This is a genomic window from Alphaproteobacteria bacterium (genome assembly GCA_016722515.1).
In the GTDB taxonomy this organism is placed as follows: Bacteria; Pseudomonadota; Alphaproteobacteria; order Rickettsiales; family JADKJE01; genus JADKJE01.
This window is the reverse complement of sequence record JADKJE010000006.1, coordinates 1-115,343: the sequence shown is the minus strand read 5'-3', so window position 1 is coordinate 115,343 and position 115,343 is coordinate 1. Positions and strand designations below refer to the sequence as shown.

Sequence of the window (115,343 nt, the reverse complement as noted above, 5' to 3'; positions counted from 1 at the left end):
AGTTTCTTTCTTTATTATTCGCTGCTTAATAAAGGTCTGAACGGTCAATATGATGGTTACTTTACTGGAGCTGCGATTAAGCACCTAACAGGCGAAAATCTGGCAAAGGTTGAGGTGGATTTTCCGCCACTTTCTATCCAGAAGAAAATCGGCGCAGTGTTGGCGGCGTATGATGATTTGATCGAGAATAACCTGAAGCGGATTAGGCTGCTCGAAGAAATGGCGCAGATCACCTATGAAGAGTGGTTTGTGCGCCTGCGCTTCCCCGGCCACGAATCCACCCCCATCAACCCCGAAACCGGCCTGCCGGAGGGGTGGTCTAAAAAACAAATTCAGGACATTGGAGATGTTATTACAGGCAAAACGCCTTCAACAACAAACTCTGATTTCTTTGGCCAAGATGTGCCTTTCATTAAAACGCCTGACATGGCTGATGCGCCGTATGTTATACGCACTGAACAATCTCTTTCCAAACTCGGCGCAGATTCACAAAAGAAAAAGTATCTGCCTAAAAACAGCCTGATGGTTAGCTGTATTGGAACCGTCGGAGTTACAGGACTTGTTGCAATCCCATCTCAGACCAATCAGCAGATCAATTCGATTGTCTTCAGAAATCCGATATACACCTATTTTATGTACTGCTTATCCCGAAGACTAAAACCGCTTTTAGATGGACTTGGCAGCAACGGTGCAACAATGACCAATGTCAACAAAGGCAAGTTTGAAGCCATAGAGTTTGATTGCCCAAGCGATGAATTATTAGAAAAGTTTCATTCATCAGTTTCTTCAAATTTTGATGCAGTGCTAAACTTACAATTTCAAAACCAACGCCTGCGCGAGGCACGCGACATCCTGCTGCCGCGCCTTATGACTGGCGTGATCGACGCGGAAAGCTATGATCCCGCCCAACTGCTCAAGGAGGCCATATGAGTTACGAATACTCCGAAGATGGGCTGGTAGAAGCCGCAACGCAGGAAGTGCTGGAGGCCTTGGGCTGGAAAGTTGCTTATGCGTGGAAGAAAGAAACCTTTGGCGATGATGGGCTGCTGGGGCGTGCGAATAAATCGGAAGTGATTCTGAAGCGTCACCTTCGCGCTGCGCTTTTGAGGCTGAACCCCAACCTGCCGGATGTGGCCTACACCCACGCAATCGACCAGATCACAGTGAAAGCTGCCGATAAAACCCTTGGGCAGATTAACAAGGAAAAGCACGCGCTGCTCACTAAAGGCGTGCAGGTTACGTTCCGTAATGCCCAGGGCGAGATGGAATCCAAACGCCTGCGCGTGTTTGATTTTGAAAAGCCGCTGGAGAATGAATTCCTCGCCGTGCGCCAGTTTGAGGTGGTGGGCGAACTCTATAACCGCCGCCCGGATGTGGTGGGGTTTGTGAATGGCATTCCGCTGGTGTTCTTTGAACTGAAAGCGCACCACACTGATCTTGCGAGCGCCTATAACGACAATCTGCGTGATTATAAAGATACCATTCCCGCCATTTTCTACTGCAACGGCTTTATCATCTTGAGCAATGGCACGGATGCCAAGCTGGGAACTGTCACCAGCCCGTATAAGTTCTTCCTCGACTGGAAGCGCATCGAGGAAGAGGAAGAAGGCGTGGTGAGCTTAGACACCATGCTGCGCGGCACCTGCGACCGTGCGCGACTGCTGGATTTGTTCGAGAACTTTCTGCTGTTTGATGGCGAAGGCAGCGATGTGGTCAAGATCATGGCCAAGAACCACCAGTTCATCGGCGTGAATAAGGTGGTGTCGCAGGCTCGCAATATCGAAGAATTGAAAGGAAAACTGGGTGTATTCTGGCATACCCAAGGTTCGGGCAAGTCCTATTCGATGGTGTTTTTGTGCCAGAAAATCCACCGCAAATTCGGCGGTTCTTACACCTTCTTGATTGTGGTTGACCGCACGGAGCTTGAAAACCAGCTCTATGATACCTTCACTGGCTGTGGTGCAGTGACGGAAGAAAACATCCGCGCCAAAAGCCGTGATGATCTGCGCCGGTTGCTATCCGAAAACCACCGCTATGTGTTCACACTGATTCATAAGTTTTCTATCGACCCTAAACTGGAAAGCGAATATCCGCTAATTACCAACCGTAGCAATATCATTGTGATTTCGGATGAGGCGCACCGCACGCAAGGCGGAAAGTTTGCGCAGAACATGCGCTTTCATGGCATTCCTAATGCCTCGTATCTCGGCTTCACCGGCACGCCGATCATCAAGGAAGAACTGGAACTGACCAAGAATATCTTCGGGGAATATGTTTCCGTGTACGACTTCAAGCGAGCGATTGAGGATGGTGCAACGCTGCCGCTGCGCTATCTGAACCGTGGGGAGAAGCTGGGTATTGAGAACCCGCAGCTGGATGAGCGCATGGCGGAAATCATCGAGAGCGAAGACCTCGACGACGATCAACGCGCCAAGTTGCAACGCGAGTTTGCGCGTGATTACCCCATCCTGACATCCGAAGCCCGGCTGGATGCGATTGCCAAGGATTTGGTGTGGCATTTCAACGAGCGTGGCTATCAGGGCAAAGCGATGTTCGTTGCGCTGGATAAGCCAACCGCTGCGCGGATGTATGATCTGGTGATGAAGCATTGGCCGGATTATGTAACCGAACTGAAAAAGCGCATTGCACAGTGCCAAGACCAGCAGGAGGAATTAAAGCTCCGTCACCACCTAAAGCGTGTGGAAGAAACCGAAGTGTGTGTCGTGGTGAGCAGTGAGCAGAACGAAGTAGCCAAATTCCGCGCTATGGGGCTGGAGATTGAGCCGCATCGCAAGAAAATGGTAGAGCGCGATCTGGAAACGGAATTCAAGGACGATGATAATCCATTCCGCCTTGCCATTGTGTGTGCCATGTGGATCACGGGCTTTGATGCACCGTGCGTTTCCACCGTGTATCTCGATAAGCCGATCAAAGGCCACACGTTGATGCAGACCATCGCCCGTGCAAACAGGGTGTATGATGATGAAAAAGAAAATGGCCTGATTGTCGATTACGGCAATGTGTACCGCAGACTGGAAGAAGCCTATGCCATCTATGGTGAGGGCGAAAATAAGGGCGGCAACAATACCGGCGGAGATGATGGCGAAACGCCGATAAGCCCGGCGGAAAGACTAGAAGGTTTGGCGGTGGAATTAGCCGCTTCTATCGGCGCTGTAAGGCAGTGCTTACTGGATTTAGAATTTGAACTGGATGGACTGGTCAATGCACAAAGTGCGATGGAAAAGCTGGGACTTATCCAAAAAGCGATGAACTGCGTCTGTCTGAATGAAAAAACGCGCACCGAGTTTGAATTCTCTGCGCGGAACGCATTCCGCAAATACAAAGCCCTTTACCCCGAAGAGCAGATTAAGCCCTACATCAAAGAGCATAATGCAATTGAAGCTATCTATAAACAGCTGAACCAGAAGGTCAAAGGGGCTGATATTACCGCCGTGATCCGCCGCCTCCAGCAGGAAGTGGATATGAGCATCACGGTGGAAGGATCATCTGGCAGTGATGATGATTATGCGGATTTGAGCAAGCTCGACTTAGGCAAGCTGCGTCAGGCCTTCCAGAAATCGGACAACAAAAATCTGGTGGTGTTCGACCTTCAGGAAGCTATCGAGCGTAAGCTGGAAAAGATGGTGCAACAGAACCCGCTGCGCCTTGAGTTTTATGAAAAGTATAAAAAGATCATTGACGATTATAACAGCGGCAAAGATTTGCAAGCTGTCCAAAAGGCTTTCGATGAGCTGCAAGGATTCATGCAGGAGCTTTCCGAAGAGGAATCACGCGCCCTTGCTGAAGGATTAGATCAGGAAACACTAGCTATTTTTGACTTGCTTCGCAAGCCTGAGCTTTCCAAAAAAGAGGAAGAAGAAGTTAAGAAAGTGGCAATCAAAACGCTTTCAACGCTCAAGGAAGAAAAGTTGAAAGTTGAACGCTGGCGCGAGAGTACGCAGGTGGCGGCACAGGTAAAAACCATCATCTTCGATAATCTGCAATGGCTGCCGCAAGAGTCCTATAACAACAACGAAGTGAACGAGCGTGCAGATCGTGTTTATCAGCACATTTACAGCACTTATCCAGGGTGTTATCATCGTCTATGAAGTTCTAGTTTTATTACTTCTTTGGTTTTTTAGGTTTAGAAGGGGGGCGATTATGTTCCTTCTGCGTTGTTTTGGGGTGTTTCTTGGCATAATCTTCTGTCACAAAATTGCCCGTTACTGAACTTCTATAATTAGGTGGTCCTTTTTTGCTAGTCATACACAATGCTCCTAAATTCTTTATTTACTAAAGAACTTAATCATCACTTGGTTAATATTGATTTAATCGCTCGTTATAGTGCTACAGTTCATCAACTTCTCCAAAAACCCCTCCCACGGATGAATAATAATCACTGCTTGTTCAGGCGCTAGCACAGCTGCAATGTGATTTTTAAATATGTCTATGGGAAGCGGGATCGGCGTTTGGGAAAGGATGAAATGCACCTTGTCATTAATCCGTTTTTCAATGGCCTCCATGGACTCCCCTTTCCCTTTCATTTTTAGCTGATAAAAGAACCAATGCATTAAATTATGACGATGATGTTCGATCATGGAAACGGAATCGCACACGATCACCCATTTCATAATGAGATCATCGCTGATAAACCAATGACTGATGGTTTTATTGATAAATAGGGCTTCACTCAAATTAGGAAATTCCCTCAACGGAAAATTCATTCCCTGATAAACGATAATACAGGGATTTTCATCCTGCTTTTCCTGCCGATACACCATATTCGCTCCTCCCAAACGCCCATAAAAAAAGTCACCAGAGATGTCCTTCTCTGGTGACCGGGAGTTTAGAAGTCGCAACTACACGACCGCGACGGTTTTTAAACCGTGAGGTTCTGGACATACCGCCGCCTCCCGGTCCTAAATAGCCGAGAAGCAACGTAATAGTCGGATCATTATCCGGTAGTCGAGAGGTTCTAACGCCCCAGTCGTCCGAGTGGACAAACCAGTTTTATCTTAACAGGGAATGGAGATTTTTCAATTGGGCATGTTGGGTCATTAAAACAACCTTTATCAGTCTAGGCAGTTTTTTACGTCTTACATTTACTTGCCTATTAACGCCTTGTTTTTTTCCAGGCAATTGATACAGTACGTTAGAATTTTGCTATCACCAGAGGACATATGATTAAATCAACAAAGATCCTTGATTCAAAAAATATTACGAAAGAAAATGTGCTTAAAGTTCAATCTTTAACTCCAAAACGCAAATGTTTTTCTACTTATAGTGGAATTCAGGACAAAAAAAAGAATAGCAAGAAATCGTTTTCTATTTCTTTTATTGAATCAATAGGCCCTATATTCGAAGCAATGACTGATCTAAAACTTTCCTATAGTAACACTTTCGAGAACTATTACTTAAATATTGAAAACGAGCAAGAATTGAATAAAATTAAAGAATGGGAAGAGCGACAAGGAACTAGAATATTCCTCAGAGACACACTTTCACTTTCAATAGCCCTAGGACTTAACCTTCAGGAAAATCATACTCATACTGATATTGGGAAACTTGAAAATCAGGCTAAACATTCTCAGGACCTTCAAGCTATTAAAAATTTGACTACTCTTATTCAAGATACGATTTCCTCTCTCCCTTTTTATAAGAACGCAGATTTTATTTGTGCCATCCCCCCTTCACCAGATAAAACTTTCGATTTACCCAGCACTCTTGTTTCAAATATTAGTAATAATTTAAATAAACTGGATATAACATCAAACTTTAGATTTCATTCTTCAAAATCTTCAATAAAAGAATCTTCACTAGACCAAAAATGGGATGTCTGGGAAAGTACAGGATTATATTATGATTCAGCCACTGGACCAAATTTAAAAGGAAAAACCATTATTTTAATAGATGATAAATATCAATCTGGCATAACTATTCAGTTTGTAGCTATGAAATTACAGCAGGCCGGTGCATCAGCAATCTACGGATTAAGTATTGTTAAAACATTACGTGATACAGATAATTTATGAAAATGATAAATATGGGTCCTATCACAGATAAAACTTTTATCCCAAGGCCAATTAAAATTAGCCTCGATGATGTTTTATACCCTGAACGCATTAAAATAATTATGGGAGCAAAAGCTCCTAAATTTCTTTATTTAATAGGTAATATAGAACTACTTAAACCACAAAGCATTGGTTTTTGTGGATCTAGAAAAGCAAGTCTCAAAGGAATTGAGACTGCTAAGGATTGCGCAGAACAGGCAGCAAATAATCATATTATTGTTATATCTGGAAACGCAACTGGAGTCGATATAGAAGCGCATTTCAACAGCTTAAAAGCCGGAGGAAGCACAATTATTGTTATTCCTGAAGGGATAGATCATTTCAAAATTAAGAACGAATTAAAGTCTGTTTGGGATTGGCAACGTATATTAATAATTAGCCAATTTGAGCCAAATGACCCATGGAAAGCATTTAGAGCTATGACCAGAAATCAACTTATTATTGCTTTAAGTCGAGTGATGATAGTAATAGAAGCAGGTGAAAAGGGCGGCACTATGAATGCAGGTATGGAAACTCTTAAAATGGGATTACCCCTGTTCGTAGCCGAATATGAAGATATGACCCATGATGCGAAAGGAAATAAAATATTGCTTGGATTAGGAGCACAAAGATTAGCAAAAAGCAAAATAACTCATCGTGCCAATATGCAGCATGTTATAGAACAAGTTCAAACCGATGTGGGCATTCAACATGCCCTTAGGCAAGGAAAATTATTTTAAATATTCTTTTTAGCACTTGATTGGGGGTACTTATAGGATAGGGCATTTGCATTTTAAAAGTTCTACAGCGAATTAGTTTAAATATTGGGGGGCACTTATGGGGGCATCTAAAAATAAAATAACAGCAACAAACGCAATAAATCAACAACTTAATCCTTGAATATGTCCGTCACCCCACCGCCATTAACTGCTTTTGGAAATTCTCCGTTGCGGGTGAATGTTCCAAAAGTCCCCACGCTGTGCGACCTTTTCAGGTCATAGCTGTGTACTTACCCATTTCCTCCAAATCCTGAAACTCCCCGAAGAAACCCTCTCTCCTGCCAAATGTTCTCTGCGGGCTGTGCACCTGTCACCGCACAAGTACACAGCTTAATCGCCCGTAATTCCTTGTTTTCGGAATTCGTGATTTCAGATGTGCGTTGCATCTCCAATTTCTCACAGCATTTCATAGATATACTGGCTTCTTCCAATATGTGCGGGGTTGTTGATTTCAGCAGTCAGAAGTATTCTGGCAGCATGGAAAAAAACATCGATACATTAACGGATGAACAAAGATTAAGCGAAGTCGCAGGAATACTTGCGGCAGGCATCATCCGTTTCAAAGAACGTCAGAAACAGAGTAAATCTGCGCCTTCTGGAGAACTTCCACTGGACTTCGTGCCAACCAGAAGCATGTGTGTAACCGTAACCAAAACGGAGAAACACCATGAATAACAACGTACTGGCACAGGTTGCGGCTCTACCAAAAATGGGTGCGCCTGAGCTTAAGAAAATGTGGAAGGAATTGTATCGCAGCGATCCACCTCCATTCAACAAACCCTACTATGTAAAACGGCTCGCTTACCGCATTCAGGAGGTTGCCTTCGGGGTTGATAGCAGCCGAGTCGATAAGCGACTGTCTGCCCTCTGTGAACGCGACCTGGATAAACCAGCAAAGGAACGCAAGCGGCTTGAAGTGCATCGCCCCGCTACTGGCACACGGCTCATGCGTGAATGGAATGGGCATGAACACCATGTTGCCGTCCTTGAGGATGGCTTCGAATATAAAGGCCAGCGGTACACAAGCCTCTCGGCAATCGCACGCAAGATAACTGGCACGCGCTGGAACGGATTGGTTTTCTTCGGACTCAAACGAATGAAGGATTACCGCCATGCTTGAAACAAAGAAAAGAATCCGCGCGGCGGTCTATACCCGTAAATCACATGAGGAAGGGTTAGAACAAGAATTCAATTCGCTGGATGCACAGCGCGAAGCTGGTGAAGCCTTCGTTATTTCACAACGCCATGAAGGCTGGACACTGGTTGCCGACAATTACGATGATGGCGGTTTCAGCGGCGGGTCGATTGAACGCCCAGCCCTCAAGCGGTTGATGAAGGATATTGAGGATGGCAAAGTGGATGTGGTGGTGGTTTATAAAATCGACCGCCTGACACGCTCGCTTACGGATTTTTCCAAGCTGATTGAAGTTTTTGACAGGCGGAACGTATCCTTCGTTTCCGTGACCCAGCAATTTAACACCACCACCTCCATGGGACGGCTGATGCTGAACGTCCTGCTTTCATTCGCGCAGTTTGAGCGTGAGGTCACAGGCGAACGCATCCGCGATAAGTTTGCCGCTTCCAAAAAGAAAGGCATGTGGATGGGCGGTGTACCGCCGCTGGGATACGACATCATTGACCGCAAACTGGTGATTAACGAAGCCGAAGCTAAGGCAGTGCAGCACATCTTCGCACGGTTCGCGGAAATTGGCTCAGTCACCGACTTGGTGCTTGAGTTACGCAAAACAGGCTACCGCAGTAAAACCTATCTCAGCCAGAGCGGCAGAACGAAAGAAGGCCGTTACCTTGATAAAGGAACCCTTTATAAAATATTGGGCAACCGAGTTTATATCGGCGACATTGGTCACAAAGGGCAATACTACCCTGGCTTACATCAGGGAATTATTGACCGAGAAATATGGGATAAAACGCAGGCGATAAAAGCGATTGATCCGCATATCCGCAAAATCCAAAACCACCACATTCCCTCCGCCCTGCTGAAAAGCGTGATGCGGTGCTCAGGTTGCGACTCTGGCATGACACCTACACACACGCGCAAGAACGGCAAACTCTACCGCTATTACAGCCCGAACGCCGTCATGAAAAAATCATGCGGCACTTGCCCCGTCGGCAACGTCCCTGCAGGTGAAATTGAAAGCATCGTGTTCGGGCAGCTAAAGGCATTATTCAAAACACCAGAAATGATTGTCAGGGTGTGGGAACAAGCACGGGAGCATGACACCAACATCAAAGAATTTCATATCCGCGAAGCATTTACCGACATTGACCGCATTTGGGATGAACTGTTTCCAAGGGAACAGGAGCGCATTGTCAAACTGCTGGTCGAGCGTGTGATTGTAGGAAAAAATGGCGTTGATGTCCGCATCCGTGCAGGCGGTGTCGGCTCGCTGGTAACGCATGTACGCGCACTTCAGGCAGAAAAGGAAATGGCATGAGCAAAAACATGGAATATCTCGGTAACGGGGTCATCAATATCCATATCCCCTTCGCGGTGAAACGGCGCGGCGGCAGAAAATTGATACTCTCTCCCAATGGTGACAACGCTGTTTTTGAAGCCAAGCCACATCAAGACAATTCGCTCATCAAGGTACTGGTTCGCGCTTATAAATGGCGCAAGCATTTTGAAACCAGCAAATATAAATCACTCGATGAATTGGCGGAAAAACTGGAGATAAATAAATCCTATCTGGCACGGGTGATGCGCGTGAATTATCTAGCCCCTGACATTAAGGAATCCATTCTCAATGGCATGCAGCCGCGCACACTCACTACCACGGAACTATTGAAGCCATTCCCTGAAGCATGGACGGAACAGCGCGGTTGGTTCGGATTTTCTAAACCGCAGCTTTGATAATTCGGGTCACAACACCCCAGATTTGAAAGCCAGTGTCCGCACCAATTTCAATGGGACGATAATTATCGTTCTCGGGCATCAAAGACAGCGCATTTTTGGTTTTATGCAGTCGTTTTACAGTTAAATCACCATCAACCGCCGCGACAACAATGTTGCCGTTCTTTGCCTCAAGGCCGCTATCCACCACCAGAATATCATCTGGCTCAATTCCAGCATTAATCATTGAATCGCCAAATGCCTGGACGCAGAAGGTTTTTGCAGGATCGCGCACCAAACATTCAGAAAGATTTAGTGTGTCGCCCACATGGTCATCGCCCCAACAAGGGCTACCAGCCGCAACTTTGCTTGCATACAAAGGGATTTGCCACCCTTGGTTTTCTACGAAATCTTTTACCGCATCATCCATGCTTGCGGGTATCCGTACAGTAATAGTTTTCTCACCGTATTTACCTGTTCCTTTGGGTCGACCTGCTCCAGTTCGTGCGCCACCCCTAGCCATAAATATCCTCGGTTGTAATTCTCTATTGCAAAATCGTTAATTAGATAGAATAATGCAACATTATTCAAAAATCAACGGGCAAATAAAGGGATGGGAGTATGGCAGTATCGATCAGAACAGTGGTTAGTCACGTACCCAAACCTATGTGGAAAACGTATTGCGAACACCACAATATTTCCTTTGCTGAACCAATTGATTGGGAGCAGGAAGACAAGGCTGTTGCCTCCGCTCTTGAAGATGCGATCAATGCTCTGCCCCAAGCCGAATATGAACCAATTCACGCCCACCTTGAACGCATCAACGTAGTCGCGAGCGAGCGTGGCATCAAGGCGTTGATCAACGCGAGCGATACGCCAGATGAGATGACTGCAAAACTCGAAGCCATGGAAAATAGCCACCACCGCGCCATGGCTATTTTCATTGAGAATGAAACCCTTTTCAAAACCGCCGAGGAACTGCTCTTTGTGGATTTCAAAGTCGAAGGCAGGTCGTGGCAGCACTACTCCATAAAAATGGAAGATGCGCTCGAAACCATCACCGAGGAGGATGCGAATGAATTCGCCTTCGAGGTGGCAAAAATTATCCGCCATAATTTCGACAACCGTGATGAATGCTGCGGCGAAGTTTATAAACGCTATTCCGATGGCACGCGCCAGATCAGTGTGTATGTGAACGATCTTCCAAACAGTAATATTCAGGTCGAGAAAAAGAAGCTACAGCGCGTGAGCACTAAGAAAGCGATTGTTGCGGCTGTGGTATATGACCCGCAGACAAAACAGCTTTGCACGGTAGTTGACGGCGGCAAAGAGAATCACGATCAGGTTCGCCAAGCCTTTGCCAAAGCCATCCTAAAACAGGAAGCCACCGAATTCACTGCCTCTGAACCTGTCCGCTTCGCCATTGATAAATTCAAGTCGCGTCCCGTTGCTCCGCTGCTTCAGACGAAGCCAGAGCACAACATCGAGGTGGTGCGGGTACGGAAATTAGATCTTTCCACCAATACGCCTTTCAAACACATCCTCACCGTGGACGCGATGGCGAATGGCAAGGATTCGGATATGTATGCGCTTCGCACATTCTTCGATGAAAGCGGCGCATTATATTCTAAATACAATCTGTTTCATGTCGTTCTGAGCTTCCACTTCCACCCGAAGGCTGGTGGCAAGCGTGGCCATGTGATCCATCTTTCTCTCAAGAAGAACGGCTCTGATCTCAAGCATCTGAAAGAGGATGATCGCCAGATGATCGAAGGCTACTTGAAGCAATGGGGAATCCTTGAGGATGTGGTGACGGAACAGGCGGAAACTCCAGAAGCAGCAGCCGAGAAGGAATATGCCTAAAAACCGTCATGAGTGGCTGATTCAGATATTCGATACGGGCGAACATATCACTCTCGCCGATGCGGGCCTGCAGGATAGGCAGTTATGGTTCGAAGCACTGGTGAAGGAAAAAGCACTTGTGCATTCGGGCAATGTGAGCCGCCTTTTGTGTCCGCAGTGCGATGAACCTCACGACATCATTGTCGATCCTACCACCTTCAAAGGCTACTGCGTTGACGCTGGCCATATATCTTTCACTGCCAAGCAGGTGATGCAATATCAGGCTTCCCATGAATGGCTGATCGAAGCCGCACGCACATCCCTCAGTATTGCCGCCACGGACAAAACCAAGGATATAATCACTGGCACATGCTGGAAAATTGGCTCGGCGCGGCTGGAAAAGAAACTCCGCCCCATTTTCCTATGCCGTGGCTATGATTCATCAAAGAAAGCAGTAGATGACGGTATCGCGGCTCTGGCCGACGAAACTGGCATGATCTTCCTCACATCTCCTCACCAGCAGAATCCAGAGAAAATTGCCGCGCACCGTGCCGTTTCTCTAATGCTCTGCCTGGGCGATAAGCCCGATAAGAGCTTCCTCAATGCGGACGTGCTTGAGCGGATGTGGAACAACCAGCCCGCTGAGAATGGCCAACTTACGCATTCAGCCGATTACCGTAACGTAACATTGAACGGCACAACGCACCATTTCCCAGGCTGACAGTGCGTGCGTTCGTACAAATCTCATCCAGCTATAAAAAAAGGCCAAAAATCCGCCAAGACCTCGGAAATTATGAGTGCCATTGGCATAGATAGTACCCGTCGCATTACCGATCTGTTCAAGGGCCACACATCTTGGAAACAACTTATCGAGTACGGCAACCCACGTGGCACATGCCACCTTCGGATCAATTAATCCGCATTCCTCACCAATCTCCTAACAAGCTGAGGCTCTAACTCCTCACCAGTCACCTGCGAAATTCTCCCTGGTTACATCAACAAACCAAGGAGAAGCATCAATGACTGGAACATTCCTTAATCCCAAGGAACTGGCCCAACGCTGGAAAATATCACCAAGCACCTTAGAGCGGTGGCGGTGGTTAGGCGTTGGCCCAAACTTTATCAAAATCGGCGGACGCATTCGTTATCGGCAAGAAGAAGTCGATGCGTATGAAGCCACGCACGACGAAGGCGCAATTCGGCAACTCGCCCAGCAAAACATGGCTTCCGAGCCAGAGGGGGTTGCATGAGCACGCGCATCACCCTCGAGCAGCTGACGCACATGAAGATCGGCGAGATCGCCAACCTTAGTCAGCAGGAAATCCAAGAACTTATCCGCGATGCCGACGAGTCCATACGCAAAGCAAAGCTGCTTCGCAAGTGGCTGGACGGTGCGCTCGAAGTTCAACGCCGTCAACGCGCCAAAAACCAACCAACCAAAGGAGAATAAAATGTTTAAATCCAAACTCGAAAAGCTTTTCAAAGATGATTACACGGCAAAAAAGCTGCCTGAAAACATCCGCATCCCTGCACTGGGTGCGATTCATGAAGAAATCATCAAGCCAATTGCGGAAGCCACTCTTGATGAATTGGAATTTGCTGCGCTGGCGTTGGACAAGGAAGCGGATGCGATCACCACATGCGCTTACGCCATTCGCCGTCTTTACAAAGAGGCACGCAGCAAAGGCGCACTCGGCGGTGAAAATATCCTTGATGCGCTTGCCCGCAAAGGGGGTGCAGAATGACGCTCCCCATCATCAGTGCCGATGAACGCCTGAAGGAAACCAAGGGTATCAAAGGCTGTATTTTTGGCAAAAGCGGTATCGGAAAAACGTCCCTGTTATGGACGATGCCTTCCGAAACCACGCTGTTCTTTGATCTTGAGGCTGGCGATCTGGCGATTGAAGGCTGGCAAGGCGACACCATCCGTCCGCGCACCTGGCAGGAATGCCGTGATTTTGCAGTGTTTATCGGTGGGGCTAATCCATCCTTGCGCGATGACCAGCCTTACAGCCCAGCGCATTATGCTGCGGTGTGTGAACGCTACGGCAATCCTGCTGCACTCGATAAATACGACACCATTTTTATCGACAGTATCACAGTAGCGGGTCGCCTCTGCTTCAACTGGTGCAAAGGGCAACCGCAAGCATTCAGCGAAAAAACTGGCAAGCCAGATACGCGCGGTGCTTACGGACTTCACGGTCAGGAAATGATCGGCTGGCTCACCCACCTGCAGCACACGCGCGGCAAGAACATCTGGTTTGTCGGCATCCTCGACGAGAAGCTGGATGACTTTAACCGCCGTGTTTACCAGCCGCAGATTGAGGGCAGCAAAACTGGCCTCGAACTCCCTGGCATCGTTGATCAAGTGATCACCATGGCGGAAATGCCGACCGAGAGCGGCGCATCCTTCCGCGCCTTCATTTGCCACACCCTCAATGAACAAGGCTTCCCCGCGAAAGATCGCTCAGGGCGGCTGGAACTCATGGAGGAGCCGCATCTCGGACGGCTCATGGAAAAGGTCAAAGGCAAAGTGCGCCCCGCGTCTGAACGCCTGACCCACGCAATCCCCCAAACAACCGAAACACAAGGAGCATAATTTATGAGCTGGAACGATTTCAACAATGCAGAAGATCAGAACAGTTTTGATCCGCTGCCAAAAGGCACTCTCGTTAAAGTGCGTATGACCATCAAACCAGGTGGTCACAATAATGAGCAAAAAGGCTGGACTGGCGGATACGCCACCCGCAACGCCACCAGCGGCGCAGTTTACCTGAACGCTGAGTTTGTGGTGCTGGAAGGCCAGTATGCCCGCCGTAAAATCTGGAGCCTGATTGGGCTGCACAGTGAAAAAGGCGAAGAATGGGCTAACATTGGACGCTCGTTAATCAAGGGCATCCTCAATTCCGCGCGTGGCCTCGGCAACAAGGATAATTCACCCGCTGCTCAAAACGCACGCCGCATTAACGGCCTCGGCGATCTTGACGGGATCGAGTTCCTTGCGCGGGCGGATATTGAGAAAGACCAGAACGGCAATGACAAAAACGTCATCAAATACGCCGTCACCAGCGACAATAAGGAATATGCCGCATTGATGGGTCGTGGTGGTTATACCGCCGCACCAGCTGCTGCCGCATCGCCGAGCCAACCCCAAAAACCAGCGGGCAATATGCCTTCCTGGGCACAGTAAGGGGGTGGCAGAATGTTACTGAGACCCAGACAGAAAGAGCTTGTCGCCAACACGGTAGCAGCCCTGAAAGAGCATGGAAACACGCTGGCCGTTGCCCCGACGGGTGCCGGCAAGACCATTATGCTTTCAGCGGTGCTCGGTGACTTGTTCAAAGACGATATCAGCAAGGCGTGCGTGTTGGCGCACCGCGATGAATTGACGGTTCAAAACCAGACCAAATTCAAGCGCGTGAATCCACACCTCAGCACCAGCGTTTATAACGCTTCTATCAAGACGTGGCATGGCGATGTGACATTTGCCATGGTGCAGACCCTGTCGCGGGAAAGCAACCTCGCCACCATGCCGGTGCTGGACGCGCTGGTAATTGATGAAGCGCACCACGCACGGGCTGACAGCTATCTGCGCGTGATTGAACACGCCCAGAAGGTCAACCCCGCCGTCAAGCTGCTGGGTATGACCGCTACGCCGAACCGTGGCGATAAGCTGGGCTTGCGTCCTATTTTCAGCAATGTGGCTGATCAGATCACCGTTAAGGAACTGATCGCCTCTGGTCACCTCGTTCCACCACGCACTTTCGTGATGGATGTGGGTGTGCGCGACGAACTGAGCAAAGTCCGCAAAACCGCACTTGATTACGATATGGGCGCGGTTGCCAATATCATGAACACTGTGCCGATTAACGATGCGGTAGTGAAACACTGGCAGGAAAAAGCGGGTGATCGCAAAACCGTGGTGTTCTGCTCTACCGTCAAACATGCACAGGATGTGGCGGCGAGTTTTAACGCCGCTGGCGTGCCTGCCGTGTTCGTGCATGGCGATATGTCAGAAACCGAACGCAATAATACCATCGCCGCTTACACCTCGGGCGAAGCGCAAGTGATTGTTAATGTGGCGGTACTGACCGAAGGCTGGGATTTCCCGCCCACTGCCTGTGTGGTGTTGCTGCGTCCAAGCTCTTACAAATCCACCATGGTGCAGATGATCGGTCGCGGCCTCCGCACGATTGATCCCAATGAGCATCCAGGCGTGGTGAAAAAAGACTGCATCGTGCTGGATTTTGGCACGGCAAGTCTGATTCACGGTGCGCTTGAGCAGGAAGTTGATCTGGATGATCACAATCAGGATGGTGACGCGCCTTATAAGGATTGCCCTGAATGTGGCGCATCCGTTCCCATTGCCACCAGAGAATGTGCGCTGTGCGGCTATGTATGGGAAAGTGCGAACACTTCCAAGACGTTGGGCAGCAACGATTTCGTGATGACGGAAATCGACCTGTTGAAGCGTTCCAGTTTCTTGTGGTGCGACCTGAATAATGACGACCGCTACTTCGTGGCGACGGGTTTCAACGCCTGGGCTGGTGTGTTTATTAAAGATGGTGACTGGCACGCCGTTGGCGGTCGCAAGAATGAGCAGCCGAAATTGCTGGCTTCGGGGGAACGCATTGTGTGTTTCGCCTCAGCGGATGATTACCTCAACCTCTTTGAAAGCGAGGACACGGCTCACAAAACCCGTTCATGGCTGCACCAGCCAGCAACGGAAAAGCAGCTTCACTGGCTACCAGAGCACCGCAACGATTACGGCCTGACGCGCTATCGCGCCTCGGCACTGATGACCATGCGCTTTAACCAGCAAGCTATTCAGAACGCGATTCGCGGGAGGGCAGCATGATTGACCCGACCGATTTTGAAAAAGACTGCATGGCAGCAGCGTTGAAGCCACTTGGCGAATATGTCGCCGAGATTGGCATGCACCGTTCTTTCGCGGAAATGACGAAGCATGAGGTGCTTACCATCATCGAAGTGGTGGTCACAGCTTATCAGGATCGCATGCGCGAGGGTAGCTCGGAGGTGCCGTTCTGATGTTAGATTTTAATCACAGACCCACCTTTACCGAAACACTCAACACGCTGATTGATGCGGCGTTGGTGGCAGAACAGAAAACCAAACCCGAGCGCGACTATATGGGCGCGTCACGGCTTGGCGTTTCCTGCCAGCGTGCGCTTCAATACGAATATACGCATACGCCGAAGGATGAAGATTTCTCTGGGCAAACGCTGCGTATTTTTGCCGCTGGTCACGCCTTTGAAGATATGGCGATCAAATGGCTTCAAGCCGCTGGTCTGCAATTATTCACACGAAAGCAAAACGGTGAAGCCTTTGGTTTCTCTGTTGCTGGCGGCCGCATCCGTGGCCATGTCGACGGCATTATCAATGGTGCGCCCGAGGAATTGGGTTTGAGCTTCCCGATGTTGTGGGAGTGCAAATCCATGAATGCTAAGTCATGGAAGGACACCGTCAAAAATGGTGTGGCGAAATCCAAGCCCGTCTATGCCGAGGCATATATGGAAGGCACGGTTTCGGGTATTTCACGCAATCCCGCGCTGTTTACCGCCGTCAATAAAGACACCGCCGAGATTTATCACGAGCTCGTACCGTTTGATGCTGCCACCGCGCAGGCAGCAAGTGATCGCGCTGTGATGATTCTGCGTGCCACGGAAACTGGCGAGTTGATGCCGCGCTTCACCGCCGACCCTGAATATTACGAATGCCGATTCTGCTCCTACCGACAGCGGTGTTGGGAGGGGAATGCATGAGTCATGACTGGAAAGATTTTAACGATGCACGCACCCAAACCACACCCAAAGAAGAAGCAACCATCTCAGTTGATGAGATTAAATCACTGCTTCTCGGCAGGCTACGCGAGGCTTTGCATTACCTATTGCCAGCTGGCGTCATCAGGAACGGAAAGTTTCATGTTGGTGATATTCATGGCAACAAAGGCGACAGCCTCGTTGTTGAACTGAACGGCACGAAAGCTGGTCAGTGGCATGATTTTGCGACGGGTGAAGGTGGCGACATCATCGCTCTCTGGGCTGGCGTGCATGGCAAAGACACGCGCAGCCAGTTCCCCGATGTCATAAGCGCAATTCATGAATGGCTGGGCAGTCCGTGCAAGCCTGTTCCAAAGCATGTGCTATCGGCTGAAACGGAAGACCTTGGCCCTGTTACGGGCAAATGGGACTATCAGGATGCGGATGGCAATCTGATCGCCTGCGTTTACCGTTATGATCCGCCGAGCGGCAAGCAGTTCCGCCCATGGGATGTAAAGACACGCCGCAACCGCGCTCCCGAAATCAGGCCGCTCTACAATCAACCAGGCATCAAGGCTGCAAATGCCGTTGTGCTGGTTGAAGGTGAAAAAGCCGCGCAGGCATTAATCGATGCTGGTGTGTGCGCCACCACCGCCATGAATGGGGCAAACGCACCAACTGACAAAACTGACTGGTCACCTTTGGCAGGTAAGCATGTGATCATTTGGCCTGATCACGACGAGCCAGGGTTCAAATATGCGGAAAGCATAGCGGCTCGCCTCAAGACACTCGGCGTTGCTTCGCTGGCAGTGCTTGCCGTCCCCAATGGCAAACCTGAGAAATGGGATGCGGCTGACGCTGTGCTTGAAGGCATGGACATCGGCGCATTTCTGGTATCCGCCACTCGCGCCACTGTCGCCCCCACTACGGCTATTCCTGCATTTTCGGTCGGGCATTATCTGGATGACGATACTCCCATGCCGTCCGATATTGTCGCGCCGCGCATACTCACGCCTGGTGGATTGCTGGTACTTGGCGGCGCACCGAAGGTTGGCAAAAGCGATCTGCTGATCTGCTGGCTGGCTTACATGGCAGCAGGGATATCGTTCCTTGGCATGACACCCGCGCGACCGCTCAAGATTTTCTATCTGCAAGCGGAGATTGGTTATTTTTACCTGCGTGAGCGGCTGAAAAAGCTGAACATTGACCCAAACTTGATGCCGCTCGTGCGCGACAATCTGGTGGTCACGCCGCAAGTGCGGATGCTGCTTGATGAAGGCGGCGTTGAAAAAATGGTCGATACCATCCTCGGGCATTTTGTTCCGTCCGAGGTGGATGTGATCGTGATTGATCCGCTGCGTAACGTCTATGACGGCGGTAAATCAGGCAGCGAGAACGACAACAGCGCGATGCTTGCTTTCTTGCAGGATCGCATTGAGGGCGTACGCCACCGCATCAACCCGAATGCTGGCGTTATCCTTGCCCACCACACCAAGAAAATCACCAAAAAACTGCTGGAAGAAGATCCGTTTCAAGGCTTGAGCGGCGCAGGAAGCCTGCGGAGTTTCTACACCACGGGCATCATCATGTTCCGTCCCGACGAGAGCCGCAGCATCAAGCAATTGATGTTTGAGCTCCGCAATGGCGAAGGACTGGAAAACAAATACGTCGACAAGATTGACGGCAGATGGCGCGAACTGGAACTCGAATCCGCGCGGCTGGTGAACAAGGATTACGGCCAAAAGCTCGATGCGGAACGCCGCAGGAAGCACGATAAAATCTTGGAAATCATCTTTGATGAGGCTCGCAAAGGCGAACTCTACACCAGCAGCATGTTTTGTCAGGTGTGGGAACACAAGGCGGAACTGGGTGGCAGACATTCGATCCGTGATCGCATCGAAGTGCTGACTTCCAAAGGCTATATCAAGTTTGTGAAGGAAGGTGCGGCACGTTCGCGCAACGGTTTTTTATGTGTTGAAGGCATGGAAACGCCGACTGACAAAACTGACGTTGATCCTGTCACGGGTGAGATCACCACCATTTTCAAACGCCTTCTTCCAACGCATTTCCGCTCCCCTTCGGACGGCGGTCTGATGCCTGTCGAAGACCCCGAAGTGTGGATTTACCACGAGGGGGCAAGCGAATGAAACAGACCGTCAAACTGATGCAGTTGACCCGCAAACTGTCAAACTGCCGCAAACTGGAATCCAGCATTTTCAATGCTTTGAGAGCGATTCCAGTTGGACACGTCAAACTGAAGCGCAAACTGGGTCAACTGGCGCAAACCCTAGCAAACGCAACAGTTTTTCTCTCACCCCAGTTTGTCATCTCCCTCCCACACATAAATGTGTGCGTAACCCCCTCTGGGGAGTTCGCCGCTCACATGTGTCGTGGGTTGGAGGGATGCACAGCATTAACCCAACAGGAGGCTCTATGACCAACCCCAAACCAATCCTACTCAGCCTTGACCTTGGCACATCCACAGGCTGGGCAATCTGCAACGAATACGGTCGCATCGTCAGTGGCACGGCAAGTTTCAAGCCACGCCGCTTTGAAGGCGGTGGCATGCGTTACCTGCGTTTTGAACGCTGGCTCAATGAAACCCGCAATGTTTCTGGACGCATTGACGCTGTCTATTTTGAAGAAGTGCGCCGTCACATCGGTGTTGATGCTGCCCACGCTTACGGCGGCTTCCTCGCGCAGCTTACTGCCTGGTGCGAACACCACAGCATTCCCTACGAGGGCGTGCCAGTCGGCACAATCAAACGCTTCATTACCAGCAAAGGCAACGCCAGCAAGGATCAGGTGATCGCTGCCGTGCAAGCCCTCGGTCACAAACCCGAGGACGACAACGAGGCTGACGCGCTCGCGCTGTTGCATTTTGCCATCGAACAACATGACCAAGGGAGGAAATAATGAAAGGAGAAAACTTACTCAAACACGCCTTGCAGATCGTGGAAGATCGCCGCGCACAATACGGCGACTCCACCGAAATGTTTAACGAGGTGGCAAAACGCTGGTCGATTACGCTTGGCGTGGAAGTCAGCCCTGCCGCTGTTGTTCTGTGCCTGATTGATCTGAAGCTGGCACGCCTGCATCACACACCACACCACCTCGACAGCATTACCGACATTGCTGGTTACGCTGCCGTGCTTGCTGAGATTACGCAAGGAGGTGTCTATGGGAGATAAATGGACACACGAAAAGGTCGCGGATCATTTTGAGGAAGCGATTGCAACACTCAAACGCCTGCCTCCTGTTAAGGTGAAGGGATACTTCAACGTATGGCCTGAGGTGGTGCATACGCCGAACGAACTGATGTTTCAGGAAGCGTTCCCCATCCGGCTGCGTGCCATGCCTGACGCTATCTCACGTCTTGAGCAGACGTTTGAGTGGATGCAGTGGATTGAGGTGGAGGAGCGTAAGCTGATATGGAAGCGTGCTGCGCGTGTGCGGTGGAAAACTATCTGCTGGGAGTTTGGGTGCGACCGTTCAACTGCGTGGCGCAAGTGGGTGATTGCTTGCACCAAGATTGCAACACGCTTAAACGCGCAGGATCGTTGATGGAAAGTGTTGCAACACTTTTGTTCTCTACATTTGCAACATTTTCTGGCATGATGACACACATAATCGCGAGAGGTGCGTGCAACACACGACCTCACAAAATCCCCCTCAACGTCAAGCTCACACAGGCCCCCCACGGCTTAGGTACTTCCGCGCGAAGTCCTATGCGGGGGCGCGAGGCGCAGGATTTCGCCAGCGACAGAATAAAAATAGCGATTTCGTTTCGCTAACGGGCAAAGCAAAGCCCTGAAAAAACGCCATTAACTTAAAAGTAGAACCGAAATATGCACGTTTCGCTTACAGCAATCGAGCGCGTAATTCCCTATGCGCGTAATCCAAGGAACAACCAGGCAGCAGTCGCCAAGGTCGCAGCCAGCATCCGTGAATTCGGATGGCGGCAACCGATTGTGGTGGACAGCAACATGGTGGTGATCGTCGGTCACACACGCCTGCTTGCCGCCCAGCAACTGGGGTTGGAAAAAGTCCCCGTCCATGTGGCGGAAGGATTAACCGAGGCACAGGTGAAAGCCTACCGCCTCGCAGACAACCGCACCCATGAAGAAGCGGAATGGGACAATGAACTGCTCGCCATCGAACTTGGCGAATTGAAAGATTCAAATTTTGACCTCGGATTAACAGGCTTCGACGCTGACGAACTGGAAGCCTTGTTTAATGATGCGGCTCTGGAAGGATTAACCGATGATGACGCGATACCTGAAGCACCTGAAACTGCCACCTCACGCCTGGGCGATGTATGGGTACTGGGTGAACACCGTCTGCTCTGCGGAGATGCTACAAGCCCTGATGCTTATGCTCGGCTGCTTGGCGGCAACCCTGTAGACATGGTCTTTACCGACCCACCTTACAACGTGAATTATGGCGATACCGCCAAAGATAAGATGCGTGCCAAGGGCGGCGCAAAAGCTGGCCGCAAGATTATGAATGATAATCTGGGTGATGATTTCTACGGCTTCCTGCTTGCCGCATGCACCAATGCCGTTACGCATTGCAAAGGTGCGCTATACATCTGCATGTCGTCATCCGAATTGGATACGCTGCAAAAAGCCTTCCGTGAAGGCGGTGGACACTGGTCAACCTTCATCATCTGGGCGAAAAATACATTCACGCTCGGTCGCGCTGATTATCAACGGCAGTACGAGCCGATTCTTTATGGCTGGCCAGAAGGCAATAAGCATTTCTGGTGCGGAGCGCGTGACCAGGGCGATGTGTGGTTTTTCAATAAGCCACGCACCAATGACCTGCACCCCACCATGAAACCAGTGGAGCTGGTGCAGCGTGCCATTGAAAATTCCAGCAAAACCCGTGACACGGTGCTGGATTGTTTCGGCGGCTCAGGCTCGACGCTGATTGCGTGTGAGAAAATTAACCGCGCCGCACGGCTTATCGAACTCGACCCGAAATATTGCGATGTGATTATGAAACGCTGGGAAGATTTTACTGGCAAAAAAGCGACCAACGAAGAAGGCCAGCTATTTGCTGACCTTCAAGCGGAACGCCTTGGCGCAGAGGCTTAGGCAATTCGGTAGATACGCTCACCGCTCTCAGCTTTATCGCTGGCGATGGTGAGTCCCAGTTTTTTCTTAAGGTTCGCCATTGAGCCATGCACCGTGTGCTTCTGCCAGCTGGTGACATCCATAATGGCTTGGATGGTTGTGCCTTGGCGCAGCATGTCGAGCATGGTGGATTGTTTGGAAACGCGCTTCGGTTTTTCAGGGGGCGATTGTTCCTCTGGCTGTGCCGCGCTCGGTGTTTTGCCGATGGCAGCGAACCCCTCGTCGGTGATGAGGTAAAGCACCTCTTTGCCGTTTGGCTCACTGGGATGGAATTGGGTTTTGCGCTTCACGCATCCCTTCTTGAGCAGCGCATCGATGACTTTCGTCTGCGCGGCGGTCGGTATGTGGCTCATGAAATTGCGGATGCAATTCTCGGGCGCAGCCGCTGCTTGTTCGAGGATGGTCTGCTGGGTTTTGCTTAATTCGGTCATGGGTAGGCTCCTTTTTGTTGGTGTTTAATGCCCCGCGGGACACCGACATGAATGCTTGGAAAAACACGCTTATCAACTTGAATAAGCAGAAATAGTGATGATTTTTGAATATGTTAAACGTGCTAGACCTGTTCTCTGGAATTGGGGGGTTTTCCCTCGGATTTGAGCGGGCGGGCTGGCATACCATCGGCTTTTGCGAGATAGAGCCGTCATGTCAGCGTGTATTGGCGAAACACTGGCCGAATACGCCGATTATCTCGGACATTAGGAACTTAAACGCGACTTCTGCGCCAGATTCCGTCGACATTATCTGTGGTGGTTTTCCCTGCCAGGACATCTCCGTGGCGGGCAAGAAAGCTGGAATCACAGGCAGTCGCTCGGGACTTTGGAAAGAATACGCACGATTAATCAACGAACTGAAACCGCGCTATGCAATTATCGAGAACGTGGCAAACCTGCGATCTAGTGGACTTGTTACCGTCCTCACGGATTTATGGCAGATCGGGTATGATGCGGAATGGCATTGCGTACCAGCTTCCGCCCTTGGCGCACCTCACAGACGCGACCGAATCTGGATTATTGCCTACCCCAACCGCGAGCGATGCAACGGTGGGCGAGATATTCGGGAAAAACGATACATTCAAGGTGACCAAGAGCGGTTCGATTCGAAAATATACGAAGAATGGCATCGGGGGCAGCCTGGGTCTGGCTCGGTATGTGAAATTCTGGCCGACACCGTGCGCGCGGGATTGGAAGGACACAGCAATCTCACTGGAGATGCTCGCCCGCGAGGGCAAATCCTTCAGCCGTCACAAGTTAGCCTGCTGCGTAGCCTTGGAGGAAATCCATGGTGGGGAAATGAACCAGAAATCTCACGATTAAAGGATAATGGCTTAAACCCTGACTGGGTGGAATGGCTGATGGGTTTTCCTATCGGCTGGACAGAAGGCGGAAGCCGCAAAGAACGGCTTTGCAGCCTTGGCAACGCAGTTGTGCCGATCATCCCAGAGATGATTGCCTTCAGCATTAACGAATACGAAAAAACCTATGTCCACACCAACCTATCCCGTCAGCACGATTGCGAAACTGTTTAACCTGACCGAACGGCGGGTGCAACAACTGGCAAGCGATGGTGTCATCCCAAAAGCTGAGCGCGGCAAATACGACCTTGTCGCATGCGTGCGCGGATACATCGCCTTTTTGCAGGATCGCGCCTTCGGCAAAGAAGTCATCCACGTCGATGCTCACCAGGAGCGGGCAAGATTGCTGAAAGCACAGGCCGACAAAACCGAACTGGAGGTGAAAACGCTTAAAAGCGAACTGATCCCCTCCAATGAAGTGGAGGCGCAATGGGCTGGGCTGGTGGTGGCGTTCCGTTCCCGCATGCTCGTTCTACCAACGCGCGGAGCGCATCTAGCCATAGGACTCAAGGAGTTTCATGAAATCGAAAGTGGCCTGAGGGAGCTGGTGCATGAAGCATTAACCGAGTTATCCCTCTATGACCCAGACACAATCAGCAATCCTGATTTCCAAGATAGCGAAATTGGCAGCACCGCCGCCGAACATGACGGTGAGCCAGTGGGCGGACAGCCATCGGCAACTGAGTAGCGAAGCCAGCGCAGAACCTGGCAGATGGAATACGAACCGCGCTCCCTATCAGCGCGAGATCATGGACGCATTATGTGATCCACGGGTGGAAACCGTGGTGATTATGTCCTCTGCCCAGATCGGCAAGACTGAAGTTATTAACAATATCATCGGCTACCACGTTCATCTAGACCCGTCGCCGATACTACTGCTCCAGCCTACGCTTGAAATGGCGGAAGCATGGAGCAAAGACCGTTTCGCACCGATGCTGCGTGACACGGATGTGTTGCGTGGCCTGGTGAAAGACCCGCGCACGCGCGATAGCGGAAACACGCTTCTGCACAAACGCTTCCCTGGTGGTCACATCACCATGGCGGGCGCAAATTCGCCAGCATCACTGGCGAGCCGTCCTATCAGGCTGGTGCTATGCGATGAAGTGGATCGTTATCCTGCTTCGGCAGGTACGGAAGGTGACCCTGTCAGCCTTGCGAAAAAACGCACGACGACTTTCTGGAATCGTAAGCTGCTGCTTACCTCCACCCCCACCATTAAGGGGGCAAGCCGCATTGAGGCGGCATTCGAGCAGAGTGATCAGCGGCACTTTCATGTGCCATGCCCACAATGCGGCGAATACCAGACGCTGAAATGGGGCCAAGTGAAATGGGACAGCGGAGATAATGGCCACAAGCCAGAAACCGCCCATTATGTCTGCGAGCATAACGGTTGCATCATCGTTGATAGCGATCGGCACGCCATGCTGAAAGCGGGTCGCTGGGTGGCAGAGCAGCCGCTCACGGATATTGCGGGTTTTCACATCAACGAGCTTTACAGCCCGTGGGTGACGTTTGCCCAGACCGTGACGGATTTTCTGCGGGCGAAAGCCTTGCCAGAAACGCTCAAAACCTGGGTGAACACTTCCCTTGGCGAGCCATGGGAAGAAGAAGGCGAAACGATTGAGGCCGATGTCCTGCTGAACCGCAAGGAAAGCTGGGGATCGGATGCGCCCGAACAGGTGGTGCTTGTCACCGCTGGTGTCGACGTGCAAGGCGACCGATTGGAGATCGAGGTCAAAGGCTGGGGTATTGGCGAAGAATGCTGGTCACTGGATTACCGTATTTTTTACGGCGATCCCGCACAGGATTCAGTGTGGCGTGAGTTGGATAGCTATCTGCTGAAGCCCATCCGCAGCAAAACAGGCGTGAATCTTAATATCGCCTGCGTGTGCGTGGACTCAGGCGGACATCATACACAAGCTGTCTACGAGTTTTGCGGTGCGCGTGCCGTGCGCGGTGTGTTTGCCGTCAAAGGTATTAACCAGATGGCAAAACCGCTGGTGGGCAGACCGAGCAGAAACAATCGCTACAAGCTGAGGCTTTACCCGATTGGAACGGATACCGCCAAGGAAGTGATTTACAGCCGCTTGCGTATCACCGAGCCAGGGATTGGATACTTCCATTTCCCGCTCGAACGCGACCGTGAATATTTCCTGCAGTTGACGGGGGAAAAGCAAGTTACCCGCTTTACCAAAGGCGTGGCTCGGCGCGAGTGGATTAAAATCCGCAGTCGCAACGAGGTGCTTGACTGCACGGTATATGCGCTGGCGGCGTTCAAACTTTTGAATCCTGACCTGGTGCAACTGGCCGACAATCTGGAGAGAACGCAGCACGCTGCGCCAGAACCAGAAACGACTGACACATCAAATTCAAAACCCCAGGCGCAGTGGATACCGCGCATGGACAACTGGCTATCGAGATAAATATGGCATTCACACAAACACAACTGGACGCGCTGGAAGCGGCAATCGCCTCTGGCACGCTTGAGGTACGCACAGGCGACAAGTCCGTGCGCTACCACTCGCTCGACGAGATGATCAAGCTGCGTGATGTCATCCGCAATCAACTGAATGCTGACGCGCAATCAAAGCCAAGCCGCGCCAGCTTCGCATCATTTGTGAAGGATTGATATGTGGTTAGATGACATCATAGGGGTGTTTTCGCCTCAATCCGCCTTCAAGCGTAAGCAAGCCCGTATTGCCATAGACGTTCTCGCGCGTGGCTATGAGGGCGCAAAAACTGGCAGACGGATTGATGACTGGGTCACCAGCGGCACATCCGCCAATGCGGAAATCGGTGGCGCGGGCAATCGCCTGCGCGAGCGATCACGCGATCTGGTGCGGAATAATTGCTACGGCAATAAAGCCATTGAGGTGTTCGTTGGCAATGCCATCGGCACAGGTATTACCGCACAGGCAACCACAGATTCGGATCGGCTGAATAAGCAGATCATGGATGCATGGCGCGATTGGTGTCAGTTCTGCGATGCTGACGGCGACCTCGACTTTGAGGGCATTCAGTCTCTTGCTGCGCGTGCCATGTTTGAAAGCGGCGAGTGCTTTATCCGCTTTCGTGACATCGGTTTTAGCAAAACCATGCGCGTGCCTATGCAGTTGCAGGTGTTGGAAGCAGATTTCCTCGATACGGCAAAAACCACTACGGGCGAAAACGGTAACGTCATTCGCCAAGGCATTGAGTTTGACAGCCAGAACCGCCGTGTTGCCTACTGGATGTGGCCGCAGCACCCAGGCGAAAGCATTGTTGGCAAAACCAGTTTTCAAAGCGTGCGTGTGCCAGCGGATCAGATTTTACACATCTTCCGCAAGCTGCGTCCTGGTCAATATCGCGGTGTGACTGCCTTCGCTCCTTCCATGGTGCGATTGCGTGATCTCGACGGGTACGATGATGCAGAATTATGGCGCAAAAAGATTGAAGCCTGCTTTGCCGCCTTCGTTGTTCAAAACAACGGCGCGGACGGCCCTATTGTTGGCAACGTAGCACGCAAAGGTAATACCGCTGGCGGTGAACCTCAGAAAATTGAGGAGTTCCGCCCTGGCATGATTGAATATCTCCAACCTGGTGAGGATGTCCGCTTTGGCAATCCCAGCAGCGACGGGAACTATGAATCCTACGAGCGCGTGCAGCTTCACGCTATCGCCGCAGGGCTTGGCATTACATATGAGCAGCTGACAGGCGACTTGTCGCAGGTCAATTACAGCAGCCTCCGCGCAGGATTGCTAGAATTCCGCCGCACCGTAGAAATGATCCGCTGGCAGGTGCTGATTCCTAAATTATGCGCTCCTGTGTGGCGGCGGTTCATTGACCGTGCGCTGGTGGCAGGCGTGATCAGTAAAGCTGACTATGCCGTTAGCTGGACACCGCCCAAATTCGAGATGATCGATCCGATTAAAGACGCGCAAGCCGACACCTTGATGATACGCAACGGCACATTGACGCAGAAAGAAGCCATCGCGCGTCAGGGCTTTGACCCAGACAAGCAGCTTCAAGAAATCGCCGCAACCAACAAGCAACTCGATGATCTGGGCGTGATCCTTGATTCCGACCCACGCAACACAGCCAAGAGCGGGATGGTGCAAACAGAAAATTCAGGAGTACAAACCAATGACAGCAGCAAAAATTCCAAAGATTGAGCGTAAAGACCTGCCGCTACAAACACGGTTGGCAAGTTTTGAAGAACAACAGGCGGAAACGGAGGATCGCGTATTCAACGTGATCTTCACGACTGGTGCAATCGTTCGCCGTTACAATTTCATGGCGGATGAATCCTACGACGAGGAACTGGTGGTGAGTCCCACCGCTCTACGGCTCGGAAGATTGAACTCAGGAGCAGCCCCCGTCCTTGATACCCACTCGGATTTTACCCTTGAAAATATCAAGGGTGTGGTGATGGGCGGCAGCGCACGCATCGAAAACGGGCTTGGCTATGCCAGCCTGAAAATCGACGGCGGCGCGGAGAATGAATCCGTTATTCGAAAAATTCGGGATGGCATCATCCGGAATGTCAGCGTTGGCTATCGTGTCCACCGATACGAGGTCATACGCAGTGAAGGCACAGTACCGCTTTACCGTGCCGTCGACTGGGAGCCTTACGAAATATCACTTGTTCCCATCGGTGCGGATGCTGGTGCTGGCATTCGTTCCAACCCTCATACATTTCCGTGTGAGATTATCAATCCTCAACCTTTTAAGGAGTTAAGACTTATGACCGATATCGACAACAAACCGCAGGAGCAGGATACTCCTGCAACCCCGCAAACGGAAACCCCTCCTGCTGCGAATCCCCCAGCAGCAGACCCGCAACCTGCTACACCCGCATCGACTGAAGAAGCGCGTGCGGAAGGTGCTCGCCTTGAACGCCAGCGTGCAGCGGAGATCACCAAGATCACCCGCTCTGCCATGCTGCCCGACACATTTGCCCATAAATTGGTAAGTGACGGCACTGCCATTCCTCAAGCCCGTAAATTGGTGCTGGATGAATTGGCACGCAAAAGTGGCGAAAACGGAGAAATCCGCCCGCAGATTTCCATCGTGCGTGACGAGATGGACTCAGCGCGTGCCATGGTGGAAAATGCATTGCTTCACCGCCATGATCCAAAAACCTACAAGCTGGATGATGGTGCACGCGAGTATCGTGGCATGACCCTCATGGAAATGGGGCGTGACTTGCTGGAACGCAGGGGCATTCGCTCTCGCGGTCTTTCCAAGTCGGAAGTGGCTGGTAGCATGCTGGGACTGGAAATGCGCGGTGGGTTTCATTCCACCAGTGATTTCCCTTTGATTCTGGCAAACGTAGCCAATAAAACGCTGCGTGCCGCTTACGAAGCTGCTCCCCAGACCTTCAAAGGCTTTTCACGTCAAACTACGAATCCAGATTTCAAAACCATCGCCCGCACACAGTTGGGTGATGCACCTACGCTCGAGAAGGTAAATGAGTCTGGTGAGTTCAAGCGTGGCACTGTCAGTGAGGCTCGTGAACAATACGCGCTTGCCACCTACGGCAAGGTCGTGGCTGTTACGCGCCAAACCATCATCAATGATGATCTGGGTGCATTCACCCGTTTGCCAGAGATGTTCGGCCGCGCTGCTGCCGACCTCGAAAGCGATACGGTGTGGGGCATTATTACCAGCAACCCGAACATGGGTGATGGTGTGGCACTGTTCCATGCCACCCATGGCAACCTTGCGGGTGCTGGCGCAGTCATCAGCGTGGCAACACTTGGAGATGCGCGTGCGGGCATGCGTAAACAGAAAGGCTTGAACGGACGCTTTATCAACGTCATGGCCAAGTATCTGATAGTGCCTGCTGCCATTGAAACGGTGGCCGAGCAATTCGTGACCCAGACGAACATCGTCTACACCAAGAACACCGATTATAATCCGTTTGCCAACAAGCTGCAGGTTATTGCGGAGCCTCGCCTTGATGCTGCTTCGGCGATTTCCTGGTATCTCGCCGCTGATCCTGCCCAGATCGATACCATTGAGTATGCGTATCTCGAAGGACAGGAAGGCGTTTACCTCGAAAGCCGTGTTGGCTTCGATGTGGATGGCGTTGAACTGAAAGCGCGTCTGGACTTTGCTGCTAAGGCAATTGACTGGCGCGGTTTCTGGAAAAACCCAGGCGCATAATCCTACCCCTGACTACCTAACCACGAGCGGCTTTGAGCCGCTTTTTTTGTATCTAACTCAAAGGAGAATCCTATGAAGACTTTCGTTATGGAGGGTAAAACCCTTACCCTTATCGCCCCGTATGCCCTGACTTCTGGTCAAGGCTTGCTGGTTGGTTCAATTTTCGGTGTGGCATCGGGTGATGCTGCTATCAGCACCGAAGTAGAAGCAGTCACTGACGGTGTGTTCACGCTGACCAAAGCAACAGGTGCGGCATGGACAGTCGGTGCGCTGATCTACTGGGATAACGCCGCACGTAACTGCACCACCACGGTTGCCACCAACAAACTGATCGGCGTGGCGCAAGCCGCTGCTCTTTCTGGCGACACGGTGGGTAATGTGCGCCTTAACTCAGCGTTCATCAGCTAATGAGCGTTTTTAACACAGCGATACAAGCACTGTTCAACGATAGAAATCTTGCGGTTGATGCCACTTTCATTCCGCAGGTGGGTGTATCAAAGCCAGTGCGTGTGATTACCCGTGCGCCTGATGTGTATCAAAATGTCGGACAGTCGGTGATTGAAACCCCAAGCCTGGTGCTTGAGGTGCAGGTCACTGACTGTCCCGCAATATGCCAGGGCGACCAGTTTATCATTGATACGATTGCTTACACCGCGCAGGGCGAACCTCGGCGCGATAGTGAGCGGCTGTTATGGCAGGTGGATTGCTATGCGTCTTGAAGCAGCGATTAAGGGAGATCTCCATAAATTCATGGAGCAGCAGAAGATTGCGGCGGAAACCGCTGTTACTGCTGGCGTAGCGGAGATCACGGATCGCATTAAAAATGATCTGCGCGGACAAGTCGCGGGTGCTGGGCTTGGTAGTAAGCTGGCGAAAAGCTGGCAAGCCAAGCTCTATCCCAAGGGTAAGAAATCGATTGATGCTGCTGGCTGGGTGTTTTCCAAAGCACCGAAGCTAATCCGCGCCTTTGATGAAGGCACGCTGATTAAAAGCAAAGACGGTTTCTTTCTGGCAATCCCCACCGAAGCCGCTCCGAAGCGTGGTGTCGGTGGAAAACGCATCACCCCGTCGAACTTTCCTGAACATTCATTGGGGCGGCTGCGATTTGTCTATCGCCCTGGGAAAATATCACTGCTGGTGGTTGACGGATTGCGGGCTGGCACGGGCAAGCGCGGCGGCTTCCGCAAAGCCAGTGAATCCGCACTGAAAACAGGTCGAGGGCTGGCCACAGTGGTGATGTTCTTCCTCGTCCCACAGGTGAAGCTCAGAAAACGGCTTGATTACAAGGCTGTGGTCAATCGGTGGGAACCTCAGTTGCCACAAACCATTTTGAAACATTGGCCGCAGGATAAAGGAAATGACCAGCAAACGTGAACAGATATTAGATCGCCTGAATACCAAAATGAACGCTCTGGAAAGCGCAACCGTCAAGGTTTACCGCAATCTGGATAAACCGCAGAAGATCACATCGGGTGGCATTATCATCCTGCGCGATGGTGGTGGCGAAGAACCTGAAGTGCTGCTCTCACCGCTCACCTATATTTATGAGCATCTGGTAACGGCAGAAATCATGGTGCAAAACCCCGATCCCGCGATCAGGGACAGCACACTGGATGCTCTGCTCGTCAGTATCGGCGGTGTTATCAATGCCAATCGCACGCTCGACGGGCTGGCGGAGTGGATCGAGGCGCGATCACCCGATTTTCAGGAAGAATCCATTGAGGGAGCAGCCAGCATCCGCACCGCCACGGTGCTGATCATGGTGCGCTTCTTCACGACTGACCCGCTCAATTAATCAACCTAACAGGAGTAATATTTATGGCTCGATCTTATGGCTCGGCAGCAACTCTGCTTGCCTTGAAAGAAGTAACCTATGGGCTTAAGCCCGCTGGTAACTGGGAAAAATTCGCGTTTGTATCCTCGGATTTAAGCGCAGAACAAAATCTGATTTCATCCGATCTGCTGGGGCAAGGACGCGAACCACGCGCACCTTTCCGCGATGTGATCAACGATGAAGGCAATCTGGTCATCCCCGTGGAAGGCCGCGACTTTGGTCGCTGGTTACAGCTTCTGCTTGGCAACCCTGTATCTGCTGGCGTTGCTGCGACGGGTGACATCACCTTCACCGTCAACCCCAGTGCAGGACATACCATCACCATTAACGGTATAGTGTGGACGTTCGTTGCCAGCGGTGCGACGGGAACACAAACCAATATTGGCGGCAGTTTGGCTGCTACGCTTACGCAGTTGGCAACCGACCTTAATGCTTCGGTGAATGCCAGCATTACGCCTGCCACTTATTCTAACGGCGGTGGCACGAAACTGAATATCGTGCATGACGCAGTTGGCGGCGGCGGTAACAGCTTCACACTGGCTTCTGGCAATGCCAACGGCGTGGCAAGCGGCGCAACGCTCTCAGGCGGTGGTTATACCCACACCTTTATCAGTGGCGCAGCCAGCCTTCCGTCCTTTGCGGCGGAAATCGGCCATGCCAATGTGCCAGCCTATTTTGTGCATACGGGATGCATGCTCAATAGCATGGCGATGAATTTTCAGCGGTCTGGCTCTGCTAATGCCACGCTGAATATCATTGCCCAGGGCGAAACACGCTTTGCATCCACGCAAGGCGGCACACCGACAAGCCGAGTGTACAAGCCATTCAGCCAGTTTAACGGCTCAATCAAACGCAATGGCACTGCGCTTGCCAATATCACAGGAGCGCAATTTACTTACTCCAACGGTATGCAAGCCGTGCCTACCATTCGTAATGACGCACTGATCGAAGGCGTTGATCCTACAACGATCTCCGTCAATGGCAGCATTGATGTGCGCTTTGCCGATACCACGCTGGTGGATGATGCAATCAATAACACCGCGATTGAACTGGAGCTTGCCTACAAGCTGGCTGGGCTGGACGGAAATAACTTCTCGCTCACCTGGACATTCCACGAAGTGTATTTGCCGCGACCGCGCATTCCTGTGTCGGGACCAGGCGGCGTGCAAGCCAGCTTCAACTGGCAAGGCGTGTTCGACGACTCTCTCACAAAATCCGTCACTGTCGTTCTGAAAAACGACATCACCACTTACCCATAAGGAGAAGTTATGCTCAGATTAAATCTCAAAAAAGAACCGTACTGGCTGGATTTACCCGCAGGGGTGAAGGTCAAGGTGCGCCCGCTTTCCACCGCAATAATGAGCGCGGCGCAGTCATCCGTGATCAAGCAGATCACCGACTGGCGGCAGGAACGTAAATCCCGCTTCGATGTTGGCGCAGATGTCAGTGATCTGCCTGATGTGGATGACGAACTCACCCGCCTCGGGCTTTCGGAATCCATGCTGATTAAAGCCCTTGCGTGTGGCGCAGTCATTGAATGGCAAGGCGTGCTTGGGAGTGTTGGCGATACAGTGTCTCCAGTAAATCATCAGACCGTAAATGATCTGATGGACATCTGGTTTGTGGCGCAGGAGTTCTGGAAACAATACACAGCGTCCCTTTCGCTATTGGAAGCCGAGGGAAACGCATCAGGGCTCGCAGCAGCTGGCACTTCGGCGGCGGGTCTGGATATTGCAAAGGATGCCATGACGAAGAACTCCCGTGCAGTAAAGGTGAAAAAAGCCAGCTAACGGGCGAACTCTGCCCCTACATCCAGCATGAACCCACCACCCATGAAGGGTTTGAAACGTGGGAAATCATCCTGCGGTGCAGTGGGCAACTGAAACTTTATCCCAGCGGCAAAATCGCAGGGTTCGACATTCCAACCATTTTAAGCGTGACCCAGGTGCTTGGCTACGAGCCGCGAGCACTCTTGCTTCTGCTCGACTATGCCGAGGCAGGGTTACGAGAGGCAATCCGTAACCATGGCAACAGCAACTCAGAACATTTCGATCAGGATAGCGGTCGTTGACGGCGATAAGGTACGCCGTGAATTAACGCTCACTGGTGAAGCGGGACAGCGTGCGCTTGCCAAAATTAAGGAAGCCACTGCGCCTGCCACGAAATCACTGGCAGCGGTGAATGTCGTTGGTGAGCAAGTGCGCTACGGCATGGAGAATCTTGCTGGCGGCACGGGTTCTCTGGGAGCAAGCCTTACTCGTCTTGGCCCTGTTGGGCTGGCGGCTGCGGCAGCGATTGGTGCGCTGGGCTTGGCGGTTGCGGGCGGCATTAGAGAGTTCAAAGAAGCGGAACAGGCACTTAACCAACTAAACGCCGCACTCAATGCCACTGATTTTTCTGCTGGCGTTACGGCGAAAGAAATTACTGCGCTCGGTGAAGCCGTTGAAGGCAACACCTTATTCAAGAAGGAAGCGATACAGCAAGCCGCAGCTTCTCTTACATCTTTTCAGAATGTAGCGGGTGAAACTTTTACCCGCGCACTGAAACTATCAGCCGATCTGGCAGTGCGTCTGGGAACGGATTTACCGTCTGCCGCTGATATGCTGGGTAAGGCACTGGAAGCCCCAGAAGAAGGGCTTGGCAGACTGGCGCGGAAATTCAGTGACCTATCGCCCGCACAGAAGGAAGCAATCGACAACTTCGTTAAGCTGGGGGATGTCGCTTCTGCCCAGGCAGTCATCCTTGAGCATCTGGAATCCAAAACCAAAGGGCTGGCAGAAGCACAGGCACAGGGATTAACGGGTGCTGCTGACACATTGGGTGATGCATGGGACGATTTGCTGGAATCGTTTGGCAGAACCATCAGTGAATCAGGCGCGGCTCAAGTCAGCCTGAACTTGCTCACCAAAGCGGTGCGCGGCTTGCAGGAAGCGATTAATCCAACACGCGAGCAGCGCAAAAGCGAACTTGAAGAAGAAATCAGCAGCCTAAAGGATAGCTTTGGCACGAAGGTGGATCAGTTCGTGCTTGGCAGTGCGCCAGTGCTTGAGCAGAAAAAACGCGAACTGCAAAAGATTAATGAGGAACTTGCCGCCGAACAGAAGAAGGCGGATGAAGAAATACAGAACGCCCGCACCGCCGCTGAAAAAGCTGCGGCCGAGCGGCGCAACAACCAGCTGCTTGAGCTTCAGAAGAAATATCTGAAAGAATATGAGGACGTAACACTCACCGCGCAGCAGAAAATCCTGCGTGATGCCGAGGAACGCCGCAAGCAGATCGTAGCTCTGAACAAAGGGTGATACCAACAGCGATGCCGCAAAAGAAGCATTGGCTGCGCTTAATGCCTCCACCAAGGCAAAACTGGCCGATGCAAATAAATCAACGGCTAAGTCTTCCGTTGCCACAAAGGATGATAGCGAGGAAAAACGCGCCCGTGCAATTGAGGAAATCAATCGCGGAATATTGCGAACCAAGCCTTCCTATGACGTTGCCAAGCAGGCACTGGACGAGTGGAAAACCAAGCTGATTGAAAACCTTGGCGGCGCGAGCGAAGCCAATCAGCAATATATCGACAAGATCGAACAGATCTATTCGGTGAAGCTGAAGGAAATTTACGACAAGTCATTGCTCGATAGCGATAAATGGGAGGACGGCGCAAGCCGTGCTCTCAAACGCTATGCGGATGAAGCCACCAATGCCGCCAAAAACGCCGAGGATTTGTTCGGCAGCGCTGCTAGCAAGGTGGAAGATACGCTGGTGGATATGGTTACCACGGGTGAGTTTTCGTTCAAGAAACTGGGCGACCTCGTGCAGTCCATCGAGCAGGATATTTTGCGGATGTTCATCCGTCAGCAGGTCACTGGCCCCATCGCAGGTGCGCTGGGTGATTTTGTCAAAGGCAGTGGCGGCGATATTTTCGGCAGCATCTTCGGTAGCCTGTTCCATGATGGTGGTGTGGTCGGCGCATCCAGCGTTGCCCGCCGCGCTGTGCCTTCGCATCTGTTTGCAGGTGCGCCACGCTTTCATAACGGACTGATGCCTGACGAGTTCCCCGCCATTTTGCAAAAGGGCGAAACCGTGCTGCCACGAAACAGCAAAATGGGCGGCAACAATATCACCTTTAATATCACCACTCCAAACGCGCAGAGCTTCATGGATTCCCAAGGGCAGATCATGAGCAAGCTGGCGACCCAGTTGGGGCGGCATAAATCGAGGAACGGATAATGCCCACATTTCATGAAGTACAGTTTCCACCCAAAGTCGCTTATGGCGCATCGGGTGGCGCGGAGTTTAACACCAGCATTACCACCACCTTCTCAGGATTCGAGCAGCGCAACGTCAACTGGCAGAAAGCGCGTGGTCGCTGGGACGTATCGACTGGTATTAAAACCAAGACCGATATGGACATCCTGCAGGCGTTCTTCCGCGCACGATTCGGCAAAGCCTATGGCTTCCGCTTCAAGGACTGGAGCGATTACCAAGCGGTGGGGCAAACGCTCGGCACAGGGAATGGCACGCAAACAGCCTTTCAGCTGACAAAAACTTATACCAGCGGTGCTTACAGCTACAGCCGCGACATTAAGAAACCCGTCACTGGCACAGTAAAAATCTACCTGAACGCCGTGCTTCAAGGCGCAGGATTCAGCGTTGATCTCACCACTGGGATTGTCACTTTCTCTGCCGCGCCTGGTGCGGGTGTGATTGTGAGCGCGGATTTTGATTTCGATGTGCCAGTGCGCTTCGACACCGACACGCTGGCTGTGCGTGCAGACGGCCCAGGCATTTTTGTCTGGGATGCAATTCCAATTGTGGAGATACGCTTATGAGAACCGCCTCAAGTAATATGGCCGCGCATCTGGCGGGTGAAGTTACCAGCCTTGCTGTTTGCTGGAAACTGACTTTGACCAGCGGCACGGTGATGGGATTCACCGATCACACCGATGATCTGACTTTTAGCAGCCAGCTTTATAAAGCCGCGACGGGTTTTTCACCCACCAGCGTTGAAACCAAGGATAAATTCAGCGTCGATAATCTGGACGTGGCAGGAATCCTCGACGCTGCGGCAATCACCGAAGCTGACATCATGGCAGGCAAATATGACTTTGCCGAAATTGAAATCTTCATGGTGAATGTCACTGATCTCTCGCAAGGATCAATCACGCACCGCCGTGGGTGGCTTGGTGAAGTGAGTTTGAAGAATGGACAGTTCGTTGCCGAAGTGCGTGGTCTGGCACAGAAATTACAGCAGAACATCGTTGAACTTTACAGCCCCACATGCCGCGCTGTGTTCGGTGATACGCGCTGCAAAGCCAATCTTGCCAGCTACACGGTGGGCGGAACGGTCAACACCATCACCAGCCGTCAGGTCTTTATCAGTAATTCCATGGTGCAGGCGGCGGGATATTTTTCCAGTGGGGAAATCGTGTGGCTGACTGGTGCAAACGCTGGGCGGCGCATGGAGATCAAAGAGTTCTCGAACAAGCAATTCACATTGGTGCTGCCGATGCCAAACAACGTAACGGTGGGCGACACCTTCAACGCCATCGCTGGCTGCGATAAAACCATCGCCACTTGCGTGGCAAAATTCAATAACGCCGTCAATTTTCGCGGTGAGCCTTACGTCCCAGGTATGGACAAGATGCTCGCCACCTCAGCAACATCCAATGATTTACAAAGCGTATGACACATTCACAGGACATCGTAATCCAAGCTCGTACATGGCTTGGCACGCCGTTTCACCATCAGGCGCGACTTAAAGGCAAAGGCTGTGACTGCCTCGGCCTCATTGTAGGCGTGGTGGATGAACTCGGCTTAAAGGATACGCATGGTCAGCCCCTCGCTGCCTATGACGAGGTTACCTATTCCAGAGAGCCTGACGGCGCATATCTTACGCAAAAGCTCACTGCCTTGCTGGAAGAAGTGCCGTTTACAGAAGCCCAAGCTGGAGATCTGGCTTTGTTCACCGTGCGCGATAACCCGCAGCACATGGCACTCCTAACGGATTACGAAGGCACGATTGGCATGATCCATTGCTACGCGCAGGCGCGGCGTGTGGTGGAGCATCGCCTTGATGATGACTGGAAATCAAGACTCGTGAAGGTATTCAGATGGCAGCAATAGTTTTAGCAGCTGCGGCCAGTTCCGCCGCCACATCACTCGGCGCAGGCACATTCTTTGCCGCCGTAGCTGGTGGTGCGGGCGGATTTCTGGGTGGGTTCGTTGACCGTGCTATTTTCGGCGGTGGCAAGGCACGCATCAATCAGGAAGGCTCACGCCTGACCGATTTAATGGTGCAGGCTTCCACCTATGGCAAGGCAATCCCTGTCGTTTACGGCAATGCCCGTATTGCAGGAAACGTCATCTGGTCACGCCCGATTCAGGAGCATGTGACTACCAGCACGCAATCCTCTGGCGGTGGTAAAGGTGGCGGCGGAGGTGGTGGCGTGGAAACCACTACGACCAGCTACACCTACACGGCTTCACTGGCAGTGGCTATTTGCGAGGGTGCAATCAGTGAAGTGGTGCGCGTATGGGCGGATAGCAAACAGTTGGATTTAACCCAAGGCAGCTACACGCTTTATCTGGGTGACGAAACGCAACTGCCTGATACCTATATCTCATCGTTCTATACGGCTGGGCAAACGCCAGCCTATCGCGGCATGTCCTATGTGGTGATTAAGGATTTCCCTCTAGGGGATTTTGGCAACCGCATTCCGAACTTTACCTTTGAGGTGCGCCGCACGCTGAAGAAACCCTTCGACCTTGAGGACAAGATTAAAGACATCACCATTATCCCTGGTGCTGGCGAATTTGTATATGACACGGTGGTGCAGGAAAAAACCAGCGGACAGCAGGATGTTTCAGGCAACTTCGTTCAGGGCGGAAAAGTTACCAAGATGAACCTGAACAATCTGAATAACAAAGCCGATATGCTGGTGGCTCTTGATAACCTGAAAGCCAATCTCCCGAATGTGGAATGGGTGTCGGTAGTGGTGAACTGGTTTTCCGACTCCGTCGATCCCGCTGTGAGTATCATTAAGCCTGCGGTGGAGTTTGACGGTCAAGGAGCGCGTGTTGCGCCCGATGATTGGGCGGTCGGCAGCTTTACACGCACGACTGCACACGAGATTCTGACGTTCCCAGACGGCACTCCCACTTACGGTGGAACGCCGACCGATAAAAGCATTGTGCGGCTATGCCAGGAGTTAAAGGCGCGTGGTTATAACGTGTTGTTTTATCCGATGGTGCAAGTGGATACTATCACGCCACAAAGCAAGCCATGGCGCGGCAGGATTACGGCTACCACCATAGCGGATGCAAATAACTTCTTCACGCGCACCAATGGCTACAATGGGTTCATCACACATTATGCCAACCTCAATGTTGGCGGCGTGCTGCTGAAGAACAACATCGATGCTTTCATGATCGGTTCAGAGTTGATCGGTCTGACGCAATACATGAATCCGACGGGTGTGTTCCCAGCGGTGACGCAGCTTAAAAGCCTTGCCGCCACGGTGAAATCTGCTGTCGGCGCAGGCGTGAAAGTGATGTATGGCGGCGATTGGAGCGAATATCACTCGGTAAACGGCTGGTATAATCTCGATCCGCTATGGTCGGATTCCAACATCGATGCGGTGGCGATTGATTGCTATTTTCCGCTCACGCCAGATCTACCGCAATCGCAGATCGACTATCAGGCGGTTTATGACGGCTGGACGCAGGACGAAGGCTGGGATTATTACTGGGACGGCACGCGCACCACTCAAACCTTCTATTCAGGCTCAACCTATGCCTGGAAGAATGTGCAGCACTGGTGGAACAGCACCCATACCAATCCCGATGCCAGTGGCACGGCATGGACTGCCAAAATGAAGCCTGTGTGGTTCTCGGAGCTTGGTTTCCCTTCGGTGGACGGCTGTTCGAACCAGCCGAACGTGTTTGTTGATCCTGACTCAGTGGAGAGTTTCTACCCTCGAGGTTCGCGTGGGCGGGTGGATTTTCTGGCGCAACGCACTGCGCTTGATGCATCCATCGATTATTTGGATGCACAAAACGTACTGGATGCTAATTTTATTCCACGCAAGTTTATCTGGACGTGGGACGCACGGCCGTTTCCGTTCTTCCCCGACCTCGGCTCGGTGTGGGCGGACGGCAGTAACTGGAAAACAGGGCATTGGGTGCAAGGCAAGCTGGGGCTGTCAAACCTCGGCCAGATCGTTGCCGATCTGCTGAAGAAGGTTGGCTACGATACGACGATGTATGACACCAGCCGCCTGACAGATATTGTTTCTGGCTTCATCATTACGAACCGCCAAACGGTGCGTGCTTGCCTTGAACAACTGTCGACCGCTTACTTCTTTGACATGGTGGAATCGGACGGCTTGTTGAAATTCATCAAGCGCGGCAAGGTTTCCAACACCACGGTGGACTTTACCGAACTGGTGCCAGGTGATGATGCGATCAACACTTTTAGCATTACCCGCACGCAGGAACTGGAATTGCCACGCCAGGTGGATGTGATTTATCTGAATCGCACGGCGGATTATCAGGCTGGCACGCAGTCCTCACAGCGGCAAACCGTCAAAGCGGTGGATTACGCCACGGTCAACCTACCGATTGTACTTTCGGATCAGGAAGCAAAAGTGGTGGCCGATGTCACCCTTTACAATGCCTGGGTGGGACGTGTGCAGTATCAATTCACTGTGCCGCCGAAATATGCGCTGCTTGAGCCAACCGATGTGATTACCGTTACAAAGGACGGAGCAGCCTATGTCATGCGGATCAATTCCACCAAGCTGGTGCGGAATGGGATGCAGGAAATCATGGCGGTTGCGGAGGATGTCAGCAGCTATGATTTCTATAATCCCGCTGGCACTGGCACACCGAACTTACAGCCACCAACGAGCATTTCCGCCACACGGCTGGAACTGCTTGATCTGCCAGCGTTCCCAACGGATGCGGTGACGGATGCTTATCTGCGCTACGGCGTGGTGGGCTTGGGTGGCGACTGGACAGGTTCGGCGGTTTACCGCTCGGATGATGGTGGCTCAAACTATGCGCTGATGCAAACGCTTACGGCGCAGGCAACCATCGGCGCGGTGCTGAATATCATTCCCGCAGGGACGATTTACACCTGGGATAATAGCACCACCATCGATGTGCTTTTAACCTTTGGCCAGCTGCAAAGCGTGACCGACATTGCCGTGCTGAATGGCGCGAATGTATGCGTCATCGGCGATGAGGTGATTCAGTTCCAAACCGCCACATTGCTTGATACCAACAAATACCGCCTCTCAAACCTGCTGCGTGGGCGGCTTGGAACGGAATGGGCGGTCAGCGGTCATGTAGCAGGTGAACGGTTTATCATGCTGACAAACGCTCTGGCGCGTGAGCTTATGGCTTCTTCTGGCTGGAGCATTAGCAAGAAGTACAAGCCCGTAACGATAGGCTCTACGCTTGGGGCAACAACCGCGCAGGACTTTACCTATGCGGCAAGAGCCTTAAAGCCCTATGAGCCCGTGCATATCGTGGGTAGCCGCAACACAGGTGGTGATCTCACCATCAACTGGAAGCGGCGCACACGGATCGGTGGCGATTGGCGGGATGCAGTGGACATTCCGCTCTCCGAGGAATCAGAACGCTACGAGGTAGAAATCATGCAAGGCGTAACGCTGAAGCGCACGATTACTGGCCTGACATCGCCCACAACCATCTACACCGCCGCGCAGCAGGTGACGGACTTCGGTTCGGCACAAAGCAGCGTCAGCGTGAAAGTCTATCAACTTTCCGCAGCGGTTGGGCGTGGCAATGCAGGCATAGCCACCATCTAAAACTTAACAACTTAACCAAAGGAACATCCGATGCCCAACACCACGGGACGATTACTGCTGCCTTATATTCTGCAATCGCAGAGCCAGAAGGAAGTCACCCATAACGATGCGCTTAACATTCTCGACGTGCTGATTCAGGCAGTCGTGCAGGATGTGGGTTTGAACACGCCACCTGGTAGCCCAACGGTTGGGCAATGCTGGGTGGTGGGTTCATCCCCTACGGGCGCATGGGCAGGAAAAGCCAGCCAGATTGCTCAGGCAGCGGATGGTGGCGGCTGGTTCTTTGTCGCCCCATTTAAGCGGCTGAAGCTCTGGAATGAAACCACCGACGAATACGTGATGTTCGACGGCACAAACTGGGTGTCGGAAGGATTGCTGCTCAAGGAAACAGGCGAATATCTGCGGGTGGAACACAAAACCGAGGATGTGACTGTCAACACAGGCGCATTCAAGGACACCACCATTCAGATTCCCGACCGCGCCATTGTGCTGGCGGTCAACGTGCGCGTGATTACGGCAATCACCGGCGCGACATCCTTTGGCATTGGGGTTGCTGGCGACACCACACGCTACGGAAACTTGATCGGTACTGCGCTGGATTCCACCAATATCGGCATCACCAGCCCACTGGCGTATTACGCCAACACCGCTATCCGCCTGACCGCGAACGGCGGCAACTTCACGGGCGGCGTGATCCGCACGACGATGCAATACCTCAAACCTCGCGGCCCATGGACATGGTAATTTTATGACAACACATCCAGCAAAACATAATCTCTACGTCTATCGCGGTGCGACTTTATCAGAAGCCGTTACCTGGAAGGACGAAAATGGCATTCCGATTGACCTGACAGGGTTCACAGCACGGATGCACATGCGGGAAACAATGGATTCCGCAACGCCATTTCTCACACTCACCACGGAAAATGGTGGGATCACCCTGGGCGGCGCAGCTGGCACGATTGATATCCTTGCCTCGGCAACCGCTACCTCTGCCATTACGGCCACGGCTGGCGTTTACGATCTTGAACTGATCGCCTCGGACACAATCACCGTTACCCGTCTGTTGGAAGGGATTGTCTTTATCAGCCCAGAGGTAACGCGATGACCGACATTATCACAGTTAACAAAGTCATTCAGATTGTGAAGGTCGAGGAAAAACGCCTCGATGTGGTGACAGTCGGCACTCAGGGGCCACCAGGCACAGGAGGAAGCGGCAGCACTCCGCAGGCTGAACAAACCACGGTGGATTTTGGCAATGCCAGTGGCGGTGAAAGCGATCTGGCAATTGTCGCAGTTGCAGCTGCATGGGTCACGAATGGCTCAGTCATTCTTTGCAATGCCGCAGGCGTGAGCACGCCCGACCACGATCCTGAAGATGCTGCACTGGAGGGCATTACCGCCATTGCCGCCAATCTGAATGAAGGCGTTGGTTTCGATGTGGTAGCGCGTGCGCCGCAGGGAAGCTGGGGACGTTTTAACATCAACATCATAGGAGTTTGATATGAGTATTATTCTAAAATCTGGCGATTCCGCCGACCTTGCTTCGGTGGACGCAAACAAGCGGCTGAAGGTCAATCTGCCTATGGCACTGGCCGACTCTGGCTATTCTGTGATCGCTGGGGAATCCCATGACGGCGCAAGTGGCGAGCCGCGACTGGTTCGTGCGGCACGAGTTTCAACGGATGGTCGCTTGCGCGTGGGCGTGGACAACATTTACTGGGCGGATACCTTCAACCATACAGTGGTGGACGGCAGTGCCTATCAATGCGTCACCGCCACAGCAACACTTGCCATGACAGGCGGTTTTCTGGTGCTGAATGCGGGCAACTCGGTAGCTTCCGCTGCGGTGGCACGGGTTCAAACCTTTAAAACCTTCCCACTGCATCCTGCTGGCTCATTGGAAGTAGCATTCCGCCAGCGTTTTGCCATTAACCCGATTGCCAACAACGTCTGCGAATTTGGGCTTGGCTTTGCTGCCACGACGGCCACGCCGACCGATGGGGTATATTTCAAGATCAACAGCGCAGGTGTGCTGGTAGGCGTGATGAACATTAACGGCACGGAAACCACCACCGCGCCGATGCCTTCGCCAGTAGCAAATGAGGTTTACTATTACCGCATTGTCATCGAGCAAGATCGGATTGAGTTCTACATCGACGGGGTGCTGGAAGGTGTCATTCTTTCGCCTAATACCGCTGCCGCAGTATCGCTCTCGCGTTGGCAACCACTGCTGATGCGCTGCTATAACGCCGCTGCCACAGGTTCGGCGCAGCGCATGGAAGTGGCTGATGTAGCAGTGATCGCCCGTGATCTGGCATTGAATCGCTTATGGCCAACAGCAATGGCTGGTGCTGAGTACGGCAGCTATAATAACCCTCGTGGCTCGGCAATGGGGCAATCTGCCAATTATGTAAACAATACCGCGCCTGTATCTGCCACGCTTTCTAACACGGCGGCAGGCTACACCACACTTGGAGGGCAGTTTCAGTTTGCGGCAGTGGCTGGGGCAGAAACGGATTATGCACTGTTCGGATTCCAAGTTCCCGCCGCCGCAGCGGCTGGTGGAAACCGCAATCTGGTGATCCGTGGCATTCGCATTGAAACCTTCAACATGGGAGCGGCTTCCGCTACCACGCCAACGCTGCTGCAATGGGCATTAGGTGTTGGTGCAACGGCCGTATCGCTTGCTACATTAGATTCCATCACTGCAGGAACACGCGCTCCACGCCGTGTGCCACTCGGAATCCAGTCCATGCCTGTTGGCACAGCCATTGGTGGCTCACTCACACCAATTGATGTGAACCTCGACGCACCGATTTATGTCGCGGCCGGCACGTTCCTGCACATCATCCTGCGTATGCCTGTCGGGACAGCAACCGCATCGCAGATCATCCGTGGGCTGGCGATGATCAACGGCTACTTCGAATAAACCCAACCTTTAATCAATCAAGACCAGCCGCCCTTTGAGGCGGTTTTTTTATGCCTGGAGGAAACATGACCCAAGAACAAGAAGCAGAACATCTCGACGTACACGTTGCCGTGTGCGCGGAACGATACAAGTCGCTGGAAGGACGGCTCGACCGCATTGAGCGCGTCATGTGGTGGATGCTCACCACGCTAATTTTAGCACTTGGGGGCATGGCGTTTGAACTGGTGGTGCTCATCGGGGGGAGGATTATATGATTACACTCTTTGGATCATTATTAGGCTTTCTCTCAGCAGCTTTCCCAGATTTCCTGAAGCTGTTCCGTGACGCGCAGGATCGCAAGCACGAGCTTAAAATCCTCGAATTGCAGATGCAGCAACAGGCTCAGGGGCATGTAAACCGCCTGGAGGAGATTCAGGTGAATGCGGACATCGCCGAATCCCAAGCCCTCTACAAGACCTACAACGTAGGGATTCGCTGGGTGGACGCGCTGAATGGCACGGTGCGCCCCGTCATCGCCTACAGCTTCTTCATTCTCTATGCGGCCGTGAAGGTGATGCAGTTTTCCGCTGATATGCCGTGGCTGCTATGGACGGCAGAAGATCAGGCGATCTTTGCAGGCATCATCAGCTTCTACTTCGGCCAGCGTGCAATGGCAAAACTGCGGAGCGGTAAATGAGGCACATTTCCAAGCAAGGGCTTGACCTTATCTGCCGCTTTGAAGGGTTCTCGCCAGTCATTTACATCTGCCCCGCGGGCTATCCCACCATCGGCTACGGCCACCTGATTACCGAAGCCAACAAAGAGCAGTTCCTGGACGGGGTGGACGAGGACGAAGCGTTGGAACTACTCCGCAGCGATGTCGGCAAAGCCGAACGCGCGGTGCTGCGCCTGATTGCTGTGCCGCTCACGCAGGGGCAGTTTGACGCACTGGTATCGTTCACCTTCAACCTGGGCAGCGGTGCGCTCCAGCGTTCCACGCTCCGCCGAAAAGTGAACCGCGAGGAGCATGATGACGCCAGCCGAACTCATGAAATGGGTCTGGGCTGGCGGCAGGAAACTGAAGGGTCTGGTTAAGCGCAGGGCTGCGGAGATAGAGCTATATTCTAAAGCTATTTCTTGAACTTTTTAAAGTTCTCTGCCTGTTCAAATATTTCTTTGTAAACCTCATCACGATCCACAGGTGGGTAATCGTATTTAGCCAGTAGAATAATGAGATCTGCCTTCAACTCCGCCTTGATGTCGTCTCGTTGGCTCCAATCTGTATATTTTGCCTTATCATCAACAACTTTTTTAACTTCTTGTGCCAGCAGAATAAGCCTCTCATCTGGATAGTTGAAATCATATCTTCGCATCAACTCTTTAAGGATGTCGTAAAAGGCTTTTTCTTCAAAATCGATACCAAGGTCTGCATAAGATTCACGCTTTTTTTTGAGCGCATGATAGAGATCAATAATTTCGTCCGTAAATTCATCCAGCACTTCGCTTCTCAGAACATCCTGCTCCTTACGTTCGTTATATTTTTCAACAAGTTTTTTAAACTTCTCTGAGAAATCAACGCCTTTGACTTTGTTTGTCTTTTTGAAATCTTCAATGGCCTTGGTCAGTAGTTGCTGCAGTAGCTTAATTTTTGTGTTGGGTAGTTTGATCCTCTCGATCTTTGCAAGATAGTCGTCGTCGAAAATATCGATCTCAGCTTGTTTGTCATCACCCAGCTTAAAGATTTCCTCAACGCCATCGCTATGTAAAGCCTCTTTAATCATCTCACGCACACGAGCATTCATCTGCGCTGTGTCTGGAGCATTACCTTTAGTCAGTTTGAAAACTATAGAACGAACGGCAATATAAAAATGAATGAGATCACGCTCCTCCTGACTAATTTTTTCACTACCACAGCAAATGTCATAAGCAGCCTTCAGTCGTTTCACCAACATCATGAATCGCTTTTCAATATTCTGGGTGATCTGAACAAATTCAGCAGCCATATTCAGGCATTCAAGTTGTTGTAATGACGAGCCTGTAAAGAACGGAGCTTTGTTAAATTTATGGAACAGCTTGGCAAGCAGATCGAGGTGATCTTTCACAATAACAATCGATTGTTCAATTTCTTCAATGTTCTGGCCATCAGTTTTTGAGTAATGAGCGAGTGCCAAATTCATTTGCCGCTTGATGCCAATATAGTCGACCACCAATCCCTTTTCTTTGCCCTCATATTTACGATTTACGCGGGAGATAGTCTGGATAAGATTATGCCGCTGGATTGGCTTATCGATATAAATCGTATCCAAGAAAGGAACGTCAAATCCAGTCAGCCACATATCCACTAGGATGGCGATTTTGAAGTTAGACTTAGCTTCTTTGAATTGGCGATCTAGTTCCTTACGATATTTTTTGTCACCCAGGGTTTTATAAAGATCTTCTGGATCATCCTTGCTGCGAGTCATGATCATCTTAACCCGTTCCATTGGCTTAATCTCTTTCTGCTCTTTCTCTGTCAGATTGGCTCCAGCTTCCGCAATTCTCACTTCTGCCCATTCTGGCCTCAGGGCAATCAGCTCCTTGTAAAAGGCATAAGCAATTGGCCGAGAGCTACTTACAAACATTGCTTTGCCTTTGACGGTCGATCCCTCAAGAACACGGCGTTCATAGTGCTTTACGAAATCAGCGGCCAATGCTTTCAGACGATCAGGATCACCTAGAATAGCGTTCATTTGAGCAGAAGCCTTCTTGCTCACCTCAATCGCATAATCAGTAGAACCATCTTCGGCGCACTGATTGTAATATTCCTCAATTTCCTTCAGCTTGCTATTGTCTAACAATACTCTTGCTGCGCGACCTTCATAGACAATCCGTACAGTGATTTCATCTTCCACGGATTCTGTCATTGTGTATGCATCTATCACATCACCAAACACATCCAGCGTAGCATCGATAGGCGTACCAGTGAAACCAACATAGGTAGCATTTGGCAGGGAATCATGCAGATATTTGGCAAAGCCAAAACTGCGCTTCACGCCATCGGCAGTTACTTTTACCTTCTGATCTAAATTGATCTGGCTGCGATGTGCTTCATCCGAAATGCAGATCACGTTGCTACGATCCGTCAACAGCTCTGTGTCCTCGGTGAATTTATGAATAGTGGTCAAGAACACGCCGCCACTATCGCGCCCTCTAAGCTGCGCCCTCAGATCGTCACGACTTTCTACACTTATGATATGCTCATCACCAACATACCCCTTTGCGTTGGTAAACTGCCCAGAAAGCTGATCGTCAAGATCAGTACGATCCGTAATCAGAACGATAGTTGGGCTGGATAGCTCCACACTCCGCATCAACAGTCGAGTGAGGAAGAGCATGGTGAAGCTCTTGCCACAGCCAGTAGCTCCGAAATAGGTGCCACCCTTACCATCCCCTTGCGGCTTGCGATGTTCTAAAATGTTCTGATAAAGTTTATTGGCCGCATAATATTGAGGATAGCGGCAAACCACTTTTTCGCTTTTCTTTGAGGTATCTGGGAAATAGACGAAATTGCGAATAATATCGCGCAGACGATGTTTATCAAACATTCCCTTGGTCATCGTGAACAGGGAGTCGATGCCATCCTTATCAAGCGTTTCATTACCTTCAATCTTCCGCCAAGCGTAAAAGAACTCATACGGGGCAAAAAACGACCCCATTTTATTATTTGCGCCATCGCTAATGACACAGAACGCATTATATTTGAACAGCTCAGGTATGTCGCGTTTGTAGCGAACAGTCAGCTGAATATATGCATCGTGAATGGTGCATTCTTCGCGTACTGCGCTCTTGAATTCAAACACCACCAACGGCAGACCATTTATGTAGAGAATACCATCTGGGATGCGTTTCTCAAATCCGTTGATTTCCAGCTGGTTTACGATTTTGTAGAAGTTTTTATCGGCTTCTGTATAGTCAATCAGTTGTATAAACAGGTCTTTTTTATTGCGGTCTTCACGCTTGAGCAGGAAGCCATCAGAGATCATTTTCATTATGGCTTTGTTGCTATCGTAAAGGTCAGATGCAGGTTTATTCTCCATTTGACGTATAATACCCTCAATCTCAGAAGCAGTAATTCCTTCCGCAGAATAATGGCTTTTCAGAAAGGCGCGGAGATCATCCCTGATCAGCACATCTGATGGATCACGCGTTATCGTACCACCTGGCATATGAGAGATATCCTGTTGCAGGATCAGCTCTATAATCGCTTCTTCAAGGGCTGTTTCAGTGAATCTCATTTCGCCTCCCAGACATTTTGGCACTAAGAATAGTCAGTAAATCAGTCAAAACCTTATTCTGAGACTTGATAACTTCAGTAAATGAACCCATAGCCAAGGCCATATTTTGGAATTTCTTCATTATCGATTGGTCTGGCTCAAGTAGCCGTATTGCTGAAACCTCTGGAATTGTTAACTGTCCTTGGGCAGAAGCACCGCTATCGTATTTAAGATTCTTGATAGACTCGTAAAGATAATAAAGAAAACATCCTTCTTTGGGAGTAACAATTATCAATCTTACGATTGGAAAAAACGGCTTCAACCTGAGGACTGTATAACCGATAATGGCTCCTCGGGCAGATATCGTGATGCATTTTTTAGTTATCTTTGCTTTGTCAGTATATCCAAATATACCCTCTTTCTCTGTGCTATTAGAATAAATAGGGATTGAGCATTCTTCGGACACGACCTCAGAGAATACTTCTGGTACGTCTCCGCCAGCATTGATGGTAGCCATTTCATCAAGCCTAGCATATCTCCATCCCTTCGGAATTTCTTGCTCTAAATCCTCACAATAAACCATTTCACCACCATTGGACTTATATGGTGTGCCTACCAGTTCTGGCTTGCCTATGAATGAGGCGTATTCAGAGGAAATAGGAAACTCAAATTCTATAAACCAGCGTTTGTAGATTGCTTGTAATGTTTCAGCCGATTTATGAACAAGATTGTCAGTTAATCTTATACGACTTGTTATAGATTTATTAGTCTGAACAACGTACATCTGTTGTTCTATTGGCGGTATAAAAATAGGAAGCTCACAGAATTGTTCCCAGCTGATTCCTCCTCTTACATCACCCCCGCTTATGTATCCAACCCACCGATCAGTTTCTCTCCTAGATAACCACATCATCAGATAGTCTGAAAGCAACAGACGCTCGTCTGCAGATTCAAAAACATAATAAGCTGCAGAAACAATTGCAGTTTCATATTCCTTAAGAATATCGACAGGTAGTTGCTCGTCTCTTCCAACACTCATTAACTTGCATGCCAACTGGTTGCGTTTAATGACCTTGTAAGTGCTGAGATCTACACCATGTATGTTTGCTACAGAGGGGATAAATTTTTTCAATGCTGACACCCAAAAGCGTTTTGGTTTGTAGATCAGAATTTCTGATATCAATAGGTCGTATATATTCTCCAAGTTTTTTATAATTTGATCGCATAGCCTAAATCCTCAAAGACTTTCAGCAGATCTTCTTTTGTTTGCTGTTCTGCCTTCAGCAGATCAGCAAACTCTTGCTGGAGCGATATCATTTTTTCTTCAAAATCGATGTTTTCATCGCGATTGATAAATTCGATGTACTTGCTTGGCATCAGCGAATGGTCTTTTGCCCGCACCCCTCAATAGTTGCTGAATAACAGTATTCTGGCACATTCTGGTATTCATCTTTGGCAATCGTCTGCTGCCATGTGTGGTAGGTTTTGGCGATGTTCTGAATATGCTGGCTGCTTAATTGCACAAACTTCTTTTCAAATGGCTCGCCCCACTGCCGCAAATCCATAAACAGGATTTCATTATCACGGTCACGATAGTGGCGTTCAATGTCACCATGTTTAATCGTGTGCGCCTTCTTGTTTTTATTTATAATCCATAGGCTTACACTAATTGGCGTAGTGTAAAACATTTTTTGCGGGAGTATGACAATGGCCTCCACCATCTTATTTTCAATTAGCTTTCTGCGAATTGCTTTTTCTTGTCCATCACCAGAAAGAGCACCGTTTGCTAGCAGGAAACCAGCGACACCGTTTTCCGACAGCTTGGAGAGCATGTGTAGAATCCAACCATAGTTGGCATTGCTGGCTGGAGGTACTTCATAGCCACTCCAGCGAGGATCATCCGTCAGTTCATTCTCCGCTCTCCAATCCTTTAGGTTAAAAGGTGGGTTAGCGATGATGTAATCAGCCTTGAGGTCTGGATGCAGGTCTTTGCCAAACGTGTCATCGGCTTTCTCCCCAAGGATGGCTGATATGCCACGAATAGCCAAGTTCATTTTAGCGAGTTTGTAGGTTGTTCCCGTGCCCTCTTGGCCGTAGATGGAAATGTCTTTTGTGTTGCCCTGGTGGCTCTCTACGAACTTGATGGACTGAACGAACATGCCGCCTGAGCCGCAGCAGGGGTCATAGATTTTGCCTTTATAGGGCTCAATCATTTCGGCAATCAGATTTACAATGCTCTTGGGTGTATAAAACTCGCCTTTGCCCTTGCCCTCGGCCAGAGCGAATTTGCTCAGGAAATATTCATAAACCCGCCCAACAATATCCTGCTGTTTATCTTTGAGAGTTTGAATGTTGTTGATCGTATCTAACAGGGCAGACAGCTTGCTGGTGTCCAGTCCAATACGTGAGAAGTAGTTATCAGGCAGCGCACCTTTTAGAGCCTTGTTATTTTTTTCGATGGTGTGTAAGGCGGTATCAATCTTGAGGGCAATGTCATCCTGTTTGGCATTTTGCTTGATATAGCTCCAACGCGATTGCTCTGGCAGATAAAAGACGTTCTTCATGGTGTAAAACTCAACCATGTCCAAGTAGGCTTCTTTGCCTTCCTCGATTAACTCTTTTCGACGCTCTTCAAACGTATCACTAACGAACTTAAGGAAGATAAGGCTGAGTACTACATGTTTATATTCTGATGGCTCTACGCTGCCGCGCAGCTTATTGGCGGAATCCCAAAGGGTTTCCTCCATGCTCTTTTGTTTCTTTGGTGCTTTCGCAACCCTTTCTTTTTAACTTTAGCCATCGTTATTTATCATCCTTTGATCGCGCTTCCTGTTTTTTTATCCACTTTTCAATTTCACTACGCCTAAAACGCCATGAACCTCCTACCTTAAACCCTGGTAATTCACCCTCAGAGACTAGGCGGTAAGCCGTTTTCTCTGTCAATTTCAGATACTCAGCGACTTCACGAATTGTCATGATGTCAGTGTCCATAGTGGATTCTCACTCCGATTCTTTGAGTGGAAAATAGGGTAAAATTTTCCAAAGATAAAGCCTTTTGTTCTAGTTGGTTAGTTGTGCGTCAAGAACACTACGCATAGCGTTATATCCGTGACAGCAAGGTACGGGTTTTGAGAGTGTTGTTTTTGCTGGTGGTTGGGTTATAACGAGGGTGTTGCGGTGCTAACTACCCACCGCCAGCGCCTCGTGGCCAACCGTTCTCTATCTCCCAATTGCCTCCCATGTAGAGCCCATGGATTGTGGGCTTTTCCCGTTACTTCGCTCTGACTTCTCTTAGCTAAAAATAACGCATTTTTTCCAAAGTACGGGGCTTTTTTTACTCTCATTCTCAAAAATTCGTACTTTAGAAAAGTCCGTACGGTTTTTTTAGTGCAGGAATTTTGGGGCTTCTCGAAAACACCAGAGATTAAAAGTTGCTACAAACAACACTACCCAATCCATATCTTCAAGATATTGTTATAAATATGTCACACTTTTATTTTTCTAGATAAATCATCTCCTTAGACAAACCTAATATCTGTACTTCATAAAGAGATTATTGTTCGATATATAACAATATCAACATTAAGAGTTCGATTATGCCAAATAAACAAGGCCCAGATTCCCATCACGTAGTACCAAACAAAGATCGTGGCGGTTGGGATGTGCGTCGAGATAAATCAGAACGTGCGAGCGCCCACTATGATACTAAAAAGGAAGCTGTTGATGCTGGAAGAGAAATTAGTTGCAATCAAGGTACTGAACTCCGTATCCACAACCGGGACGGCAAAACTTCAGACAGTGATAGTCATGGAAATGATCCACGCAATATTAAGGGTTAAAAAGTAACAACGAAACGACCATGACTAATTTTTCTGCATATTTTTTCTTGAATAAGAACCAATCAGAATTGGATTTTGTTGATGTTGATTCTAATTGATTAATACTCAACTTCTATCCAAATGACGAATGGTCGCGAAAGAGCAATGAAATATATTATCTAGCTATTGGGATAAGTTATGCCAAATTCGAATCTATTCTTTTTGCCTGAAAAAGTAAATGAATGGGTTGGCTATAAGAATTTGCGAGATGGCAAATCAGAGATAAGTCAAAAATACAGAGCAGATTTAGAACAATTATGGAAAACATGGGATCGCTATGCAGATACCCACTTCCGAAGTGAGTGCCAACAATCAGAAGAAAAATTTAACCAACGCTTTTGGGAAATGTATCTTGGCGTAAAACTCTTAGAACAAAAGAAAACAATCCAAAGTAAAGATATTGGCCCTGACATTTGCCTTATTCAGAACGGAAAGAAAATATGGATAGAAGCCATTACTCCAGGTGCAGGTCAACAAGGTAATCCCAATTCCGTTTCTCCAGTTTTTTATGAAGAAATAAAGTATTGTTCTGAGACTGGGGAAGCTCTTCCTCTGACAGAGCGTGGCGGCACTTTGTCCATCTTTGAGAATCCAGTAAGATTAAGATATTTGTCCGCAATAAGGGATAAATATTGCTCTATTGATAAAGTTAGAAAACGCAGAGGGCTTGTACCCTACCTTGCTAAAGGCATTATTGAACGCGATGAACAAGTAATCATTGCCGTTAATTCAGGAAATATAGATCAAGAAGCACCTGGTTGTATGCCTGTAATTTTAAAGGTTTGTTTTGGCTTAGGCGATTATCAAATCCATTTATCTCACAATAGACAGACTGGTGAGACAAAAACTACAGGAACTAGTTATGCAAGAAGGGATACTGCTATCAAAGTAACAAAAGCGGTTCCTGAGTTAGAAATCAATTCAGCCATTTTTTTAGCTCCTATGTACCCGCATATTAGCGCTATTTTGTTTTCGTACGCAAAATTAGGGCGTGTGCCTTTCGGTGGCGAACTAATGTTAATTCATAATCCATTTGCAAAAAATCCATTACCTCATAGGCTTCTAAAAGATTGCCAAGATGTCTGGCTTACAGACATCAAAATTGAAGAGGGCATAATAGTTGAAGCAACTACTAATTTTAGCTCATTATCAGCTGCCGAATAATATCACTGCTAATGTAATTGATTTTATGACGCACAATCGCAGCAAAATCAGTGGCACAAGTTCGAAATCCGTTCTCTACACACAGCCACATAAAAAATGCCCCTTTAGGGGCTTTTTTTATGTGGCGAAAGTGTGGGGCATGAGAACCACGATGGGGGTTCGACAATTTGCACTGCAAATTGGACGCCGTAGGCGCCCGCAGGGTGAGGAAATGCGCTAAGAGCATTTCCGAATCAATCCCTTTCCCCCCAAATGCCAGAGGCAGCCTGCAGTTTTCTTGGTATGGTGAAGGTTAATCAGCTATGAGTGAAAGGAAAAAATATTATAACATCACCCTTCAAAAATACCTATTTAGATAAATTCTCTTAATTAATATTTTTTAAGATTTGCTATATATCTTTAATGTAGTGATTACCCTTAGGAGAAGATATGTATAATTATATATTCAATGCTTTGAAATGCCTTTCTGTATGGCATGAAGATAAGATTTATCAAAACGATTTCAAAACTTTCAGCTATGATTTTGAACTTATAAAGAAAGAATTTTTTCTAGACCGAGATGAAAGCACAATAAAAAAAGAGGAAAATGTTGAAAAACTTATTCAAAAATTAGATCAAGCTCATCCTAGAACTCTTGAGTACTTACATCTTGCTAGTGAAGGATTTAGCGGTCGAGGATTTCAGAACAATTTAATAAAAATTGAAAGATCACTTCGACAAGAAAGAAGAAATAGAAACAGTTTAGCGCTATCCATAGTCGCAATAGTTATTTCTCTAGCAGCAATAGTCATATAAATGCTTTAAGCTGAGATCACAGTATAACTATACGTTAGCCAAGCTGGATGTCCAACTAGAACAGGAAACTGTCTGGCTCAAGCACCAATATATGACATAGAGGCGAACATATTCACTGAAGTGGGAGTGACTTCAGGAGGCAACTGCAAAGGAATTCTTTACAGTTGAAACCGATGGAACAATGATACTCTAACGCTTGATTATTTCTCATTGTACAAAATATAAATTACATATACAATGACCAAAGGGGAGAAACTGAGTCTATAGAAAATGGGCTAAAATGGAAAAACGCTTTTAGGAACAGGGAATTTTTATATAAAAAAAAAGAATATTTCTGAAGTGATAACTAAAGATACCACTGTTCTGCCACGGCTCGTTGCCTTCAACTAGCAATCAATTCGTTGCCAAGTTCGCATTCACAATGGCTAATTTATACCTTATAGTAGGCATGATTTGTGATGAAGGCTCTAAGATGCAAGACTTTAAACCATGATGCTTAAACTTTCTAAGTTCAGACCTGAGCAATTAAATTTGGGAAACCTTTATATGGATTTAAAATAAATGTTTTTCCACCAAAATACAATTATTACATTTCAACACAAAAAAGCATGGCTTTATCCATATAATTCAGTCAATATTTTTGTACAAAATACCCTTGTCAAGTCCTCAAAAATAACCTTGAACCTGGATAAATTTTTTTGTTACGCTAACATTTAGACTTGGGTTAGTGCATCTATAGTTAAGTACGTAACATACTGCTCTTCGCTATTTTCAACAGATAACTGCCCATTTCGGTAAGTAACCTTATAAAATAAAATCTGGAAACGCGATGGGTACACTTAATCCAAATCTAATTAACAACAACGAACGAATTCATGAAATTTCCAGCATCCTAGCTATCGGCATTTTGCGCCGAAGAAAACGCCTTGGAATTACTAATTCTCTGGACTTCAGAACGCTTCAGAGCGTTCATGGTGACGACAACCATATAGGAGATTTTTATAATGAAAAACAGCGTTTTAGTGGAGCTTGCAAATCTGAGAACCATGACAAGTGATGATCTACGTAAACTATGGAAAGATCTTTATAAAACCGAATCACCACGAGCTAACAAACAATACCTTACCAAACGAATTGCTTACCGAATCCAGGAGGTTGCTTATGGTGGCAACACAACAGAGATCGAAACCCGGCTTTCCGCTAAGGTAGACGAATACTTTGGCAAAGGTGGTAAGTCCAAACGAGCTTATAAAAAAGCTATCACAGGCAGCGTCTTGGTACGCATTTATCACGGTATTGAACACCAAGTAGCCGTACTTGATGACGGCTATCATTACCAGGGATGCAAATATCGTAGCCTATCCGCAATTGCCAAGAAAATTACTGGCATGGCATGGTCTGGCAACGCTTTTTTTGGTTTAAATAAAAAGCTAGAGACAATACATGAATAATATCAAAACTAAAATCCGCTGCGCCATATACACCCGAAAATCTACCGAGGAAGGATTGGATATGGAATTCAACTCCCTTGATGCCCAACGCGAAGCGTGTGAAAAGTATATTCAAATCCATAAACATGAAGGCTGGGAAATAGTTTCAGATGATTATGATGATGGCGGTTACTCTGGGGGCAATACTGACCGACCCGCATTAAAACGTTTGATTTCTGATATCAAAGCTGAGCAAATTAACGTAGTCGTGGTCTATAAAATTGACCGCCTCTCACGGTCATTGCTCGACTTTTTAAATATTATGCAGTTGTTTGATACACATCGGATTTCTTTTGTATCTGTGACACAGAATTTTGATACCAGCAGTTCTATGGGCAAGCTGATGCTAAATGTCTTACTGTCTTTCGCACAATTTGAGCGTGAGATTACAGGCGAACGTATTCGTGATAAAATTGCCTCCTCAAAGCGAAAAGGGATGTGGATGGGAGGCCCGCCTCCGTTGGGATATGACATAAAGGAGAAAAAACTAATCGTTAACGAAGAAGAAGCCCATACAGTTAGGCTCATTTTCGAAACGTTTATTATGAAACGCTCAATGAAGCTACTGGTAGCTGAATTAAGACGTATTGGTGCACGAACAAAGCTCCGAACAACATGTACTGGTAAACAACTTGGCGGCAACAAATTTGATCCCGCTACCCTTTATAAAATTCTAAATAATCCCGTTTACCTCGGAAAAATTAGACATAAAGGCCAACTTTATGAAGGTCAACACGAGGCGATTCTTACCCAAGATGCGTGGGACAATGTCCACAAAATTATGACGATAAGCCCACATATCCGAGCTAATGAAACCAAACGCAAAGTTCCATCCGTATTACTTGGACTACTTAAATGTGGAGGTTGTGGAAGTTCAATGAGCCCAAAACATACAAGAAAGAAAGGAAAAAAACTTTATCGATACTATGTGCCCAGCTTGCACATGAAAGGTAAATGTGAATCTTGTCCAGTAAAACAAATCTCAGCTCCAGAAATCGAAGGCATCGTACTTGATCAACTTCATACCGTTTTTAAGACACCAGAATTATTAATTCAGGTTTGGAAAGGTGCTACCAGGCAGGACGATACCATTACAGAGGAATATATCCGTGAATCATTATTCGATATTTTTCCTATTTGGCATGAATTATTCCCCGGTGAACAACAACGACTATTAGAACTTACGCTAGAGAAAGTGGTATTGGCAGAAGACTCAGTAGAAGTACGGGTGAGAAGCGAAGGTCTTTATTCTCTGGTACGTGAGATAAAATCATTAAAATTCCCAAATGAGGCAACCTATGAAAGAGCCGTTAGTACAGCTGGATGGTAATATCATTTCCATTAAAGTGCCTTTGAGCATGAAGCATCACCATGGTCGCAAGCTAATAATGCTGCCTAAAAATATACGCATCACAGCTCCTCAGGGAAAGCCAGATGAGGCAATGGTCAAAGCGCTTGCGCGGGCGTGGATGTGGCAGAAATATCTGGATAACGGAAAGTACAGCTCACTTGAAGACTTAGCTGAGAAAAGCAAAATCAATGCGTCTTACGTCTCCCGTATTCTACGTCTAAACCTGTTATCACCCAACATCAAGAGTGCTATCCTCAATGGCATGCAGCCACGCACATTTAACCTACAGGGTATGATGGCCCCTTTCCCTGAATTTTGGGAAGAACAGTTTAAGCATTTTGGTTTCACAGACTAAGAGCAATATAAAATCCTAAAGAATTTGTTCAAAGAAAGCCGCTTCAAAGCGGCTTTCTTTGTTTTGACCATTAGTAGAGAGGAAAACTATGTACCAAAATCAATACAGAGGAATTGATAACTATGTGGTCAGTCAAGTTAGGTACCATGCTCGTACACTAGCAAGACATCCGAGCATCCAATGTATGGAAGTTGAAGATATTGAACAACAGTTAATGCTGGATATACTTGGTCGTACAAAAGCTTTTAACTCTGAAAAGCCAGCTGGCGTACTTTTGTGGATCGCATCCTGAGAAATAAAATAGCCAATCTAATTGAGGATGCTAAAGCACTTAAACGTGGTGGAGGTTCGCAACCAATCTCATTTGATGAATTGCTGGAAAATAATAGCGAAGAGAAATATTTTTCTAATGAGGTAGATGATCCAGTAGAAAAAATGCATCTTTCAATTGATCTGAAGCATGTTATGCAGAAACTTCCAGAATCTTTAGTACACTTATTAACTCACCTGGGCGATTATAACCCAAGTGAAATATCACGTATGACCAACACACCTCGTTCCACGTTGTATGGATCAATTAATGTGTTACGCAAAATATTTCATCGACATGGAATGAATTACTACTTTTAGCCTTGGCCAATATCTCACTAGACCTACATGAAATTCCTTATAAGTCCGTCAACTTGTGAATTATTGTATTACAGCCCGTTGATGCTTTATCCTAATAAATTCGGCTGCAATATAAAGTATATTTTCAAGAATTAATTTCATTAAGGTTAATGTCTTCAGAAATTTTATATTTAAATGGTATTATATGAACAGCAATAATTAGGAAAACGCCAAGCAATCCCATAACCGTTCCTGATGTTGAAATGATGACTGACCAATTAAAACCAAGATCATAATCATTAAAACCTTGTATATACAAAGATACAAGTGAAGCACTTGATGATATTAATACCGCAATATAGAATATTATTAATATAAAGAATATGAAATTCGAAAAAACACCATGAGATTTACCGGAACAATAACCAACCAATTTGGGAGTAATAATATCAACCCATAAACCATTTCCCTTAAGATGTGCCGTCGCTAGGTTGACTAAATCAGGCCCTAAATAATTACTAACCAGTGTGTAACGTATTCGTGAGAGCAATATTAAATCAAGAGCATTTATGGAAAAAGCAAATAAATTAAGCCCCATTAGAAAGCATAATATTTCAATAGAAGCTGGAATATTTTCAAATGGAATCCCCAAAATGAACATTTTTAATTTTATTCCCTTTACATAAAAAAGCGATATAACGTTCAAGAAGGAGAAGTCCGCTTGTAGTTTTATTGACTAATTTTGTGGCTTCAGCTTCACTATTAATAATACCTTTTAAATAATCAGATGTATAAAATTCACTTCTTCTTATTTTACTTAACGAATTATATCCAAATATAGCTCGATCAATTGGTGTATATTTGATTGAATGTAGCGATGAAGTGTCATTTTCTCTGTCATTTTTCATTGTATTGGCTCGATTATATTAAATGCCTCTGTAGCTTTGAAAGAACCATAGATGAAAAACCCTAGACTGACTAACGCAGCTATAACAGCAATAATCCTTATAATAGCTGGCCAAATGCTTTTCTTCTTTTTTTCTACTTCCATAATTTGAAATATATAGGCTAGGAACAAGCATATCATTGCCATGGAAATGCCCAACAGGTAGCTTGTCAAACTATCGTATAAGGAGTGTGACGAAAGTTTCACTTTCTGGATTAAGTTGCCTACAAACGTTAAGAGAGAGATGACGGCTGCCCCGTTTATTAGAATCAAGCTCTTGATACCCAATGTTGCAAAAGTAAGAATACCATTAAAACCGACAGACCAAATATCCACCTCTATTTTACGAACATCCAACTCTGCTTTATACCTATCAAGGTCAACCTTATACCTATCAAGGTCAACCTTATACCTTTCGAGTTCGATTCTTTGTTTTTCCATGTCTGATACATTAGTCATAGCTACCTGAGGGAATAGATTAACAGTCATTAACCTCAAGGGTATCATGCAGATTAAAATTGGGCAACACTAAGAAAGACATCTAGTTTAATTCTGTCTTGCATCGCAATAGCCATATCAATAATAGCAGCAATAATTAAATCATAATAAATCACCTTTTAATAAAATAAGAAGCACACCAATTCAGAATGCACACATTCGATAAAGAACGTTCTGCCATCAAGAAATGCATCACTATTTATTTTAATCCGCCGACATTTTCTATATCTCTTCGGTATGTAATGAATGTAGGCAAACATGTCGAGTCTTTGCGGGAACCAATCCCCCAAAACACCGCAACTGTTCCTCCCTCTAACAGCCTGTTTTACCACCGGGAGACTCGACATCTACACCAACTCATAACCAACAAGGAGAATAACCATGTCTAATTCAAAGATAGAAGCACTGGTAAGCGATGAATTTCTGATAGACTGCATTCCCGACACTATCGTTATACCTGCACTGGGTGCCCATACCGAACAAGTAATTAAACCTCTTGAACAAGCCACACTGGATGATTTAGCTTTTGCAGCTATCGCTCTAGATGATGACTTAGTCGCCATCAATTCACAGCTTTATGCATTACGTGCTCTTTACCATGAAGCTCGTCAAAAGGGTGCTTTAGGTAACGAAAACATCATTGACGCTCTCTCACGTAATGGGATTGCTCAATGACCATCCCCATTATCACTGCTAGTAAACGCCTCAAGGAATCAAGGGGTATTAAAGGGTGCATCTTCGGTAAAAGCGGTATCGGCAAAACATCGCTTTTATGGACCATGCCAGCAGAAACGACTTTATTCTTTGACCTTGAGGCAGGAGATCTGGCAATTGAAGGCTGGCAAGGGGACACTATTCGTCCCCGCACCTGGCAAGAATGTCGTGACTTTGCCGTATTCATTGGCGGTGCTAATCCATCCCTGCGTGATGATCAACCATACAGTCCTGCACACTATTCTGCTGTATGTAATCGCTATGGCAATCCTACGGTGCTCGATAAATATGAAACCATATTTATCGACAGCATTACAGTAGCAGGCCGTCTTTGCTTCCAGTGGTGTAAGGGACAGCCTCAAGCTTTTAGTGAAAAAACTGGCAGACCAGATACACGCGGCGCATACGGACTTCACGGCCAGGAAATGATTGCCTGGCTAACCCATTTGCAGCATACGCGTGGCAAGAACATCTGGTTTGTCGGTATCCTCGATGAAAAGCTTGATGACTATAATCGTCGTGTTTATCAGCCACAAATAGAAGGCAATAAAACAGGACTTGAACTCCCTGGTATTGTTGACCAGGTGATTACAGTCGCTGATCTTCCCTCTGAAAGCGGCAAATCATTCCGTGCATTCATCTGCCAAACACTGAATGAGTATGGATATCCTGCCAAAGACCGATCAGGAAGGTTAGAGCTTATCGAAGAACCACATTTGGGAAAACTCATGGCAAAAGTTAAGGGAAACGTGTGCCCTGCCATGGAACGCCTAAATTTCTCAATCACTGAAATCAACACACAAGGAGCATCATCATGAGTTGGAATAATTTTAATAATGCAGAAGACCAAACCAATTTTGATATTATCCCTAAAGGCACCTTTGCCAAGGTAAGGATGACCATTAAACCTGGTGGTTATAATAATGAACAAAAGGGTTGGACTCATGGATATGCAACCCAAAATACGGCAAGCGGCGCAGTGTTCCTGAATGCTGAATTCGTGGTATTGGAAGGCCCATATGCCCGTAGAAAAATCTGGAGTCTTATCGGATTACACAGCGAAAAAGGCGAAGAATGGTCAAATATTGGCCGTTCTCTCATTAAGGCTATCCTTAATTCTGCACGAGGAATCGGCAACAAAGATAATTCACCTACTGCACAAAGCGCTCGTTGCATCAATAGCCTCAGCGATCTTGATGGTATTGAATTCATTGCCAGGATTGATATTGAAAAAGATCAATACGATAATGACAGAAACGTTATCAAATATGCCATCACCAATGACCATAAAGAATATGCTGCATTGATGGGCCGTGTTGGACATGCCATTCCAGTAGCAACACCTTCTCCTCAACCTCAAAGGATAGCAGGGAATTTACCTTCTTGGGCGTAATCCAAGTAAATGGGGGGATATCATGTTATTGCGACCACGACAAAAAGAGTTGGTTACCCGCACGGTAACAGCGTTGAAAAAGCATGGAAATACGCTGGGTATTGCTCCCACAAGATATAAAGCTTCTGACTTATTGACTATGCGTTTTAACTCTCAAGCTATTTATAACGCTCTCCATAATGGGAGGGCTTTAGCTTGATTGATCCAACTGATTTTGAAAAAGAATGCATGAATGCGGCACGAAGACCTTTGGGTCAATATGTTGCTGAAATAGGTATGCATCGTTCTTTTTCTGAACTTAACAAACACGAAGTACTCACTCTCATTGAAGTTGTTGTTACCGCCTACCTAAACAACCTTCAAGATTGTGCCAATAGCCCTGTGGGGAGGGAAAGGCATGAATTATGACTGGACAAATTTTAATAATGCTCAAACTCAAGATTATCCCAAGGAAGAAGAAAGCATCTCTGTTGATGAGATTAAGACTCGCTTTCTCAGCAGGTTACGCGAGGCACTGAATTATTTACTTCCAACCGGCGCCATTCGGAGCGGAAAATTCTATGTTGGGAATATAAAAGGCAATAAAGGTGATAGCCTTGTTGTTGAATTAAGCGGGACGAAGGCTGGACAATGGCATGATTTTGCCACCGGTGAAGGTGGTGACATTATCGATCTGTGGGCCGGTGTTTCTGGAAAAGACAGACGCAGGGATTTTCCAGAAATTATCAGTGCGATGCATGAGTGGCTGGGTATTTCTCATACCACTGCCAAACTGGAAAAGGAACTTGCCGAAGATTTAGGCCCTGTTACTGGTAAATGGGATTATCAAGATGCTGACGGCAATCTCATTGCTTGTGTTTACCGGTATGATCCACCTGGTGGCAAACAATTCCGGCCATGGGATGTCAAAACACGACGAAATCGTGCTCCCGAAATTAGACCGCTTTATAATCAACCAGGCATTAAATTTGCCAATAGTGTCGTTCTTGTTGAAGGAGAAAAAGCTGCCCAAGCGTTAATTGAGAAAGGTATATGTGCAACTACCGCCATGAATGGCGCTAATACACCCATAGACAAAACAGATTGGTCATCTTTAACTCGCAAACATGTAACCATATGGCCAGATAATGACGATCCAGGATTTAAGTACGCAGAAGCAGTTGCCACACGTCTTAAAACACAGGGAATTGCCTCACTTTCGATTCTATCAATTCCCAATAATAAACCTGTTAAGTGGGACGCTGCTGATGCTGTCCTTGAAGGTATGGATATTCCTTTTTTTTTAGCATCATCCACCCGTTCCACTATTACTCTTACTTCAGCAATACCGGCTTATCGGGTTGAACATTATTTGAATGATGACTCCCCTATACCCTCAGATATTATTTCTCCACGCGTGCTTACACCTGGTGGATTACTGGTATTAGGAGGTGCACCAAAAGTTGGCAAAAGCGACCTATTAACCTGTTGGCTTGCCCATATGGTAGCAGGAATACCATTTCTTGGCATGATGCCGCCCAGACCACTTAAAGTTTTCTATCTACAGGCTGAAATTGGTTATCATTATTTACGTGAGCGCTTAAGGAACATAAACATTGATCCCCTTCTCATGCCGCTTGTTGGTCGCAACCTGGTCATTACTCCACAGGTACGAATGCTGCTTGATGAAGGCGGTGTTGAGAAAGTGGTTAACACTATTATCCATTTCTTTGATCCAGCTGAGGTTGACATCATCGTCATAGATCCCCTTCGCAATGTGTATGATGGCGGTAAGGCTGGTGGAGAAAATGATAACAGCGCTATGATGGCTTTCCTTCAAGAGCGTGTGGAAGATTTACGCAATCGAATCAATCCAAATGCTGGCATTATCCTTGCCCACCATACAAAGAAGATAAACAAAAAATCTCTTGAAGAGGATCCGTTTCAATCATTCAGCGGTGCTGGTGCGTTACGGAGTTTTTATAGCACGGGTATCATTATGTTTAAACCCGATGAAACACGTAGTGTCAAACAACTAATGTTTGAGCTCCGCAATGGATCATCCATTGAAAATAAGTATGTCGATAAGATTGACGGCAGATGGCGCGAACTGGATTTTGAGTCTGAGCGCTTAGTAAACAAAGATTATGGCCAGAAGCTCGATGCAGAACGCCGCAGGAAACACGATACTATCCTTGAGATTATTTTCCAAGAAGCACGTAAAGGAACGCTTTATACTGGAAGCATGTTTACCCAAGTATGGGAACACAAAGCAAGTCTCGGTGGAAAACATTCAATTCGTGATCGCATCGAAGTCCTTACTTCCAAAGGCTACATTAAGTTTGTCAAAGACGGAGCTGCACGCTCACGCAACGGATTCTTGTGTGTTGAAGACATGGAAATGCCAACTGATAAAACAGATATTAATCCAATTACCGGTGAGGTTATGCCCATTTTTAAACGGTTATTGCCTACACATTTTCGTTCGCCTTCTGATGGTAGCTTAATGCCCATTGAGGATCCTGAAATATGGATTTATCACGAAGGAGTTTGCGAATGAGCATATTTGTCAAACTGGGCCAGTTGGACGTCCAACTGTCAAACTGCGGCAAACTGCTTTTCTAATAATTTCAATAGCTTAAGTGCCAAATCCAGTTTGACACGTCAAACTGGATGTCAAACTGGGTCAACTGGAAAAATATCAATTAAATCAGAGGTTTAATTGAAATTCCAGTTTGACATATTTCCCCCACATATATGTGGGTGTGAATCCCTCAAAGGGATTCACACCCACAGACGTTGTGGAGAAAGTATGGCAAAGATCCGATCACAGATTCTGTGTGTACCAGGTCGGTACATACGGGTTAACCAAACAGGAGGTTTTTTATGTTAGACAAATGGACACATGAAACAGTGGCAGAACATTTTGAAGAAGCGATCCGTACATTGAAGCGCTTACCCCCTGTAAGAGTGCAGGGCTATTTTAATGCATGGCCTAACATGGTGTATTCACCCAATGAGATCATGATGCAAGAACCAATGCCAATGCGCTTACGGGCAACACCGGATGCGATATCACGTCTTGATATGACATTTGAATGGATGCCATGGATTACCGTTGAAGAGCGTAAGCTAATTTGGCAACGTGCAGCGCGTGTACGTTGGAAGACAATCTGTTGGGAGCTTGGGTGTGATCGTACCACTGCATGGCGTAAGTGGGTGCTCGCTTGCACCAAGATTGCGACACGGTTAAATGCACAACGTGGATAATAATAGAAAGACTTGATATATCAGAACATTAGTGGTTCTATTGCCTATGACTGTGCAATGGAAATGGTAGTATGACAAAGAAAAAAAAATCTAAAATTATCTCAGAAATTTCTACGGATTTGCAGCGGTTGGTTGTCTTCAACAAGCAGTCAATCCGGCGTACGTTACATAAAAATGAATGGTGGTTTGTTATCACTGACGTCATATCTGCTTTAACGGATTCAGCCAATCCTACCGACTATGTAAAAAAAATGCGTAGTCGTGATAAAGAGCTATCTGAAGGGTGGGGACAATTTGTCACCCCCCTTTCGATAGCAACCGAGGGCGGTAAACAGAAGCTTAATTGTGCACATACAGAGTCCCTCTTCCGTATCATTCAGTCCATTCCCTCACCCAAAGCTGAACCCTTCAAACGCTGGTTAGCCAAAGTTGGCTATGAACGAATTCAAGAGATTGAAGACCCTGAACTCGCCAGCAAGCGTGCACGCACTCTCTATAAAGCCAAAGGTTACAGTGATGATTGGATTGAAAAGCGGATGCGCAGTATTGCCATACGGGAGGAGTTGACTGATGAGTGGAAGAATCGGGGCATTCAGGAAAGTAAGGAGTTTTCTATCTTGACTGCAGAAATTTCAAAGGCTGCATTTGGTATGACGCCATCCCAATATAAAAAACATAAGAGCTTAAAGCGCGAGAACTTACGTGATCACATGAATGACCTTGAGCTAATCTTCTCCATGCTTGGCGAAGCATCCACCGTTGAAATCACCCGCAATAAAGACACAAAAGGCTTCAGGGAGAATTACTCTGCGGCGCAAGAAGGTGGGACTATTGCAGGCAATGCACGGAAAGAACTTGAAGAAAAAAGCGGTCGTCCTGTCATAAGCAAACAGAATTATCTGCCACCACAAGAAGAACAACCCAAAAAGCTGGCAGCAAAAAAGTCATCGGGCAAAAAGAAATCTCAGAAAAAAGTAAAGAAAGATTCATAAGGCACCCAGAAACAGCACCCTAACCGTATATAGGAGATCAACTATCTCAGGATGTTAAGCATGAAAAATGTTGCAACACTTTAGTTCTTTACATCTGCAACAAAAATATGCCAGGATATAAATATGATCGCCGGAGTACAACCAATATTGAGGCATGGTCAAATGCATAACGTAGATGATAGAAATTTTTGCAACACTTTTGTCCTTTACACCTGCAATCATTTTATGCCAATATATAAATAGGATCATCGGAGCACAACCATGAAGCACACACGTTATTTGTTATCCTTGTAAGCCACGGGTCCTCCCTGGCGATAAAACGTATGCGGGGGGCAAAGCCGCCCTACTTCGCTAGCGACAAAACAAAAAAACAGGTTCGCAGTTCGCACAGGTACGCACTTCTAATAACATCACAAACCTAGTAATTCAGCCAGTTAACGAGCGCTGATCATACTCGTTTACATGCGAACCTTGGATAACATCCAGGTTCGCATGTGCTTTTTTAACACAGAGAAAATTTATGACCGATCTGAATGTGCAGTTCATACCTGTGACACAATTGATTCCGTATGCTCGCAATGCGCGAACCCATTCTGAAGAACAGGTTTCACAAATTGCCGGCTCAATCGCTGAGTTTGGGTTTGTGAATCCTATCCTTATGGGTGATGACAATATTATCATCGCAGGACACGGCAGACTGTCAGCTGCTCAGCGTCTTGGACTTAAAGAAGTTCCCACCATTATCCTCTCACATCTAACTGAAAACCAACGTCGTGCATTGATCATCGCCGATAACAAAATTGCACTCAACGCTGGTTGGGATGAAGAAATGCTTCGCTTAGAGCTACAGGAATTAAAGCTCGATGATTTTAACCTTGAGCTTATTGGCTTTTCTGATGAAGAATTAAATACCCTTCTGATCGATGGATTAGAAAAGAGTGAAGGATTAACCGATGAAAATACAGTTCCTGAACTACAGGAAGAAGCGATTACTAAACCTGGTGACGTTTGGATACTTGGTAACCACCGTTTGCTATGTGGTGATTCCACGCTATTAACAGATGTGGAAAAAGCCCTAGGTGGTGTATTGGCTGATATGGTCTTTACTGATCCACCGTATAATGTTAACTACGGCGGAGCTATGAAGGATAAGTTACGCGGCATAAACCGTACTATTAAAAACGATAATCTGGGTGAAGAGTTTGAACAATTTCTTTATGATGCCTGCGTAAACATCGTCACTGTTTGCAAAGGTGCGATTTATATCTGCATGGCTTCATCAGAATTAGACACGCTACAGAGTGCCTTCAGGAAAGCGGGTGGCCATTGGTCAACATTCATTATTTGGGCAAAGAATACCTTCACGCTGGGCCGTGCTGATTATCAACGGCAATACGAATCTATCCTATATGGTTGGAAGGAAGGCTCTGACCATTATTGGTGTGGAGCACGCAATCAAAGTGACGTATGGTTTTTTAATAAACCACAATCTAACGACTTACATCCCACCATGAAACCAATTGAATTGGTGGAGCGTGCAATTGAAAATTCAAGCAAGAGTCGGGATATCGTACTTGATTGCTTTGGTGGATCCGGGTCAACCCTCATTGCTGCAGAGAAAACAGGACGCTCTGCACGACTCATTGAACTTGATCCAAAATACTGCGATGTGATCGTTCGCCGATGGCAGGAATTCACGGGCAGAGATGCAATTCATGAAGAAGAAAAACAGACATTCGCTAATTTACATACAAAAATGAGCCAATCCTCCATTTAACCTTCAGTTGAAAATAACCCCTTGTTTCCAACTTTATACCATGGTATACAATTTTCCCTCTGTGGGAAATAGCCATTAATTCGCATTCGGTGTTTATGAAAAAATTGGGTCAAGAACTGCCAAGACCATTTCATCATTCTCTTGTGTTAATGCTGTCTGTGCTACTGGTTCTTCAGCCGATGTTAGCACCCATCGTCTACGCACAAACTGTGATTACGCCAGACACCGCCGCGCCCGCGGCTAATCAACCCACGGTTGCAGAATCTCTTAATCATACACCGGTGGAAAACATTGCCACACCTAATGGGGGCGGAGTTTCTCACAATAAGCTTGGGGAACTACAAGTTGGTAACGAGGGGTTGATTGTTAATAATTCAGCCAGTTCAGGAATGTCAACGATTGGTAGCATTGTGGTTGGCAATGGCAACCTTACTTCCGGTAATGAAGCACGCATTATTATTAATGAAGTAACCGGAACGAATCCATCTTCCTTGCAAGGCCCAACGGAAATATTTGGCAGAGAAGCCGAGTATGTCGTGGCTAACCCCAACGGCATCAGCTGTAATGGCTGTGGGTTTCTCAAAACTCCTAAAGTCACGTTAGCGACCGGAGTGCCCCATATGGATGGCGCAGGTAATATAGACCATATCACCGTTGATAAAGGCAACATCCTGATTGAAGGTAACGGCGCTGATGCCAGCCAGACCGACTCCTTTGATATCATCGCCCGTGCTACACAAATTCACGCTGCCATTTATGGTGGCAATACAGTGCGCGTTACAACAGGGCGCAACCAAGTCAATTATCAAACGGGTGTGGCCACTCCACTTGCTGCTACGCAACAATCCGAAGCAAACAAGCCCACCATTGCGATTGATGCATCTGCTTTGGGTGGTATGTATGCGGGAAAGATTTATCTTAAAAGCACCGAAGCAGGCGTTGGTGTTAATGGCGGCATCTTGCAGGCCAGTAACGGTAATTTAGAAATCACCGCTGATGGCGAGCTTGTGCAGGCCGGCACTGCTTCTGCTACTGCAGATGTGAAGCTTACCTCAACAGCCAGCAAAGTGACCCATACCGGCAGAACCGCTGCTGGTGGTTCTGTAACCGTGAATGCACATAGCGATGCAGCATTAGGTGGTCAATATATCTATGCCGGTGATCAGCTTAATCTCACTGCTGGCAATCAACTCACCTTAGATGGTTCAGGCGCTGATTCAGGCTTTGCGTTTGTGAAAGCCAACACCATTACAGGCAATGCAGACTCTATTCGTTTAACACATGTGCTCACTAGCAGTACAGAAGATGTCATATCCATGACAGCCGCCAGCCTCGATATAAGCGATAGCGAGATACTGGCGAACTCGGTGGTGTTTATTTCCACTGGAGGAACCACTATCACGACCAGTCAGATTGTGGCTAATGACGGATTGTCCCTAACTAATGGCAGTTTCAGCGCAACGAACAGCACCTTACTAGCCGACACCCTCTTGCAAAACGTAAGCGGCAATTGGCTAAATGATACATCGATTATATCGATGCTAGGTGATTTGTCTTTAACAGTCGGTGGAACCTTAACCAATCAAGGAGAGCTCTCTTCGGCAACGCATATCGATATAAGCTCACACGATCTAACCAATACCGAAACCGGTGTCATCGCGTCCAACGATGATGCGTTAGTGAGTGCTACACATGACCTAACGAACCAAGGCGTACTCTATACGCACGGCAATATGAACATAGAAGTTGGCAATCACCTACTCAATGACCAGGGTTACATCCTGGCAGAAACTGGCAGTTTATGGATGGGTGGCTTAAACAACACCCGCATGGTCTTATTAGAAAACCAAAGCGGCTTAATCCAGTCTGGCGGTTTAATGACTTTGGTTGCGAACACCATCAGCAACCACCGCGTCGGGAATCCTTCCTTTATTGAGGATGCAGGCGATATCGAGTATTTTGATATCCGCTTAGGTCATGGCAATGACGATATGCTGGCACATACCGGCAAAGACAATCAATGGCTGATCTTTAATGCTGATCCGTATTTAGACGGCGTTAAGTTCATGGTCGATAGTAACTCTACCTGGCAGGCCGATCCCAACCTTCCTCCAGGTGTAGCACGTCAGGTCATTACAGAAACAGAAGATTTTACCGAGCGTGCCGGTGAGATTATTTCCCAAGGCAACCTGGTAGTAGACGCCGCCACCCTCAACCAGCAGGTCAGTTATATCAGCGCCAGCGGCGATGTTGATTTAGGCAATGCCAATGTCACCAATACCGGGATGGATATTAACAGTATCCTGCGCTATACCTGCATGACTTCCGGCTGCTTGCCGCATATCTATAATCCAGTCATCAATGAATATGACCTGGTTGGCTCGATCGCTCCACTTGAAACCTTTGACCTCGTCTATCAATCCGGCCATGTAGCGAGCACCATTGAAGCCGGTGGCACATGAACGTTAGGTGGAAATTTGGTGAATAACCAGACATCGCTTCCAATAAACGGCGTATTAATTACCCCACGTATGGAGCAATCATCGGTAGTCTCCCTGGAGTGAATGTTAGCGTGGGTGGTTTATTTGGAGTAGCATCTGACCCTAACTCCCCCTACTTGATCACCACCCAAATACCAAACATTAATCAAAATAGCTATGTGGGTTCCAGTTACTTATTAGACCAACTCGGTTATCAACTGGATCATACCATCTTATTATTAGGCGATCCTTTTTACGAAACGCAATTAATTGAAGATGCCTTGCTTAAAAAACTAGGAACACGTTTTATTACCCCTGGCATTACCGATGCTAACGCACAAATCACCCAGCTTTATGATAATGCCAAAGAGCAAATGGGTACATTAAATTTATCGGTTGGTATTGCCTTAACCGATGCACAGCAATCGCTTTTAACCAAAGATATTGTGTGGCTGGTGCAGCAAACCATTAACGGTAAACAAGTGTTAGTGCCTACTGTATATCTAGCCAGTAGTCAGGCACAATTACAGGACATCGCCCTTAATACCGGCGCTACCCTTAATGGCCATGATATTGCCTTAACAGGCAACAGCATCACCAATCAGGGCGGCATCCAGGCGCAGCATAATGTCACTATCAATTCAAGCACCGTTTCAAACCAAGGTGGGTTAATCAAAGCGGGTAATAATCTGGATATCACCGCAGACACAATCAGCAACAGCGCATCCGTAGGATCAAGCAGTTATGGCAAAAGCACCTTTGAAACACTGCAACATCAAGGAACCCTTGCCGCAGGAAACAACGTAAACCTCACCACCAGCGGTGATATCCACTTTAACGGCGGTGTGCTCGATGCCGGTGGAACGGGCAGCTTAACGTCGACCAACGGCAATATCATCATCGACAGCCAGGCCTTAAACAACCACACCGATGCGTCCTATCGCCACAGCCATTACACCAGCGACAGCACCTTGCAAATTGGCTCGTTATTAAGCGGTCAGCAGCTGGTGTTAAATGCCGCTAACGACATCACCATCAAAGGCAGCGATGCGCAAAGTGCTGGTGATATTAATTTAACCGCACAGAATGTCACCATCGGTGCCGAAACCGAAAGCTACCATTACCACGAAACCAGCAGCAGCAAAGGCTTTATGAGTTCTAGCAAGAAGGAGGTCAAACAGGATCAGGAAAGCTTGCGAGGTTCTACGTTAACGGCAGGAAATAACATTAACATCAATGCCAATGATAATATCAACGTTACCGCCTCTTACGCAGAAGCAGGTAACGATATCCATTTACTAGCCGATGCGGATAACAATGAAACGGGCGGCATTACCATAGAAGCTGGTAAAGGTTATGAATCCAGCTACGTGTATAAAAAGGACAGCGGTTTCACCGGTGGACTTTCTGGCATGAGTTTTGGGGTGAGCTACCAACAAACCAAAGACAGGATCAACAGCTACCAGGAAACCTTACTACCCTCGATGATGGTAGCCGGCCATGACATTACGATGGATGCCAGTGATGATATCAACATTCTCTAGCGTCGTGCATGCTGGCCATGATGTTATCCTCAACAGCGATAATAACATTAACCTGTTGGCACTGGATGCTGATAACAGCTACGCCGAATCGCATAAGATGACTAGCATCGGCGTAACCGTTGCTATTCAGGAAGGATTTACCGGCTTGATTGATTCTGTAAAAGGATTAGGCGATAAAGGTTCTGGCAGCTATGCAGGAATTCAAACGGCGGCGGATGCCTATAAGGAGCTTCGCAATTTGCATCGATGTATAAAGCCAGCAAAGGCTTTACTGACCCATCACAATTACTGCCTAGCATTTCTGTCAGCCTCGGCATCTCCAGCAGCTCCTCTAAATATGAAACCAGCGGCAGCAATTTTACGCAGACGCAAATTACCGCCGGACATGATTTTATCAGCCATAGCGGTAAGGACACGACTGTAAAGGGAGCGAATATTCTGGCACAGAATGTGAATATGGATGTAGGCGGCGACCTCACCGTAGCCTCAGTACAAAACACCCAGGAAACCAGCAAAAGCGAACATAGCGGCGGCATGAGTGTGGGTATTAGTTATGGTGTTAATGGCTTATCACCAACATTTGGCGCAAATGCCTATAGCGGCAGTGGTGATGGGCACAGGAAGTGGACGGATAATGTCACATCGATTATTGGCACTAACTCAGTTGATATTGATGTAACAGGCAAAACAACCCTAACAGGTGCGATTATCGCGCAAGCAACCCCACAAGAAGATGGCACCTACATAGACGGCGGCAACCTCACCTTAAACACCGGTTCACTGGAAGTAAGCGATTTAACCGATGAGGATATCTGGCATTATGACGGCGCTGGAATAGCCGTTGGCTTTGGCGGCCCTCCAGGACAACCGGTCTTTGGATCAGGTTCTAACCTATCCTCATCCTATACCCCATCCTTAAAGATCGAAGATGACACTAAAATCGGCGTCACCCACGCCACCATCGGTGCAGGAACCATCACCATAGCAGGCCAGGCGGCAACCGATGACCAACTGAATGGCGTTAACCGCGATGTAAACAAGGTTCAGGAAATCCTGGTCGATGAGCATGATCATCTAGATATAGAAATCCCGCTGAGTGGGTTTAAAGATATTACAGATATGGTGAATGATATTGCGGCTAAAATTAAAGCTGGCGCGACCAAAGCAGAGATTGCTAAAATACTGGCCGATTCTGGATTAACACCTGAAAAGAAACAGGAAGCTTTGATTCAAGCACTTGCAGGGGCGATTAGTGAGAAGGATTTAAAGGCAGCTAAAGCACTTACGAACGATTTGATGCAAAATGGTGAGCGAAACAGGAGTGAGCAAAGAAATAAATGACCAGATTAATGGTATGGGTCTTGACAGATCGCTTGGCACTTTACCTTGCATTAAAAGATTATGGTAATAATGACCCCAAAGCTGTAGCGTTACGGCTAGCAGTAATCGGTACTTTTTCGGATCAGATCAGTGGGTTTTATGATGCTCAAGGAAACGCAATCCCAGATCTTTCAAAGCGGCTTGTGGATAATTTGAAAAACAATCAGACATTTATTAATGGTTCACAGAATTTTAAAAATTTATCCGATGATGATATAATAGGGTTGGCAAGGCTTGTTTCAAACGATATGGCATCCATAATAGGGATACCTGCCATCGGTAAAATAGTGATATCAGAGAAAAATAATGAAGGGGATATGAATTATCTTGATGATACAGTAACAATTGATCGAGATTTTTTGTTGAAAAATCCAGATTTCTCTACATTTGTTTCAATGATATCGCATGAAACAACACACGCTTATCAACATAATGCAGAGGTGAGTCTTTTGAGTAGTGATTATGGTTATACCAAAACAAACATTGCCTGTACGTCTTTGGGATTATTTTGCAGCAATGCCTCTCGTATTCATCCATTGATGATTCTTCCTTGAATTCTGATGCGATGCTGCAGGCCGTTATTTTTGGAATTAATCAAGATGGTCATAATTATATCAAGCTGTTAAAAGATCCTAATTCAGGTGATGAAAAAAGCAAAGATGAGCATGAAAAGAGCAAAGATGAGTATCAAAAAAGTAAAGATGAGTATGAAAAAAGCCTAGCTGATTACGAAAAACAGCCTATTGAGTCAACGGCGTACCAAGTGCAAGGTAGTGTCAAGGCAGCAGTTAACGCATGGTTAGATCCTTCAATCTATGGAGCTAAATAAAAAATGAATAAATTTATAAAAATCATTAATTTTCCTGTTATGATATTTATTATATGCATATGCAGAAACTCTTTTTCTGAGGAAAGATATTCTTATTTTGTAGAAAAAGAGACAAGCTATACCTATCCAATAAAAATAGAGATAAAATATTGGGGAGATCTTGTATATGGAATGGGTGGAAAATATAGCAGAAAGGTTTTCAAAGAAACAATGAATCAACAAAGGGATTACATACTTGAAGACAAACAGGCTTTAATGAGCATAACAGCGAATAACTTAAAAGATCAAATTCTAGAAAACAATAAAGGTTTTAGAGGTGGATATTATAAATATTTGATGCGCCCTGATGGCGGGAATGAGGGATATGAAAATTGGAAATTGGATGATCCTTTGGATTGTGGTTATATTATCATCGATAAAGATGGTTTTATTTGGCCCTTTCTTAAAATGGGCCCAGCTGAATGGCTGTTATACAGTGACATAAGTCTTATCAATCGATCCGGTAGGGTTAGTCGTAACTTTCCATTGCCAAATTATGACCAGAACGGGAAACTTATACCAAGAGAAGGACTTGATCAACATAGCCATTATGCTGGCCAAACATTCGAAGCTAAAGACCCTTATTTTGCACATGGAGTTATCGGGCATTTAAAAGATAGACGTTTTGAAATAACAGGCATAAAGGAGAATGTTGATTTTAATCCTAAAGATTTCAAGGAATAATAACACTTCTTTTGAATCTCAATCAGCCTTTTAAGTTATCACAAGATGGTACTAATTATATCAAGCTGTTAAAAGAGCCTAATTCACGTGATGAAAAAAGCATAGCTGATTACGAACAACAGCCTATTGAGTCAACGGCGTACCAAGTGCAATATGACGTAGAGGATTCGATCAATGCATGGTTAAATCCTTAATCAATGGAGTAAAATAAATGAGAACACTTATAATAATAACCAATTGTATCCTTATAATATTCTTTATATTCCCATGCAGCAACTCTTTTTCTGCAGAAAAATATTCTCATCTGGTAGAAAAAAAGACAAGTTATACCTATCCAATAAAAATAGAGATAAAATATTGGGGAAATCTTGTATATGGAATGGGTGGAAAATATAGCAGGAATGTTTTTAAAGAAGAAATGAATCAACAAAGAAATTATATACTTAAAGATAAACAGACATTAATGGGTTTAAAAGCGACATATTCAAAAGACCAAATTCTTAAAAATTATGAAGGATTTAGAGGGGGATATTATGAATATTTGATGCGCCCTGATGGCGGAAATGAGGGATATGAAAATTGGAAATTGGATGATCCTTTGGATTGTGGTTATATTATCATCGATAAAGATGGTTTTATTTGGCCCTTTCTTAAGAAGGGACCTGCTGAATGGCTATTATATAATGACATAAGTCTTATCAATCGATTCGGTTCGGTTAGTCGTCACTTTTCACTACCAACTTATGACCAAAATGGACAAGTTGTACCGGAGAAACCCCTTGGTCAATATGATCTCGCTGCGGGTCAAGAATTCGAAGCTAAAGACCCTTATTTTGCTCATGGAGTTATTGGATATTTAAAAGATAGAGATTTTGAAATAACAGTCGTACAAGAAAATGTTGATTTTAATCCTAAAGATTTTAAGGAATAATAACACTTCTTTTGAATCTCAATCAACCTTGTTATAGGTATTAAGTTATCAATAGAAATTATAACAGAAAGTTGAAAAGGAAGGCTCTCAGCATGAGAGCCTTCCAACAAAGTTAACATTGCTCGGCGATACGGTAAACTCGTTCTCCATCCTTATTCTTTTCAGATAAAATGGACAATTCTTGTTTCTTTTTCAAATTAGCCATGCAGCCATAAACACTGTGCCTTTGCCAACTCGTTGTTTCCATAAGGGCCTTAATTGTGGTTCCCTGACGCAACATGGTAAGGATCGTGACCTGTTTTGATGTTTGTTTAGGTTCAGTCTTGGTTTTTTCGACAACTTGGTTAATCACTTCTCGCCCAATGGCCAACAATCCCGTTTGCGTGATAAAATGACCATTCTCACCCTGGGTAATGCAACACTTTTTAATCAATGCAGCCAGCATTGATTGTTTTGCTCCTGCCGGAAGGTGGTCCATAAATTTCTCAACCGTAGAATCGGGGAAATTTGCCGCATCTTCAAGGACACGATACTGTGCATTGCTAATTATAGTATTGGTCATGATTATTCTCCTTCTTTGTTAGTTATTAAGTATCTTTTTGACAATCACAGTAACGCTTCTTAGCAAGGTTTAGTCAACTCAATGACGCATAATTAGCCTTATATTTCAATATATTATTAAATCACATAAGCCACTTACAAGGGTAAGAATTAGGGAATAAACTAAACACACAAATGCCCAATACGCGCTAAGTTAACTTGCGTTTCATTGCTAAAATTCGATCGGAAATATCTATTAGCTTTTCTTCGACTTCGTGAACAAATACCATATCACGTCGCGCAACTTTTTCAGGAGCAACACCAAAATTCTCAGAACTTGCTTGGGATAAACGTTCAAGCAAGTGTTTGATATTTTCAAGGCGTGCAAAATAGCGTTGTTTAGCTTCTTGATAATTCTCCATAATTCTTATCCTATTTTCATCAGTTGTGATATTTCACCAACAACCCATGAACGCTTCTAATTCAAAGTTAGTCAACTCAATTCTAAAGAAATATGCCTTATATTTCAATGCGTTGAATCTTATGAAAACAATTGATTTAGGATAACGCCGGGAATATCAATACGTGCATATGCAAGACACAGAGGCATTTCTGACGCAGCAGTTCGTAAAGCAATTAAAACAGGCCGAGTAACACCAGAACCTGACGGCACCATAGATACAGCAAAAGCGGATCGCCAATGGCAAACCAACACCAACCAGCAGCCTTCATCTTCTAATCTTAAAGCCGTTCCAGACATGGCATTTGATGCTGTCCGTGAAACGCTAAAAGAAAACAGCATGCCCGTTGCCGGCAGCGGCACAACATTCATCCAAGCCCGCACGGCCAATGAAGTATTAAAGGCACAAACTAACCGCATACGCCTACAGAAGCTGAAAGGTGAATTAATCGATCGTGCCAAAGTATTAGCCCATGTTTACAAGTTGGCACGTACTGAACGCGATGCATGGATCAACTGGCCAGCACGCATATCATCAACAATGGCAGCGGAACTTAGCGTAGATGCCCACACTATGCACGTGACACTGGAACGCTATGTCCGAGAACATTTATCCGAACTTGCAGAATTCAAAATTCGCATTGACTGAAAGTTATGATGGGTTAGAGGAGATTGAGAAACAGTGGGCCAAGGGCTTAACGCCAGATCCATTTCTTACCGTATCGCAATGGGCAGATACCTACAGAATCCTCTCTTCTAAATCCGCTGCCGAGCCTGGACGCTGGAGAACCAAGCGCACACCTTATCTAAAAGAGATAATGGACAATCTCTCGCCCCACTCCCCAGTGCAACGTATCGTGTTTGTGAAAGGTGCGCAAATAGGTGGAACTGAGTACGGCAATAATTGGATTGGTTATGTCATACACATGGTGCCAGGCCCAATGATGGCAGTATCGCCTACTGTGGAATTGGCTAAGCGTAACTCCAAACAACGTATAGATCCGCAAATTGAAGATACTGCTGAGCTGAAGGAGTTAGTAAAGCCCGCTCGTTCCAGAGATTCAGGAAACACGATCCTTGCCAAAGAATTTCCTGGCGGTGTATTGGTGATGACCGGTGCTAACTCAGCCGTTGGTTTGCGATCAATGCCTGCCCGCTATCTATTTATGGATGAAGTTGATGGCTACCCAGGTGATGTTGAAGGCGAAGGTGATCCTATTTTACTTGCAGAAAGACGTTCAGCCACCTTTCAGCGCAGGAGAAAAATACTTCTGGTGAGTACCCCCACATTAAAAGGATTATCCAGGATACAAAGGGAATTTGAAGCAAGCGACCAGCGTTATTACCATGTTCCCTGCCCCCATTGCAAACATGAACAACCTCTGATATTTGCCAATCTCCGCTGGCCAGAAGGAAAACCCAATCAAATTGCTTATGTCTGTGAAGAGTGTGGGGCATTGATTGAAGAACACCACAAAACATACATGTTAGCTAATGGTCGCTGGGTTCCAAGCAATCCTGGTAATGGCCATACCGTAGGATATCACCTTTCCTCTTTATACAGTCCTGTTGGATGGTTTTCATGGGCCAATGCCGCAGAAATGTATGAAGCGGCTCAGAAAAATCCAGAACTGCTAAAAGGATTCATCAACACCGTCCTTGGTGAACCTTTTGAAGAAGAATATGAAGCACCTGAATGGCAAAGGCTTTATGAACGCCGTGAACATTATCTAATGGGTATTATCCCTGAAGGTGGTTTGTTTCTGACTGCTGGTGTTGATATTCAAAAGGATCGTATTGAATGCGAGATCGTTGCCTGGGGACGCAACAAAGAAAGTTGGTCTATTGATTATCAGGTCTTTCAAGGGTCAACCAATGCACCAGACGTTTGGAAAAGACTAGATCAACTCCTGGATCGTGATTGGCAACATACTAGGGGTTGCACATTACCGATACGAGTCATGAGTGTTGATAGCGGCTATGCAACACAAGACGTCTATAACTGGGTAAAGAATTATCCACAAGCCAGCTGGGGAGCAAGTGGCGCACGTGCTGGATCACCACGCACGGTTGTTGCCATTAAAGGTCGTGATACTGAAACTGCTTTGATCCTTAGTGTATCTAAAGCAGATGTTGGAGGCAAACGACGAGGCTTGCGTGTTTGGAACATCAGCGGTCCCGTAGCAAAGATGGAACTGTACCGTTGGCTGAAATTAGAACGACCAACTGATTCAATGGAAAAATTCCTTCCTGGAAGCTGCCACTTTCCTGAATATGATGCGGAATATTTTAAGCAACTGACTGCAGAAAAACGAGTGGTGCGGATGCATCATGGATTTCCCAAAGCAACATGGGAAAAAGATCCAACCAAGTCAAATGAAGCACTGGATTGCCGCGTCTATGCAAGAGCAGCCGCAAGTATTTATGGCCTTGATCGTTTTACGGAAAGACACTGGCTGCAAATGGAGGAGGCATTAGGGAAAAGCCTTATACCTATCGTAAGTGTCAAACCAGAAAGTCAAACCAACGAAACCGGCCTATCACAAATGGTACGGCAACGACCTGCCACAAAAGCACAAGACCCTTATCTATAAGGAATATGTTATATGACCGATTTAACGACCCTTCAAGCACGTCTAGCAGCTGCAGAAGAAGCCTACCACCAACTCCTAATTGGTGCACAAGCCGTTAATGTGAATATAGGGGGTTATGGTTCAACTACCTACGCCTCGGTGGATATGTCAAAGCTGAAAGCTTACATCGATCATTTAAAGGCAGAGATTAATAAAGTCAGTGGAAATGCACGGCGTGGCATTATTAAAGTAGCATTCTAATGAACGATACATCACACAGAGCTGCATCATTGACAGCGCGGGAGCTTGCAAGCTGGTTGCCTGGTGCATTTTCCGCAGACACCGATACGTTACCAGAGCTTAATACGCTGGTTTCTAGATCACGGGATTTAACCCGTAATCATGGTATTGCCAGCGGAGCAATACAAACCCTGGTAGACAATGTTGTGGGAACCGGTCTACGTCTTGTTGCCTGCCCTGACTATAAAGTACTTGGCAAAAACAAGGAATGGGCAGATGAATGGTCACGCCAGGTGGAATCATTATGGCGTGGTTTCAGTGAAAGTATGGATTGTGATGCTGCACGATCCCTCAATTTTGCGGGACTTACAGTACAGGTATTCCGCTCTGGTCTAATCAATGGTGAATCCATTGCTATACCTTTATGGCTTCCAGAACGCGGCGGTACATTCAATACAGTCATCCAACTGGTAGAATCCGACCGACTCAGCAATCCTGGTGGTCGACCTGATGACAAGAATCTACGCGGAGGTATTGAGATTGATGATTACGGTGCCCCCATAGCCTATTGGATCAGAAAATCCCACCCAGGTGATGTCTATGTCCCTTTTAGTTGTTCACCAGATGAATGGCAGCGTATTCCGGCACGCACGCCATTTGGACGAAGACAGATTCTGCATCTCCATGATAAAGAGCGCACAGGACAAAGCCGTGGCAAACCAATCCTTACTGCCATCATGCCTATGTTTAAAATGCTCGACCATTATGAGCGTTCAGAACTTCAAGCAGCCGTGGTCAATGCCATGATTGCAGCTTTTATCGAAACACCGCTGGATGCAGAATCATTTGGATCCATGTTCGGAGGATCGCTAGAAGATTATATTTCTGCACGCAACGAATGGAAGATCAAGCTTGAAGGTGGATCCATCATTCCTGTGTTTCCAGGTGATAAAGTATCCCCTTTTACACCGAGTCGTCCTAATTCTGGCTACGGTGCATTTGTGGAAAACATTCTTCGTCATATCGGAACAGGCCTCAATTTGCCATTTGAACTACTGATGAAGGACTTTTCTAAAACCAATTACTCCAGTGCACGCGCTGCCTTACTGGAAGCATGGCGATTCTTCATGGGACGTAGACAATGGCTTGGCACCTACTGGGCAAAACCGGTCTATGAGTTGTGGCTTGAAGAAGCTATCAATAGCAAAAAAATCGAAGCCCCTGATTTTTATCAGAACCGCAATGCCTGGACGCGGTGCAAATGGATTGGTCCTGGACGTGGTTGGGTTGATCCCGTGAAAGAGGCACAGGCTTCACAGATCAGGATGGAAGCTGGACTCTCTACATTGGAAGATGAATGCGCCCAACAAGGATTAGATTGGGAAGAAGTACTTGAGCAACGCGCCCGTGAAAAATCACGCATGCAGGAACTTAGGTTAACAGCTGCAGACCTTACACCAAGTATGGCTGTAAAATCACTCCCTGGTCAAAAACAAGATAAAAACAATTCGGAGGAAGACAATGCGAGCATGGAATAAAGCAGCCGGTGAACCTTGGGCCATTACCGAAGATGTCCTTCATACTATTTTAGAAATCGCAGCCAGGGAGAATGAAACTCCTGAAGCAGTCGCTGCAAAATTAGGACGTGAATTAAAAAACACCCGTACCAGTAACGAACGTGATGGGGTGGCTATTATTCCTGTGGTTGGCCCACTCTTTCGTTATGCCAATATGTTTACTCAAGTAAGTGGTGCCTCTTCCTATGAAATCATTGCCAAAGATTTTAGTGCTGCACTTGAAAATCCTGATATCCACGGAATTATCCTAAACATTGACTCACCAGGTGGCGAAGTAAACGGCTGCGCTGAATTGGCCAGCATGATCTATGATGCCCGTGGAAAGAAACCCATCATTGCTTATGCCTCAGGAGATGCCGCATCGGGTGCATACTGGATTGCTAGCAGTGCGGATACCTTAGTGGTTTCTGAAACCTCCGGCATTGGCTCTATTGGTGTTGTTGGCGTGTATCGATGTAGCAAGGAAACTGAACAAGCCGTAGAAATCATCTCTTCACAAAGCCCCTATAAAAGACTGGATGCCAGCAGCGAAGAAGGACGTATCAAATTACAGTCACGCATTGATGCCATGGCGGAAGTATTTGTCCGTACGGTTGCTCGCAACCGCGGAGTCGATCCACCAACAGTGCTTGAGCGGTTCGGCGGAGGAGACATCTTAATTGGAGAACACGCCGTTTCAGCAGGACTAGCCGATAAGTTGGGATCACTCGAAAAACTCATAACTACATTATCAGAAAAACAAAACCCTGCAATGAAGCAGGGTTTTGTGTTTAACCCCATTATAAAGGAAACCATCATGAATCTTGAAACACTGGCCATCGATCATCCCGATCTGCTGGAAACTATTCAAACAAAAGCGAAAGCAGATGAGCGCAAGCGCATCAGTGACATTCTGTCTTCAGGACATAATACACTTGCTGATCATCTTGCTTTTGAAACAGACCTTCCTGAAGAAGCAGCAGCATCCATACTTGCTAAAGCACCAAAGACTAATGAACAATCAGGCAATAGCTTTGATCAAGTTATGCGTGACCTTGGCAATCCAAAGATCGCTTCTGCCTTTACGCCTGACGAGGAAGATCCAGACTTAATCGCTCAACGTTTAGCAAACTATCAGATATAAGGAAACACTATGACTGCTCAAGGCTTTATAAATCAGGGTGCTTACGCCCCAGATAACTTACTCGGAGGAGAATTTCCACGAGTAGCTCGATTCGTAACGATTGCCAGTGGTACTAATCTTGTCATGGGATCGGTACTCGGCAAAATCACCGCCAACAGTAAATATAAGTTGAGCGCTTCGGCTTCAGCAGATGGATCTGAAATACCGGATGTCATTCTTGCTGAAGACACGGACGCAACCTTGAATGACAAACAGGCTGCTGTTTATTTCTCAGGGGAATTTAACGAGCTGGCGCTAACTTTTGGGCCAGGCATTACCGCTAATAGTGCACGGGATGGCTTACGCGATAAATCCATCCTATTAACCAAAAACCAAGGAGCATAAAACCATGGTAGATATTTTCTCGACTTCTGTACTCAATAAAACCGTTGAGTACTTACCTCGTCCTGCCTCATTCTTACTTGATACCTTCTTCGGACAAATGCAAACCGAACAAAACGAAGAAATCCATTTTGATATCGATAAATCAAAACCTCGCTTAACTCCTTTTGTCTCACCGCTTGTGGCCGGAAAAGTCGTGGCCAACGAAGGGTATGAAACCAAAAGTTTCAAACCTGCTTATGCAAAAGATAAGCGCCGTTTTGACCCTAATGCCCCCCTGAAACGCAGCATCGGTGAAACCATTGGTGGTAGTCTTTCTCCCTTGCAGCGACGTGAAATGGCACTCAATCGTGCGCTCAACAACCAGCTTGAAAACCTGACACGCCGTGAGGAAGTCATGGCTTCTGAAGTGTTGCGATTAGGGCAAGTAACGGTAACAGGGGAAAATTATCCAACTGTTGTGGTGAATTTTCAGCGCGATAGCTCGCTTACCGTGACATTGACGGGTGGCAACCGATGGGGGCAAACAGGCGTAAAACCACTCGACTTAGTCGAAGACTGGTCAAATGCCGTACAGAGTAAATCTGGAGCAGCCCCACGAAGCGTGATTATGGATCCTCTTGCTTGGCGTTTGTTCAAGAATGATGACCAGGTCACCAAGTTATTGACGTATTTTCGTGGAACGAACAGCACCATTTCCATTGATCCTATGGTACGTGGTCAGGGCAATGATAAGGCACGTTATGTTGGTTCCATTGGTGATTTTGATTTCTGGGTTTATCAGGATAATTATGTTGATGATCTGGGTAATGATCAAAAAATCTTACCTGATTATACGGTCATTATTGGTAGTACTCAGCAGATTGAAGGAACACGTTGTTACGGGGTGATCCAAGATGAAAAGGCTGGATATATTGCACAACGTTATTTCTCAAAATCATGGTTAGAAGAAGACCCAGCTGTACGTTGGCTGCTTTTACAGTCAGCTCCCTTGATAGTGCCGTATCGTCCCAATGCCTGTCTTTGTGCAACCGTTAACTAGGAGAAAAAATGCGTATCACATCTCATACGACCCTTGTGGTTGGAAAGCCAGGAAAGGCAGAATCCGTTTTGCCTGGAACGGCGGTCGACATCGATGATGATGAAGCAGAAGACCTCATCCATCGTGGCCTTGCCGTCAAAGTAGTGAAAACAAAGTCAAAAGTCTCCCATATTGAATCGCCTTCCGATGAGAATGTCCAACAACCCTCAAACGAAGAATCTGCAGTATGAGCTCATTAGAACAATTCTCTAAATCGATCAATGTGCTTTTTAGTATGCTGGGTATGGAAGCAACTTATATTCCGACCAATGGATCAGCCATAGAAGTTAAGGTTATACCCAAGCGCCCAGATACGATTTTAGGACTTGGTGAAACCAGCATTTATAGCGAAACGGTACTTTTTGATTTGCGAACAGAGGAAATTGCTGAACCCCAAGCTGATGACATTCTTGAATATAGAGGCGTACAGTATCGCATATTAAGCGAACCAAAACGCGATCTGCACCGACTTGTATGGACAGTGGAAGCCACAGAATCAGGATAGAGGAATATGCGTCTTAATGCAGCAATACATGGCCATCTGAAAGAGTATATGGCAGCAGAAGTGATCGCGGCAAAAACCGCAGTTACCAATGCCGTATCGGAGGTGGGCAACGGTATCAAACAAGATCTAAGATCACAGACAGAATCCGCTGGACTCGGTAAAGGAGTAGCAAACGCATGGCGTCTGCAAATATATCCTAAAGGCAAGAAATCGTTAAATGCTGCTGCCTATATAAAAACCAAAGCGCCGAATATCATCTACGCCTTTGCTTATGGTGTAACGATAAAAAGTGGAAAAGGATTTTTTCTGGCAATCCCAACACCAGCGGCACCTAAAAAAGGCACCAATGGCAAACGGATAAATCCGTCTAACTTTCCTGAAACTACCTTTGGAAAACTAAGGTTTGTTTATCGCCCACGAGGCTTTTCTCTATTAGTTGTGGATGATCTACGTGCACGTGGTGGTAAGCGAAGTGGATTTACGAAAGCAAGTGCTTCAGCTATCAGTAAAGGACGGGTTGCCACGGTGGTGATGTTTATCCTTGTACCACAAGTTTCATTTAAAAAACGCCTTGATATCGAGTATGTTGTGGATAAATGGGGCTCTCAAATATCACATTTGGTGCTTAATAACTTGCCTGAGGTAAACATAAATGCCTAGCAAACGCGAACAAATCATACTGTCGCTTTATAATACTTTAAAACCTTTGGAAAACGTAGGGATAAAGGTATGTAGGAACCTTGATAAGCCTCAAAAAATAACAAGCCTTGTTATTTTACGTGATGGGACATCAGAAAATCCTGAAATACTCCTCTCACCTACAGCTTATATTTATGAACATAATGTAACCTTGGAAATTCTTGTCCAACACCCAGATGCACAAAGGAGGGATGCTTCTTTGGATAATCTTTTGGTAACGATTGGTGGGCTTATCAATGCCAATAGAACACTGGGTGGATTAGCCGAATGGATGGAGCCATCTCCACCTGAATTTACTGAAGAAGCAATTGAAGGTGCCGCAACCATCCGCATGGCCGTGGTGCCTGTCATGGTTCGTTTTATGACCTCCGATCCACTGGGAATATAAATTCAGAAGGAATTATACTTTTCTCACCGGTCCAGGATATGCAGCCACCAAGGGATCTGACGTCAAAAGGGTAATACCCTCAATCATTGCTTGGCAGACAAGGATACGGTCAAAAGGGTCTTTATGAAGAGGAGGCAAACTCTCTACAGCGACAGCATGCTCACTAGCGATAGGTAATTCACTATAGCCATTATCAAGTAATCCTCGACGTAATAACCTTGTGTCTACTTGAAAATCATCTCGTCCTAGTCCACGTTTAATAGCTATTTCCCATAAACTCGCCGCACTAAAAAATAATTCATTTTGTGGTGATTCGATCAAAGCACGTGCTTCTGCTGACAAACGGTCTGGTGTTCCAGATGCCCATAGTAGCAAATGCGTATCTAACAACAATTTCATTCATTATTCCCCAAAAAGATTCAGAATCTCATCACTGCCCATCTGATCAAAATCGTCCGGTACAGAAATTTGCCCAGCCATAAAACCAAGCCGCTTTAATTCTGAAGGTTCTGGTGCGTTGAGCGCTACGACTTTAACAAGTGGTTTTCCTGCCTTGGCAATGATAAAAGGCTCCCCGTTCACAGCCTGTTCAATAAGCTGTGATAAATGGGTTTTGGCATTATGAATGTTGACAGTATGCATGGCTATTTTCCTAAACTTAGTCTACTTAGCTTAGTCTATATTATAGAAAATGTCAATAGGCACATTAGGACTCGGCAACCGTAGAATTCCATGTGTTATCTAGCAAAAATCAAAATATGTGGCAATTTTTATAAAATTATCCTGTTTTTGAAATAGTGCAACAGGTTGTTGCACTATTTCCTGTTTACTAAATTCTCATATCCCTTTAAAATAGGGCGCTTGATAAACAATCCTCCTTTAAGTGTCGAATTTTTTATGGCTACAGACTATGACCTATCTTTAAATTTTATGGCATAATAGGACATATATGGACGCTAAATTGCTTGTACATGAAAAAGTCATTTTGGATACCCATTCCTTGATAGAAATTCGTGTATGGCATGTTCCGAATCCCGTGCCCCCATCAAGGCATAATCTTAAGTATTCTATGGTTTATATCGTAAATAATAGACGAGTTATTGGTTATGACAACGAACGAGGAAAAGGGGATCATCGTCATTATGAAGATGAAGAAACCTCTTATCATTTTGAGTCCATTGAGAAACTGCTAGCGCATTTTAAGGCAGATGTGGAAGCAATACGAGGAGAGAAAATATGACCGATAAACACATAAACATCCATGTCGGTGAAGGATTTGATGCGGTAGCCAAACGTGTCGCAGATGCATGGCATCGTGCTGAGCGTGGTGAGAATGTAAATGAGCATCACATTACTTTCATTAGTTGGGATCTGCTTTCTAGCGTCATGACCACTAGACGCTATGAGTTATTACGTTATATCCATAAACATCCTGCTAAGAATATTGCTTCACTTGCACGTGAGATGGACCGTGATTATAAACGTGTCTACCAGGATGTGCACGTATTAGAGTCAGCAGGTTTATTAAACCGAGAAAATGGTATGCTTCACGCCGACTATAGCCGCATTGATTCCACTATTCAGCTTTAATCCAGCCACATTAATAAGGCATTGAAAATTAATCATCAAGTAGACTGTTAAGCTGATTATGACAAGCGTCCATCGGCTAGTTAGTATTGCTTTAATTGTTTCTTCAGAAAGCTCTTCTACCGCATAAGCCATTGGCATCATTAATTTAACCTTCATTCATTCCTCATACGTTGCCCTGGATATAATGGTACCAATCATGGTTCATTTTATGTCCTCTGATCCACTCAATTAACGAAGATTTCTATGATGAAAGCCTTGCCAATGCCTTCTCAACCGCATGTGAATCTGTCGCAATCACTTCCAGAAATATCCGAGTTGCACGTTCAGGCTGCCTACGTCCTTGCTCCCAATCTTTAATGGCGCTCAGCGCAAATCCAAAATGATCTGCAAATTGTTTTTGATTATAACCAAGTTTTTTGCGGATAGATGCTACATCAACGGTCTTAGGAGGAATTACTTTACGGGTGGGTAAAGGAAGTTCTCCACGACGATGGGCCGCCATTTCACGAACCGCATGCACAAGGTCATGTTCCGACTTCTTTATTCTAGGCATGTTCCTCTCCTTTCATTGCTTTAATCATTTCTTTCAGAAGCTTTTTATCCGCATCCGAAATATTTTCCTTCTGGTTTTTGGCGTAAATATCAAGAAGATACACCGCTTTATCACTTAACCAAAAATAATATAAAATCCGCACTCCCCCACTTTTCCAAGAGCTACGCCTGGCCGCCCTCGCTAAGCAGCTTAGAGCTTTACGTTCATAGCTTCTGGTACGAATTATTTCCATACTCTAATGGTACGGCATTGCCGCCCCAAAGCCAATAGTCTTTTTAACATTCTGAAGGAGAATCTTTATGGCACGTTCCTATGGGACAGCAGCGCAGCTGCTTGTCTTAAAAGAAAACACTTACGGCACACCGCCGTCAGGCAATTATGAGAAAATGTCTTTTTTCTCAAGTAGTCTGGGTGCAGAACAACCTCTGATAAACGATGCAGTTTTAGGACTTGGTCGTGAACCCCATGCACCATTTCGGGATGTTATGAAAGCCGATGGCGATTTGGTGGTCGCTGTAGAACCACGAGACTTTGGACGCTGGTTACAGTTTCTTATGGGTGCTTCAACGGATGTGGGTGTTGCTGCAACCGGCTCTATCACGTTTACTGCCAACCCAAGCGCAGGGCATACGATCACACTGAATGGTGTGATCTGGACATTGGTTACCAGCGGTGCATCGGGCAACCAAACCAATATTGGCGCAAACCTTAACGCCACATTGACACAGCTGGCAACTGACCTTAATGCTTCCTCAAATACCAGTCTTACTCCAGCAAGTTATACCAGTGGTAGCGGCAAGCTGAACATTACCTTCAAAACCAATGGTGCAACAGGCAATAATTTTACACTGGCTTCCGGCCATGCAAACGGCATGGTGAGTGGCCCTACCTTATCGGGTGGTGGTTATATTCATACCTATATCAGTGGTATTCCGACACTTCCCTCCTTTACAGCTGAAGTGGGACATCTAAATGTCCCAGCATACTTTGTTAATACCGGCTGTATGTTAGGATCAATGGACATGGATTTTCAGCGTAGTGGCAGCGCAAAGGCAACTCTTAAAATCATGGCCCAAGGCGAAACACTAAATACCGTATCGGGTGGAGGAACCCCCACTACTCGACTCTATAAGCCATTTAGCCAATTCAACGGCTCAATTTTACGCAACGGGGTGCCATTGGCAAATATTACAGGCGCTAAATTCACCTATTCAAACGGACTGCTAATTGTCCCTAACCTTCGTCCAGATGCACTGATTGACGCTATTGACCCCACCCAAATTACGATCAATGGCAGTGTTGATCTACGCTTTGCTGATACCACACTGTTAAGTGACGCCACTAATGGCAATGCCATTGAGCTTCAGCTGCAATACCAGTTTCCAGGACTGGATGGGAATAACTTTTTACTCAACTGGACATTCCATTCTGTCCATCTACCTCGTCCAAAGATGCCGATAAATGGGCCTGGCGGTGTGCAGGCCAGCTTCAACTGGCAAGCTGCCTATAACGATAATCTATCTAAATCCGCAACGGTAACCCTTAAAAATGATGTGAGTGCTTATGCTTAAACTAAATCTTAAAACCGAACCCTACTGGATTGACCTGCCTGGAACCGTAAGAGTTAAAGTCAAACCTGTTAATACGGCTATCATGAGTGCCGCTCAAGCTTCCGCCTCTACCAACTATAATAAGATGGTAGATCGTGGAGAAACAGATGTCACCAATGATGCACTTCGCAAAGGGTTGAGTGAAAGCCTTTTAGTTAATGCACTGGGAAAATTTGCCATCCTTGAATGGGAAAATGTCTTCAAAGCAAATGGCGATGCCCCAGCTGAAGTGAATGACATCAATATTGAGCAGTTGCTTGATATCTGGGTTATCGCTGATGAATTCCTCAAAACCTATATTAGCCAGATGAGTCTGATAGTAACTGAGGGAAACGTATTCGCGCCCGCTGTGAATGGCACTTTGGAAGCGGTGCCAGCTACTGTCACCAGTGCAAAATAGCGGGCGCAGCATGCGCAAGTGGAGAAGCTGTTGAAGGTAAGTTTTGTCCTTACATCGAAAACGAACCCCAAACCCTACCAGGCTGGCAATTATGGGATCTGGTCTGTAAAAGTCAAAGTCAGCTACGCATTGCCCCGTCTGGAATAGTGATAGGGTTTGATGCAAACACTGTCCTGAAGATCGCCGAATTACTCTATTACGACCTCCCTCTCCTTATCCAACTTTTGCCCTATGCCGAAAGCGGCATGGTCACAGGTATCAATAGCCATCGCAATAACGAAGAATCATGACCGTACAAAATATTGCCATCCGTGTCGCTTTTGAAGGAGGAGATAAAGCCGAACGCGACATGAAACAACTAGGAGATTCAGGTGAGCGTGCCATTAAGAAAATTCATGACGCCACAAAGCCCACAGGCGATGGATTAAAAATCCTTAATGGCATTATGCATGAAGTTAAGGGTGGATTTGAAGAATTTGCTGAGCACGGAGGAGCAATCAGTCGTATCTTATCAGGAATCAACCCTGCTGGTCTTGCTGCTGCAGCTGGCATTGGTGCTATTGTCTTTGAAATACACAATGCCATTGAAGCTGCTGAGGAATTTAATCAAGCACAACGCAGGCTTGAAGCATTATTGAGAGCTACTGGCGGTACAGTAGGTTTAACTCAAAAAGAACTCACTGAATTTGCCGAAGAAATGGAGCATACGACACTCCTTACTTCAGAAAATGTTCAACAGGTTGAAGCAGTTTTGCTTACCTTCCGTCATATACACGGCGATACATTCAAAGAAGCCACCAAACTAACCGCTGATTTGTCTGATGTCTTTCAAAAGGATTTTACATCAGCTGCCCGCACACTCGGCCAAGCTCTAGATGATCCTGTTAATGGCCTAGATAAACTGGCACGTGCTAATGTCAGATTATCCGAAAGCCAAAAGGAGGAAATCAAAACACTTGCCCAATCGGGACAGATACATGAAGCCCAAGCCAAAATTCTTGAATATTTGGAAAGCAAATTAGGTGGAACAGCAGCAGCACAAAACCAAGGTGTTACAGGTGCCACTAAACATTTCAAAGACGCATTGGATGAATTAAACCGCGCTATTGGTCTTAATATTGAGGATTCTAAAACCTATGAAAACATCCTAAATGGATTAACCTCCGTCTTTGAAAAAATGCGAATGCACGTCCGTCCCCTGGCCGAAGAGGAATTGGCGGATCTTAACAAACGCATGCAATTGATGCAAAGTGCTGGCACTAATACTTTGTTTGGCTTGGTTGAGAATCCCTTCTATAACAAACTCAAAGAGCAGCGCGGTGAACTGGAAGCTGAAATTGCCAAAGATACTGCAGACAAAACCGCAGCACGCGATAAGGCAAGGAGAGATGAAGCACAAACACGTGCTGAAGAGTTGCTTGCCATCGAAAAAGACCTCAACAAAAAAATCAGAGAAGAAACCCAAACAGAACGCGATAAAATCATCGCTGAGTCTGAAACATTTAAACAACGCATCCGCGGACAACTCCAAGACGATAGCAGCAATAAGGCCGATGTGGAAAAGCGGCTAGCATTGGCAGACAAACTCAAAAAAATTGAACTGGATAAAATAAACCAAAAAGAAGCCGAAGAAGCTAACAGATTAGCCGAGGCTAATAATAAAGTCGTTGAAAGCCTGCAAAAACGGCTGCGTGTAGAACAACTGAAACAAAAGCAGGATGGTGGACGTTCTTCATTCGTGCAAGGAGAGCTCGACAAACTTAACCCCAATGCCAGCTCTAAAAACCATCAGGAAGTAAAAGCACTCGCTGACCAGATGTTTGATCAACAGCAAATGCAAAAGGCAGCAGATGCGCATGAGAAAGCCATCAAGAAAATCAATGATGAAATCCTAAAAACCAAACCTTCATTTGAACAAGCTAAACTCTCACTTGATGAGTGGAAGGATGGATTAATTAAAGATTTAGGCGGGACAACCCAGGAGAACCAGAAATACATTGAACTGATTGAGCAGATTTATACCGTTCGGCTAAAAGAAATCTATGACAAATCCCAACTCGATAGCGATAAATGGGCTGATGGTGCTGCACGTGGACTCAAGAAATACTCTGATGAAGTCAGCAATGCAGCTAAAAATTCCGAACGTGTCTTTAGCAATGCCGCTAACAAAATCGAGGACTCACTCGTGGATATAGTGTCCTCCGGTGAATTCAACATGAAGAAATTAGGCAGTTTGGTTACCAGCATTGAACAGGACATTATGCGATCCTTTATCCGAGAGAATATCACGGGTCCTATCTCAAGTGGTTTAAGTAGTTTCCTTGGTGGTGGCAGTTCAGGCGGTGGGATTTTTGGAAGCCTATTCAGTAGCATTTTCCACGAAGGCGGTGTTGTTGGGGAAACCATGACTTCAAATCGCTCCCTACCTGCCTTTGCTTTTGCCGGTGCACCACGCTTTCATAATGGATTGATGCCGGATGAATTTCCAGCCATCTTGCAAAAAGGTGAAACGGTGATTCCGCGCAATAAAAAAGTGGGCGGTATGAATGTAACCTTTAATATTTCAACACCAAACGCCCAGAGCTTCATAGATTCTAAAGGGCAAATCATGTCGAAGTTTGCCAGTGAGATGCAACGACATAATGCAAGGAACGGATAATGTCAGCATTTCATGAAGTCCAGTTCCCACCCAAAATTGCTTATGGAGCAAGCGGTGGAGCGGAATTCAATACCAGTATTAGCACCACTTTTTCCGGCTTTGAGCAGCGTAATATCAATTGGCAGAAAGCCCGTGGTCGTTGGGATGTATCTACTGGGATAAAAATCAAAGCTGACATGGAAACAGTGATTGCTTTCTTTCGTGCCAGGTTTGGTAAAGCATATGGCTTTCGTTTTAAAGACTGGAGTGATTATCAGGGAGTTGGGCAAATACTTGGTTCCGGTAATAGCACACAAACTGTGTTCCAACTTATCAAGACTTATACCAGTGGCGGCTATACCTATGTGCGAGAGATCAAAAAGCCCGTGGCTGGCAAAATCAAAGTTTACTTAAACGGAGTGCTGCAAAGTTCTGGTATGACATTCGATACCACTACAGGACAGGTAATATTCAATACCGCCCCCGCAAACAATGTGATTGTCAGTAGCGATTTTGAGTTTGACGTGCCAGTGCGCTTTGATACTGATGCTCTGGCTGTGCGTGCTGATGCCCCTGGCATTTTTGTGTGGGATTCCATTACTATTGTGGAGATAAGACTATGAGAACAGCAACAACCACTATGGCCGCACATCTTGCAGGAGAAGTCACTTGCCTTGCGATTTGCTGGCAGCTGACATTGACCAACGGTACCATTATGGGATTTACTGATCATACCTCGGATCTTATCATCAACCATATTCTGTATAAGGCTGCGACAGGATTTTCACCAACCAGCGTAGAAACCAAAGATAGATTTTCTGTCGATAATCTTGATGTGGCAGGTATCCTTGATAGCGCCACCATATCCGAAGCCGACATCATGGCCGGCCTTTATGATTTTGCTGAAATTCTTATTTTTATGGTAAATGTCACAGACTTAACACAAGGCATTGTTATCCATCGACGTGGTTGGTTAGGTGAAGTAAGCTTAAAAAACAGCCAGTTTATGGCTGAAGTACGTGGGTTAGCTCAGAAACTTCAACAGAATATCGTTGAGCTTTATAGTCCTACATGTCGTGCTGTGTTTGGAGATGGACGCTGTAAAGCAGACCTACCCAGTTATACAGTGGCAGGAACGGTTAATACCATCATCAGTCGCCAGGTGTTTCTTTGCAACGGTATGACTCAATCGGCAAGTTACTTTTCTGGTGGAGAAATCCAGTGGCTTACGGGAAGCAATGCTGGACGCCGCATGGAGATTAAAGAATTTGCTAATGCACAATTCACATTGGTGTTGCCTATGCCAAATAACATAGAGGTCGGTGACACCTTTAACGCCATTGCAGGGTGTGACAAAACTATAGGCACTTGCGCAAACCTATTCAACAATGCTGTGAATTTTCGTGGGGAACCTTATGTACCAGGGATGGATAGGATGCTTTCCACGGCAGCGACGACAGTGTCACAAAATTAGGGTTGACTATCACTAAAAAATGTCGTATATTTGTATTATAGATATGTCTTATTTTTGTTATTCTAATATATTGAAATATATGATAAAAAAAAGAAATATAAAAGATAGAATATGGATAAGGATTTCCCTTAAAAAAGGGGACATTTTCCTGCGCAAAGATTTTGATGACCTAGGGGGATATGACCAAGTTGGCCGAGCCTTGAAAGAATTGGTATCTGAAGGTAAAATTGCAAAAATTGGCTATGGTTTATATACGCGTTTGAAGAAGTCTATCTTGACCGGGAAACCCATAACCAGTAAACCATTACCTGTACTTGCAAAAGAAGCCCTCATGCGTTTAGGAGTCAAGATGGCTTCTTCTAAATTTGAATCCGATTATAACGAGGGAAAATCAACCCAAGTTCCTACCGGAAGGCTGATCGAGGTCAAAAGTAGGGTAGTCAGAAAAATAGGATATGAAGGAACCTATGTCCATTACAGCAGGCCGTCCCAGTAAAGAAGAATTTGAAGAGATTGTCGTGATTAAGAAGCTGGCCGATCCCGCTTTTGCTGAAAAGGATTGGTTTGTCACACAGGTTATCAGAACTATTAACCAAGTTGAATTTGAAGGGTTCCACATTGCCTTTTCGGGTGGAACCGCACTCGCAAAAGCATACCATCAGATTGAACGATTTTCAGAAGACATCGATTTTGTGGTAGAAGGCAAGGATGACCTCAATGAAAGGGAACGATCAAGCTATAAAAGAGGCCTGATAGAAAAATTAAGACAAGATGGCTTGTCTATTCAAGACCAACAAGTCAAAACGTCCGATAAATCCCGTTATTTTGTGATTGAGATGGACTATGAGACTTATTTTGACAGACCCTCTAACCTTAGGCCTCATATCAAAATAGAATTTGTCATGAAGAAACCTCGAATGCCTTTAAGTATTCGATCCGTTGCTTCATTTTTCACAGAGATTTCTGGACGTGTCCCAGAAGTTGAAAAAATAGGGTGCGTTCAACCTGTAGAAATCGCGGCAGATAAATTAAGTGCACTGACCTGGAGGGTCAATGAGCGGAATCGAGGTTCGGCAAATGATGATCCTTCTATTGTGAGACATCTGCACGATCTTGCTAAACTTAAAGAACTTATTATTGTGTCGCCGGATTTTTCAGCAATGGCAAAGGATTCGATAAAAAACGACGAGCTCAGGTCAAGAGATCCGGCTTTCAACGAGAAGTCCCTTATCGAAAAATTGAATATAATGATCACTAAATTTAAACAAGACGAACTTTATCAGGACGAATATAACCGGTTTGTTGGAGCCATGTCTTATGCATTGTCAGACGACCAAATTCCCAATTTTAATACCGCCCTTTCTGCATTAGAAGAATTAATTGGTAAAGTAACTTCTTTTTAGAACTAACATTGTCGGTGATTTTTTAGAATCCTATAGCCTAATGTTATTTTAAGCTTCTCACAAATGACCTCTAATCAGAAAATTATCTCCCAAGCCCGGACATGGCTTGGCACGCCGTTCCACCACCAGGCTCGACTGAAAGGAAAAGGCTGTGATTGCTTAGGATTGATCGTTGGGGTAGCCGATGAGTTAGGATTAAAAGATTAAAAGATAAACATGGCCAACCACTCGCAGGCTATGATGAAATCAGCTACTCCAGAGAACCTAACGGGACTTATCTCATACAAAAACTGACAGACTTATTGGATGAAGCTCCCATTAACGAAGGAAACGCTGGGGATTTGGCTTTATTCAACGTAAGGGATAACCCACAACATTTAGCTTTTCTCACAGATTATAACGGGATGCTGGGAATGATCCATGCTCAAGCACAGGCACGGCGAGTGGTCGAACACCGCCTGGATGATGATTGGATACAACGTTTGGTAAAGGTGTTTCGATGGCAACCATAGTTCTTGCTGCCGCTGCAAAATCAGGAGCCTCAGCCCTGGGTGCTGGAAGTTTTCTATCTGGTATTGCCGGTGGTATAGGTGGTTTCATTGGTGGTTTTGTAGATCGTTCCATCTTTGGAAACCATGCACGTATTCATCAGGAAGGTTCGCGCTTAACTGACTTAATGGTACAGGCTTCCACCTATGGAAAAGCGATTCCGTTGGTCTATGGTAATGCCCGTATTGCTGGCAATATCATCTGGTCACTTCCCATCCAGGAACATGTAACCACCACGACACAATCATCAGGCGGTGGTAAGGGTAGCGGTGGCGGCTCTCAAACCTCAACAAACAATTACAGTTACACAGCTTCACTGGCAATTTCAATTTGCGAAGGCCCCATTACAGAAGTGATACGTATATGGGCAGATAGTAAGCAGCTTAACCTCATAAAAGGCAATTATACGCTTTACCTAGGTGATGAAACTCAACTACCGGACACGTTTATTTCATCCTTTTATTCAGGTGGGCAAACTCCTGCTTATCGAGGTATGGCCTATATTGTTATTAAGGACTTTCCACTTGAAGAATTTGGAAACCGTATCCCTAATTTTACCTTTGAAGTGCGGCGTACCATCAAAAAATCCTACGACCTTGAAGATAAAATTACCGACATTACCTTGATCCCTGGAGCTGGTGAACTGGTCTACGACACCGTCATACAAGAAAAAGCCCTTGGCAAACGAGATGCTTCTGGAAATTTCGTTCAAAGCGGGAAAGCCATTAAACTTAATCTGAATAATTTGAATAACAAAGCTGATGTGCTGGTAGCACTTGATAATTTGAAAGCCACCCTACCTAATGTGGAGTGGGTTTCCGTAGTGGTCAACTGGTTTGCTGATTCACTAGATCCAGCTATATGTGTGATTAAGCCAGCTGTTGAATTTGGCAGCCAAAATACCAAAGTTACACCTGATGATTGGGCCGTGGCTGCGTTTACACGCGAGACTGCCCATCATGTCTTAGTCTTCCCTGATGGCTCCACTACTTATGGCGGAACTCCCACAGATAAAAGCATCATTAGGCTTTGCCAAGAATTAAAAACACGTGGCTATAAAGTATTGCTTTATCCTATGTTACAGGTAGACACTATTACACCACAAGCCAAGCCATGGCGTGGCAAAATAACCCCAACCGATGTCGCAGCGGCTAATGGCTTCTTTACCCGCACGAATGGGTATAATGCATTTATCACGCATTATGCCAACCTCACTGTAGATGGCGTGTTGTTGAAGAATATTATCGATGCCTTTATCATTGGTTCAGAGTTGGTGGGTTTAACACAATACATGAACCCAACAGGGGTGTTTCCTGTCGTAACACAACTTAAAAGTCTCGCTGCTACCGTAAAAAACACCGTGGGCTCCAATGTAAAAATCATGTATGGCGCAAATTGGAGTGAATATCACTCGGTCAATGGCTGGTACAACCTCGATCCACTGTGGTCAGATCCGAATATTGATACGGTAGCGATTGATTGCTATTTCCCCCTCACCCCAGATTTGCCACAATCACTGATTGATTATGAGAAAGTATATGATGGCTGGTCGAAGGATGAAGGTTGGGATTATTATTACTTAGATGCTGCCCAACGTACAGGTAAGACCAATTACGGATCACCTACCTATGCTTGGAAGAATATTCGGCATTGGTGGAACAGTACGCACACCAATCCTAATGCGACTGCCACTGCCTGGTTCCAAAAAGAAACCTGTTTGGTTTTCTGAACTTGGCTTTCCTTCAGTTGATGGATGCTCTAACCAACCGGCTGCATTTGCAGACCCTGACTCATCTGAAAATTCTTATCCCATAGGCAGCCGTGGCAGGGTTGATTTCCTTGCACAGCACTGCCCTTGAAGCTTCGATTGATTTTCTTAATAGCCAAAATGGGAGGAAGCCAATTTTGTGCCCAGGAAATTTATTTGGACATGGGATGCACGTCCCTTTCCTTTCTTTCCTGACCTTAATTCTGTCTGGGCTGATGGAGGCAACTGGAAAACTGGCCATTGGGTGCAAGGGAAGCTTGGGATTTCAAGTCTTGGTCAGATCGTCTTCAACCTGCTCAAAAAAGTGGGATACGATAGCACAATGGTTGATATCAGCCGGTTAAATGACATTGTTTCAGGGTTTATTATCACCAACCGCCAAACCGTACGTGCCTGCCTTGAACAGCTGGCTATGGCTTATTTCTTTGACATGGTCGAATCAGATGGGATACTAAAGTTTATCAAGCGGGGCAATGCTTCGCAGATCGATATCGACTTTAATGAATTAGCGTTACATGACGATGCAAGTCAAACTTTCATCGCTCCCCACCCAGAACTGGAATTACCGCGCCAGGTGGATGTGATTTATCTTAGTCGCAACGCTGGTTACAAACAGGTACAAAATCCTCATTGAGCAAACCGTCAATGCGGTCGATTACAGTAACGATCAATTTATCCATTGTGCTCAACGACCAGGAAGCCAAATCTGTGGCAGATATTTCCCTCTATAATGCGTGGGTTGGGCGTACACAATACCAGTTCTCAGTACCTCCCAAATATGCACTGCTTGAACCCACCGATGTCATAACCGTTACCAAGGACAATGCTGCCTATTTGATGCGTATTACATCCACTAAGTTAGTGCGCGAGCTTAACCGACCTCGCCGTACTGAATGGTGCCAATGTATGTGTGATTGGTGAGAAATTGTCCAGTTTCAAACAGCGACCCTCGTGGATGCTAATCAATATCGTCTTTCTAATCTGCTACGTGGACGACTGGTACGGTGGGCAGTCGGCACTCATGGTGCTGGTGAGCGTTTCATCCTATTAGCAGCGTTCCCGTGAGCCTATGGCATCATCTAACTGGGGTATGAATAAGAAATATAGGCTGGTAACGTTGGTTCTACACTTGCAGCCTCCCCACAAGACTTTGCCTTATTCAGCACGGGCTTTAAAGCCTTATTCACCCCGTACATATAGCAGCAAATCCGCAACCTCCTACAATGGCGATCTCATCATTAGCTGGAAACGGCGGACACGTATTGGTGGTGATTGGCGTGATGGGGTAGATATCCCGCTTGAGGAATCAGAACGATACGAGGTGGATATCATGCTGGGCAATGCCATAAAACGCACCTTTCTGGTCTTGTTTCACCTACCGCAACTTACACTACCCAGCAACAAAATCCGTGACTTCGGACAGATACAAAATAACGTTACCGTCAATGTACAGCTCTCATCCACCGTCGGACGGGGCTATGCAGGATATGCCAGCCTTTAATCTTTAACACCAAAACAACCAAACCAAAGCCACTACCATAAATCAAACTTGGGCAGTGGCTTTTTATTGGAGGAGCCATGACCCAAGAACAAGAATCCCAACACCTCGATATGCATGTCGCCCTGTGCGCGGAACGTTATAAATCCCTCGAACAGCGACTAGACCAGTATTGAACGCGTTATGTGGTGGACTTCCACCGTGCTGATGACCCGGCATGGGTGGAGTTATTTTCAAACTCATGACAATTAAGGGAATTTTATGATTACATTGCTCAGCTCGCTGCTTGGTTTTATTAGCGCAACATTTCCTAATTTAATCCAGCTATTCCAAGATGCATCGAATAAGAAGCATGAAATCACGCTACTTAATATACAGAAGGATGTACAGGTACAGGAACGGAAGGAAAAGCTTGAAGAAACAAATACTCAGGCTGAGATCGCTGAAACCCAAGCACTTTATAAGACCTATAGCCTAGGCATCGGCTGGGTAGATGCACTCAATGGGACGGTACGACCGATTATTGCCTACAGTTTCTTCATCTTATACGCCACGGTTAAGGTAATGCATTTCTCGACAAATCTGCCATGGTTGCTTTGGACAGAAGAAGATCAGGCTATTTTTTCTGGCATTATCAGCTTTTATTTTGGTCAAAGGGCCATGAGCAAAATTCATAGAAAAATAAGCTAATAATCGTTCTAATTCAGTTGATTAACTCCAAAATAGAAGCATTCATGTACTTGTTAATTAAACCCAATTAAAGGAGACAAGACAATGAGTAAACTTTTTTATAAGGCCATGATTGAAGATGTCCAAAACAATAAATGTAGCGAAGTAGAAGTTGAGAACCTTCTGAACTTTTATGAATATGCGGTTAAACGCATGGCTACAACAGTGGCTCGCAAATCATGGTTTGAACTGAGAGACTTTTGGAATACTAAGAAAAATAGAATTAATCATTTTAGCCTGATGATTGAACGTGTCGATATTTTGGGCCAAGATCAATGGTGGGGAACTTTTGAATATAATAATAAAAGCTTGAAAGTAAAAGCCACCCTTGAAAAGAACTGACCATCCTGCGTGCATCCTAACCGGATGCACGCATCTTAACCTTTATGACAGCTTCTTATACATATTTTTCTGTAATTTGAGTAACACCTGGAATTTCCTTTAATGGAAACATAAATGTGAATGTACTACCAATTCCGTTCTTATTATTTTCCGCCCAAATAGTACCTAAATGTGCCTTGACAATTTCTCTTGAGATAGCAAGCCCTAAACCCGTTCCACCGGCTTTAGTTTTAGTAAGACTGCTTTCAAAAAATTTATCAAATATTTTAACCAATTCATCCTCTGGAATACCAATCCCTTCGTCTGATATTGAAATGATCATACCTGGTGCTTGAGCCACTCCATCAAGAAAAATAGCTTCTGGATTGACACTCTGGGAAATCCTTATGGTTCCCTTCTCAGAATATTTGACAGCATTACCAATTAAATTGGTCATCACCTGCGCCATCCGTCCCTCGTCTACTTCCACTAATGGTTCGTTAGCCATGGGTTGAAACACCAGCTTCTCATGTTTTGCTTCCACTACTCCACTGGTTTCTGCAATAACGGTTTGAATCAGATCACTGAACAGCAATTCTTTACGCTCCAGCTGTACCGCCCCTTTCTCAAACTTAGACATATCTAACAGGTTATTAATCAAAGCCAAAAGCCGATCACTCGATTTATGAGCACGCTGAGCATAATTAAACAGTATATCATCATCTGAGGTATTCCATTCTTCGACCAAAAGGCGCACAAAACTAATTACTCCATGAATAGGAGTGCGAATTTCGTGGCTCATATTCGAGAGGAAGTCTTCTTTGACTTTGAGAGCGTATTCTAGATCTTCGGTGCGTTCTTGAACTTTTTGCTCTAAGAATTGATCTCTTCGTTCAATCTCAGAAAGCATCTCATTAAAACTATTGGCAAGGAGACCAAGTTCATCATTGTATAATATTTTAGCCCTAGCCGAATAATCTCTAACTTCCCTAATAGATTGCATACTTCCAACCAGGCTCAATATGGGAGTTGAAATAACCGCCTGTAATCGTACGGTTAAGAAATAAGCAATGATAATGACAAGTATGATGACAATGCTAGTTGTCACCGCATATATTGCTAAATGTGAATAAATTTCATTTAGATCTGACTCAATATACATTGCTCCATCAGCTTGCCCCCCTAACGAGAAAACCTTTTGGTATATAACTAGGCTGGACCAATTGAACCAATAACCAAATTGTAGAGGCTTTTTTGGACATGACAAAGATTCTCCCTTTTTGAGATAAAGCGCAAAAAGTTCTCCGTTATTTTTATATAGGCAGGCCAAACGAATCGAGGGAATTTGATATAAATCATAAAGATCCTTCTCAGCTTTTGATTCTTGATCAAAAGCCAAACGTGAAATAGCACGACTCCCTATCACTTTATTTAATAGAGCTATCTCTTGAACCATAGAATGTTTTGCATCTCTGACATCATTTAAAATAAAAGCTGAACTTAAAAGGAATATAGCAACGCCAGACACAAACATAGCTAATACAATAAGCTTATGTTTAATTGAAGAATGTAATAATTTATTAATTATTCTCCTCATACCCCCTCAACGCACAATGACTAATCAAGACCTCAAATTTCCTCATCTTTCGATTATGAAGTTATTTTGGGACGATGTCAATAATACAATTTTTAGGAAATCTGTAGTTTCTGCGCATTTCCACTTACTCATTGTGATCTCGATTGACAATACCCGTGATATATGTCAAAAATATAATAGGGTTAAGGGTTGAAGCCGACAAGGTTTCATGTTTTTGGGGTTTGAATAGATTGCGGGATTTAAATTATGTCGTTTAAATTGATAAGTTCATGTTTTTTGGGGTTTCTAGTTTTTTTTATAAATCCAATTTCAAGCGTGCATGCCGAAGAGGCAACGGAAGAAGTCAAAGAGCTTCTTAACACATCGTTAACAGATATATTGAAACAACAAAATATTAGGGTGACTTCTGTATCAAAGAAGGCAGAGAAATTATCTGATGCAGCAGCTTCTATTTATGTTGTAACGGCTGAAGACATCCGGCGTTCTGGGCTTACAAGTATTCCAGAAATACTACGACTGGTACCAGGAATCCAAGTCTCACAGATTACTTCTAATAAGTGGGCTATCTCTGCACGTGGCTTTACAGATCAAATTGCGGCTAAAATGCTTGTTATCATCGATGGAAGGAGCATTTATACACCGCTTTTCTCTGGTGTTAATTGGGATGAACACGATCTCATGATTGAAGATATTGATCGCATTGAAGTCATTCGTGGCCCAGGCGGAACCCTATGGGGAGCTAATGCCGTTAATGGGGTTATTAACATTGTAACCAAAAAAGCTAAGGACACACCTGCTACCCTCATGACCGCAACTTATGGAAACTATGAGAATGGAACTGCAGGAGTCCGTAAAGGAGGCCAAATTGGGGAAAATGTCTTTTACAGAGTTTATGGTAAATATTTTGATCGTGGCGAATCTCAAACCAATTCAAATCAGGGAGCTGGAGACAGTTGGCAAATGAAGCAAAGTGGCTTCAGGATAGATGCTGAAAATATTGAGAATAATTCATTTACCCTGCAAGGGGATCTTTTTAGAAGCAATCAGGATAGAGATGTTATTCTTCCAACATTGACGACACCATTTACAGAAAGGTTAGATTCAGAAGAGACAAGAGTAGGTGGAAATATTCTTGGTCGATGGGAAAAGAAGATAGCTGAAAATTCTTCAACAAGTTTACAGGCTTATTTTAGTAATATTCATAGAGATAACCCACTAACGTTAGACCAAAGAATAAACACATTCGATTTGGATTTCCAACATAACTGGCAACTTGATGAACGTAATGAATTGATCTGGGGAGCAGATTATCGATTTATTACTAGTGATACCAATGGGACTGTTTACCTCAATTTTGATCCTGCGAACCGCTCCACAAATCTTTTTAGCATCTTTATTCAAGACAAATATAGTGTAATACCCGACAAATTATTTTTAACACTAGGAACAAAACTTGAACACAACGATTTTACGGGATTTGAATATCAACCGAATGCTCGTTTAACATGGAAGTTATCCGATACGAAAACGCTATGGGCTGCTGTTTCAAGGGCTGTTCGGACACCAAGCCTAGCCGAGGATGATATCACCATAGTAGTAGGAAATCTTAAACCAGGATTTGCCCAGTGGTTAGGGCAAACGAACTTTGATTCCGAAGATTTAATTGCTTATGAAATTGGATATAGGGTGCAACCCCAAAATAACTTCTTTATGGATTTCTCAACATTCGTTAATGACTACAGCCACCTAAGATCATATGAAACAGGGACTCCATTTATTGACAGCTCAACCTCGCTCCCTCCTCACCTGGTTGTTCCAATCCCGTTTGGAAATAATGCTTTTGGACAGGTATATGGATTCGAAACAGCTGCCTATTGGGATGTCACACCTAAATGGCAACTTTCTGGTGGCTATTCCTTTGATATAGTTGATATTCATACAAAAGCTGGCGGCACAGATACATTATCACAAATAGATGAAGGAAAAACTGCACAAAATAATTTTAACCTTCGTTCTCATTTGAGTTTACCTCACAATTTGGAATTAGATAATTCTCTCTATTTTGTCGATAACTTATCAACTATTCATATCCCCTCATATTTAAGATTTGACACTAGTTTTAGTTGGAGTCCAATAGCTGGATTAGAACTAAGATTGGTCGGACAAAATCTTTTTGATAATTCACACCCTGAGTTTTCTGCTCCACTACAAGGGGATGCAACTCAGGTAGGCCGCAATGCATACGGTAAGGTAACATGGAGATTCTAGAAATGTCAGCAGCTCTCAAATTACAGGAAATCAAAATAGATCCTTTACATAAAATGAAAGAGCTTTTGGGTTGTGATATTAATTTAACATCCCAAGATATATACCAATATAACTTTCCTAATTATGAAAAGAACGATATTTTGGTCAAAGACATGCATATGAAAATCAAAGATTATGACATGCAGACACAAAGTGGCAACTATCTTGCTGAAGGATCAATATTACTTTCTGAAATCACATCCTTTCCTGAACTTGATTGGGAACATATGCCTGGTAGCATCCTGATGGTACTAATCACGCAAATAGGGAAAACTATTCATAATGTTTGTAGTGATATTAATGGGGTAGGACTAACGCACGTTAACGGAAGTATTAGGAGAGCAGTTCCTCTCAAACATATAACTTTCAGATTTGATGGTAGAATTTATCTTAAAATGGGAAGTGTTTGGTGCAAATCAAAGAATCAATTTCTTCATGAAGACAGGAAATTCGCAGAATTTGAGACGCTTTCGTGTGGTATATCCCGTGATTACAGCAGTGTAACTGAAAAAAGATCTGCTCAGAAGCAGTCTATACCTTCTTAATTTAAAATAATTTATTATATGCTTGGTGATACACCTTATAAATTAATAACAAAAAAGGGAAAATTAGCGCAGCTACGCTTTATAGTACCAATTCTAATATTATACTCCGCATTAACATCAAATGCATTGGCAACTAAAGAGTATAACAAAGAGTTTAAAGAATATGAGATTATGGCCGTCTTTGTTTATAACCTCATAGAATTCACTGAATGGCCTGATAAAACCGCATCAACTCCCACGCGTATATGCATTTACGGACAAGACCCCATTGGGGAACTGTTATCCTCATTTTCAAAGAATAGGAAATTTAAATTTCCTATTCTTGTAGTTGAGCAAGTTCCAGATAGCGAACTCAAAAAATGCCACATTCTTTATGTTAGTCCAGCAGCTAAGGATTATGAAAGCAGCCTCCTTACTTTAACTAAGAATCTACCAATCTTAACGGTAAGTAACAATAAAGGATTTGCAAAGCGCGGTGGAACAATAGGCTTTACCTGGAATGGAGATTCAATCGCACTCGAAGCCAATTATACCTCTATAAAGAAAGCTGGCCTTACTGTTGATTCAGAGTTATTAGATATGGCCCATATTTACAAATAACAATCCGCTCATAATACTTATATAAGTAGTATTATTTGAGTAATAATAGTTGAAAAACACAATTTGACGTGATACGATTGTTCTTGCTTCACTCATATGACTGATTCAATTTAGGGGAACAACGTTATGCTTAAAGAAATAAATTCTTTTTTACCTAAACCTATTAATCAAGAAGATATACCCATCCTACTTTCATATTTTACATCTATAAAAAGCAATTCTGCACTTACCGAAGATGAGAAATCATTTATTGATAAGGCTATTTTGACCCTTAACTCGTAGGTCAAGCATTGGTGGCGATCATATTGACAAACTACTATAACAGCTCAATCTAATTAAAAGTTGTCAACTCATTTATAACCCTATGCACAGTATTTATGACGGCTTCATACGAGTTTTTAAGAATTGCCTTTTTGTGCACAGTCCCCGTTAGAACGAGGTAGTTGTGCTGAATACTACCCACCGCCACCCTGCTTCGCTAAAGCTTCGCAGGGCTACGCCCGGAGAAGATTTAGCGATGCAGGGTGATCCTGCGTAGCTTTAGCGAAGCAGGACTGACTCCCAAACCCCACATTCATATCTTTCTAAAATTTCTCACAGCCTCAGAGAAAGCTGGCCATTCATTTTGAATCTTGCAAAATTTACAAAAAAGCATTACCATCCCCCCACTTTGCCCACCAAAGATTCTAAACAACAAATTCTGAATCTATTTTGTGAGGCAAACATGTACTTCGTCTACCTACTCCAAAGCATTAATGACAACTCCCGCCGCTACATCGGCTTCACCACCCAAACCGTCCAGTCCCGCTTAGACGAACATAACTCCGGTAAATCCATCCATACCAATAAATATAAACCCTGGAAATGCATCACCTACATCGCCTTTGAAAACAAAGAAAAAGCCCAAAAGTTCGAAACCTACCTCAAACATGGTTCCGGCCATGCATTTGCTAAGAAGCATTTCTAATTGCCGAAGAGCAATTACTTCAGGAGACATCTGTAAATAAATTCTTTACAATTCAAACCTAAGTATCCCCCTAATTTATACTGACTGAAAGCGCCCTCTATATTTCCCAACTTCTTCCTGAAAACGACAGAGTCCTTTCAGCCCAGCTTTTTTCTTTCTGATCATGGAACTTTTCCCGTTCTGAAGAAACAACGCTATTCTGTATCTGAACACGACCTGCATACATACCTTTGGTTTGCGATAAAGCCTCGTCCTCTAAAATATATAATGGTGTGTTTCCAAGATAGCGTTCTCCAAAATCGTCCATTATCTCAAGCCATGACGAACGCTCAGAAAAAGGCCTCTCTGCTTTCATTATTCTTTGCTGCTGTTCATCAGTCAACGTTAGGCTTACTATCACTTTCTGGTCATTTTCGCCAGAAGGTTTCACCTCGACTACTATACCATTTAACCCAATATTATTAAGGGCTTTCTCTACGTAAGGAACCCTTACTTTTTGTTGTTCAGAAGAAATACTATTTCCCTCTTGTTTCCATGTTACGTTAGGATCAATTATCCCTGAAAGTGCATTACATAACGTGACTGGTTTTTCGGGCGGAATCACTACGATCACTGCCTTCGCATCCTTTAACTTTAAATTGTCTGACATACAGGCCGCACCCATATGAGTGTACGTATAATGGTCACGAGAGCGTTCGCGACCATCTGAACAAACTATACAGACTTTTCCTTGAGTATTTATGTTGGTTCCCTTTATATCCCCTAATTCTAACGAGTCGATGATAATTGCATCCGTTAAGGGAAAGTCACGATCTGGTCCTGTTCGTTTTTCTAATGTACCGCTGATCTTTTTTGATTCTTTGGGCCCCATATGCTCCAATAGAGGGATATTAATCCTGTGGGTATAAAGACGGTCTAGCGTTTCTTGCGGAGCATGTCCTTCAATACGGAGTGTTACAGTACCATTTTCAGCTGCTGTGAGCGTTGCTGGTGCAAAATTGGCAAAAGGCTTCGTGATTATTGAATTCCTTCCGTGACCGAACGTGTCTTTTTCGTCTGTAAATAAAACAGGTATCCCTGATTCATTTATGAATGTCCTTAAAGAAGAATCAGGACTAAGATTATTCGGATCAATAGAACGAGCCAGTTTTTTTTCATCATCCCAAACTTGACCGATAACAATACCCTTTACATTATCCAGTAAACCTTTTGCCTGAGCTTCCTGAAGGAATTTGCCAGATTCTTCAGCAGAAAACGTTGATTCTATGGCTAATAATGAAGGCTCTTGTAAGTGAAATTGAAACGGTAAGCCTGCCGTTAACACTATACGGTCTAGGAGTGTCGCATAAACTGGTAGAGTGCCTTTGGGGATCAATAACTTATTTCCTGGTATAAGCCCTTGATATACCGTGATGGGTTCTAGCTCAGAAATAGTATCTGTTGCTTTAGTGGCCCTTGGACAATCCAAAATACAAAGTGGATTAGCATAATAGGATCTAACAACACCACGTTGTCCCAGTATATTATGTAAGCAAGAAATATCACTAAAGCCAATCAATGGAATCCCTCTTTGAGGAAGGCCGTGTTGCTGCCCGGTTGAGTCCGTATAAAATTTAGAAGCAAGCCTCGGCGTAAAGAAATCATTCGGTAGGATTTGTCCTGGATGTTTCTTTATCCATGCATCAGCAATGTTGGCCTCTACTTTTTTCCAATCCTTATCGTATTGATCAAGCATGTTTGCCACTTCAAGCGCTGTCATGCCTCCGTCCACTTGTATAATGGCTTCTACCCTTGGGTTGTTAAGCATATTGATTAAGTGCCTGGCCCTTTCCTCAACCGTATTGGCTATGGAACGACCTTTAGGATACGGGGCAAAACTATCATCAGGCAAGTAAGGTGAATATCCCTCATTTCTTAAAAGCTTTTTAAGCTCTTCGCTATAGTCTGTAGTGAATTGAACACGTTCCTCATCCGTTACATCAAAGAATACCAACCCACAACACGAAGAAGCCGCAATGCCAATCACAGAGCCATTCTCCGGATGCTCTTTATCGCGTATCAGCGGTGTAAATTTAGATGATATTTTGGCCATGCCACTATCCTCTATTAATAAATTCGCGTTTTATTATACCATATTAACAATACGTTTCGGTGACAATGACCATATTGCATATGAAATAACAGAGTCCTTTATGAAATATAGTATAATAGGCTTCTAAGTAGATAGTTGATACGCAGCAATACTTAATATCAGATTAAAAGTTGTCCGATTATGTATAGCCCCATGCACAGTATTCATAACAGCTTCATACAGGTTTTAAGAATTGCCCTTTTATGCCTTGTCCACGTTAGAACGACGTCTTAGTGACGCAGACTTCCCACCGCCAGTATCTTTTAGGAAACCGTTCTCTATCCACGACTAGCCTCCCATGTAGAGCCCACGGATTGTGGACTTTTTCCGTTACTTCTCCCTGACTTCTCTCAGCTAAAAATAACATATTTTTTTCCAAAGTACGGGGCTTTTCTACTCTCATTCTCAAAAATTCGTACTTTAGAAAAGTCCGTACGATTTTTTTAGTGCAGGAATTTTGGGGCTTCTCGAAAACACCAGAGATTAAAAGTTGCTACAAACAACACTACCCAATCCATGTCTTCAAGATATTGTTATAAATATGTCACACTTTTATTTTTCTAGACAAACCGTCCCAGTTCAACAAACCTAATATCTGTACCCGAGGAGTTTCATGATGTCGAATAAGAAAGGCTCAGATTCAACCGAATAAAGGACATGATAATAACAGAGTACACATTGAAAGGACGAGTGTTTAAAGATAACAACACTCGTTCAACCTCATTTTGGGCAAAATCAAAAAATGGGACCATTTTGGTCAGAATAGCTGACTTGGCAGTTGAAAATTATTTAGCACCAAAATCAACGAAAGATGACAATGTTAGTTGGGTTGAAAAAAATATAGAGGCCATATTAGAAAACATAAGTTTCAAATATGAATTTAGTCCAGAAATCTTCTGATGGTAGGGAGTTCTCAACATGACCAATCGTTATGGATTAACTAGTCTCGCCTAAAAAACCCATTTTTTGTTTTAATTTAGCAATATGACCGCCCCTGTGGTTTTATTTCCCTCCAGCATTGCACGGTAAAAATGAGCCATAAAATCACCTTGAGTATCTTTCTGAGGTTAAATCCAACAGCCATGGCGATCGCATTCATTTTATCCCCCATTATTCCCTTCAGGAAGTTACGGTAACCCGTGCTCCGGTCATGCTTACAGTGACCAATAATCGGTTCAATGGCATTTCTTCGTTTCTGACGTTTCCGTTTCGACTGCGTTATCCCACGCTTCTGCCTCGCTAAAATAACTTCTGACTCAGTGACATCGTGACCACGGTAACCTAAGTCAACGTAGGTTTCTTTGGGCATCACTCCCGTTAACCTTACTATTTGAGTTAAAGCATCCTTCAATGTCCTGCTATCATGAGGATTGCCGTGGAATGCTTTTGCTCCGATGATAAAATTACTCTTATTTGTCACCGAGTAGCTCACTTTGCAGCCAAACTCATATTTCTTGTGGGCTTTGCCCTTGCCAATGCATTCAACTTCTGGAGCATGCCAGGAATACAGTTTATTCTTGTCATGCTTTTGCCGATTTAATAAATCACGAGCCTGATCCAATCCTGCTCTCATCAATGCAGACCATTCGCTGTTCCCCTGAACAGACCTTTCAATATCGCGTACAACACGACCCAAATAATTCTTTACCTTCTTTATTTCTTTCCGGCCACGACGATGTTGCTTCGCTGCCATGTAGCGATTACCCATGTACAGCGCTTGTTTACTCAGCCTCACATAGCTCTGACGCAAACCTATGCCCAGCTTTTCCGCTTCCTTTACCAAAGACTCACGAGCCTTGTGGTACAAATGAGAATCCGTCGGAAAGCAAACAGCCTTTTCCTGTACCGTCGTATCAACCGTTACCCTTTCAAGGTCAGCTTTCTTGATCGTCCCCGTGAGAAGACCCAGACGGATCGTCTCATGTAACAAACGCTCAAATCCTTGCTCGCCTATCCGCGACTAACCTCATCCAAGACAGAGGCACCAGCCTTGCATCCGTAGCCGGCGCCATTGCCGCTTATGTAGCCGGAGCAAACGCCGATAATATTAATTCCAGTTCCAGCATCGCCAGCAACGCAGCGCAAAATAATGCGTTAGACACAATTTGGGATGGCTTGTTCGTAGCGGCAGATGGTGTTAAGATCGGTTATGGATATTTTGTTGATGATGATGGAATAGTCAAAGAGGGATTCATTGACCTTGCATCAGATTCTGCTGCGCTTGCAATTCCTTTCTTGCCAGCGGGGATGAGTAGGGGAGCTAGGTTTCTGGGGAAAACAGATGATATTGCTAATACGGCTAAAGATATTAAGAAAACGGAAATAATTAAGGATCTACCAAATGATACTTTGGTTTGTAGAGGAGGAAGATGTACAGAAGATACGTTTATAAATGGTTCAGGAGTTAGTGTCGACGAGTATGGCAACTTACATGGAGTTTCGGTTAATAGTAGTCCGGGCAAGTCCCTTGCAGAATTAAGTGAAACAATTCCACATAAGCAAGTAGGAGTGACTTCTGTAGGAAAAATTAAAGAAGCTGGAGGTACTATTGTTCTATCCCCAACGAAAAATAATCCAAATCATGCTACATTGTCTGGAATTTCACCAAAGGCAGCAGAATCACTGATGACGCCAACGATAAAGAATCCTAAATATTGATCTTGAGAAGAGCTATGTTAGAAGAAAAACAAATCAAAGAAATAGAAAATCGATACAAAAATGCTTCCTTGGGTCCATGGCTTTCTTATGTAGAAGGGCGCGATCATGAAAGTGGTTCAAATTTTATAATGACCGGAACTAAACAAAATAGGGGGAATGACATCGAATTATTTGGTGCAACAATAGAGGATCAAGACTTCATAGCAAACGCCAGGCAGGATATTCCAGTACTTTTGGAGGAAATAGCTGTATTAAAGAAAAAAAATAGTATCTTAACGTGGCTAACGATTTGGTTTCAATCATATTGTAATGGCGATTGGGCGCATGAAAATCAGATTAAAATTAGTACGTTAGATAATCCCGGCTGGAGAGTTCAAATTGATCTTGTTGATACGAAGCTAGAAAATTTAAATATTGAGCGCAAAACTTATGAAAACTCCCAAACAGACTGGTACATTTATCATTAAAGATAAAAAATTCGATGCAGCTGGCGATCCAACTAAATTAGAAATTATGATCGAAAGTTTTAGAGAGCTAGTAGAGCAGTAGATAATTAGCTGGGTCAACTCCAGGAACAACCGTAAGCGTCCGGTGAACCGGCTTAAATTAGCAATTCTTAATTCAGTTTGAGGTTCCAGGGTAGCAACTCGTGGATTTTTTGTGAGTTATGATCTTGGATTTTTGTCAGGACGGTTGCCAGGTATTTTTGTGGATTGATGCCGTTAAGTTTTGCCGTTTCGATCAGCGAGAAAGTAGCAGCGGCGTACTCTCCTGTCTTGTCTGACCCTGCAAACATCCAATTTTACGTCCCAGGGCAATGGCTCTCATAGCCCGCTCGGCTGCGTTATTATCGATCTCAACTTTGCCGTCGGTTAGGAAACACATTGATAAATGGAGATGCCTAATAAACGCTAGATCAGCTTATTTTTCTTGATATGAATTCGATTGGAAATTTCCGTCAGCTTTTCCTCAACTTCGTGAACAAACACCATATCACGCCGCGTAACCTTTTCAGGTGCAACGCCAAAATTCTCAAAGCTTGCTTGAGTTAAACGTTCAAGCAGGTGTTTGATGTTTTCAAGGCGTACCAAATAGCGTTGTTTAGCTTCTTGATAATTTTCCATAATTCCTATCCTATTTTCATAAGTTATGATATTTCACCAACAACCCATGAACGCTTCTAATTCGAAGTTAGTCAACTCAATTCTAAAGAAATATGCCTTATATTTCAATGTGTTGAATATTATAAGAACAATTGATTTAGGATAACGCCGTGGGAATATCAATACGTGCATATGCAAGACACAGAGGCATTTCTGACGCAGCAGTTCGTAAAGCAATTAAAACAGGCCGAGTAACGCCAGAACCTGACGGCACCATTGATACAGCAAAGGCCGATCGTCAATGGCAAACTAACACCAACCAACAGCCTGCATCTTATAATCTTAAAGCCGTTCCAGACATGGCACTTGATGCTGTCCGCGAAACGCTAAAAGAAAACAGCATGGCAGTTACTGGTAACGGTACAACATTCATCCAAGCACGCACGGCCAATGAAGTATTAAAGGCACAAACTAACCGCATACGCCTACAGAAACTAAAAGGTGAATTAATCGATCGCGCCAAAGTATTAGCCCATGTTTACAAGTTAGCCCGTACCGAACGCGATGCATGGATCAATTGGCCAGCACGCATATCATCAACTATGGCAGCGGAACTTAGCGTAGATGCCCACACTATGCACGTGACACTGGAACGCTATGTCCGAGAACAATTATCCGAACTTGCAGAATTCAAAATTCGCATTGATTGAAAATTATGATGGATTTGAGGAGATAGAAAAACAATGGGCAAAAGGATTAAAACCAGATCCATTTCTTACCGTATCAGAATGGGCCGATACCTACAGAATCCTTTCTTCCAAATCAGCTGCTGAACCCGGACGCTGGAGAACAAAGCGCACACCTTACCTGAAAGAGATAATGGACAATCTCTCGCCCCACTCCCCTGTGCAGCGAATCGTGTTTGTGAAAGGCGCACAAATAGGTGGAACTGAGTGCGGCAATAATTGGATCGGCTATGTCATACACATGGTGCCAGGCCCAATGATGTCTGTGTCTCCTACCGTAGAACTAGCCAAGCGTAATTCCAAACAGCGTATAGATCCTCAAATTGAAGATACTGCAGAACTGAAAGAGTTAGTAAAGCCCGCTCGTTCCAGAGATTCAGGAAACACGATCCTTGCCAAAGAATTTCCTGGCGGTGTATTGGTGATGACCGGTGCTAACTCAGCCGTTGGTTTGCGATCAATGCCTGCACGCTATCTATTTATGGATGAAGTTGATGGCTACCCAGGCGATGTTGAAGGCGAAGGAGATCCTATTTTACTTGCAGAAAGACGTTCAGCCACCTTTCAGCGCAGGAGAAAAATACTTCTGGTGAGTACCCCCACATTAAAAGGATTATCCAGGATACAAAGGGAATTTGAAGCAAGCGACCAGCGTTATTATCATGTTCCCTGCCCTCATTGCAAACATGAACAGCCTCTGATATTTGCTAACCTCCGCTGGCCAGAAGGAAAACCAAACCAAGTTGCCTATGTCTGTGAAGAGTGTGGGACACTGATTGAAGAACACCACAAAACGTACATGTTAGCTAATGGTCGCTGGGTTCCAAGCAATTCTAATAATGGCAACACCGTAGGATATCACCTTTCCTCTTTATACAGTCCTGTTGGATGGTTCTCATGGGCCAATGCCGCAGAAATGTATGAAGCCGCTCAGAAAAATCCAGAACTGTTAAAAGGATTTATCAATACCGTCCTTGGTGAGCCTTTTGAAGAAGAATATGAAGCACCTGAATGGCAAAGGCTTTATGAACGTCGTGAACATTATCCTATGGGTGTTGTCCCTGAAGGTGGCTTGTTTCTCACTGCCGGTGTTGATATTCAAAAGGATCGTATTGAATGCGAGATCGTTGCCTGGGGACGCAACAAAGAAAGTTGGTCTATTGATTATCAGGTCTTTCAAGGGTCAACCAATGCACCAGACGTTTGGAAAAGACTAGATCAACTCCTAGATCGTGATTGGCAACATACTAGGGGTTGCACATTACCGATACGAGTTATGAGTATTGATAGCGGCTATGCAACACAAGACGTCTATAACTGGGTAAAAAATTACCCCCAAGCCAGTTGGGGAGCAAGTGGTGCTCGCGCAGGATCACCACGCACGGTTGTTGCCATTAAAGGTCGTGATACTGAAACTGCTTTGATCCTTAGTGTTTCTAAAGCAGATGTTGGAGGCAAACGACGAGGCTTGCGTGTCTGGAACATCAGCGGCCCCGTAGCAAAGATGGAACTGTACCGATGGCTCAAATTAGAACGACCAACTGATTCAATGGATAAATTCCTGCCTGGAAGCTGCCACTTTCCTGAATATGATGCAGAATATTTCAAACAACTAACCGCAGAAAAACGAGTGGTGCGGATGCATCATGGATTTCCCAAGGCCACCTGGGAAAAGGATCCAACCAAGTCAAATGAAGCATTGGATTGCCGCGTCTATGCAAGAGCCGCGGCGAGCATTTATGGCCTTGATCGTTTTACAGAAAAACACTGGCTGCAAATGGAAGAGGCATTAGGAAAAAGCCTTATACCTATCGTAAGTGTCAAACCAGAAAGTCAAACCAACAAAACCAGCCTCTCACAAGTGGTACGGCAACGACCTTCCACAAAAGCACAAGACCCTTACCTATAATAAATGGAATAGGTTATATGACCGATTTAACGACCCTCCAAACTCGTCTTGCAGAAGCAGAAGCGGCCTACCACCAACTCTTAATTGGCGCACAAGCCGTTAATGTGAATATAGGGGGTTATGGTTCAACTACCTACGCCTCGGTCGATATGTCAAAGCTGAAAGCTTACATCGACCATTTAAAGGCAGAGATTAACAAAATTAGCGGCAATGCACGCCGGGGCATCATTAAAATAGCATTCTAACATGAGCGATACATCACACAGAGCTGCGTCACTGACAGCACGCGAGCTTGCAAGCTGGCTGCCTGGCGCATTTTCAGCAGACACCGATACGTTGCCAGAGTTGAATACGCTGGTTTCCAGATCACGGGATTTAACCCGTAATCATGGCATTGCCAGCGGAGCAATACAAACACTGGTAGACAATGTTGTGGGAACCGGACTACGTCTTGTTTCCTGCCCTGATTATAAAGCACTTGGCAAAAACAAAGAATGGGCAGACGAATGGTCTCACCAGGTAGAGTCGTTATGGCGAGGTTTCAGTGAGAGCATGGATTGTGATGCTGCACGTTCCCTCAATTTTGCGGGACTTACGGTGCAAGTATTTCGCTCTGGACTTATTAATGGGGAATCAATTGTTATACCGTTATGGCTTCCAGAACGAGGTGGTGCATTTAATACCGTTATCCAACTGGTTGAATCAGACCGACTCAGTAATCCTGGTGGTCGACCTGATGATAAAAATCTACGCGGCGGGATTGAGATTGATGATTACGGCGCACCAATAGCCTATTGGATCAGAAAATCCCACCCA

General features: G+C 45.9%; 132 protein-coding genes and 2 pseudogenes (1 of these 134 running past the window's edge). 111 read left to right on the top strand and 23 right to left on the bottom strand.

The features are described 5' to 3' along the window. Positions 1-930: the 3' portion of a restriction endonuclease subunit S gene (locus IPP74_12925; GenBank protein ID MBL0320172.1), read on the top strand. 327 nt of this gene lie to the left of the window's left edge; the window shows 930 of its 1,257 coding nt (coding positions 328-1,257); its start codon lies beyond the left edge, outside the window; the stop codon is at positions 928-930. Continuing rightward, complete coding sequence (locus tag IPP74_12920) at positions 927-4,109, top strand: type I restriction endonuclease subunit R (GenBank protein ID MBL0320171.1); 3,183 nt, start codon at positions 927-929, stop codon at positions 4,107-4,109. Before IPP74_12925 ends, IPP74_12920 begins: the two co-directional genes overlap by 4 nt. 13 nt (positions 4,110-4,122) lie before the next feature. Here the strand turns inward: IPP74_12920 and IPP74_12915 are convergent, their stop codons facing one another. Both IPP74_12915 and IPP74_12910 read right to left on the bottom strand, forming a co-directional pair. Next, on the bottom strand, positions 4,123-4,266 hold the full coding sequence (locus tag IPP74_12915) for a multidrug transporter (GenBank protein ID MBL0320170.1): 144 nt from the start codon (positions 4,264-4,266) through the stop codon (positions 4,123-4,125). Positions 4,267-4,328: 62 nt separating this feature from the next. Next, positions 4,329-4,781 (bottom strand): hypothetical protein, encoded by a 453-nt coding sequence (locus IPP74_12910; GenBank protein ID MBL0320169.1) that lies wholly within the window; start codon positions 4,779-4,781, stop codon positions 4,329-4,331. Between the two features lie 399 nt (positions 4,782-5,180). Between IPP74_12910 and IPP74_12905 the strand changes: the two genes are divergently transcribed. From IPP74_12905 to IPP74_12880, 6 genes are all read left to right on the top strand, one after another. Next, the gene (locus tag IPP74_12905) at positions 5,181-6,032 is read left to right on the top strand and encodes a hypothetical protein (GenBank protein ID MBL0320168.1); all 852 of its coding nucleotides are present in this window, start codon (positions 5,181-5,183) and stop codon (positions 6,030-6,032) included. Continuing rightward, complete coding sequence (locus IPP74_12900; protein ID MBL0320167.1) at positions 6,029-6,790, top strand: DNA-processing protein DprA; 762 nt, start codon at positions 6,029-6,031, stop codon at positions 6,788-6,790. The genes IPP74_12905 and IPP74_12900 overlap by 4 nt, the downstream gene beginning before the upstream one ends. 516 nt (positions 6,791-7,306) lie before the next feature. Next, entirely contained in the window at positions 7,307-7,504 is a 198-nt protein-coding gene (locus IPP74_12895; protein MBL0320166.1) for a hypothetical protein, read from the top strand. After that, on the top strand, positions 7,497-7,949 hold the full coding sequence (locus IPP74_12890) for a DUF2924 domain-containing protein (GenBank protein MBL0320165.1): 453 nt from the start codon (positions 7,497-7,499) through the stop codon (positions 7,947-7,949). Before IPP74_12895 ends, IPP74_12890 begins: the two co-directional genes overlap by 8 nt. After that, entirely contained in the window at positions 7,942-9,285 is a 1,344-nt protein-coding gene (locus IPP74_12885) for a recombinase family protein (protein MBL0320164.1), read from the top strand. Before IPP74_12890 ends, IPP74_12885 begins: the two co-directional genes overlap by 8 nt. Beyond that, positions 9,282-9,701, top strand: a complete 420-nt coding sequence (locus tag IPP74_12880) for a hypothetical protein (GenBank protein MBL0320163.1) — start codon at positions 9,282-9,284, stop codon at positions 9,699-9,701. The genes IPP74_12885 and IPP74_12880 overlap by 4 nt, the downstream gene beginning before the upstream one ends. On the opposite strand, the gene umuD is transcribed toward IPP74_12880, so the two are convergent. After that, positions 9,685-10,203, bottom strand: coding sequence for a translesion error-prone DNA polymerase V autoproteolytic subunit (gene umuD, locus IPP74_12875; protein MBL0320162.1), 519 nt, complete (start codon positions 10,201-10,203; stop codon positions 9,685-9,687). The genes IPP74_12880 and umuD overlap by 17 nt on opposite strands. Positions 10,204-10,301: 98 nt before the next feature. Between umuD and IPP74_12870 the strand changes: the two genes are divergently transcribed. The 15 genes from IPP74_12870 to IPP74_12800 all read left to right on the top strand — a co-directional run bounded on the left by IPP74_12870 (position 10,302) and on the right by IPP74_12800 (position 22,401). Beyond that, positions 10,302-11,543 carry a hypothetical protein gene (locus IPP74_12870; GenBank protein ID MBL0320161.1) on the top strand — a complete coding sequence of 414 codons (1,242 nt, stop codon included), beginning with the start codon at positions 10,302-10,304 and terminating at the stop codon, positions 11,541-11,543. Beyond that, positions 11,536-12,243, top strand: coding sequence for a hypothetical protein (locus tag IPP74_12865; protein MBL0320160.1), 708 nt, complete (start codon positions 11,536-11,538; stop codon positions 12,241-12,243). Before IPP74_12870 ends, IPP74_12865 begins: the two co-directional genes overlap by 8 nt. Before the next feature lie 298 nt (positions 12,244-12,541). Next, entirely contained in the window at positions 12,542-12,772 is a 231-nt protein-coding gene (locus IPP74_12860; protein MBL0320159.1) for a helix-turn-helix domain-containing protein, read from the top strand. Beyond that, positions 12,769-12,972 carry a hypothetical protein gene (locus IPP74_12855; GenBank protein ID MBL0320158.1) on the top strand — a complete coding sequence of 68 codons (204 nt, stop codon included), beginning with the start codon at positions 12,769-12,771 and terminating at the stop codon, positions 12,970-12,972. Before IPP74_12860 ends, IPP74_12855 begins: the two co-directional genes overlap by 4 nt. A 1-nt stretch (position 12,973) precedes the next feature. After that, positions 12,974-13,267: a hypothetical protein gene (locus IPP74_12850; protein ID MBL0320157.1), complete on the top strand. Its 294-nt coding sequence runs from the start codon at positions 12,974-12,976 to the stop codon at positions 13,265-13,267. Beyond that, positions 13,264-14,121, top strand: a complete 858-nt coding sequence (locus IPP74_12845; GenBank protein MBL0320156.1) for an ATP-binding protein — start codon at positions 13,264-13,266, stop codon at positions 14,119-14,121. The genes IPP74_12850 and IPP74_12845 overlap by 4 nt, the downstream gene beginning before the upstream one ends. A gap of 3 nt (positions 14,122-14,124) precedes the next feature. After that, positions 14,125-14,712, top strand: a complete 588-nt coding sequence (locus tag IPP74_12840; protein MBL0320155.1) for a hypothetical protein — start codon at positions 14,125-14,127, stop codon at positions 14,710-14,712. Positions 14,713-14,724: 12 nt separating this feature from the next. Further along, positions 14,725-16,380, top strand: coding sequence for a DEAD/DEAH box helicase (locus IPP74_12835; GenBank protein MBL0320154.1), 1,656 nt, complete (start codon positions 14,725-14,727; stop codon positions 16,378-16,380). Continuing rightward, a complete protein-coding gene (locus IPP74_12830; GenBank protein MBL0320153.1) occupies positions 16,377-16,571 on the top strand; it encodes a hypothetical protein in 195 nt (64 codons plus the stop codon). Before IPP74_12835 ends, IPP74_12830 begins: the two co-directional genes overlap by 4 nt. Then, complete coding sequence (locus IPP74_12825) at positions 16,571-17,305, top strand: PD-(D/E)XK nuclease family protein (GenBank protein MBL0320152.1); 735 nt, start codon at positions 16,571-16,573, stop codon at positions 17,303-17,305. Before IPP74_12830 ends, IPP74_12825 begins: the two co-directional genes overlap by 1 nt. Next, positions 17,302-19,449, top strand: coding sequence for an AAA family ATPase (locus IPP74_12820; GenBank protein ID MBL0320151.1), 2,148 nt, complete (start codon positions 17,302-17,304; stop codon positions 19,447-19,449). The genes IPP74_12825 and IPP74_12820 overlap by 4 nt, the downstream gene beginning before the upstream one ends. Before the next feature lie 286 nt (positions 19,450-19,735). Next, the gene (locus tag IPP74_12815) at positions 19,736-20,218 is read left to right on the top strand and encodes a hypothetical protein (protein MBL0320150.1); all 483 of its coding nucleotides are present in this window, start codon (positions 19,736-19,738) and stop codon (positions 20,216-20,218) included. Between the two features lie 38 nt (positions 20,219-20,256). Beyond that, entirely contained in the window at positions 20,257-20,493 is a 237-nt protein-coding gene (locus IPP74_12810) for a hypothetical protein (protein ID MBL0320149.1), read from the top strand. After that, complete coding sequence (locus tag IPP74_12805) at positions 20,483-20,866, top strand: helix-turn-helix domain-containing protein (GenBank protein ID MBL0320148.1); 384 nt, start codon at positions 20,483-20,485, stop codon at positions 20,864-20,866. Before IPP74_12810 ends, IPP74_12805 begins: the two co-directional genes overlap by 11 nt. A 284-nt stretch (positions 20,867-21,150) precedes the next feature. Then, positions 21,151-22,401: a ParB N-terminal domain-containing protein gene (locus tag IPP74_12800; protein MBL0320147.1), complete on the top strand. Its 1,251-nt coding sequence runs from the start codon at positions 21,151-21,153 to the stop codon at positions 22,399-22,401. Here IPP74_12800 and IPP74_12795 read toward each other — a convergent pair. Continuing rightward, positions 22,398-22,871: a DUF3489 domain-containing protein gene (locus IPP74_12795; GenBank protein ID MBL0320146.1), complete on the bottom strand. Its 474-nt coding sequence runs from the start codon at positions 22,869-22,871 to the stop codon at positions 22,398-22,400. The two genes, IPP74_12800 and IPP74_12795, sit on opposite strands and share 4 nt — an antisense overlap. 110 nt (positions 22,872-22,981) lie before the next feature. On the opposite strand from IPP74_12795, the gene dcm reads away from it, so the two are divergent. The 25 genes and pseudogenes from dcm to IPP74_12670 all read left to right on the top strand — a co-directional run bounded on the left by dcm (position 22,982) and on the right by IPP74_12670 (position 45,654). Beyond that, complete coding sequence (dcm, locus tag IPP74_12790) at positions 22,982-23,965, top strand: DNA (cytosine-5-)-methyltransferase (GenBank protein ID MBL0320145.1); 984 nt, start codon at positions 22,982-22,984, stop codon at positions 23,963-23,965. Further along, entirely contained in the window at positions 23,919-24,479 is a 561-nt protein-coding gene (locus tag IPP74_12785; GenBank protein MBL0320144.1) for a terminase small subunit, Nu1, read from the top strand. Before dcm ends, IPP74_12785 begins: the two co-directional genes overlap by 47 nt. Then, positions 24,370-26,214 carry a phage terminase large subunit family protein gene (locus tag IPP74_12780; GenBank protein MBL0320143.1) on the top strand — a complete coding sequence of 615 codons (1,845 nt, stop codon included), beginning with the start codon at positions 24,370-24,372 and terminating at the stop codon, positions 26,212-26,214. Before IPP74_12785 ends, IPP74_12780 begins: the two co-directional genes overlap by 110 nt. 2 nt (positions 26,215-26,216) lie before the next feature. Continuing rightward, positions 26,217-26,420: a hypothetical protein gene (locus IPP74_12775; GenBank protein ID MBL0320142.1), complete on the top strand. Its 204-nt coding sequence runs from the start codon at positions 26,217-26,219 to the stop codon at positions 26,418-26,420. 1 nt (position 26,421) lies between these two features. Then, positions 26,422-27,942 (top strand): phage portal protein, encoded by a 1,521-nt coding sequence (locus IPP74_12770; GenBank protein ID MBL0320141.1) that lies wholly within the window; start codon positions 26,422-26,424, stop codon positions 27,940-27,942. Continuing rightward, positions 27,914-29,938 carry a Mu-like prophage major head subunit gpT family protein gene (locus IPP74_12765; protein ID MBL0320140.1) on the top strand — a complete coding sequence of 675 codons (2,025 nt, stop codon included), beginning with the start codon at positions 27,914-27,916 and terminating at the stop codon, positions 29,936-29,938. The genes IPP74_12770 and IPP74_12765 overlap by 29 nt, the downstream gene beginning before the upstream one ends. Before the next feature lie 72 nt (positions 29,939-30,010). Next, positions 30,011-30,346 carry a DUF2190 family protein gene (locus IPP74_12760; protein ID MBL0320139.1) on the top strand — a complete coding sequence of 112 codons (336 nt, stop codon included), beginning with the start codon at positions 30,011-30,013 and terminating at the stop codon, positions 30,344-30,346. After that, positions 30,346-30,657 (top strand): hypothetical protein, encoded by a 312-nt coding sequence (locus IPP74_12755; GenBank protein ID MBL0320138.1) that lies wholly within the window; start codon positions 30,346-30,348, stop codon positions 30,655-30,657. Before IPP74_12760 ends, IPP74_12755 begins: the two co-directional genes overlap by 1 nt. Further along, positions 30,647-31,312, top strand: a complete 666-nt coding sequence (locus IPP74_12750; GenBank protein MBL0320137.1) for a hypothetical protein — start codon at positions 30,647-30,649, stop codon at positions 31,310-31,312. Before IPP74_12755 ends, IPP74_12750 begins: the two co-directional genes overlap by 11 nt. After that, positions 31,296-31,733: an acyl-CoA transferase gene (locus tag IPP74_12745; GenBank protein ID MBL0320136.1), complete on the top strand. Its 438-nt coding sequence runs from the start codon at positions 31,296-31,298 to the stop codon at positions 31,731-31,733. Before IPP74_12750 ends, IPP74_12745 begins: the two co-directional genes overlap by 17 nt. A gap of 23 nt (positions 31,734-31,756) precedes the next feature. Then, positions 31,757-33,031: a hypothetical protein gene (locus tag IPP74_12740; GenBank protein MBL0320135.1), complete on the top strand. Its 1,275-nt coding sequence runs from the start codon at positions 31,757-31,759 to the stop codon at positions 33,029-33,031. A 9-nt stretch (positions 33,032-33,040) separates the two neighbouring features. Further along, complete coding sequence (locus IPP74_12735) at positions 33,041-33,562, top strand: hypothetical protein (GenBank protein ID MBL0320134.1); 522 nt, start codon at positions 33,041-33,043, stop codon at positions 33,560-33,562. Between the two features lie 234 nt (positions 33,563-33,796). Beyond that, complete coding sequence (locus IPP74_12730; GenBank protein MBL0320133.1) at positions 33,797-35,071, top strand: phage tail length tape measure family protein; 1,275 nt, start codon at positions 33,797-33,799, stop codon at positions 35,069-35,071. A gap of 28 nt (positions 35,072-35,099) precedes the next feature. Beyond that, complete coding sequence (locus IPP74_12725) at positions 35,100-35,996, top strand: hypothetical protein (GenBank protein ID MBL0320132.1); 897 nt, start codon at positions 35,100-35,102, stop codon at positions 35,994-35,996. Beyond that, complete coding sequence (locus tag IPP74_12720) at positions 35,996-36,598, top strand: DUF2460 domain-containing protein (GenBank protein ID MBL0320131.1); 603 nt, start codon at positions 35,996-35,998, stop codon at positions 36,596-36,598. Before IPP74_12725 ends, IPP74_12720 begins: the two co-directional genes overlap by 1 nt. Further along, positions 36,595-37,455: a DUF2163 domain-containing protein gene (locus IPP74_12715; protein ID MBL0320130.1), complete on the top strand. Its 861-nt coding sequence runs from the start codon at positions 36,595-36,597 to the stop codon at positions 37,453-37,455. Before IPP74_12720 ends, IPP74_12715 begins: the two co-directional genes overlap by 4 nt. Further along, positions 37,452-37,892, top strand: a complete 441-nt coding sequence (locus IPP74_12710) for a C40 family peptidase (protein ID MBL0320129.1) — start codon at positions 37,452-37,454, stop codon at positions 37,890-37,892. The genes IPP74_12715 and IPP74_12710 overlap by 4 nt, the downstream gene beginning before the upstream one ends. Further along, positions 37,880-41,602, top strand: a complete 3,723-nt coding sequence (locus IPP74_12705) for a glycoside hydrolase TIM-barrel-like domain-containing protein (GenBank protein MBL0320128.1) — start codon at positions 37,880-37,882, stop codon at positions 41,600-41,602. Before IPP74_12710 ends, IPP74_12705 begins: the two co-directional genes overlap by 13 nt. Before the next feature lie 30 nt (positions 41,603-41,632). Next, a complete protein-coding gene (locus tag IPP74_12700) occupies positions 41,633-42,346 on the top strand; it encodes a DUF2793 domain-containing protein (protein ID MBL0320127.1) in 714 nt (237 codons plus the stop codon). A gap of 4 nt (positions 42,347-42,350) precedes the next feature. Further along, positions 42,351-42,710 carry a hypothetical protein gene (locus IPP74_12695; protein MBL0320126.1) on the top strand — a complete coding sequence of 120 codons (360 nt, stop codon included), beginning with the start codon at positions 42,351-42,353 and terminating at the stop codon, positions 42,708-42,710. Between the two features lie 35 nt (positions 42,711-42,745). Continuing rightward, positions 42,746-43,105, top strand: a complete 360-nt coding sequence (locus tag IPP74_12690) for a hypothetical protein (GenBank protein ID MBL0320125.1) — start codon at positions 42,746-42,748, stop codon at positions 43,103-43,105. A gap of 1 nt (position 43,106) precedes the next feature. Beyond that, the gene (locus IPP74_12685) at positions 43,107-44,534 is read left to right on the top strand and encodes a hypothetical protein (GenBank protein MBL0320124.1); all 1,428 of its coding nucleotides are present in this window, start codon (positions 43,107-43,109) and stop codon (positions 44,532-44,534) included. A 65-nt stretch (positions 44,535-44,599) separates the two neighbouring features. Further along, positions 44,600-44,788: a hypothetical protein gene (locus IPP74_12680; GenBank protein MBL0320123.1), complete on the top strand. Its 189-nt coding sequence runs from the start codon at positions 44,600-44,602 to the stop codon at positions 44,786-44,788. Positions 44,789-44,901: 113 nt separating this feature from the next. Further along, positions 44,902-45,210: a hypothetical protein gene (locus tag IPP74_12675; protein ID MBL0320122.1), complete on the top strand. Its 309-nt coding sequence runs from the start codon at positions 44,902-44,904 to the stop codon at positions 45,208-45,210. Next, positions 45,207-45,654, top strand: a pseudogene (locus IPP74_12670) (lysozyme). Before IPP74_12675 ends, IPP74_12670 begins: the two are co-directional and overlap by 4 nt. On the opposite strand, the gene IPP74_12665 reads toward IPP74_12670, so the two are convergent. From IPP74_12665 to IPP74_12650, 4 genes and pseudogenes are all read right to left on the bottom strand, one after another. Beyond that, complete coding sequence (locus IPP74_12665) at positions 45,644-48,787, bottom strand: type I restriction endonuclease subunit R (GenBank protein ID MBL0320121.1); 3,144 nt, start codon at positions 48,785-48,787, stop codon at positions 45,644-45,646. The pseudogene IPP74_12670 and the gene IPP74_12665 sit on opposite strands and share 11 nt — an antisense overlap. Continuing rightward, positions 48,774-49,898, bottom strand: a complete 1,125-nt coding sequence (locus IPP74_12660; GenBank protein MBL0320120.1) for a restriction endonuclease subunit S — start codon at positions 49,896-49,898, stop codon at positions 48,774-48,776. Before IPP74_12660 ends, IPP74_12665 begins: the two co-directional genes overlap by 14 nt. Before the next feature lie 77 nt (positions 49,899-49,975). Next, positions 49,976-51,513: pseudogene (locus IPP74_12655) on the bottom strand (N-6 DNA methylase). A 55-nt stretch (positions 51,514-51,568) separates the two neighbouring features. Next, positions 51,569-51,757 (bottom strand): helix-turn-helix domain-containing protein, encoded by a 189-nt coding sequence (locus tag IPP74_12650; protein ID MBL0320119.1) that lies wholly within the window; start codon positions 51,755-51,757, stop codon positions 51,569-51,571. Positions 51,758-52,362: 605 nt separating this feature from the next. Here IPP74_12650 and IPP74_12645 point away from each other — a divergent pair. The 7 genes from IPP74_12645 (at position 52,363) to IPP74_12615 (ending at position 58,429) form a co-directional block, all read left to right on the top strand. Beyond that, complete coding sequence (locus tag IPP74_12645; protein MBL0320118.1) at positions 52,363-52,605, top strand: DUF2188 domain-containing protein; 243 nt, start codon at positions 52,363-52,365, stop codon at positions 52,603-52,605. Between the two features lie 177 nt (positions 52,606-52,782). Next, positions 52,783-53,808: a hypothetical protein gene (locus IPP74_12640; protein ID MBL0320117.1), complete on the top strand. Its 1,026-nt coding sequence runs from the start codon at positions 52,783-52,785 to the stop codon at positions 53,806-53,808. A gap of 429 nt (positions 53,809-54,237) precedes the next feature. Further along, positions 54,238-54,603 (top strand): hypothetical protein, encoded by a 366-nt coding sequence (locus IPP74_12635; GenBank protein ID MBL0320116.1) that lies wholly within the window; start codon positions 54,238-54,240, stop codon positions 54,601-54,603. Positions 54,604-55,607: 1,004 nt separating this feature from the next. After that, on the top strand, positions 55,608-56,054 hold the full coding sequence (locus IPP74_12630) for a DUF2924 domain-containing protein (GenBank protein ID MBL0320115.1): 447 nt from the start codon (positions 55,608-55,610) through the stop codon (positions 56,052-56,054). Next, positions 56,047-57,423, top strand: coding sequence for a recombinase family protein (locus IPP74_12625; protein MBL0320114.1), 1,377 nt, complete (start codon positions 56,047-56,049; stop codon positions 57,421-57,423). The genes IPP74_12630 and IPP74_12625 overlap by 8 nt, the downstream gene beginning before the upstream one ends. Further along, a complete protein-coding gene (locus IPP74_12620; GenBank protein MBL0320113.1) occupies positions 57,392-57,799 on the top strand; it encodes a hypothetical protein in 408 nt (135 codons plus the stop codon). Before IPP74_12625 ends, IPP74_12620 begins: the two co-directional genes overlap by 32 nt. A gap of 276 nt (positions 57,800-58,075) precedes the next feature. Further along, positions 58,076-58,429 carry a sigma-70 family RNA polymerase sigma factor gene (locus IPP74_12615; protein ID MBL0320112.1) on the top strand — a complete coding sequence of 118 codons (354 nt, stop codon included), beginning with the start codon at positions 58,076-58,078 and terminating at the stop codon, positions 58,427-58,429. 124 nt (positions 58,430-58,553) lie between these two features. Here the strand turns inward: IPP74_12615 and IPP74_12610 are convergent, their stop codons facing one another. Genes IPP74_12610 through IPP74_12600 form a run of 3 tightly spaced genes read right to left on the bottom strand, consistent with a single transcriptional unit; the run spans position 58,554 to position 59,813 of the window. Beyond that, positions 58,554-59,069: a hypothetical protein gene (locus tag IPP74_12610; GenBank protein ID MBL0320111.1), complete on the bottom strand. Its 516-nt coding sequence runs from the start codon at positions 59,067-59,069 to the stop codon at positions 58,554-58,556. Next, complete coding sequence (locus IPP74_12605; GenBank protein MBL0320110.1) at positions 59,044-59,316, bottom strand: hypothetical protein; 273 nt, start codon at positions 59,314-59,316, stop codon at positions 59,044-59,046. Before IPP74_12605 ends, IPP74_12610 begins: the two co-directional genes overlap by 26 nt. After that, positions 59,313-59,813, bottom strand: coding sequence for a hypothetical protein (locus IPP74_12600; protein ID MBL0320109.1), 501 nt, complete (start codon positions 59,811-59,813; stop codon positions 59,313-59,315). The genes IPP74_12605 and IPP74_12600 overlap by 4 nt, the downstream gene beginning before the upstream one ends. 420 nt (positions 59,814-60,233) lie before the next feature. On the opposite strand from IPP74_12600, the gene IPP74_12595 reads away from it, so the two are divergent. The 16 genes from IPP74_12595 to IPP74_12520 all read left to right on the top strand — a co-directional run bounded on the left by IPP74_12595 (position 60,234) and on the right by IPP74_12520 (position 75,864). Further along, positions 60,234-60,527, top strand: coding sequence for a hypothetical protein (locus IPP74_12595; GenBank protein MBL0320108.1), 294 nt, complete (start codon positions 60,234-60,236; stop codon positions 60,525-60,527). Then, positions 60,524-61,384: an ATP-binding protein gene (locus tag IPP74_12590; protein MBL0320107.1), complete on the top strand. Its 861-nt coding sequence runs from the start codon at positions 60,524-60,526 to the stop codon at positions 61,382-61,384. Before IPP74_12595 ends, IPP74_12590 begins: the two co-directional genes overlap by 4 nt. After that, entirely contained in the window at positions 61,381-61,959 is a 579-nt protein-coding gene (locus IPP74_12585; protein MBL0320106.1) for a hypothetical protein, read from the top strand. The genes IPP74_12590 and IPP74_12585 overlap by 4 nt, the downstream gene beginning before the upstream one ends. Positions 61,960-62,154: 195 nt before the next feature. Beyond that, on the top strand, positions 62,155-62,367 hold the full coding sequence (locus IPP74_12580) for a hypothetical protein (protein MBL0320105.1): 213 nt from the start codon (positions 62,155-62,157) through the stop codon (positions 62,365-62,367). Further along, on the top strand, positions 62,357-64,498 hold the full coding sequence (locus IPP74_12575; GenBank protein ID MBL0320104.1) for an AAA family ATPase: 2,142 nt from the start codon (positions 62,357-62,359) through the stop codon (positions 64,496-64,498). Before IPP74_12580 ends, IPP74_12575 begins: the two co-directional genes overlap by 11 nt. A gap of 326 nt (positions 64,499-64,824) precedes the next feature. Continuing rightward, the gene (locus IPP74_12570; protein MBL0320103.1) at positions 64,825-65,208 is read left to right on the top strand and encodes a helix-turn-helix domain-containing protein; all 384 of its coding nucleotides are present in this window, start codon (positions 64,825-64,827) and stop codon (positions 65,206-65,208) included. Between the two features lie 71 nt (positions 65,209-65,279). Beyond that, positions 65,280-66,200: a Bro-N domain-containing protein gene (locus IPP74_12565; GenBank protein ID MBL0320102.1), complete on the top strand. Its 921-nt coding sequence runs from the start codon at positions 65,280-65,282 to the stop codon at positions 66,198-66,200. A gap of 520 nt (positions 66,201-66,720) precedes the next feature. After that, the gene (locus tag IPP74_12560) at positions 66,721-67,977 is read left to right on the top strand and encodes a site-specific DNA-methyltransferase (GenBank protein ID MBL0320101.1); all 1,257 of its coding nucleotides are present in this window, start codon (positions 66,721-66,723) and stop codon (positions 67,975-67,977) included. Positions 67,978-68,072: 95 nt separating this feature from the next. Further along, positions 68,073-70,439, top strand: a complete 2,367-nt coding sequence (locus IPP74_12555; GenBank protein MBL0320100.1) for a filamentous hemagglutinin N-terminal domain-containing protein — start codon at positions 68,073-68,075, stop codon at positions 70,437-70,439. Between the two features lie 110 nt (positions 70,440-70,549). Further along, positions 70,550-72,001, top strand: a complete 1,452-nt coding sequence (locus IPP74_12550) for an S-layer family protein (GenBank protein ID MBL0320099.1) — start codon at positions 70,550-70,552, stop codon at positions 71,999-72,001. Between the two features lie 246 nt (positions 72,002-72,247). After that, the gene (locus tag IPP74_12545; GenBank protein ID MBL0320098.1) at positions 72,248-73,342 is read left to right on the top strand and encodes a hemagglutinin repeat-containing protein; all 1,095 of its coding nucleotides are present in this window, start codon (positions 72,248-72,250) and stop codon (positions 73,340-73,342) included. After that, on the top strand, positions 73,339-73,935 hold the full coding sequence (locus IPP74_12540) for a hypothetical protein (GenBank protein ID MBL0320097.1): 597 nt from the start codon (positions 73,339-73,341) through the stop codon (positions 73,933-73,935). The genes IPP74_12545 and IPP74_12540 overlap by 4 nt, the downstream gene beginning before the upstream one ends. Beyond that, positions 73,932-74,210, top strand: a complete 279-nt coding sequence (locus IPP74_12535; GenBank protein ID MBL0320096.1) for a hypothetical protein — start codon at positions 73,932-73,934, stop codon at positions 74,208-74,210. The genes IPP74_12540 and IPP74_12535 overlap by 4 nt, the downstream gene beginning before the upstream one ends. Before the next feature lie 3 nt (positions 74,211-74,213). After that, positions 74,214-74,933 carry a hypothetical protein gene (locus IPP74_12530; protein MBL0320095.1) on the top strand — a complete coding sequence of 240 codons (720 nt, stop codon included), beginning with the start codon at positions 74,214-74,216 and terminating at the stop codon, positions 74,931-74,933. Positions 74,934-74,944: 11 nt separating this feature from the next. Beyond that, entirely contained in the window at positions 74,945-75,127 is a 183-nt protein-coding gene (locus IPP74_12525; GenBank protein ID MBL0320094.1) for a hypothetical protein, read from the top strand. A 17-nt stretch (positions 75,128-75,144) separates the two neighbouring features. Further along, positions 75,145-75,864 (top strand): hypothetical protein, encoded by a 720-nt coding sequence (locus IPP74_12520; protein MBL0320093.1) that lies wholly within the window; start codon positions 75,145-75,147, stop codon positions 75,862-75,864. Positions 75,865-75,976: 112 nt separating this feature from the next. On the opposite strand, the gene IPP74_12515 is transcribed toward IPP74_12520, so the two are convergent. Next, positions 75,977-76,309, bottom strand: coding sequence for a DUF3489 domain-containing protein (locus tag IPP74_12515; protein ID MBL0320092.1), 333 nt, complete (start codon positions 76,307-76,309; stop codon positions 75,977-75,979). A 304-nt stretch (positions 76,310-76,613) separates the two neighbouring features. Beyond that, complete coding sequence (locus tag IPP74_12510) at positions 76,614-76,826, bottom strand: hypothetical protein (protein ID MBL0320091.1); 213 nt, start codon at positions 76,824-76,826, stop codon at positions 76,614-76,616. 141 nt (positions 76,827-76,967) lie between these two features. Here IPP74_12510 and IPP74_12505 point away from each other — a divergent pair, with 141 nt between their 5' ends. From IPP74_12505 to IPP74_12455, 11 genes are read left to right on the top strand one after another with little or no spacing between them, the layout of a single operon-like run. Further along, positions 76,968-77,513, top strand: a complete 546-nt coding sequence (locus tag IPP74_12505; protein MBL0320090.1) for an elements of external origin — start codon at positions 76,968-76,970, stop codon at positions 77,511-77,513. After that, on the top strand, positions 77,461-79,458 hold the full coding sequence (locus IPP74_12500; GenBank protein MBL0320089.1) for a phage terminase large subunit family protein: 1,998 nt from the start codon (positions 77,461-77,463) through the stop codon (positions 79,456-79,458). Before IPP74_12505 ends, IPP74_12500 begins: the two co-directional genes overlap by 53 nt. A 12-nt stretch (positions 79,459-79,470) precedes the next feature. Beyond that, on the top strand, positions 79,471-79,698 hold the full coding sequence (locus tag IPP74_12495) for a hypothetical protein (GenBank protein ID MBL0320088.1): 228 nt from the start codon (positions 79,471-79,473) through the stop codon (positions 79,696-79,698). Further along, positions 79,692-81,215, top strand: a complete 1,524-nt coding sequence (locus IPP74_12490) for a phage portal protein (GenBank protein ID MBL0320087.1) — start codon at positions 79,692-79,694, stop codon at positions 81,213-81,215. The genes IPP74_12495 and IPP74_12490 overlap by 7 nt, the downstream gene beginning before the upstream one ends. Beyond that, entirely contained in the window at positions 81,199-82,377 is a 1,179-nt protein-coding gene (locus tag IPP74_12485) for a S49 family peptidase (GenBank protein ID MBL0320086.1), read from the top strand. Before IPP74_12490 ends, IPP74_12485 begins: the two co-directional genes overlap by 17 nt. 9 nt (positions 82,378-82,386) lie before the next feature. Next, the gene (locus tag IPP74_12480; GenBank protein ID MBL0320085.1) at positions 82,387-82,761 is read left to right on the top strand and encodes a head decoration protein; all 375 of its coding nucleotides are present in this window, start codon (positions 82,387-82,389) and stop codon (positions 82,759-82,761) included. Positions 82,762-82,765: 4 nt separating this feature from the next. Beyond that, on the top strand, positions 82,766-83,800 hold the full coding sequence (locus IPP74_12475; GenBank protein ID MBL0320084.1) for a major capsid protein: 1,035 nt from the start codon (positions 82,766-82,768) through the stop codon (positions 83,798-83,800). An 8-nt stretch (positions 83,801-83,808) separates the two neighbouring features. Further along, positions 83,809-84,030, top strand: coding sequence for a hypothetical protein (locus tag IPP74_12470; GenBank protein ID MBL0320083.1), 222 nt, complete (start codon positions 83,809-83,811; stop codon positions 84,028-84,030). Next, entirely contained in the window at positions 84,027-84,344 is a 318-nt protein-coding gene (locus IPP74_12465; protein ID MBL0320082.1) for a hypothetical protein, read from the top strand. Before IPP74_12470 ends, IPP74_12465 begins: the two co-directional genes overlap by 4 nt. A 6-nt stretch (positions 84,345-84,350) precedes the next feature. Beyond that, on the top strand, positions 84,351-85,004 hold the full coding sequence (locus IPP74_12460) for a hypothetical protein (GenBank protein MBL0320081.1): 654 nt from the start codon (positions 84,351-84,353) through the stop codon (positions 85,002-85,004). Further along, on the top strand, positions 84,997-85,431 hold the full coding sequence (locus IPP74_12455) for an acyl-CoA transferase (GenBank protein MBL0320080.1): 435 nt from the start codon (positions 84,997-84,999) through the stop codon (positions 85,429-85,431). The genes IPP74_12460 and IPP74_12455 overlap by 8 nt, the downstream gene beginning before the upstream one ends. A 12-nt stretch (positions 85,432-85,443) precedes the next feature. Here IPP74_12455 and IPP74_12450 read toward each other — a convergent pair whose 3' ends face one another. After that, positions 85,444-85,830, bottom strand: coding sequence for a type II toxin-antitoxin system VapC family toxin (locus IPP74_12450; GenBank protein ID MBL0320079.1), 387 nt, complete (start codon positions 85,828-85,830; stop codon positions 85,444-85,446). A gap of 3 nt (positions 85,831-85,833) precedes the next feature. After that, a complete protein-coding gene (locus IPP74_12445) occupies positions 85,834-86,073 on the bottom strand; it encodes a type II toxin-antitoxin system Phd/YefM family antitoxin (GenBank protein MBL0320078.1) in 240 nt (79 codons plus the stop codon). Between the two features lie 307 nt (positions 86,074-86,380). Here IPP74_12445 and IPP74_12440 point away from each other — a divergent pair, with 307 nt between their 5' ends. Together IPP74_12440 and IPP74_12435 are read left to right on the top strand one after the other, a co-directional pair. Next, positions 86,381-86,671 (top strand): hypothetical protein, encoded by a 291-nt coding sequence (locus IPP74_12440; GenBank protein MBL0320077.1) that lies wholly within the window; start codon positions 86,381-86,383, stop codon positions 86,669-86,671. Further along, a complete protein-coding gene (locus tag IPP74_12435) occupies positions 86,668-87,021 on the top strand; it encodes a hypothetical protein (GenBank protein ID MBL0320076.1) in 354 nt (117 codons plus the stop codon). Before IPP74_12440 ends, IPP74_12435 begins: the two co-directional genes overlap by 4 nt. 241 nt (positions 87,022-87,262) lie before the next feature. Here the strand turns inward: IPP74_12435 and IPP74_12430 are convergent, their stop codons facing one another. Both IPP74_12430 and IPP74_12425 read right to left on the bottom strand, forming a co-directional pair. Further along, positions 87,263-87,574 (bottom strand): helix-turn-helix domain-containing protein, encoded by a 312-nt coding sequence (locus tag IPP74_12430; protein MBL0320075.1) that lies wholly within the window; start codon positions 87,572-87,574, stop codon positions 87,263-87,265. Further along, positions 87,567-87,806, bottom strand: coding sequence for a type II toxin-antitoxin system RelE/ParE family toxin (locus tag IPP74_12425; GenBank protein ID MBL0320074.1), 240 nt, complete (start codon positions 87,804-87,806; stop codon positions 87,567-87,569). The genes IPP74_12430 and IPP74_12425 overlap by 8 nt, the downstream gene beginning before the upstream one ends. 67 nt (positions 87,807-87,873) lie before the next feature. On the opposite strand from IPP74_12425, the gene IPP74_12420 reads away from it, so the two are divergent. From IPP74_12420 to IPP74_12350, 15 genes are all read left to right on the top strand, one after another. Next, entirely contained in the window at positions 87,874-89,145 is a 1,272-nt protein-coding gene (locus IPP74_12420; protein MBL0320073.1) for a hypothetical protein, read from the top strand. Next, complete coding sequence (locus IPP74_12415) at positions 89,138-89,584, top strand: hypothetical protein (GenBank protein MBL0320072.1); 447 nt, start codon at positions 89,138-89,140, stop codon at positions 89,582-89,584. The genes IPP74_12420 and IPP74_12415 overlap by 8 nt, the downstream gene beginning before the upstream one ends. 286 nt (positions 89,585-89,870) lie before the next feature. Further along, positions 89,871-92,243, top strand: a complete 2,373-nt coding sequence (locus IPP74_12410) for a phage tail length tape measure family protein (protein ID MBL0320071.1) — start codon at positions 89,871-89,873, stop codon at positions 92,241-92,243. After that, a complete protein-coding gene (locus tag IPP74_12405; GenBank protein ID MBL0320070.1) occupies positions 92,243-92,845 on the top strand; it encodes a DUF2460 domain-containing protein in 603 nt (200 codons plus the stop codon). Before IPP74_12410 ends, IPP74_12405 begins: the two co-directional genes overlap by 1 nt. After that, on the top strand, positions 92,842-93,696 hold the full coding sequence (locus tag IPP74_12400; protein MBL0320069.1) for a DUF2163 domain-containing protein: 855 nt from the start codon (positions 92,842-92,844) through the stop codon (positions 93,694-93,696). Before IPP74_12405 ends, IPP74_12400 begins: the two co-directional genes overlap by 4 nt. Positions 93,697-93,775: 79 nt before the next feature. Then, positions 93,776-94,192 carry a hypothetical protein gene (locus tag IPP74_12395; protein ID MBL0320068.1) on the top strand — a complete coding sequence of 139 codons (417 nt, stop codon included), beginning with the start codon at positions 93,776-93,778 and terminating at the stop codon, positions 94,190-94,192. Next, positions 94,164-95,099, top strand: a complete 936-nt coding sequence (locus tag IPP74_12390; protein ID MBL0320067.1) for a nucleotidyl transferase AbiEii/AbiGii toxin family protein — start codon at positions 94,164-94,166, stop codon at positions 95,097-95,099. Before IPP74_12395 ends, IPP74_12390 begins: the two co-directional genes overlap by 29 nt. Positions 95,100-95,162: 63 nt before the next feature. Further along, positions 95,163-95,306 (top strand): hypothetical protein, encoded by a 144-nt coding sequence (locus IPP74_12385; GenBank protein ID MBL0320066.1) that lies wholly within the window; start codon positions 95,163-95,165, stop codon positions 95,304-95,306. A 292-nt stretch (positions 95,307-95,598) separates the two neighbouring features. Beyond that, the gene (locus IPP74_12380) at positions 95,599-97,377 is read left to right on the top strand and encodes a glycoside hydrolase TIM-barrel-like domain-containing protein (GenBank protein ID MBL0320065.1); all 1,779 of its coding nucleotides are present in this window, start codon (positions 95,599-95,601) and stop codon (positions 97,375-97,377) included. Continuing rightward, positions 97,328-97,507 carry a glycoside hydrolase TIM-barrel-like domain-containing protein gene (locus IPP74_12375; protein ID MBL0320064.1) on the top strand — a complete coding sequence of 60 codons (180 nt, stop codon included), beginning with the start codon at positions 97,328-97,330 and terminating at the stop codon, positions 97,505-97,507. The genes IPP74_12380 and IPP74_12375 overlap by 50 nt, the downstream gene beginning before the upstream one ends. Before the next feature lie 48 nt (positions 97,508-97,555). Beyond that, entirely contained in the window at positions 97,556-98,050 is a 495-nt protein-coding gene (locus tag IPP74_12370) for a hypothetical protein (protein MBL0320063.1), read from the top strand. Between the two features lie 11 nt (positions 98,051-98,061). Beyond that, positions 98,062-98,337, top strand: coding sequence for a hypothetical protein (locus IPP74_12365; GenBank protein MBL0320062.1), 276 nt, complete (start codon positions 98,062-98,064; stop codon positions 98,335-98,337). A gap of 169 nt (positions 98,338-98,506) precedes the next feature. Then, complete coding sequence (locus IPP74_12360; GenBank protein MBL0320061.1) at positions 98,507-98,917, top strand: hypothetical protein; 411 nt, start codon at positions 98,507-98,509, stop codon at positions 98,915-98,917. A gap of 369 nt (positions 98,918-99,286) precedes the next feature. Next, positions 99,287-99,604 carry a hypothetical protein gene (locus IPP74_12355; GenBank protein ID MBL0320060.1) on the top strand — a complete coding sequence of 106 codons (318 nt, stop codon included), beginning with the start codon at positions 99,287-99,289 and terminating at the stop codon, positions 99,602-99,604. A gap of 84 nt (positions 99,605-99,688) precedes the next feature. Continuing rightward, positions 99,689-99,985 (top strand): hypothetical protein, encoded by a 297-nt coding sequence (locus IPP74_12350; GenBank protein MBL0320059.1) that lies wholly within the window; start codon positions 99,689-99,691, stop codon positions 99,983-99,985. Positions 99,986-100,040: 55 nt separating this feature from the next. Here IPP74_12350 and IPP74_12345 read toward each other — a convergent pair whose 3' ends face one another. Continuing rightward, on the bottom strand, positions 100,041-101,561 hold the full coding sequence (locus IPP74_12345) for a HAMP domain-containing histidine kinase (protein MBL0320058.1): 1,521 nt from the start codon (positions 101,559-101,561) through the stop codon (positions 100,041-100,043). Positions 101,562-101,807: 246 nt separating this feature from the next. Between IPP74_12345 and IPP74_12340 the strand changes: the two genes are divergently transcribed. The 5 genes from IPP74_12340 (at position 101,808) to IPP74_12320 (ending at position 105,980) form a co-directional block, all read left to right on the top strand. Next, entirely contained in the window at positions 101,808-103,829 is a 2,022-nt protein-coding gene (locus IPP74_12340; GenBank protein MBL0320057.1) for a TonB-dependent receptor, read from the top strand. A gap of 2 nt (positions 103,830-103,831) precedes the next feature. Continuing rightward, positions 103,832-104,413: a hypothetical protein gene (locus IPP74_12335; GenBank protein ID MBL0320056.1), complete on the top strand. Its 582-nt coding sequence runs from the start codon at positions 103,832-103,834 to the stop codon at positions 104,411-104,413. 18 nt (positions 104,414-104,431) lie between these two features. Continuing rightward, positions 104,432-105,013 (top strand): YfiR family protein, encoded by a 582-nt coding sequence (locus IPP74_12330; protein MBL0320055.1) that lies wholly within the window; start codon positions 104,432-104,434, stop codon positions 105,011-105,013. A 126-nt stretch (positions 105,014-105,139) separates the two neighbouring features. Next, positions 105,140-105,295: a hypothetical protein gene (locus tag IPP74_12325; protein MBL0320054.1), complete on the top strand. Its 156-nt coding sequence runs from the start codon at positions 105,140-105,142 to the stop codon at positions 105,293-105,295. 442 nt (positions 105,296-105,737) lie between these two features. Beyond that, positions 105,738-105,980: a GIY-YIG nuclease family protein gene (locus IPP74_12320; GenBank protein MBL0320053.1), complete on the top strand. Its 243-nt coding sequence runs from the start codon at positions 105,738-105,740 to the stop codon at positions 105,978-105,980. Between the two features lie 97 nt (positions 105,981-106,077). Here IPP74_12320 and IPP74_12315 read toward each other — a convergent pair whose 3' ends face one another. Further along, positions 106,078-108,072 carry an LD-carboxypeptidase gene (locus IPP74_12315; GenBank protein ID MBL0320052.1) on the bottom strand — a complete coding sequence of 665 codons (1,995 nt, stop codon included), beginning with the start codon at positions 108,070-108,072 and terminating at the stop codon, positions 106,078-106,080. Between the two features lie 729 nt (positions 108,073-108,801). Here IPP74_12315 and IPP74_12310 point away from each other — a divergent pair. Continuing rightward, a complete protein-coding gene (locus tag IPP74_12310) occupies positions 108,802-109,011 on the top strand; it encodes a hypothetical protein (protein MBL0320051.1) in 210 nt (69 codons plus the stop codon). A gap of 76 nt (positions 109,012-109,087) precedes the next feature. Here IPP74_12310 and IPP74_12305 read toward each other — a convergent pair whose 3' ends face one another. Continuing rightward, the gene (locus IPP74_12305) at positions 109,088-110,041 is read right to left on the bottom strand and encodes an IS5 family transposase (protein MBL0320050.1); all 954 of its coding nucleotides are present in this window, start codon (positions 110,039-110,041) and stop codon (positions 109,088-109,090) included. A 185-nt stretch (positions 110,042-110,226) separates the two neighbouring features. Between IPP74_12305 and IPP74_12300 the strand changes: the two genes are divergently transcribed. Together IPP74_12300 and IPP74_12295 are read left to right on the top strand one after the other, a co-directional pair. Continuing rightward, positions 110,227-110,769 (top strand): hypothetical protein, encoded by a 543-nt coding sequence (locus tag IPP74_12300; GenBank protein ID MBL0320049.1) that lies wholly within the window; start codon positions 110,227-110,229, stop codon positions 110,767-110,769. A gap of 14 nt (positions 110,770-110,783) precedes the next feature. Further along, positions 110,784-111,236 (top strand): hypothetical protein, encoded by a 453-nt coding sequence (locus tag IPP74_12295; protein ID MBL0320048.1) that lies wholly within the window; start codon positions 110,784-110,786, stop codon positions 111,234-111,236. Positions 111,237-111,385: 149 nt separating this feature from the next. Here IPP74_12295 and IPP74_12290 read toward each other — a convergent pair whose 3' ends face one another. Genes IPP74_12290 through IPP74_12280 form a run of 3 tightly spaced genes read right to left on the bottom strand, consistent with a single transcriptional unit; the run spans position 111,386 to position 111,893 of the window. Then, complete coding sequence (locus IPP74_12290) at positions 111,386-111,565, bottom strand: transposase domain-containing protein (protein ID MBL0320047.1); 180 nt, start codon at positions 111,563-111,565, stop codon at positions 111,386-111,388. Beyond that, positions 111,511-111,654 (bottom strand): transposase, encoded by a 144-nt coding sequence (locus IPP74_12285; protein MBL0320046.1) that lies wholly within the window; start codon positions 111,652-111,654, stop codon positions 111,511-111,513. Before IPP74_12285 ends, IPP74_12290 begins: the two co-directional genes overlap by 55 nt. Positions 111,655-111,680: 26 nt before the next feature. Next, positions 111,681-111,893, bottom strand: a complete 213-nt coding sequence (locus IPP74_12280; protein MBL0320045.1) for a hypothetical protein — start codon at positions 111,891-111,893, stop codon at positions 111,681-111,683. Positions 111,894-112,042: 149 nt separating this feature from the next. On the opposite strand from IPP74_12280, the gene IPP74_12275 reads away from it, so the two are divergent. The 4 genes from IPP74_12275 to IPP74_12260 all read left to right on the top strand — a co-directional run. After that, entirely contained in the window at positions 112,043-112,582 is a 540-nt protein-coding gene (locus IPP74_12275) for an elements of external origin (GenBank protein ID MBL0320044.1), read from the top strand. Next, entirely contained in the window at positions 112,530-114,527 is a 1,998-nt protein-coding gene (locus IPP74_12270) for a phage terminase large subunit family protein (protein ID MBL0320043.1), read from the top strand. The genes IPP74_12275 and IPP74_12270 overlap by 53 nt, the downstream gene beginning before the upstream one ends. Before the next feature lie 17 nt (positions 114,528-114,544). Beyond that, a complete protein-coding gene (locus tag IPP74_12265) occupies positions 114,545-114,772 on the top strand; it encodes a hypothetical protein (protein MBL0320042.1) in 228 nt (75 codons plus the stop codon). A gap of 1 nt (position 114,773) precedes the next feature. After that, on the top strand, positions 114,774-115,343 hold a 570-nt coding region (locus tag IPP74_12260), incomplete at its 3' end, for a phage portal protein (GenBank protein ID MBL0320041.1).

Coding starts and splice junctions, on each gene's coding strand:
- IPP74_12680 (MBL0320123.1), top strand. CDS start 44,600: ATGACCCAAGAACAAGAAGCAGAACATCTCGACGTACACGTTGCCGTG.
- IPP74_12325 (MBL0320054.1), top strand. CDS start 105,140: ATGCTTAAAGAAATAAATTCTTTTTTACCTAAACCTATTAATCAAGAA.
- IPP74_12650 (MBL0320119.1), bottom strand. CDS start 51,757: ATGGACACTGACATCATGACAATTCGTGAAGTCGCTGAGTATCTGAAA.
- IPP74_12775 (MBL0320142.1), top strand. CDS start 26,217: ATGGCATTCACACAAACACAACTGGACGCGCTGGAAGCGGCAATCGCC.
- IPP74_12480 (MBL0320085.1), top strand. CDS start 82,387: ATGACTGCTCAAGGCTTTATAAATCAGGGTGCTTACGCCCCAGATAAC.
- umuD (MBL0320162.1), bottom strand. CDS start 10,203: ATGGCTAGGGGTGGCGCACGAACTGGAGCAGGTCGACCCAAAGGAACA.
- IPP74_12685 (MBL0320124.1), top strand. CDS start 43,107: ATGAGTATTATTCTAAAATCTGGCGATTCCGCCGACCTTGCTTCGGTG.
- IPP74_12895 (MBL0320166.1), top strand. CDS start 7,307: ATGGAAAAAAACATCGATACATTAACGGATGAACAAAGATTAAGCGAA.
- IPP74_12510 (MBL0320091.1), bottom strand. CDS start 76,826: ATGGAGAATTATCAAGAAGCTAAACAACGCTATTTTGCACGCCTTGAA.
- IPP74_12340 (MBL0320057.1), top strand. CDS start 101,808: ATGTCGTTTAAATTGATAAGTTCATGTTTTTTGGGGTTTCTAGTTTTT.
- IPP74_12880 (MBL0320163.1), top strand. CDS start 9,282: ATGAGCAAAAACATGGAATATCTCGGTAACGGGGTCATCAATATCCAT.
- IPP74_12845 (MBL0320156.1), top strand. CDS start 13,264: ATGACGCTCCCCATCATCAGTGCCGATGAACGCCTGAAGGAAACCAAG.
- IPP74_12450 (MBL0320079.1), bottom strand. CDS start 85,830: ATGAAATTGTTGTTAGATACGCATTTGCTACTATGGGCATCTGGAACA.
- IPP74_12820 (MBL0320151.1), top strand. CDS start 17,302: ATGAGTCATGACTGGAAAGATTTTAACGATGCACGCACCCAAACCACA.
- IPP74_12520 (MBL0320093.1), top strand. CDS start 75,145: ATGAGAACACTTATAATAATAACCAATTGTATCCTTATAATATTCTTT.
- IPP74_12315 (MBL0320052.1), bottom strand. CDS start 108,072: ATGGCCAAAATATCATCTAAATTTACACCGCTGATACGCGATAAAGAG.
- IPP74_12635 (MBL0320116.1), top strand. CDS start 54,238: ATGTATAATTATATATTCAATGCTTTGAAATGCCTTTCTGTATGGCAT.
- IPP74_12555 (MBL0320100.1), top strand. CDS start 68,073: ATGAAAAAATTGGGTCAAGAACTGCCAAGACCATTTCATCATTCTCTT.
- IPP74_12665 (MBL0320121.1), bottom strand. CDS start 48,787: ATGAGATTCACTGAAACAGCCCTTGAAGAAGCGATTATAGAGCTGATC.
- IPP74_12415 (MBL0320072.1), top strand. CDS start 89,138: ATGCTTAAACTAAATCTTAAAACCGAACCCTACTGGATTGACCTGCCT.
- IPP74_12640 (MBL0320117.1), top strand. CDS start 52,783: ATGCCAAATTCGAATCTATTCTTTTTGCCTGAAAAAGTAAATGAATGG.
- IPP74_12395 (MBL0320068.1), top strand. CDS start 93,776: ATGATAAAAAAAAGAAATATAAAAGATAGAATATGGATAAGGATTTCC.
- IPP74_12675 (MBL0320122.1), top strand. CDS start 44,902: ATGCAGCAACAGGCTCAGGGGCATGTAAACCGCCTGGAGGAGATTCAG.
- IPP74_12270 (MBL0320043.1), top strand. CDS start 112,530: ATGTCCGAGAACAATTATCCGAACTTGCAGAATTCAAAATTCGCATTG.
- IPP74_12825 (MBL0320152.1), top strand. CDS start 16,571: ATGTTAGATTTTAATCACAGACCCACCTTTACCGAAACACTCAACACG.
- IPP74_12780 (MBL0320143.1), top strand. CDS start 24,370: ATGACCCAGACACAATCAGCAATCCTGATTTCCAAGATAGCGAAATTG.
- IPP74_12365 (MBL0320062.1), top strand. CDS start 98,062: ATGCGGTCGATTACAGTAACGATCAATTTATCCATTGTGCTCAACGAC.
- IPP74_12285 (MBL0320046.1), bottom strand. CDS start 111,654: ATGTGTTTCCTAACCGACGGCAAAGTTGAGATCGATAATAACGCAGCC.
- IPP74_12485 (MBL0320086.1), top strand. CDS start 81,199: ATGCGAGCATGGAATAAAGCAGCCGGTGAACCTTGGGCCATTACCGAA.
- IPP74_12455 (MBL0320080.1), top strand. CDS start 84,997: ATGCCTAGCAAACGCGAACAAATCATACTGTCGCTTTATAATACTTTA.
- IPP74_12495 (MBL0320088.1), top strand. CDS start 79,471: ATGACCGATTTAACGACCCTTCAAGCACGTCTAGCAGCTGCAGAAGAA.
- IPP74_12865 (MBL0320160.1), top strand. CDS start 11,536: ATGCCTAAAAACCGTCATGAGTGGCTGATTCAGATATTCGATACGGGC.
- IPP74_12770 (MBL0320141.1), top strand. CDS start 26,422: ATGTGGTTAGATGACATCATAGGGGTGTTTTCGCCTCAATCCGCCTTC.
- IPP74_12645 (MBL0320118.1), top strand. CDS start 52,363: ATGCCAAATAAACAAGGCCCAGATTCCCATCACGTAGTACCAAACAAA.
- IPP74_12750 (MBL0320137.1), top strand. CDS start 30,647: ATGCGTCTTGAAGCAGCGATTAAGGGAGATCTCCATAAATTCATGGAG.
- IPP74_12330 (MBL0320055.1), top strand. CDS start 104,432: ATGCTTGGTGATACACCTTATAAATTAATAACAAAAAAGGGAAAATTA.
- IPP74_12540 (MBL0320097.1), top strand. CDS start 73,339: ATGACCAGATTAATGGTATGGGTCTTGACAGATCGCTTGGCACTTTAC.
- IPP74_12705 (MBL0320128.1), top strand. CDS start 37,880: ATGGCAGCAATAGTTTTAGCAGCTGCGGCCAGTTCCGCCGCCACATCA.
- IPP74_12295 (MBL0320048.1), top strand. CDS start 110,784: ATGTTAGAAGAAAAACAAATCAAAGAAATAGAAAATCGATACAAAAAT.
- IPP74_12830 (MBL0320153.1), top strand. CDS start 16,377: ATGATTGACCCGACCGATTTTGAAAAAGACTGCATGGCAGCAGCGTTG.
- IPP74_12815 (MBL0320150.1), top strand. CDS start 19,736: ATGACCAACCCCAAACCAATCCTACTCAGCCTTGACCTTGGCACATCC.
- IPP74_12805 (MBL0320148.1), top strand. CDS start 20,483: ATGGGAGATAAATGGACACACGAAAAGGTCGCGGATCATTTTGAGGAA.
- dcm (MBL0320145.1), top strand. CDS start 22,982: ATGTTAAACGTGCTAGACCTGTTCTCTGGAATTGGGGGGTTTTCCCTC.
- IPP74_12570 (MBL0320103.1), top strand. CDS start 64,825: ATGTTAGACAAATGGACACATGAAACAGTGGCAGAACATTTTGAAGAA.
- IPP74_12410 (MBL0320071.1), top strand. CDS start 89,871: ATGACCGTACAAAATATTGCCATCCGTGTCGCTTTTGAAGGAGGAGAT.
- IPP74_12435 (MBL0320076.1), top strand. CDS start 86,668: ATGACCGATAAACACATAAACATCCATGTCGGTGAAGGATTTGATGCG.
- IPP74_12795 (MBL0320146.1), bottom strand. CDS start 22,871: ATGACCGAATTAAGCAAAACCCAGCAGACCATCCTCGAACAAGCAGCG.
- IPP74_12380 (MBL0320065.1), top strand. CDS start 95,599: ATGGCAACCATAGTTCTTGCTGCCGCTGCAAAATCAGGAGCCTCAGCC.
- IPP74_12440 (MBL0320077.1), top strand. CDS start 86,381: ATGGACGCTAAATTGCTTGTACATGAAAAAGTCATTTTGGATACCCAT.
- IPP74_12515 (MBL0320092.1), bottom strand. CDS start 76,309: ATGCTGGCTGCATTGATTAAAAAGTGTTGCATTACCCAGGGTGAGAAT.
- IPP74_12460 (MBL0320081.1), top strand. CDS start 84,351: ATGCGTCTTAATGCAGCAATACATGGCCATCTGAAAGAGTATATGGCA.
- IPP74_12595 (MBL0320108.1), top strand. CDS start 60,234: ATGTCTAATTCAAAGATAGAAGCACTGGTAAGCGATGAATTTCTGATA.
- IPP74_12605 (MBL0320110.1), bottom strand. CDS start 59,316: ATGAAAAATGACAGAGAAAATGACACTTCATCGCTACATTCAATCAAA.
- IPP74_12575 (MBL0320104.1), top strand. CDS start 62,357: ATGAATTATGACTGGACAAATTTTAATAATGCTCAAACTCAAGATTAT.
- IPP74_12740 (MBL0320135.1), top strand. CDS start 31,757: ATGGCTCGATCTTATGGCTCGGCAGCAACTCTGCTTGCCTTGAAAGAA.
- IPP74_12420 (MBL0320073.1), top strand. CDS start 87,874: ATGGCACGTTCCTATGGGACAGCAGCGCAGCTGCTTGTCTTAAAAGAA.
- IPP74_12405 (MBL0320070.1), top strand. CDS start 92,243: ATGTCAGCATTTCATGAAGTCCAGTTCCCACCCAAAATTGCTTATGGA.
- IPP74_12360 (MBL0320061.1), top strand. CDS start 98,507: ATGAATAAGAAATATAGGCTGGTAACGTTGGTTCTACACTTGCAGCCT.
- IPP74_12425 (MBL0320074.1), bottom strand. CDS start 87,806: ATGGAAATAATTCGTACCAGAAGCTATGAACGTAAAGCTCTAAGCTGC.
- IPP74_12500 (MBL0320089.1), top strand. CDS start 77,461: ATGTCCGAGAACATTTATCCGAACTTGCAGAATTCAAAATTCGCATTG.
- IPP74_12335 (MBL0320056.1), top strand. CDS start 103,832: ATGTCAGCAGCTCTCAAATTACAGGAAATCAAAATAGATCCTTTACAT.
- IPP74_12765 (MBL0320140.1), top strand. CDS start 27,914: ATGACAGCAGCAAAAATTCCAAAGATTGAGCGTAAAGACCTGCCGCTA.
- IPP74_12760 (MBL0320139.1), top strand. CDS start 30,011: ATGAAGACTTTCGTTATGGAGGGTAAAACCCTTACCCTTATCGCCCCG.
- IPP74_12400 (MBL0320069.1), top strand. CDS start 92,842: ATGAGAACAGCAACAACCACTATGGCCGCACATCTTGCAGGAGAAGTC.
- IPP74_12280 (MBL0320045.1), bottom strand. CDS start 111,893: ATGGAAAATTATCAAGAAGCTAAACAACGCTATTTGGTACGCCTTGAA.
- IPP74_12345 (MBL0320058.1), bottom strand. CDS start 101,561: ATGAGGAGAATAATTAATAAATTATTACATTCTTCAATTAAACATAAG.
- IPP74_12920 (MBL0320171.1), top strand. CDS start 927: ATGAGTTACGAATACTCCGAAGATGGGCTGGTAGAAGCCGCAACGCAG.
- IPP74_12885 (MBL0320164.1), top strand. CDS start 7,942: ATGCTTGAAACAAAGAAAAGAATCCGCGCGGCGGTCTATACCCGTAAA.
- IPP74_12625 (MBL0320114.1), top strand. CDS start 56,047: ATGAATAATATCAAAACTAAAATCCGCTGCGCCATATACACCCGAAAA.
- IPP74_12545 (MBL0320098.1), top strand. CDS start 72,248: ATGTATAAAGCCAGCAAAGGCTTTACTGACCCATCACAATTACTGCCT.
- IPP74_12290 (MBL0320047.1), bottom strand. CDS start 111,565: ATGTTTGCAGGGTCAGACAAGACAGGAGAGTACGCCGCTGCTACTTTC.
- IPP74_12695 (MBL0320126.1), top strand. CDS start 42,351: ATGACAACACATCCAGCAAAACATAATCTCTACGTCTATCGCGGTGCG.
- IPP74_12905 (MBL0320168.1), top strand. CDS start 5,181: ATGATTAAATCAACAAAGATCCTTGATTCAAAAAATATTACGAAAGAA.
- IPP74_12850 (MBL0320157.1), top strand. CDS start 12,974: ATGTTTAAATCCAAACTCGAAAAGCTTTTCAAAGATGATTACACGGCA.
- IPP74_12390 (MBL0320067.1), top strand. CDS start 94,164: ATGTCCATTACAGCAGGCCGTCCCAGTAAAGAAGAATTTGAAGAGATT.
- IPP74_12785 (MBL0320144.1), top strand. CDS start 23,919: ATGTCCACACCAACCTATCCCGTCAGCACGATTGCGAAACTGTTTAAC.
- IPP74_12585 (MBL0320106.1), top strand. CDS start 61,381: ATGAGTTGGAATAATTTTAATAATGCAGAAGACCAAACCAATTTTGAT.
- IPP74_12620 (MBL0320113.1), top strand. CDS start 57,392: ATGAAAGAGCCGTTAGTACAGCTGGATGGTAATATCATTTCCATTAAA.
- IPP74_12350 (MBL0320059.1), top strand. CDS start 99,689: ATGAGTAAACTTTTTTATAAGGCCATGATTGAAGATGTCCAAAACAAT.
- IPP74_12800 (MBL0320147.1), top strand. CDS start 21,151: ATGCACGTTTCGCTTACAGCAATCGAGCGCGTAATTCCCTATGCGCGT.
- IPP74_12445 (MBL0320078.1), bottom strand. CDS start 86,073: ATGCATACTGTCAACATTCATAATGCCAAAACCCATTTATCACAGCTT.
- IPP74_12720 (MBL0320131.1), top strand. CDS start 35,996: ATGCCCACATTTCATGAAGTACAGTTTCCACCCAAAGTCGCTTATGGC.
- IPP74_12710 (MBL0320129.1), top strand. CDS start 37,452: ATGACACATTCACAGGACATCGTAATCCAAGCTCGTACATGGCTTGGC.
- IPP74_12910 (MBL0320169.1), bottom strand. CDS start 4,781: ATGGTGTATCGGCAGGAAAAGCAGGATGAAAATCCCTGTATTATCGTT.
- IPP74_12565 (MBL0320102.1), top strand. CDS start 65,280: ATGACAAAGAAAAAAAAATCTAAAATTATCTCAGAAATTTCTACGGAT.
- IPP74_12610 (MBL0320111.1), bottom strand. CDS start 59,069: ATGTTCATTTTGGGGATTCCATTTGAAAATATTCCAGCTTCTATTGAA.
- IPP74_12745 (MBL0320136.1), top strand. CDS start 31,296: ATGACCAGCAAACGTGAACAGATATTAGATCGCCTGAATACCAAAATG.
- IPP74_12475 (MBL0320084.1), top strand. CDS start 82,766: ATGGTAGATATTTTCTCGACTTCTGTACTCAATAAAACCGTTGAGTAC.
- IPP74_12470 (MBL0320083.1), top strand. CDS start 83,809: ATGCGTATCACATCTCATACGACCCTTGTGGTTGGAAAGCCAGGAAAG.
- IPP74_12730 (MBL0320133.1), top strand. CDS start 33,797: ATGGCAACAGCAACTCAGAACATTTCGATCAGGATAGCGGTCGTTGAC.
- IPP74_12320 (MBL0320053.1), top strand. CDS start 105,738: ATGTACTTCGTCTACCTACTCCAAAGCATTAATGACAACTCCCGCCGC.
- IPP74_12835 (MBL0320154.1), top strand. CDS start 14,725: ATGTTACTGAGACCCAGACAGAAAGAGCTTGTCGCCAACACGGTAGCA.
- IPP74_12900 (MBL0320167.1), top strand. CDS start 6,029: ATGAAAATGATAAATATGGGTCCTATCACAGATAAAACTTTTATCCCA.
- IPP74_12840 (MBL0320155.1), top strand. CDS start 14,125: ATGAGCTGGAACGATTTCAACAATGCAGAAGATCAGAACAGTTTTGAT.
- IPP74_12630 (MBL0320115.1), top strand. CDS start 55,608: ATGAAAAACAGCGTTTTAGTGGAGCTTGCAAATCTGAGAACCATGACA.
- IPP74_12265 (MBL0320042.1), top strand. CDS start 114,545: ATGACCGATTTAACGACCCTCCAAACTCGTCTTGCAGAAGCAGAAGCG.
- IPP74_12430 (MBL0320075.1), bottom strand. CDS start 87,574: ATGCCTAGAATAAAGAAGTCGGAACATGACCTTGTGCATGCGGTTCGT.
- IPP74_12560 (MBL0320101.1), top strand. CDS start 66,721: ATGACCGATCTGAATGTGCAGTTCATACCTGTGACACAATTGATTCCG.
- IPP74_12860 (MBL0320159.1), top strand. CDS start 12,542: ATGACTGGAACATTCCTTAATCCCAAGGAACTGGCCCAACGCTGGAAA.
- IPP74_12755 (MBL0320138.1), top strand. CDS start 30,346: ATGAGCGTTTTTAACACAGCGATACAAGCACTGTTCAACGATAGAAAT.
- IPP74_12375 (MBL0320064.1), top strand. CDS start 97,328: ATGCGACTGCCACTGCCTGGTTCCAAAAAGAAACCTGTTTGGTTTTCT.
- IPP74_12870 (MBL0320161.1), top strand. CDS start 10,302: ATGGCAGTATCGATCAGAACAGTGGTTAGTCACGTACCCAAACCTATG.
- IPP74_12530 (MBL0320095.1), top strand. CDS start 74,214: ATGAATAAATTTATAAAAATCATTAATTTTCCTGTTATGATATTTATT.
- IPP74_12715 (MBL0320130.1), top strand. CDS start 36,595: ATGAGAACCGCCTCAAGTAATATGGCCGCGCATCTGGCGGGTGAAGTT.
- IPP74_12385 (MBL0320066.1), top strand. CDS start 95,163: ATGACCTCTAATCAGAAAATTATCTCCCAAGCCCGGACATGGCTTGGC.
- IPP74_12600 (MBL0320109.1), bottom strand. CDS start 59,813: ATGACTAATGTATCAGACATGGAAAAACAAAGAATCGAACTCGAAAGG.
- IPP74_12465 (MBL0320082.1), top strand. CDS start 84,027: ATGAGCTCATTAGAACAATTCTCTAAATCGATCAATGTGCTTTTTAGT.
- IPP74_12590 (MBL0320107.1), top strand. CDS start 60,524: ATGACCATCCCCATTATCACTGCTAGTAAACGCCTCAAGGAATCAAGG.
- IPP74_12915 (MBL0320170.1), bottom strand. CDS start 4,266: ATGACTAGCAAAAAAGGACCACCTAATTATAGAAGTTCAGTAACGGGC.
- IPP74_12855 (MBL0320158.1), top strand. CDS start 12,769: ATGAGCACGCGCATCACCCTCGAGCAGCTGACGCACATGAAGATCGGC.
- IPP74_12890 (MBL0320165.1), top strand. CDS start 7,497: ATGAATAACAACGTACTGGCACAGGTTGCGGCTCTACCAAAAATGGGT.
- IPP74_12735 (MBL0320134.1), top strand. CDS start 33,041: ATGCTCAGATTAAATCTCAAAAAAGAACCGTACTGGCTGGATTTACCC.
- IPP74_12700 (MBL0320127.1), top strand. CDS start 41,633: ATGCCCAACACCACGGGACGATTACTGCTGCCTTATATTCTGCAATCG.